Here is a 108872-nt window from a genome sequence, read left to right as displayed (position 1 = left end):
CGTCAGGCAACTTGCCCACAAACGTCACCCCCGGTACCGGCAGAAGTTCGCTGACCTGCTGAAAGCCGAGGTCGTATTTCCCTTTCGCCACCTCAGACGCCACCGGGATGCGTTCAACCCGGTGCGCTTTACCGTGAACCTGGCCGTCGATGCCCAGTTTCCCGAACAGCTCGCTCTCGACATACCGGCCGCTGGCGCTGTCGGAATACGCCATGGATTGGGCCTTCAGCAACGTTTGTCGAAGGGCAGCCACCGTACTGATATCCGGCACCGGCGCGCCCGCTTTAACGACCATCCCAACGGGCGAATCCGCCAGTTCCACGCGGGAGCCCGGCGCCGTCCAACGATCCTGTTCAAGCTTTTCCAGTGCATCGCCAACCATAATCACCACATCCGCTTTTTCGCCCCGGGCGAGCCGGGCGGGAATAGCCTGCGGCGTTTTGCCCATCGACGGGCCGGAGATTAAAACGAGCCTGTCGCCGCTTTTCGCCTCATACTGCGGCGCCAGCTTCTCCAGCGCCGCTCTGAAGCCACCAGAAATCATCACTGTAACGTCTTCGGCAAGCGCGCCCGCGCTGAGGGTGGCGAAGGTCAGGGCGGCAATCACCGTTCTGAATGTAAGCATCATCAATCACTCCTCAACGGCGGTGTGCAGGGCTACCGTACGGCGACGATAGAGATAGAGCGTTGCCAGCAGGGCGCAAACGGCGGCAAAGCTCATCCAGTAGCCCGGAGAGGCTTTGTCCCCGGTGTACTCAATCAAGGCGGTCGAGATCACCGGCGTGAAGCCGCCAAAGACGGCGGTCGCCAGGCTGTAAGCCAGTGAGAAGCCCGCCACGCGGACTTCTGTTGGCATGATCTCCGTCAGGGCCGGGATCATCGCGCCGTTATACAGGCCATAGAGGAAAGAGAGCCACAGCAGTACGGTCAGCATCATGGAGAAGCTCGGGGCGGCGGCCAGCATCGTCAGCGCCGGATAGCTGGTTGCCAGCGCCAGCAGCGTCATGGCGATCAGCACCGGCTTCCGCCCGAAGCGGTCCGAAAGCGCGCCGCCGATCGGCAGCCAGATAAAATTGGACACCGCCACCAGCAGCGTGACCAGCAGGCTGTCCGACGCGCTCAGCATCAGCACTTTTTTACCGAAGGTCGGCGCGTAAACGGTGATCAGGTAAAAGGCGGTGGTGGTCATTGCCACCATCAGCATGCCCGCGACGACAACCTGCCAGTTGGCGAGCAGCGTTGTGAAGACCTGACGCATCGCCAGATGGTGGCGACGGGCGCTGAACTCCTCGGTCTCCTCCAGCTTGCGGCGCAGGAAAAAGATGAACGGCACAATCAGACAGCCAAACAGGAACGGGATACGCCAGCCCCACTCGCGAATGGCGCTCTCTTCCAGCACCACGTTCAGCGCGAAGCCCATCGCCGCCGCGACCATAATGGCGACCTGCTGGCTGCCCGACTGCCAGCTGGTGTAAAAACCCTTGCGGCCCGGCGTGGCGATCTCCGCCAGATAAACCGAGACCCCGCCCAGCTCAGCACCTGCCGAAAAACCCTGCAACAGGCGGCCGGTCAGCACCAGCAGCGGCGCCCACAGGCCAATGCTCTGATAGGAAGGGATCAGCACAATCAGAAACGTTCCGGCGGCCATAATCGACAGGGTGACGATCAGCCCTTTACGGCGACCCACTTTATCAATGTAGGCTCCAAGGACGATGGCCCCGATCGGACGCATCAGAAAGCCCGCGCCGAAGACGGCGAAGGTCATCATCAGCGAGGCAAATTCACTGCTGGCCGGGAAGAACGTGTGGGCGATATAGGTGGCGTAAAACCCGAACAGAAAGAAGTCGAATTGCTCAAGAAAGTTGCCCGACGTGACGCGGAAAATCGCGCCGGCTTTCGCCCGGACGGTTGCAGGTGAGGTTGAGGAAACCATGGTTATCTCCAGTTTTTATAGCGACGTTATGCTCGTCTGTTTCTGAAAACTGGATCAGGATGTGAGAATTAATAAGCGCAAAAAGCACATGAATTGATGCGTGCCACGCATGAATGACAATGTGTTGACCAGGATTTACATAGGCAACAATAACTTAACATTTGGGTGATCTTTTATTTACCTGTTTTCGCTAAGTTGCTGAAATCGCTGTTTTGTGACGTCGCGCAGAGGTGAAGCCAGGCAAAGCCTGGCTTCGGTAATTTAGCGCAGCGCGTTGGCAATCGCGCTAAACATCAGCGACGCTTCCAGCGGCTGGGCGCTGAATGACGGCTCCGCCTGTGGCCAGGTGGACCACTGGACAATCACCAGGTTTTCCTTCTGATTCACCACAATCATCTGGCCGAAAATGCCCAGCGCCCAGAGGGAGTCCTTCAGCGAATCCTCGACCTTTGGCTCTACGTTTGTGGCGTTGGCCGGCACCTCATTGTTCCACCACTGATAGCCGTAAAGGCCTTTCGGATGCGCGGCGGAGACAGAACCTTTTGCCTGCGTCCACTCGGAGGACTGCTTCACCCAGCCGTCAGGGAGGATCTGCTTCCCGTCCGGCAGCGTACCGTTATGCAGGATAAATTCTCCGAAGCGTCCCCAGTCTTCCAGGGTTGCGTTAAATCCGTGCGCGCCCACGTCGTGCTGGCCTTTGCTGTAGGCATGCCATACGCCGTCGCTGGCCATGCCGTACGGCTGCCAGATGCTTTTCTCCAGATACGCGGCGAGCGTCATGCCGGTGGCGCGCTCAAGCACATCGCCTAACAGCCACGCGCCGCCCGAGGAATAGGACCAGTTTTCCCCCGCCGGATGTTCGCGGCGTAATCCTTTCACCAGCGTGCGCACGCAGTCGTAGGTGCCCGGCTTCGCTTCGCATTCGGTAAGCCGGGCGAAGTCTGACTGCGGGTTGGTGTAATCTTCATTCCACGCCACGCCGGAGGTGTGGGTGATGAGCTGCTTCAGTGTGACGCCGTCCCAGGCGGTGCCTTTTAAATCCGGTTCGTATTGGGTGACAAGGTCGTCCAGGGAGTGGATTTTACCCTCTTTGATCGCCACACCCACCAGCGCGGAAACCACGGATTTGCCCACGGAGCGCGAGGTCCAGAGCGTTGAGTCGGTATTGCCTTCTCCCAGATATTTATAGGCTACTTTGCCATTTTTCAGCACCAGCATGCCGCTGACGTTCTGACGCTTCAGGTAATCCTGAAGATCATAGGTTTTGCCATTCACCTGATAGCGGGCATCTGTGAGCGGTTTTTCTGCGGCGAGCAGCGGCGAGGCGTTGCCGTGGCGGAATACATCGCCCGCGTAGTTGCGGTAGTCATTGCGAAAGCCCACCACGCGGTCGGCCTGGCTCCAGGTGAGCATCGTATGGGCGTCCGGGAGTTTGGCATCAAAAGGCGCCGGACAGGTCGTGAGGTCGGTGCCGCCACAGGCAGCCATCGCGGCAGGCGAGACCAGGCTAACGACGACAAGCGCCGCGAGCAGCGTGCGATTGGTTTTGTTTTTCATATTTATCTCGTTTGGCTCAGGAAGGACTTCAGTTTAAGAACCCGCGCCCTATAATAAAAAGCGCGTTATGGGGGAAAATCCCCCGTAAAATTCGCGTGGAGAATAACGTGGCAAACCTGATCTACTCTTTTGCCCAGCTTGAGGCGTTCACCGCCGTCGCTGAGCACGGCAGCCTGATGAAGGCGGCCAGTAAACTCGGCAAAGATCGTACTACCCTTCGCGATCTGATCGATTTTCTTGAGGATGGGCTGGGCTACGCGCTGTTCCTGCGGGAGGGGCGCAGCCTGCGCCTGACGCCGGAAGGGGAGCAGCTTCAGCGGCAGGCGCACCTGCTGATGCGGCAGGTGAAAGCGTTTGAGGCGTTTGCCCGTACGGTGCCGGACAGCGCCACGCAGGACATTGCCCTCGTTTACGATCCGTTCACCCCCAGAGCCTTTTTGCAGGCGCTGATTGCTACGCTGGCGACGCAAAAAATTCGCCTGAGCCTGACCAGCGCATCGCGCGATGAGGCGGAAGCCATGCTGGCGAGCGGACAGGCCGATCTGGGCATCTGCCAGGCGCGCAACCGCAGCGTGGGCAATGAGATGGAGTGGCGGGCATTAGGGGCGATCGAAATGGATTTTTACGCCGCAACGGCGCTTTTTGCGGAGGTGGCATCGCCGGTGTCGCTGCTCGATCTCTCCCTGGTGCCGCAGGTGATTATGCATGCCGCATCCGACGAGCCGGTTGCGCGTCGCCTGCAAATTTCAGGGCACACGCTATTCACTAACGAACTGGAGATGCTGCGCGGCCTGCTGGAGCAGGGATGCGGCTGGGGCTTTTTGCCGACCCATCTTCACGCGGCGCAGTGGAAAAACGTAAAAAGGCTGCCCACCGAAGTAGGTAGCCAGGGGATAAGTCAGACGATGGTCACCATCTGGAAGCCGGGCAGCGACAAGCGCGGGCTTATCAACGATACGCTGTCGCTGCTGCCGGCATTATGGAAACGCTCAGCGCTGTGAGCACCCTTTGCACTGTTTGTTCTGGATCTGCTGGAAGAAGTCGTTGCCTTTGTCATCCACCAGGATAAACGCCGGGAAGTTTTCCACCTCAATTTTCCAGATCGCTTCCATTCCCAGTTCCGGATACGCCACGCACTCCAGGCTCTTGATGCTGTTTTGCGCCAGCACCGCCGCCGGGCCGCCGATGCTGCCGAGGTAGAAGCCGCCGTGCTTATGGCAGGCGTCGGTGACCTGCTGGCTGCGGTTACCTTTTGCCAGCATGATCATGCTCGCACCGTGGGATTGCAGCAGGTCCACATAGGAGTCCATGCGCCCCGCAGTGGTTGGGCCGAGTGAGCCAGACGCATACCCTTCCGGGGTTTTGGCCGGACCGGCATAGTAGATCGGGTGATCTTTCACGTACTGCGGCAGCGCTTCGCCGTTATCGAGCAGTTCCTTCAGCTTCGCATGGGCGATGTCGCGCGCCACGATGATGGTTCCGTTAAGGGACAGGCGGGTAGAGACCGGATGCGCGGAAAGCTGTGCCAGGATCTCTTTCATCGGTTTGTTGAGGTCAATGCTCACCACGTCGCCTTCACCCTGCTGGCGCAGGGATTCAGGAATATACTGGCCCGGGTTGTGCTCCAGCTTCTCAATCCAGATCCCATCGCGGTTAATCTTCGCTTTGATGTTGCGGTCAGCGGAGCAGGAGACGCCCATGCCGATTGGACAGGAGGCACCGTGGCGCGGCAGGCGGATAACGCGAATATCGTGGGCGAAGTATTTCCCGCCGAATTGTGCGCCGAGGCCGAGGTTTTGCGCTTCCTGAAGCAGTTCCTGTTCGAGCTGAACGTCGCGGAACGCCTGGCCGTGCGCGTTGCCTTCGGTTGGCAGTTCATCGTAGTAGCGCGCAGAGGCGAGCTTGACGGTTTTCAGCGTGGCTTCTGCGGAGGTGCCGCCGATAACAAAGGCAATATGGTACGGCGGGCAGGCTGCGGTGCCGAGGGTCCGCATCTTCTCAACCAGGTAGTTTTTCAGCTTCGCCGGGGTAATCAGCGCCTTGGTTTCCTGGTAGAGATAGGTTTTGTTGGCAGAGCCGCCGCCTTTCGCCATGCACAGGAATTTATACTCGTCACCGTCGACGCTGTAGAGGTCAATCTGTGCGGGCAGGTTGGTGCCGGTGTTCACCTCTTTATACATATCCAGCGCCGCATTCTGCGAGTAGCGCAGGTTGTCTTCAATATAGGTGTTATACACGCCCTGGCTCAGCGCCGCTTCGTCACCGCCGCCGGTCCAGACGCGTTGGCCTTTCTTACCCATAATGATTGCCGTGCCGGTATCCTGACAGGTTGGCAGCACGCCTTTCGCCGCAATGTCCGAGTTGCGCAGGAATTGCAGGGCCACGTATCGGTCGTTCTCGCTGGCCTCCGGGTCGCTCAGAATAGCCGCAACCTGCTTCTGGTGAGAGGTGCGCAGCATAAACGCGGCGTCGTGGAAGGCCTGCTGTGCCAGCAGGGTCAGCGCTTCGGGCTCCACCTTCAGCACTTCCTGACCGTCAAACTCGGCAACGGAGACGTGCTCTTTGGTCAGCAGATAGTATTCGGTGTCGTCATGCGCGAGCGGGAAGGGGTTCTGGTAGAAAAACGGTTTGTTTGACATAGCGTATTGCTCCACAAAAATAAAACCGCCGGAGGAGAAGTCCGGCGGTCAGGAATCAGAACATCATGGACATCCACGGGTAGCCAATCAGCAGCAGGGCCGCCAGGAAGATGGCGCCGAAGATGGTGCCGAGGCGCCAGTAGTCTTTGGTTGGCAGGTAACCGCTACCGTAGTAAATCGGGCTTGGACCAGTACCATACGGGGTGATGATCCCCATCACGCCCAGCGAGGTCACCATCAGCAGGACGAACACTTCCATATTCATGCCTGGAATGGTGGAGGCGATGGTCAGCATCGCCGGCAGCAGCGCCGTGGTGTGCGCGGTGGTGCTGGCAAACAGGTAGTGCAGCAGGTAGAACGCCAGCAGCAGGACAATGGTCGCCACGCCCGGAGAAATACCGCTCATCAGCAGGCCGCCTTCTTTACCCAGCCAGCTGATAAAGCCAGTGGAGGAGAGGCCGTCCGCCAGCGCCACCAGGGTGGCGAACCACACGAAGGTGTTCCAGGCGGCTTTGTTACCGGTGATGTCGTTCCACTCCAGTACGCCGGTCCACAGCATCAGGCCGACGATGAGCAGGGCAGCCATCGCGGGCTCAATCCATGCGGCGGCGAAGATCCACATCAGCAGCGCGCAGCACACGAACACCAGCAGCAGGATCTCATTGCGCGACAGTTTGCCCAGTTTTTCCAGCTCACGGGTCGCCCACAGCGGCACTTCGTTGTTCACCTTCACTTCCGGCGGGTAGAACCAGTAGGCCAGCAGCGGCATGGTCAGGATCAGCAGGATGCCCAGCGGCAGGAAGGCGAGGAACCAGGTGCCCCAGGAGATATCAATCCCAACGGTGCTTTTAACCAGCGCCAGCGCCAGCAGATTTGGCGCAAGGGCGGAAAGGAACATGGAGCTGGTGATACAGGCGGCGGTGATCGCCACCCACATCAGATACGAACCGATTTTACGCGCGCTTGGGTCGTTCGGTTTTGAACCGTACAGCGGCGGCAGGTTGGCGATAATCGGGTAGATGGTCCCACCGCTGCGCGCGGTATTGGACGGAGTAAACGGTGCCAGCAGCAGGTCCGCGAAGGTAATGGCGTAACCGAGCGTCAGGCTGCGACGGCCCAGATATTTCACCAGAATCAGCGCCAGGCGGCGGCCGAAGCGGGTTTTGTCGTAGCCCGCGGCAAACATAAAGGCACCGAAGATCAGCCACACGGTGGAGTTACCAAACCCGCTCACCGCCCATTTAAAGGAGGCGCCCGCCAGCTTGAATTTCGGGTCAGCCAGCTGTTCGGGGCTAAAGAGCACCCACTGGCTGCACAGCGCAATCGCCACCACGCCGGTGAGGCCGATTACGGCGCCCGGCAGAGGTTCGAAAATCAACCCGACGATGACGCCAACAAAAATGGCGAAGTAGTGCCACGCGTAAGGCGGCAGCCCTTCAGGAACGGGGACAAACAGCAGCAGGACGGCAACGATGATGGGCAGGGCCATCATCAGCAGGCGTTTTGCTGTTCCATTTGATGCCAGATTCGCCGCAGGAGGCGTTACAGCAGTTTTTGTTTTCATAGTTTCACGTCTTAAGTTGTCAAAAATTCGTCGTACAGCGAAAACACAAATTCGATTGCTTTATTTGTTTTGCTTTTTTTAGTTATTTAAGGTGCGTTTTTGTGTTTTCAGTAATAGCGATTTAACGCATTTTAGTTTGCGCTAAATAAAAAATGATGATGTTTTTATATTGCGCCTTTGGATGCCATTACTATTGATCGCGATCAAAAAAATAGAATTATGAGCGTATTTTTATACTTTTTATAATAACCACTCGGAGTAGTGTGGTTATTCGCTGATTTTACGCATCTTATGTATCAAATTTATAACATTTTAAAATTGGTATTTATGTTATTGTTTGATTTATATGGATTTCTATTGGTGTAGGTGTATTGGTTTGACCTTTGCTGATTAAACTTTTTTTAAATTAATGTGAATGGGTGAAACATTCCTGCTAACACCAATGTGTTATTAATGTTACCGCAGGGATTAAATAGTTTATTAACTAACGTAATAGCTTTGGAAACTAAAAAAAGAATTATATTACTTCCATGACATCGGCAAAAAATACGAAATAAAACGATCCCGATACCGAATTCTTAATTTTAAAGTTTGGAGTTTCTATTATGAGCACTAACGAACGAATTTTAAGCCCCTTCACATTACCGAATGGTACTGAACTCAAAAACCGTTTGTTAATGGCCCCAATGACAACCTGTACCGGTTATTACGATGGCACCGTGACCAGCGAGCTGGTGGAGTACTATCGCGCCCGCGCTGGCAGCATCGGCACCATTATCGTTGAGTGCTGTTTTGTTGACGATCTCGGCCTGGCGTTCCCGGGTGCAATTGGGATTGATAACGACGAGAAAATCGCCGGGCTGGCGAAAATCGCTGACGCTATCAAATCCAAAGGCTCTAAAGCCCTTCTGCAAATCTACCACGGCGGCCGTATGGTCGACCCAAAACTGATTGGGGGTCGCACGCCGGTTGGCCCAAGCGCGGTTGCCGCGCCGCGTGACGGTGCCGCGACGCCGGTTGCCCTGACCTCAGAAGAAGTGGAAGGCATGATCGGCAAGTTTGGCGACGCCGTACGCCGCGCGATTCAGGCTGGCTTTGACGGCGTCGAAATTCACGGGGCGAATACCTATCTGATCCAGCAGTTCTACTCCCCGAATTCCAACCAGCGCGACGACGAGTGGGGCGGCAGCCGCGATAACCGCGCGAAATTCCCGCTGGCGGTGCTGGACATCACCCACAAGATGGTGCGCCAGTACGCGGACGACGCGTTCATCATTGGCTACCGTTTCTCTCCGGAAGAGCTGGAAGTCCCGGGCATCCGCTTCGAAGACACCCTGTATCTGCTGGAAAAACTGGCCGCACGCGGGGTGGATTATCTTCACTTCTCCCTTGGCGCCGCCCTGCGTCCATCTATCGTCGACACGCAGGATCCGACGCCGCTTATCGAAAAATACTGCGCGATGCGTTCTGACACGCTGGCACAGATACCGGTAATGGGCGTCGGCGGCGTGGTGAATGCTGCCGATGTGAATAAAGCGCTGGATCATGGCTACGACCTGATTGCCGTAGGCCGCGCCACCATCGCCTACCCGGACTGGACCGATCGCATCGCGGCGGGCGAAAGCCTTGAGCTGTTTATGGACAGTACCCGACGCGAAGAGCTGAACATCCCGGAACCGCTGTGGCGCTTCTCGCTGGTAGAGGCGATGATCCGCGACATGAGCATGGGTGAATCGAAGTTCAAACCGGGCACCTTCGTTGAAAAAGTGCAGGACGATGCCAACGAGCTGGTTATCAACGTCAGTCTCGAAACCGATCGCATCGCTGATATCGAGCTGGCCTCAGGCCCGAGCGAAGACGTGGAGTTTGTCACCAGCTTCGAAGAGATCCGCACCCGCATTCTGGATGCCAATACCCCGCACGTGGACGCCATCACCGGCGCAACCAGCCAGAGCGAGGCGGTGAAAAAAGCGGTCTCGAAAGCGATGCTGAAATCCAGCAAAGCGCTGGCGGCAGAAGAGGGTGCAGACCCGAATGAAACCAGAAGCGTCGACGTGGTCGTGGTCGGCAGCGGCGGTGCAGGGCTGGCGGCGGCGATCCAGGCGCATGACGAAGGCGCGAGCGTGCTGATCGTTGAGAAAATGCCAACCATCGGCGGTAACACCATTAAAGCCTCGGCAGGGATGAACGCGGCAGAGACCCGCTTCCAGCGCGTGAAAGGTATTCAGGACAGCAAAGAGCTGTTCTACCAGGAAAGCCTGAAAGGCGGCGGCAACAAAAACAACCCTGAACTGCTGCGTCGCTTCGTGGAGAACGCGCCGGAGGCGATTGAGTGGCTGGCCACGCGCGGCATTATGCTGAACGACATCACCACCACCGGCGGGATGAGCATTGACCGTACGCACCGTCCGAAAGACGGTTCCGCAGTAGGCGGGTATCTGATCAGCGGCCTGGTGCGTAACGTCAACAAACGCAACATCGAAGTGATGCTGGATACCTCCGTCAGCGACATCATCTTTGAAAATGGCGAAGTCACCGGCGTGCGTCTGACCACCGAAGAGAACGAAACCCTCACCGTGGCAACCAAAAGCGTGATTGTCGCAACGGGCGGCTTCAGCGCCAACAGCCAGATGGTGGTGAAATACCGTCCGGACCTGGAAGGGTTCGTGACGACTAACCACAAAGGCGCAACCGGCGGCGGTATCGCGCTGCTGGAACGTATTGGCGCGGGCACCGTGGATATGGGCGAGATTCAGATCCACCCAACCGTGGAGCAGAAAACGTCGTACCTGATTTCCGAATCCATCCGCGGCGGCGGGGCGATTCTGGTCAACCAGCAGGGGAACCGCTTCTTCAACGAAATGGAGACCCGCGATAAAGTTTCGGCGCAAATCATCGCGCTGCCGGAGAAATACGCTTACATCGTCTTTGACGAGCATGTCCGGGCTAAAAACAAAGCGGCGGATGAGTACATCGCGAAAGGCTTCGTGACCAGCGCCAGTTCGCCAAAAGCCCTGGCGGAAGCGCTGGGGATGGATCACCACCAGTTCCTGGCAACGCTGGAACGCTACAATGGTTTTGTGGAAAAACAGCACGACGATGATTTCGGCCGCACCACCGCGCTGCGCGCGCCCATCAACGAAGGGCCGTTCTACGCCATTCAGATTGCACCGGGCGTACACCACACCATGGGCGGTGTGACCATCAATACCGATACCTGCGTGCTGGACAGCAACCACAACGTATTGCCAGGGGCGTTTGCTGCGGGTGAGGTTGTCGGGGGCATCCACGGCGGTAACCGCATCGGTGGTAACGCGGTGGCAGATATCATTATTTTTGGTACGCTAGCAGGACATCAGGCGGCTATGCGTTCGAAAACACGGTAAGGCTCCTGTTTCCCCGGCGGCGCGGTGCCTGCCGGGGCTACATATGAGGACTCATGCAATGCCTGATAGCCATCGCGTTTACAGCTACTCCGCCGTTCTGATGGGCTCGCCCATCCTCCTGAAACTCTTTTCCCACGACGAAGCGCTCGCCTCTCGCGTGTTTCGCCTGATCAAACAGTACGAAGATCTCCTTACCGTCAACCGCGCGCATTCGGAGGTGATGAACATCAACCATGCTGCCGGTCAGCATCCGGTTGCCGTCAGTCGCCCGGTGTTTGACCTGATCCGCTGCGCGAAAGCGGCCAGCCAGATGGAAGACAGTGCGTTTAATCTGGCGATCGGCCCGCTGGTCAAACGCTGGAAAATTGGCTTTAAGGGGGACGTCGTGCCGCCCGCAGACGAGATCGCTGCCTTGCTGAACATCACGCATCCTGCGGACGTGGTGCTGGATGAAGCCAGCAGTAGCGTGTTTCTCACTCGCCCAGGAATGGAGATTGACCTGGGCGCGATCGCCAAAGGCTATATCGCTGACAGGGTCCGGGACCTTCTGCGCAAAGAGGGGGTTGAGCTGGGGTTAATTAATCTCGGCGGCAACATCCAGACGTTAGGCTCGCCGGAGGGCGGCTGGCGCGTCGGCCTGAAAAAACCGTTTGCCGGAGACGCGTTGATTGGGTCGATGACGGTAGAGAACCGGTCGGTCGTGACGTCAGGCACCTATGAGCGCTACTTTGAGCAGAACGGCAAACGCTATCATCACATTCTTAACCCACGCACCGGCTACCCGCTGGATAACGAACTGGACAGCGTGACGATTGTGTCGAAAGACTCCATCGACGGCGATATCTGGACCACGCTAATCTACGGCATGGGCGTGGAGAAGGGGTGTGCCGCGCTGCGCTCTCGCCCCGATATTGAAGCCATCTTTGTCACCAAAACGAAAGAAGTGGTGATCTCCTCGATGCACCACTTCCGCTTTACCCTTCTGGACGACAGCTACCGCATTACTGGCAGTACTGTTTGAGCAGCCCGACCTGTTCCGGCTGTAAACGGTAGCGATACACCGGTCTGCCGGTCGCGCCGTAGTGAATGCTGGTAAACAGGATATTAATTTGTGCCAGCCAGATCAGGTATTTGCGGCAGGAAACGCGCGAAATGTTGACCGCATTCGCCAGATCGTCAGTGGAAAATTCCATTTCCGGATGGCTGTCGATCCACTGGCAAATTGTGCGCAGCGTCTGCGGGGTTAATCCTTTCGGTAATTTTTTGCTGTCGGCCAGCTCCGGCGCGCCGCCGTGGATCAGCCTGTCGACATCGGCCTGTTCATAATACTGATGCGACCCCATCAGGCTGCGCTTGGCTTTCCAGCCGTTCAGCGCCTCTTCGAAGCGCGGAAACTGGAACGGCTTAATCAGGTAATCCACCACGCCATAGTGCATCGACGTCTGGATCGTCGCGGCGTCGGACGCCGACGAGATCATGATGACGTCGATCGGGCGGCCCGATGCGCGGATGATGGGCAGCAGATCCAGCCCGTTATCCTGCTGCATATACACATCCAGCAGCACCAGATCGATCGGCTGGCCAGGGTTTGCGATCAGCGCCTCGGCCTGGTTGAGCGTGGACGCGACGCCGCAGCAGCTAAAACCCTCAACGCGGTTTACATACAGACGGTTGAGGTCGGCTACCATGGCGTCATCATCGACAATTAACACATTTATCACGCGATATTCCTCTCGCTATCCCAGGGGATCTGAACAAAAAATTGGGTAAATACGCCAGGCTCCGACTCGACGGTAATATCGCCGCCCAGGTTCTGGATCTGCTGACGTGCAAGGAACAGCCCAACGCCGCGGTTTTCACCTTTTGTTGAGTAGCCCTTTGTAAAAATAGCCTCCAGCCGCTCGGGATCAATCCCGGGGCCGTCATCGCTGACCTCTCCGCTCAGCCAGCCGTTCTGGTAATGGAGCAGCAGGCCGATCTCGCCTTCCGGCTGACCTTCCATCGCATCCAGGGCATTTTCGATTAAATTGCCCAGCACGGTGATCAGCACCGCAACCTGCTCTTCATTGGTGGTATCGGGAAGCTGGCTCTCCTCCGCCAGCGTCAGGGTCACTCCGGCCTCTTTGGCGCGGTTAATTTTACCCAGCAGGAAACCCGCAATGACCGGCGATTTAACCTTGCGCTGTATCGCTCCGATGTCCGTCTGATAATTCTGCGCGGTCTGGATGATGTACTCCTCCAGCTTATCGTAGCGCTTCATGTGCAGCAGGCCGAGGATCACGTGCAGTTTGTTCATAAACTCATGCGTATGCGAGCGCAGGGCATCAACGTAATTGACCATGCCATCAATACGCTGCATTAGCTGGCTGATTTCGGTTTTATCGCGGAACGTGCTGATCGCCCCGATCACCTGATTCTGGCTTTTCACAGGGACCATGTTGCACAGCAGCAGCCGTCCGTTACAGCCGATCTCCTGATCCTGGCGAGCAATGCCGGTTTTTGACACTTCACGCAGGCTGGCCAGCAGCGGTTCACTGCTGCTTTCGGAGTGCTGGCCCGAGGTCAGGAGTAAAATTTCTCTGGCGGTGTGGTTAATCATCGTCACGCGACCGTGCATATCCACGGCCATCACGCCCTCTCGCAGGGACTGTAACATGGCCTGACGCTGTTCAAAGAGGGCGGAGATCTCGTAAGGCTCCAGCCCGAAGAGGATGCGTTTCAGCACCCGGACCAGGCCCCATATCGCCAGTGAACTCATCAGAACGCTGAACAGGATGGTCCACACGGCGTTGAGCCGTCCGCGGGCAATCTGATCTTCCACCTTATTCAGCGAAATCCCTACCACCACTACGCCGATCTGGTCGTGCCGATCGTCATACACGGGCGTAAAGACGCGCAGCGCTTCCGCGAGCGCGCCGCGGTTAACGGAGACATTCTCTTTCCCTTCCAGGGCAGGCGTCAGATCGTCGCCGATAAAATGCAACCCTAACAGCGCTTCATTGGGGTGGGAATAACGAACACCGCGCAGATCGGTGACCACGGTAAACAGCAGGTCGTTGCGCTTCGTTACCGCCTGGGCAATCGGCTGGATGATGCCGGCCTGGGGTGAGGCCATCAGGCCACGCTTGATATCGGGGCTGTCGGCCAGCGTTCGGGCAATACCCAGCGCGGTATCCTTCACGTCATCGCGCGTGGCGCGGGTGATCTGCACGGAGTACAGCGCGAACACCACCAGCAGCACAGAGCCGATAATGGCGCACACCATCAGCGTAACCAGCGTATTCAGCTTCATAGGACGCTTGCGCATCGGGGGGAAGGGCCGCAAATCGCTCATTAAGACTCCGCGAAGAAAAAGAAAGGGCTAATTATCGCTGATGAAGGCCATTTCATAAAGCCATGTAAAGAGAGGCGTTTCGTGAGCCTCCTCTCAGGTGACCTATATAAAACACTTTATAGTGTGTGGGTACTCATAATAAGGAGGCAGTTTATGAGCATTATGCTTACCGGTACGGCCAGGGAAAGACGGCAGGCCAGCACGACGAACATCGACAGATTATCCACGCTGGATATGCTTAACGTTATTCATCAGGATGACGCGCAAATCGCTTCTGCACTTACCCCCCACATGACGATGCTGGCCCGCGTGGTAGATAACGCGGCGGCGACGCTGAGCCACGGCGGACGTCTGATTTTGACCGGCGCGGGCGCGTCCGGACGCGTGGCGGAGCAGGCGGCAGAAGCGTTCGCGCCGGGAAAACATCCCGTTATTGCGATCACAGCAGGCGATAACGCCGGAAGTTACGCGCGCGGCGTTGCCGATCTCCAGACCATTGATTTTGGCGAGCACGACATGATGCTGGCGCTGTCCATCAGCGGCAAAACGCCCTGGGTGTGGGGCGCGATGCGTCATGCGTGGTCTCTGGGCTCAACGGTCGCGCTCATTACGGAGGATGCTCAAAGTGAAGCGGCGCAGCTGGCGAGCATGGTCATTGCGCCCGAGCTGGGGGCTGACGTGGTTGCCGGGTATGCCAACACCAAAGCGGGCATTGCGCAAAGCATGATTATGCATATGGTTACCACCGGTCTGGCGGTACGGACCGGACGGGTGTACAGCAACCTGCGCGTCGATCTGGAAGCAAGCAGCACCAAATGGGCCGAGCGACAAATTGCCATTGTGATGGAAGCAGGGGGATGTTCCCGGGCGCAGGCGAAGGCCGCGCTGGAAAGCTGTAACCATCAGTGTAAAACGGCGGTACTGATGGTGCTGACGGGTCTGGATGCGTGGAAAGCCCATGAGCTGCTGGTGCAGAATAACGGGTTTATTCGCCTGGCCTTGCAGGAAGCGCCGTAAATAAAAAAGCCCGCATCGCGGGCTTTACTTTTTGTTGGGATTAGAACTGGTAGATCATGCCGACGCCAACGATGTCATCGGTTGCAATACCGTTGTCATTGTAGAAGGCGTCATCTTCGTCCAGCAGGTTGATTTTATAATCAACGTAGGTGGAGAAGTTCTTGTTGAAGCTGTAGGTCATGCCTACGTCGATGTAGTTAACCAGATCCTGGTCAACGTAGTCATACCCGTTGCCTGGGTGATAATCGTTACCGCCCAGGTCGATGCCTTTTGAATAGACCCACGCCAGGGATGGACGCAGACCGAATTCAAACTGGTATTGCGCTACGGCTTCAAAGTTCTGCGTTTTGTTGGCGATGCCGTCACTGCCGTACGGCGTCATGTTGCGGGTTTCCGCATACATCATGGCCAGGTAGACATCATTCGCATCGTATTTTGCGCCAACTGTCCACGCTTCCGCGCGTTCACCGCCCGCATATTTGCTGAAGCGGTTGTAGCGGCCACTACCAGCTGCGACCTGGTCGTTAGTACGGTCAGAGGAAGAATACGCCGCACCCAGCGTCAGGCCGAAATCGAAATCATAGGTGGAAGACATGCCGAAGCCGTCGCCGTTCTGGAAACGAACGTCATCATGGCCGTTTTTGGTGCCTTCCTGATCTTCGTTTGCATTGGCGCCTTCATTCGCGCCCTGGTATTGCAGCGCAAAATTAAGACCGTCGACCAGACCATAGAAATCATTATTACGGTAGGTCGCCACGCCGTTAGTACGACCAACCATATAGTTGTCGGTCCAGGTGTAGGAATCACCACCAAATACCGGCAGCATATCGGTCCAGGCTTCAACGTCATACACGACGCCGTAATTACGGCCGTAATCAAACGAGCCGAAATCGCCATATTTCAGGCCCGCGAATGCCAGACGGTTAAAAGAGGTATCGCCAGCGTCTTCGGTGTCGTTTGCGTAGGTTTTATATTCCCACTGGCCGAAGCCGACCAGATCGTCAGTAATCTGCGTTTCGCCTTTGAAACCAATCTGAACGTAGGTTTCATCGCCATCGTCGCCCGCGTTGTCTGAGAAGGTGTGGCGCGCATCAACCTTGCCGTACAGGTCGACCTTGTTGCCGTCTTTGTTGTACATCTCAGCCGCATTGGCTGCGCCAGCCATTAATAAAGCGGGTACAAGCATTGCCAGAACTTTTCTTTTCATTATATATTCCCTTTAAATATAAATTGTCTGAATATATGTAATTACTCTCCGTAATTACATGGCCGATACTATTCTATGGATTGTTATTTAGGTTCAAAAATAAATGTAATTAAAATAGTAAAGATATTACAAAATATTTCTTTTTATCTCTTTATTTTTCACGTGAATTAATGCCTTGAATATATAGCGGGTAATTATTATTAAGTATTTCGCATTTCTATTTTTTAAATCCTTTCATTTGGATATATTATAATTTCACGCTTTCGAACTACAGGACGTCATAATGGAACATGCGCAGTGGCAGCACCGCTTTGAACGCTGGCTCAATGAAAATCATTCTACCGAGGATGCGGCGCATGATATTGCGCATTTCCGCCGCGTCTGGATGACCGCGCAGACCATCATGGCCGGGGAGGGCGCCGATCCGCTGGTCGTGCTGGCCGCCTGCTACTTCCACGACATTGTCAGCCTGCCGAAAAACCATCCCGAGCGGAGTCAGTCCTCGCGGCTGGCGGCGCGCAAAACGCGCGAGATCCTGAGCGGCGCGTTTCCTGACTTTCCGGCAGAGCGCTATGCGGCAGTTGAGCACGCTATCGAGGCGCACAGCTTCAGTGCGGGCATTGCGCCGCAGAGTACAGAGGCGAAAGTCGTGCAGGACGCTGACCGGCTGGAGGCGCTGGGCGCCATTGGCCTGGCGCGCGTGTTTGCCGTGTCGGGGGCGCTGGGCGTCGCGCTGTTTGACGCCGACGACCCGTTTGCCGGGGCGCGAGCGCTGGATGATAAAACTTTCGCGCTCGACCACTTTCAGACCAAACTCCTGCGCCTGCCGGACACCATGCAAACCGCGCGAGGCCGGGAGCTTGCGCGTCACAATGCTGATTTCCTGATCCAGTTTATGGCGAAGCTGAGTGCCGAATTACAGGGGGATTACCTCGGAACAGATAGCCAGGTGCTGAACCATTTCCGTCGCAGTCTGCGATCCTGAACTGTGGTACTCTGTTTTCTGTCTTTATTGCCCGGTTAAGAGAATGCAGGAAAATCGATCAGTGACTGTGCCCGCGCCCGAGCGGGTTGAGAAATCAACGGCAGCCGTGCAGGCACTCCTGCGTCAGCTGCTGGAAATGTATGATGCTAAAACGCTGGCAAATCAGCTGGAGGCTCATGGCGAGAGCCACTGGAGCCCGGCGATACTCAAACGGCTGCTGATAAGCGACAGGGCAGGACACCGCCTCAGCGACGGCGAGTTCCGCTACCTGCAAAATTTGCTGCCGCGTCCTCCTGCCGCGCATCCGAATTATGCTTTTCGCTTTATCGATCTCTTTGCCGGCATCGGCGGCATTCGCCATGGCTTTGAAGCCATTGGCGGGCAGTGCGTGTTCACCAGCGAATGGAACAAACATGCCGTGCGCACCTATAAAGCGAACTGGTACTGCGACCCCGACGCGCACCAGTTCAATGCGGATATTCGTGACGTCACCCTGAGCCATAAAACCGGCATCAGCGACGAAGAGGCCGCCGAACATATCCGTAACACCATACCGGCGCACGATGTGCTGCTGGCCGGTTTCCCTTGCCAGCCGTTCTCGCTGGCTGGCGTATCGAAGAAGAACGCGCTGGGGCGCGCGCACGGCTTTGCCTGCGATACGCAGGGCACGCTGTTCTTTGATGTTGCCCGGATTATTGATGCCCGTCGCCCGGCGATTTTTGTGCTGGAGAACGTTAAGAATTTAAAGAGCCATGACGGGGGCAAAACCTTCCGCATTATCATGCAAACCCTGGATGAGCTAGGCTACGACGTGGCGGATGCAGAGGATATGGGGCCGGACGATCCGAAAATTATCGACGGCAAACACTTCCTGCCACAGCACCGCGAACGCATCGTGCTGGTGGGTTTCCGCCGCGATCTCAATCTGAAAGGCGATTTTACGCTGCGTGATTTGCCCTCGCTCTATCCGGCGCGTCGTCCGACGGTGGCCGAGCTGCTGGAGCCCGCCGTCGATGCAAAATTTATTCTGACGCCGGTGCTGTGGAAATACCTCTATCGTTATGCCAAAAAGCATCAGGCAAAAGGCAACGGCTTTGGGTTTGGCATGGTTAATCCGCTTAATCTCGACAGCGTGACGCGCACGCTGTCGGCGCGCTACTACAAAGATGGCGCGGAAATTCTTATCGATCGCGGCTGGGATAAGGCGCTGGGTGAAAAAAATTTCGACGATCCGCAGAACCAACAGCACCGGCCAAGGCGCTTAACCCCGCGCGAGTGCGCCCGCTTAATGGGGTTTGAGACGCCGCAGGGCTACCGTTTTCGCATCCCGGTGTCGGACACCCAGGCCTACCGCCAGTTTGGTAACTCGGTGGTGGTGCCGGCTTTTGCCGCTGTCGCAAAACTGCTGGCCTCTCGCATCAGAAAGGCCGTTCAGCTTCGTCAGAGTGAGGCCGTCAATGGCGGACGTTCACAATAAGGCCACGCGCAGCAAGAACATGCGCGCCATCGGCACGCGTGATACCGCGATTGAAAAACGGATCGCTGGCCTCCTGACCGCCGTCGGGTTTGAATTCAGGGTTCAGGATGCCACGCTTGGCGGGCGTCCCGATTTCGTGATCGACGCGTACCAGTGCATCATCTTTACCCACGGCTGTTTCTGGCATCATCACGACTGCTATCTGTTTAAAGTCCCGGCGACGCGCACCGAGTTCTGGCTGGAGAAGATTGGTAGGAACGTCGAGCGGGATAAACGCGACGTTTCGCAGCTTTACGCCCAGGGCTGGCGGGTGCTGATTGTCTGGGAGTGCGCGCTGCGCGGAAAAATGAAGCTGAATGATGTGGAACTGACGGAACGGCTGGAAGAGTGGATCTGCGGCGGCGGTCAGGCCGCGCAGATCGACACCCAGGGCATTCACCCGATCACGGTTTTTCCACCCCACACGGCGTGACAACCGGCTTCGCGGGCAGCAGATATTTACCCAGCGTGACCAGCACCACGGCAAAAACAATCACACCCAGCGCCAGCCATTCAATTGGCGACAACACTTCGCCAGCGAAACCGGTACCCAGCAGCACGGCAACCACCGGGTTAACGTAGGCGTAGCTGGTGGCAACCGCCGGGGAGACGTTGCGGATCAGGTACATATAGGCGTTGATGGCAATAATCGAGCCAAACAGCGCCAGATACCCGACGGCCAGGAAACCAGAGAGGCCTGGCATCGCCGTCAGTTTTTCACCCGCCAGGGTGGAGGCAATCAGCAGCACGATCCCTGCCGCGAGCATCTCAATGGCACCCGCCATCATCCCGGAAGGCAGTTCAATACGGGAGCCGTAGACCGAGCCGAAGGCCCAGCTCATGGAGCCGATCATGATCATCACCGCAGCCCACGGATTCCCGCTCAGGTTACCGCCGCTGTTAAGCATGATGATGCCCGCAAGCCCAATCGCGATGCCCAGCCATTCGAGCTTGCGGGTGCGGATCCCGAACAGACGACTAAAGCAGAGCGTAAACAGCGGCACGGTCGCGACAACTACCGCGGCGATCCCCGACGGCACGTTCTGGTGTTCGGCAACGGTTACCGCACCGTTGCCCACCGCCAGCAGCAGCAGGCCGATCAGGGCGGCGTTAAGCAGGGGGCGCAGCGGCGGAAGCCTATGGCCGCGCAGCAGCAGAAACGTCAGCAGCAGCACGCCGGCTGCAAGGAAGCGAACGCCTGCCATCATCAGCGGGGGCCAGCTCTCCACGCCAATGCGAATGACAAAATAGGTGGATCCCCAGATGATATACAGGGAGAAAAGCGCTCCAATGAGCGGTAATAAATGCCGGAAACGCATAGTCCCTCACGACGGAATAAAAAGGTCGCTCATAGTTAACGCCAAAACTATCTCGCTGGCGAGCGCTTTAATTGGGCTGGTTATGTGAAATTTTTGTTGACGCGAGGTGCCAGTTTCCGGGCGGTGAGTTTTGTTCCATACTATTCACTTAATTAGCAAAAAAAGAAGGATAGAGATTTTGGCAGGAAGTAGCTTATTAACATTACTGGACGATATCGCCACCTTGCTGGATGACATTTCGGTGATGGGAAAACTGGCGGCGAAAAAAACCGCCGGGGTACTGGGAGACGATCTGTCGCTGAACGCGCAGCAGGTGACCGGCGTGCGCGCGAACCGTGAGCTGCCGGTGGTGTGGGGCGTAGCGAAAGGGTCCTTTATTAACAAGGTGATCCTCGTTCCGCTGGCGCTGCTCATCAGCGCCTTTATTCCCTGGGCCATTACGCCTCTGCTGATGATTGGCGGGGCGTTCCTGTGCTTCGAGGGCGCCGAAAAGGTGCTGCATATGCTTGCGGCGCGCAAAGAAAAAGACACCCCCGAGATGCGCCAGCAGCGTCTGGAAGCGCTGGCCGCGCAGGATCCAAAAACGTTCGAGCGCGATAAAATCAAAGGCGCGGTTCGTACCGATTTCATCCTCTCGGCCGAAATTGTGGCGATTACGCTTGGGATCGTCTCCGAAGCACCGCTGATGAATCAGGTTCTGGTGCTTTCGTTGATTGCCATTCTTGTCACGGTTGGGGTGTATGGCCTGGTCGGGCTGATCGTCAAGCTGGATGATATCGGCTTCTGGCTGGAAAAAAAATCCAGCGCCATTGCACGCGGTATCGGCAAAAGCCTGCTGGTGCTGGCCCCGTGGCTGATGAAAAGTTTGTCGATAGTGGGAACCCTGGCGATGTTCCTGGTCGGCGGCGGTATTATCGTGCACGGCGTGGCCCCGCTGCATCATGCCATTGAGCATCTGGCGTCGGGTTATGGTTCGGCAATCGCCGCCATTCTGCCGACGCTGCTTAACCTCGTGCTGGGCTTTATCGTCGGTGTCATTGTGGTGGCAGTGGTTAAGCTGATTGGAAAAGTACGCGGCACAGCGCATTAATTATTGATGCGCTGCGGGTGCAAAAAGGCTATTCCTCGTCTAAATTGAAAACGTTTCACCCTGATACAGGAGGCAGGTATGGTCTTTTTGGTCAGTGATGAAGTTAAGCCTAAAAGTGGTGGTCCAGGCATGATTGTTACCGGTTATTCCAGCGGAATGGTGGAGTGTCGGTGGCATGACGGATACGGCATTAAGCGTGAGGCTTTTCGAGAAGACGAGCTTCAGCCTGCGAATAACAGGCAAGAGCGCGACAAGGCTTAATCACACAACGCCCGGCCATGCCGGGCGTTTTACTGGCAGAAGACGTATCCTGTCGGATGGCGGGCGACAATCAGGGAGTGGGTGTGCAACACGATACCTTTGTTGAAAAACAATCTTTGTTGCAGTGGCTGCATAAGCGTAGCAATCCCGGTTTGATTGTTAATCTCTGTTTTATCGTTGTCCTGATCTTTTCCACCCTCCTGACCTGGCGCGAAGTCGTGGTGCTGGAGGAGGCCTACATCTCCAGCCAGCGTAACCATCTGGAAACGGTGGCCAGCGCGCTGGACAGACAGCTCCAGTTTAGCGTCAATAAAATGCTCTATTTTCGCCACAGCATGCTTGATGCGCTGGAGACGCCGCTGGCGTTTGGGGTTCTGCAAGAAGCGGTAAAGCGTTTTGAACGCGTGAGGCGTTCCCCCGTCTGGCAAATCGCGGTCGATCCTAAACGCACGTTACCGATTAACGGCGTTTCGGATGCGTTTGTTGAACAAACAACGCTGCTTAACCGCGATGACGATTACCTGGATAAGGAGATCTCCGCCGCCCTCGAAGTGGGCTATTTGCTGCGCCTGGCATCCACGAACTCACGTCACGAGGAGCGGATATTATACGTTTCTCGCGCGGGTTTTTTTCTGGAAACGGATACGCCTCCCCATCACAGCGATATTGCACAGCGCTATTACCATCTGGTGACGCAGCCCTGGTTTACGCAGCAGACCGATCGTGAAAACCGGGCGCGGGCGGTTCGGTGGTTTATCTCTCCTCCCTCGGCCTTTGCCGGAAAAAAGCCGCTCATTACGGCCAGCGTGCCGGTTTACTACGATCATGTCTGGTATGGCGTGGTGGCGATGGATTTTACCTTTGCCACCATGCGTCAGCTGCTGGTGGAGGCAATGGACGACCATACGGAAGGGGAGTACCAGCTGTATGACAGCCGCCTCAACATGCTGGCGACCACCGAGAAGCCAGCGGACGAGGTGAATCATTTCAATGAGCTGGAATTAGCGCAAATCGCGCACGCCATAGAACAGGACACCGAGGGCGGTATTCGCCTGGGAAGCCGTTTTATCAGCTGGGCGCGCCTCGATCATTTCGACGGCCTCGTCCTGCGGGTCCATACCCTGGATGAGGGGGTGCGCGGAGATTTCGGCAGCATCAGCATTGTTTTGGCCCTGCTTTGGGCGCTGTTCACCGCGATGCTGCTGATTTCATGGCTGGTGATCCGGCGCATGGTCAGTAATATGTATTCGATGCAGAACTCGCTGCAATGGCAGGCCTGGCACGATCCGCTGACCCGGCTGAATAATCGTGGGGCGTTGTTTGAGCAGGCGAAAAGGCTGGCGAAACAGTGTGAACAGCAGTCGCTGCCGTTCTCGGTCATTCAGATCGATCTCGACTGCTTCAAGAGCATCAATGACCGGTATGGGCATCAGGCGGGTGATAAGGTGTTGACCCACGCCGCCGGGCTGATTGCCAGTACCCTGCGCGCGAATGATATTGCCGGACGCGTCGGTGGCGAAGAGTTCTGCGTCGTGCTGCCCGGCCTGACGATTGAAGAGGCGGCAGACGTCGCAGAACAGATCCGCGAGCGTATCAACAGCAAAGAGATCCTGATTAAGAAAAGTACGACCCTGCGCGTGAGCGCGTCGTTTGGCGTTTCCTGCGCCCAGGAGAAGGGCGATTACCACTTCGAAAATCTGCAATCCGCCGCCGATGCGCGGCTGTATGAGGCGAAACAGCGCGGGCGTAACCGGGTTGTCTGGCAGGCTCACGACAAAAAGTGATCGAGCCCTTCACGCCAGCCGGCCGGTCCGGTGTGCTGCGTATGGTATACCCGCGCGGGATCGTTATTTTTCAGGCTGACACCCTCCCGGTTGAAGCCTTTCACCACCACGGCGAAGCCTACGCTGTCCAGCAGCGGCGCATCGTTGGGGCCGTCGCCCAGGCCCAGCGTCGTCGGCTCTTTACCTTCGTGCAGGCGATACTGGTCCACAAGCCAGTGAACCGCCACGTCTTTGCCGCAGGCGTTGTCCAGAATGTGCCAGAAGCGTGCTCCCTGGACGATCTTCAGCCCCTGCCGGGCCAGTTCGGTTGCGAAGCGCGTCATTTGTTCATCACCGTCACGCCAGATAAGCGACACGGACGCCTCATGTTTGCGTGCAAGTGCCGAACGTGGGCGGCTCAGCCCGGTCCATTCGGCGACCACGCGCTCATCCACATCATCAAAGGTGGTAAATTTCAGGTGCAGTTCCTGACGAACCCGGTCAATAAACTGCCGGATTTCGTCATGCTTTTTTTCCGAGATGAACCGGGCGGCGTTTTCCCACCGTACGTCAGGCTGGATCACCGCGCCGTTTTCCGCAATGTAAGGTAGCCCAACGAGCCCAAGCTCCTGCTGGATGTCCTGCATCTCAGACGCGGTTTTGCTGCTGCACAGAATGACCGGTATCTGCTCATCCTGTAATCTCTCCAGCCAGGGGGCGGCAGGCTGCCAGTCAAACGTGTGAAAATCCAACAGCGTGCCGTCGAGGTCAGTAAAGACCAGCAGCGTCTCCTGAAGCGAAGGCATAAACTCTCCTGGAAGATGGCGCGTTTTATGAGAAAATTCTTAAAAAAGAGAGGCGTTGTCACCCCGTTGAACCGGTAACGATCCCGACAAACCCACACCCGACGCAGGTTTATACTCATAACAAAAATTCACATGTATAAAATATTATATTCGCTCAGAGAATATATGCTTGTAAGAAAATTCCGTTGGGGATAATGTCTTACCTGCATCAGATTTCCTGGTGTAACGAATTTACAAGTGCTTCTTGCATAAGCAAGTTTGATCCCGGTCATCCCCATGACCGGGATTTTTTTCGCCTTAGCGGTTCGTCTCCGAGACGCTAAAGTCATGGATATCCAGCTCGAACGCTTCGGCCAGCTCGCGGTAGGTATGGTAATCCCGACCGTTGACCACGACGCGGTCTGAATTATCCTCCGCACGATGAACTTCGGACTCACTGATTTCATTGATGGCGGCAAGCAGGGCATCGACGTCCACCTCAACCTCACGCTTAATGGTGTCGCTGTACTCTTTGTCGGTCTTCATTTCGGGCTCCTCATTTAACCGTCTCCACAGCTAAGTATAGACCGCACACAAAAACGCCATTCGCGCCGGGCGGCGATGCCAGAGGAGGTAATTTGTTCTACACTGGCTCAAAACCACAGGAGAAATGTATGAAGGTCAACGATCGGGTAACCGTCAAAACGGACGGTGGGCCGCGCCGCCCGGGTGTGGTGCTGGCGATAGAAGAGTTTAATGAAGGCACGATGTATCTGGTGTCGCTGGAAGATTACCCGCTCGGCATCTGGTTCTTTAACGAACTGGGCCACCCGGATGGGATCTTTGTGGAAACGGCGGAATAGGGCGGCGTCGGGGGCGTTGTCTCCCCGGCTCCGGCTGCTGAAAAGCAAAATCTCTGGCCAGGCCAGAGATCAAGGTAGGGTACAACATGGCCGTGCAACTTAGCGCATATTAACGAAAATCCCATTCGTCACATTATCTGTCAGGCGTACGACATGGTAAATCACTTGCTTATTATGCGTTTTAATTTTCCTTTTAATATTTCCTTTGTGTGACGATACTGTTTTTGCCTTGATATTCATCTGGTCTGAGATCTGAATTGTCCCTTGTCCTGCCATCCACATTCTTAACATACTTGATTCAGTTCTGCTTAATGATAGGGTGGGTAAGTTAATCGCACCTACATTCTTTACTTCTTTATTCAAATAATCGCCCAGAATGTCGTCAAGCGACTCTGGTTTAATCGATTTCGAACTGATTAATAAGTTTTTACGCACCAGCAAATACTCATCGAAATGAATATTGGCGATTGCCATAAAAACAATAAACAAGGTCTTAGGATGCTGATTAATGATCTGCTTAATGTGCTGACTGTTAGCGGGGTCGTGAATGAAACAGTCCTCATTAATAAACACCACGCCTGGCTTGTGGACGTCACAAGCGGCTGCGAGTTCTTCAACGGTGTGCGCATCGTTGATGTCTCTCTTTCTTACCCCTCTGCTTGCTAAGTACCCGGTTAACCCTAGCCGGGTGTAGCTGCATAAATCCATAATGATCGTTGACATGGCATACCCTCACTCAATGCGTAACGATAATTCACCATCTGCCTGAGAGCTCATAAACAGCCATACGGGATGGAAAAAAGCTAATAAAACCTGTGAGCATGACAAAGACTTTCAGGCGAACTCACTATCCCGTAAAGTTACGTATAATTTGCCAGGAATCATCTTAAAGTAAAGTAAATATTAAGTATTGTGAGGTGGTTAGAAACATTTAAACCGCGTCAGATATATCCTGGTAGATGTTTTTCGAGATTATTTTTAGGAATATCCTCAGAAAGACATTGCAAACGCTACGGGTTATTATTTGCGTGGTAGTTCGCTGACAATATCCGCTAACAGATTGAATATCTCGCTGAATAAATGTTCGCAGAAGGGGGCGATAAGGGGCATCAATAATGACATTAATAAAAGGCCAACCGTCAATGTCACCGGAAAACCGATGACGAACACCGACAGCTGCGGGGCCATTCGGTTGAGTAAACCCAGTGCGAGGTTAACCGTGAGCAGCAGGGTAATGATCGGCAGCGCCAGCATCAGCCCGTTGAGGAAAATCAGTCCGGCAGCCCGCACCAACGCCAGAAAGGCGTTGCTGTTTACCGGGTTGTCGCCAATCGGCAGCGTATGGAAGGTATCCACCAGCATGGAGATCAGCCACAGGTGGCCGTTGAACGAGAGAAACAATAGCATTGCCAGCAGGTCGATAATGCGCGCCAGCACGGGCATATTCAGATGGCTGCCGGGATCAACGAACGTTGCGAAGGAGAGGCCCATTTGCAAGCCGATCAGTTCCCCCGCCGTTCGTACCGCAGCAAAGGCGAGCTGCATCGTAAACCCGACCGCCACGCCAATCATCACCTGTTGCAGGGCAATCCAGATCGCATTCGGGGAAAAAATGGGAATATCCACCGCCGGCAGGGATGGGGCAACGATAACGGTGATAACGATGCCCAGCCCAATTTTGACGCGTTTAGGCACCGACTTTTCACTGAGAATGGGGGCGGTGGAGATCAGCGCCATAATGCGCAGCATCGGCCAGAAATAGATCCCGAGCCATTGAACAAACTGATCGCTGGTGAAATGCAGCATCGTCCGTCAGCCGATGATGTAAGGCAGGTTGGTGAACAGGTTGCGCATATAGTCCAGCAGCAAATTCAGCATCCATGGCCCGGCGACGATAATCGCCACGAAGACGGCAATGATCTTAGGGATGAACGACAGGGTCATTTCGTTAATCTGCGTGGCGGCCTGGAGAATACTGATAATCAGACCGGTTACCAGCGCCACCAGCAGCAGGGGCGCGGCCACGGCAATCGCGACTTTCATCGCCTCCGTGCCCATCATCATGACCGATTCAGGCGTCATTGCGCGCTCCTCAACTGTAGAAACTCTGCGCCAGCGAGCTGACCAGCAGCTGCCAGCCGTCGACCAGCACAAACAGCATGATTTTAAAGGGCAGGGCAATGGTCGCGGGCGGAACCATCATCATCCCGAGCGCCATCAGGACGCTGGCGATCACCAGGTCGATGATCAGGAACGGAATGAAAATGGTGAAGCCAATCTGGAACGCGGTTTTCAGCTCGCTCGTGACATACGCCGGCAGCAGGATGCGCATCGGCACCGCTTCCGGCCCCTGTAGCTCCCCCGTGTTCGCGAGACGGGCAAACAGGGCTAAATCCGCTTCGCGCGTCTGGCGAAGCATAAATTCACGTAATGGCTGAGCCCCCTTTTCCAGGGCGACCTGCATGGAAATTTTATCTTCGCTGAACGGCTGATACGCCTCGGTGTAAATCTTGTCGATCACCGGCGACATAATGAAAAAGGTCAGGAACAGGGCTAAGCCCAGCAGCACCTGATTGGGCGGCGCGGACGGCGTGCCGAGCGCGTTGCGCAGCAGGCCAAACACGATGATGATGCGGGTAAAGCTGGTCATCATCAGCAGGATCGCCGGGATAAAGGTCAGCAAGGTGATGAACACCAGCGTCTGCACGGACAGGGACCAGCTTTGACCCCCGTTCGCCAGCGGCGTGGAAACCAGCCCCGGCAGCTGCGCATACACGGAGGGCGCGAACAGGCCCAGGCCTGCCAGCGTAAGGAATAACAGACGACGCATCAGGATCTCCCGGAACGCTTGAGCAAACTCTTCATAACGGACTGGAAATCCGCAGGGGCCGGGGCGTTTGCCTCTACCGCGGCAGGCGCAGGGGGCAGCGTGTGCAGGACGTTGATGCTGGAGGCGGTCACGCCCAGCACCAGTCGCGCATCTTCCACTTCCACAATAACCACGCGTTCGCGTGGACCGAGCGTGGTGCTGGCGCTGACCTTCAGCCCGCGCGTGCCGGCCGTTTTCCCCGCCAGACCGAAACGCTTCGCCAGCCAGGCGGCGAGAAGGATAAAGGCAATAATACCGAACAGCGCGCCGCTCACCTGAAGCAGCGGTGAGCCGGGTACGGCGGAGGGCTCGGACATTGTTGCCTGGGTTTTCATGCTTAACGGCTCAGACGACGCATACGTTCGGAAGGAGTAATGATATCGGTGATACGTACGCCGTATTTATCGGCCACCACCACCACTTCGCCCTGGGCAATCAGGTAGCCGTTGATCAGAATATCCAGCGGCTCACCGGCTAAACCGTCCAGCGCCACCACGGAACCCTGCGTCAGGCGCAGCAGCTCTTTAATGGTCATCCGGGTGCGGCCCAGCTCAACGGTCAGCTTGACCGGAATGTCCATAATCAGGTCGATTTCCTGCAACGTGCCGCTGACGTCACCGCCGCCTAATTGCTGGAATACCGCGTCTGCCGCGCTTTTCGTCGGCGTCGTTTTTTGCTCGTTTAACGCGTCAGCCCACAGATCGTCCAGTGCTCCGCTGTTTTCATCGGACGGATTGTTCATGTCACTCATTTGGGCTGTTCCTCATTCAGCGAATTCAAAATCGGGTTGATCAAGTGCTCAACGCGTAACGCATACTGGCCGTTAATCGTGCCGTACTGGCTTGTCAGCACGGGTACGCCATCCACATGGGCAATAATGCGGTCGGGTTTGTCTATCGGCAAAACGTCGCCGGGTTGTAATTTCAGGATCTGCGATAACCGCATGGAGATATCGGCGAAGTTGGCCACCAGCTCCAGCTGCGAATGCTGTACCTGACGCACCAGGTTCTCACGCCAGTTCTGATCTTCATGGCGTGAGTTCTCCAGCGGCGGGTTCACCAGCAGTTCGCGCAGCGGTTCAATCATGCTGAACGGCAGGCAGATGTTGAACTCGCCCGTCAGGTTGCCGATCTCCACGTGGAACGGGGTGTTCACGACGATGTCGTTCGGGGAGGTGGTGATGTTGGTAAACTTCACCTGCATCTCGGAACGCACGTACTCCACTTCCAGCGGGTTAATCGCTTTCCACGCGTCGCTGTAGGATTCCAGCGCCAGCTTCAGCATGCGGTTAATCACGCGCTGTTCGGTATGGGTAAACTCGCGGCCTTCTACTTTGGTCGGGAAACGACCGTCGCCACCGAACAGGTTATCCACCGCGATGAACACCAGGCTTGGCGAGAACACGACCAGGCCGGTACCGCGCAGCGGCTTGAGATGGATCAGGTTAAGGTTGGTTGGCACCGGCAGGTTGCGGGCAAACTCATGGTACGGCTGAATGCGGATCGCCCCGACGGTGATATCCGGGCTACGACGCAGCAGGTTAAACAGCCCCATACGGAACTGACGTGCAAAACGTTCGTTGATGATCTCCAGCGCCTGTAATCGCTCGCGCACCACGCGACGCTGGGTATTAGGATCGTAGGGACGAACATTATCATCGCCGGTTAAACTCGGCTTCGGATCGTCACTCTTATCGCTGTCGCCGTTGAGCAGCGCATCGATTTCTGCCTGAGAAAGAATACTGTCGCCCATGTCGTTACCGCAGAATGAAGGCTGTATACAGAACGTCAGTGACTTCCTGCTTAGGTTGGCCGTTGACCAGCGGGGTCGCCAGCGTCTGTTTGATGGCATCGACCAGCTTTTGCTTGCCCACATCGGTGGCGAGCGCGGAGGCGTCCTGACGAGAAAACAGCAGCAGCAGACGGCTACGCACTTCTGGCAGGTAGTCGTTCAGACGTGCACGGGTCGCTTCATCTTTCAGGCGCAGCGTAATGCCCACGTACAGGACGCGATCCGCATCGCCCAGGTTAACGGTGAACGTATCCAGCGGAAAGAAGACCGGCGCCGGCGGAGGCGGCACGTCAGCTTTGGCGGCCGCGCCGGAGGGCTCCTGCTGCATACGCCAGTAACTGTAGCCTGCGGTGGCGCAGGCCGCGAGGGTAATCAACACCAGCAGCGGGATCCAGATGGAACGCTTGCTTTTTTTGGTGATAGCGGAGTCTGTCATCTGATACGAGCTTCCTGTTTCGGTACAGCTTAATACGGTGATTATCCCGTGTCCGGCTTAGGTCAAAGCGTGGAAAAGACGGAGATAATCACGTTACCTCTGGCGTTTAGGCAAAGATGTCTACGGCACGGCTGCCGCGCGCGGCGGATTGCAGGGCGGCTGGGGTTGGCAATAACTCGTCGCTCTCATCGTTAAACCCGCCAGGCTGACCGGAGCGCGAAGCGTGCTGTTGCTGCCCGGATGAAGACTGCTGCTGCCCGGCAAAGCCCTCGCTGCTGACGCTGCTTTGTGCAAGCTGAATGCCGTTTTCCGCAAGCTGCGTGCGCAGGATCGGCAGGGCCGCTTCCAGCGCCGCGCGAACGTGGCTGTGAGGCGAAACCATCTGCAACTGCGCCTGGTTGTCATCCAGCTTAAGCGAAATTTGCACCTGACCCAGATCCTCCGGGTGCAGACGCAGCTCCGCGGTCTGCTGTCCCTGCTTTGTGAACAGGGTGATGTGCTGGCTCAGATTCTGCTGCCATTCGTGCGTGCCCAGCGGCTGGCTTAACACCGGTGCTGTCGCAACGGTAGCGGCAGGCTGGGGGGCAGGCAGATGGCTGACGACCGGGGCCAGCGTCGCGGTTGGGCTGGAGGCTGGCGACGCCGTGCTCGCTACGTCCTGCTTTTCCGCGACGGCGGCGACAGCTGGCGTAACGGATGCCGTGGCGGGCAGCGACGTATCGCTATCCTGAACCGGCGTTTTATCCTGGCCCGGTAACGCGTGGCTAATCGGCTGTTGCTGGCCGTTATCCGTCTGGGCTAGCGCAGAGGCGAGGGCGGCGCGGGGCGCGATCCCCGTCGTACTTGCAGGCGTCGTCGCCACTGGGGTGGCGATCTGCTGGTGCGGTAACATCGCCATCAGCGCGCTTAACCCGGCCAGCTCTTCCTCTTCGGTTGCGGTGTCGCCGCTTGCCTTCGCGTCCGTCTGGGTCAGCACCTTCAGCGCGTCCGTATTCGCTGTGGGTTTCAGGCCGGAGACAAGGGTTTGCCGGGAGAGGGCAGTTTCCTCTCCGGTCAGTGTCTCCTGGCGGGAGAGCAGCTCGGCGATTTTGGCCTGGAGCGTGGTATCACCACTTTTTTCCCGTGCCGCTGTCGACAGCTTGCTGCCCGCTGCTTTCAGATCGGCCAGCGTCAGCGGGGCATCTTTACCTTTGCCGGTGGCCTCCGTCAGCGCGCCAGCCAGCAGAGAGAGAAAATCCTGCGCGCCCTCATCGCCTTTTCCGGCCAGCGTGCCGCCGGACGGGTCGCTGTCGGTCATCAGCAGTTGTTGCAGTGTGATCATTCTGGTTTCCTCATTGATGCGCGCTGGGCAAACTCATCCATTTTTTTCTGATCCAGACGGTTTTCCGCCAGGGTCGAGGCTGCAATTTGCCGGTCCTGTAAGGTTTGCCAGGCCTGCAACCGCTGTTTTTTCTCGCGCCAGAAGTTAAGCGCGGTATCGACTTTTTGCGTCCACTGGTTAAGCTGCTGGCGATGCTGCTCAATCGCCTTTTCCAGCGTCTGGATAAACTGCTGATAGTTGATCCAGCGCTGGCTACCAATGCCCTGCGTCATGTCGGTGTTAAGGTTGGTACGGTATTCATGCTGATAGTCGATTAACATCTTCAACTGTTCTTCAGCCTGCTGGCACCCGCGCCGCATTGCGCCAAGCTGCAATGCGGCATCATCAACTTCTTTTTCAGCCAGATCTTTCAGCGTTGATAACGCGCTGTTTTGCGCCATGACCTTCGCCCTCCACCTGTGTTACACCTGCGGGAAAATCAGCTCCAGTGCCTGGAGGGAATCTTCCCAGTCGGCGCGTTCAAAAATACCTTGTTGCAGAAACGCCTCCAGCTGCGGCCACAGGGCAATCGCTTTATCGAGCATCGGATCGCTGCCTTTGGCGTACGCCCCGACGCTCACCAGATCGCGGTTGCGCTGGAAGCTGGAGAGCAGTTGTTTGAAGTTACGCACGCGGGCGTAGTGCTTCTCGGTAATCAGCGCCGTCATTGCACGGCTGATCGAGGCTTCAATATCAATGGCCGGATAGTGCCCGGCTTCGGCCAGACGGCGCGACAGCACGATATGGCCGTCGAGGATCGCTCGCGCGGAGTCGGCAATCGGATCCTGCTGGTCATCGCCTTCGGTCAGTACCGTATAGAACGCGGTGATGGAGCCCCCGCCGCTGATGCCGTTCCCCGCGCGTTCCACCAGCGCGGGCAGTTTTGCAAATACCGACGGCGGGTAACCTTTGGTGGCCGGCGGTTCGCCGATGGCGAGCGCAATCTCACGCTGCGCCATCGCGTAACGGGTCAGGGAGTCCATGATCAGCAGCACGTGCTGGCCCCGGTCGCGGAAATCTTCCGCGATCCGCGTGGCGTAGGCGGCACCCTGCATACGCAGCAGCGGCGACACGTCGGCAGGCGCGGCGATCACCACCGAGCGGGCGCGTCCCTCCGCACCCAGAATGTTTTCGATAAAATCTTTAACTTCGCGTCCACGTTCACCGATCAGGCCGACAACGATCACGTCCGCCTGGGTATAACGCGCCATCATGCCGAGCAGGACGGATTTACCCACGCCGGAGCCGGCGAACAGCCCCATACGCTGGCCGCGTCCCACGGTGAGCAGGGCGTTAATCGGCCGCACGCCGGTATCCAGCACGTGCTCTATCGGGGTACGTTGCAGCGGGTTGAAGGGCTGAGTGATGAGCGCGCCGGTTTCGGTGGTATCGGGGGAGGGCAGGCCATCGAGCGGTTTGCCGCTACCGTCGAGCACGCGTCCCAGCAGCGCCGGACCGAGCGGCAGCTGTTTGCCGCTTTGCAGGCCGTCGCCGCTGATGTTTTTCGCGTAGACGCGGGCGCCGGGTAAAATCCCTTCCACCTCTTCAAGGGGCATCAGGAACAGGCGATGACCGTTAAACCCGACCACTTCGCTTTCCACTTCGCGCGTGTCGCCCCCGTCCTGACGCTCAATCACGCAGGTGGCGCCGAGCGGAAGTTGCAGCCCCGTGGCTTCCAGCACCAGTCCGGTGGCACGCGTCAGGCGTCCATAACGACGAACGGACGGCAGCTGCGCCATCTTCGTTTCAAAATTGTCGAGCGTATTAAGCCAGCGCGTCAGGCGAGCGGTCATCAGACGACTCCCGGTGCCGCCAGACGGCACAGTTCCTGCCAGCGGGTCGCGACGCTGGCATCCAGATCGCCCTCATCCGCCGAGACCTTACAGCCCCCGTGATGAAGTGACGGATCGCCGCGCAGCCGCCACCCGTGCAGGCTCAGCGTCGCGCCGAGGCTCTCCTCCACGCGCTGCAAGTCATCAGGATGAACGCGCAGCTGCGGTTTGCCGCTAAACAGCGGCTCCTGCTGGAGCAGGGCCTGGATCTGCTTAATCAGCGCGGCGTTATCCACCACCGGCGTCTGGCCGATCACCTGACGGGCCGCCTCCAGCGCCATCTGCATCAGGCGCGAGGCAATCACGCTGTCCAGCGCATCCAGGGTATGCTGAAATTCGCTCACCAGCTGCTGCATGCGGGCATGTAGCGGCGCCTGCTGCTGGCGCGCCTGCTCGATGCCCTGCTCTAAACCTTTCGCCAGCCCTTCCTGATAGCCCTGCGCGTGCCCGGTCTGACGGCCTTCGTTCATCCCGGCGTTGAAGCCCTGCTCGTGCGCCTGCATTTGCATCTGGGCCAGCAGCTGGGCGCGCTGTTCCTCTTCACTCAGTTCCGGCACGCCCGCATCGGTATCGCCCTCGTCGGACGACAGCATGGCAGGGGTGAACTCTGCGGCAGGAGGGGAGAGATCGTCAGGCGTCCAGCGCTTCCACGACAGTTCATCAGACATAGGTGTCGTCTCCGCTGCCAATCACCATCTCGCCGGTTTCCGCCAGACGACGAACGATAAGCAGGATGGCTTTCTGTTCGTTCTCCACCTGAGACAAACGCACCGGGCCGCGATTGGCAAGGTCGTCGCGCAGGATATCTGCCGCACGTTGGGACATATTGCGCAGGAATTTCTCGCGCAGCGGCTGCTCGGCGCCCTTGAGGGCGATAAGCAGAGATTCCGAATCCACTTCCTGGAGCAGGCGCTGAATGCTGCGATCGTCCACTTCGACCAGGTTTTCGAACAGGAACATCTCGTCGATAATTTTCTGCGCCAGTTCGCCGTCGAACTCGCGTACCGCCGTAATAACCGCCTCTTCCTGCTGGGTTTTCATCAGGTTGATGATTTCCGCTGCCGTTCTCACGCCGCCCATTTTGCTGCGCTTGAGGTTCTGGCCGTCGAGCAGGTTGTTCAGCACTTCGGTCAGCTCTGCCAGCGCGGCAGGCTGGACGCCGCCGAAGGTGGCAATACGCAGCATCACGTCGTGGCGCAGGCGCTCGTCGAACAGCGCCAGAATATCGGCCGCCTGGCCCCGTTTGAGGTGGACCAGAATGGTGGCGATAATCTGCGGGTGCTCGTCGCGAATAAGATCGGCGGCGCTTTGCGGCTCCATAAAGTTGAGCGTTTCGATCCCGCTGGCGGTGTCGCGAGTTTCGAGAATGTCTTCCAGCAGGCTGGCGGCGCGCTCTTCGCCCAGCGCCTTAACCAGCACGGAACGCAGGTATTCGTTGGCGTTGACGTTGAGCGCAGCAAACTGTTCTGCTTCCTGTTCAAACTCCGCCAGCACTTCGGTCAGCTGCTTGTTGGAGATCTGGCGCACGTTGGCCATCGCCGCACTGAGGATCTGCACTTCTCTCTGGGAGAGGTGTTTAAATACCTCCGCCGCGCGGTCTTCGCCAATGGTCATCAGCAGGATGACGCTCTTATCGGTGCCTGTAAGCGTATTACTCATGTTCGTTACCCATCCAACCGCGGATGACCAGCGCGACGACGCGCGGATCGTTATCTGACATTTCGCGAATGCGCTGGCTCATCACCTCTGCGCCCATGCGCTGGTTAGCACGGCGCTGCTGCATCTGTTCATCTTTGCTGAGACGAACCTCGACCGCTTCTTCCTCGTCCTGACGCGTGCTCTTCTGTTCCAGCGCGGCTTTCTCGGCTTCAGCACGACGCTGAAGCTGAGGACGGACGCCTTTACGCCACAGCAGCCACGCGACAATCAGCACCAGCAGCCAGCGGCCAGCGGACATCAGCTGATCGAAGAACGCCTGCTGTTGCCAGAACGGCAGTTCACCACCGGTTTCATCCACTGGGTTGAACGGTGAGTTCACAACGTTGAGGGTATCGCCACGTTTTTCAGAGAAGCCCATCGCTTCGCGGGTCAGGTTTTCGATCTGCTTCATCTGCTCCGCCGTGAGCGGCAGCGGTTTACCGTCCGGCAGCGTTTTGTAGTTCACTACAACGGCTACAGAAAGGCGCTCGATATCGCCCGTGTTCAGTTTGGTATGGCGGATGGTTCGGTCGACTTCGTAGTTAGTCGTTTCGTTACGGCTGCTGTTGCGCGGGCCGGCACTGTTCGCCGTCGAGGTCGTCTGCTGATTCGTTTGCTGACCGTTCTGCTGGTTTGCCGGCGGCGTGGAGATTGGCGCGGCGTTGGCAGGCGCAGGCTGGTTAGAGAGCGCACCCGGCACCCCGCCAGGATACTGGCCGCCGACCTGTTCCGTCTCATTGATCTGACGCGAGCGTAACACGGCGCGGGAGGCATCCCCGTTCGGAGCGTACTGCTCTTCGGTCTGTTCTTTATTCGAGAAATCAATCTGCGCGGTGACCTGCGCGTGCACGTTGCTGTTGCCAACCACCGGGCCCAGAATCGCTTCGATGCGACGCTGGAGACGGCCTTCCACATCAGCGGCATATTTCAGCTGGGCGTCGTTGAGATCGCGCCCGGCGGTGTTGGACTGCGTCAGCAGATGACCGCTCTGATCCACCAGCGTGACGTTACCCGGCGGCAGACCGGCTACCGCACTGGAGACTAGGTGCGTCACGGCGCTGATCTGCCCCTCATCCAGCGCGCGGCCAGGTTCGAGGTTAACGGTCACAGAGGCGGAAGGGGACTTTTGTTCACGGACAAACAGGGACGGCTTAGGCATCGCCAGGTGCACGCGGGCACTTTTCACCGGGCCTAAGGTTTCAATCGTACGGGCCAGCTCGCCTTCCAGCGCGCGCTGGTAGTTAACCTGCTCGCTGAACTGGCTGATGCCGAATTTTTCCTGATCCAGCAGCTCAAACCCAACCGCGCCGCCTTTCGGCAGCCCCTGCTGGGCGAGACGCAGGCGAAGCTCGTGCACTTTATCTGCCGGCACTTCAAGCGCACCGCCGTTATCGGCAAAGCGATACGGGATGTTCATCTGGGTCAGCTGGGTGACGATGGCACCGCCATCCTGGTCGGAAAGGTTGCTGTAGAGCGTGCGGTAATCCGGGCTTTTTGCCCATAAGATCATCGCGACAATAATCGCAATGGCGGCAGCGCCTGCCACAATCAACGGGATCTTAGGGTTAGCGCGAAGGCGGTTCATCCACTCAAGTGATTTATTCTGCGGCGCTGTCGATGCTGCTGTCGCACTCATTGCGCACCTCTTAAATCCTGGTGGTTTACGTTATTCGTGTAGAGAAACAAAACTGACTCCCGGGTCGGCAAACACGACAAAAGTTCCATACTGATGGCCCAGCCATTATTTGATGATTCGGGATTTTCTATGCGTCAAATAACCTGGTTTTTTAACGCTATTTACCGCCTTTATCTTATTGACAAGCTGTTAGTCTTGACCCCGTAAAAAACCATCCAGGGGAGAGTCATGGCTATACAGGGCATTGAAGGGGTACTCAGTCAGTTACAGGCAACGGCGATGACGGCCCGCAACCAGAGCGTGGCTGACCAGCCGCCGGGCATTAGCTTCGCCGGTCAGCTGCATGCGGCGCTGGACCGGATCAGCGACAAGCAAAACGCGGCCCGTACCCAGGCTGAGAAATTTACCCTCGGTGAACCCGGCGTGGCGCTCAACGATGTGATGGCCGATCTGCAAAAAGCGTCGGTGTCGTTGCAGATGGGGTTGCAGGTGCGGAACAAGCTGGTGTCGGCGTATCAGGAAGTCATGGGCATGCAAGTTTAGGTTATCTAACCTAATGATATTTATAATTAATAACCATCCGATCCCACAGCGTGGGGCATGGATGGGGCAAACTCACTCAATTTCTGGTTGATGATGAGTACCTGGTCCTGGTTATTTTCAGCCATCCAGGATCCGTACACCCGGTAAACCATTTGCGCGTCGGTGTGGCCCATTTGCTTCGCGATGAAGTTCGGGTTAGCACCGGCAGCTAACGACCAGCATGCATACGTATGTCGGGACTGGTATGCTCTGCGATAGCGAATCCCGGCGCGTCGCATTGCCGCTTCCCACGACTGGTTAATCGACCCCACTGCGTAATGATGCCCGGCACGGCCATTACGTGAAGCGATCTGCGGGTTGAACACGAACGTGCACGGATGCACATCAGTACGTCCATACTCGCGCAGTTTCACCTCAACCTGGTACTGCTTACCCAGGCGTGTTAGTTCTGCCTGGCTCTTCAGCACATCGATAGCCGGCTGAATGAGGTTGATGATGCGGTCCGTCCCGGCCTCCGTTTTCGGAAGGGTGAACTCCTTCGTTAACGTGTGGTTCCGGCGGATCATCATTGTACCCGCTTTCAGGTCGATATCTTCCCAGGCCAGCGACACAAGTTCTCCGTGGCGCACGCCGGTGTAGACGGCAAGCGACCACATGTTTTTCAGCTGCTGGTGGGCGCAGGCATTAATCATCCTGACGAACTCCTCTCGCGTCAGCGGGTCCGGCTCGCAACGGGAGCGCTTGAGAAGGGCGATCCCATTAAAAGGACTGACCTTCACATACCCGCTGTCGGCAGCGAACTTAAACATTCCGCTCATGGTCTTCATGTAGTTGTTGACCGTTCTGACTGAGCGGCCTTTAACCGGCGTTTTCTGTCCTGTCTTCAGGGTGTGATAACCGGTCAGCAATTCCTTCCTGATAAACAGCAGGTCTTCCTGTGTCACCGCAGAAACAAGCCTGTCCCCGCCAATCCTTGGCACCATGTTGCGCGCTATAGATGAATAGCGTGACATCGCGTTGGTGCTGATCTCCATGCGCTTCAGCTCCAGCCATTTATTTGCCAGTTCGAGAACGGTTATCTCCTTGCTCTCAACCCCAAACCTTTTCAGGTTCGGTGAATCAGGGAACTGGGCCGCATAATTGAAGTTGCCGGTCTTTATCGCGAAGCACACTGACGCGCGCAGCTCGCCAGCGACCTTTCTGTTTTTTGGTGTATCCGGCACGCCGAGACTTTCACGAACCCGGCTGCCTTTATAGATGAACCATATGCGGAGAGTTCCTCCGTGGTTCTCAACGCCTGTTGGGTATGCTGATTTAGCCATTATCCCCTCCTGACGCCCAAGAGCCTGATAAGCATAACCCGTTCATCATGAATGAGCACCCGGCTGTTTTGATGCTTGCTGTTCGATCCAGTGATTAATGGCTTCTGTGTTGTACATGCATTCACTGTTTGGCTTTGGGTTTCCATCGGGTGAAACATGCATATATTCGCGGCCGGCGAACCATGACTCGCGGCGGGCTCGTTCAATGGTTCCTGGCCTTAATCCGGTGACTGCGATCAGGTTCTGCTCAGTCACCCATTTATTCGGTACCAGGTTGATAATGTCGCTCATGGTTTTCTCCAGGCAAAAAGAAACCGCCTCAGTGGGCGGCTATAGGTGGTTAGTGCTTTCGTCGAGATGATTCAAAGGCGGTTAAAATTTCAAACACTTTGAGCTTTTTTTGCTTTTTACCAGTTATGCTTTTGGCGGTCATACAATCAAAACAGGCGACGATTCTTGTTCCGTCTGACATCGCTATGCGGCGGCACTCCAGCCTTGTTTTCTTGCACCGCTCGCATTGACTAAGCCCTTTGATTATTCTCCGACTGACAGCAACCGGTTTAGGCGGCTTATCATTTCTTTCTGCCATGGGATCCTCCGTTGCAGAAAGTATATCGCGGGTTAAATCTCAGGTTAGAACATAACTGGCTATCACTGCGCTTCCTGTCATGTATATTGAGTCGTGATGAAAAAGGAGAAGTGCATGGCTACCTATAAGCAGATCCAGGAATACGTCAAAGCTAACCATGGTGTCAGTGTTAAGACATGCCATATCGCTCATGTTAAGCACATGCATGGGTTCAAGATGAAGAAGGCGCCGAACCGTATCTCTCCTGACTCAAGAGTGTATGAATGCCCTGTTAATTACGTTACTTTCATCGAGCAAGCGATGAAGCATTTCGGAATGATTGCTTAACCTCCTCATGTCGCACGCATAGCGCGTAGAATTCTCCGCTTAATACCTCCGGGGTTCTGCTACATCTCCAAGTATTCGATAAGTATTAAGACGTTGCTTAAATGGCCTATTAAGCATTTTTCTGGGTTCTAACTAGATTTTTTCACATTTGTTGATACCATAGCTTCTCATATCAGGATTTAATGAAATCGAGGGGTGTGACAATGGAAATTGTTCCGAGGATAACTTCATTTAACATATTTAATACTAATGTTTATTTACTTCAGCAATACGAAGAAATTGCGATTAAGATTAAAAATGGTGCAATAGACAAGGATTATGATCAACTTGATCGCTATGGCAACCCAAAAGAAACAATAGTTTTAAAAGATGAGAACATATTCAGAAATCTCACGTTAATAAGTCTGAATGCTGCGATTGTTGAAGGTATTTTGAGGCAGGTTTTCACCGCTGCTGTATCGAAAGATCACCATGCAATGGGGGAACTTGCAGCAACGGAACCAAATAAAGAAAACGCAAGAACTATTTTTCGATCGTATAACAAGATTTTCAATTTGCATATAGAGTTAGAAGCAAATGGGAGCTGGGATAATCTTAAAAAGGCGATTAAAGATTATACTGGCTTGAAGGTTGAAGATATGATGTCCGATAAAAATGCGTTCACTGCTATGTTCCACCTTCGGAACGCTATAGCACATGGAACAGCACTGGTTCTGCCAAGCCAAGAAATATTAAACAATGAAGGTGATGACTATTTAGTTAAGTGGCAAAATAAATTACAAAGCGCCTCTATGTTTGCAAAAACAAATTTTTCCGCAACACTCTTTGAAGCGCTAAAACATCCTTCATTTGCAGAGAAGTTTATGGATGAGACAAAAACATTCATGGAAAAGCTGTCTCAATTGAATATATTTAATAACGAGCAGGCTTTTTTGTTTGATAATATTAAAAGATATACTTTTGGATTTAGACTTGGAGGCTCCTATAGACATAGAAATTAATAATATTTTTTTGGTTCAAAGCTCCTCTGGTATCTAATTATACATGGATTACCAGAGGTGTACTTTAATCCATATGCGGCCTCCCGGCGGGCGAGAAGTTTCGCCCCGAAAGCCATAAGCTCGTCCCTGTCCACAGTTGCGAAGTGGCAGTGTGTACGCGGGTAAGGTCGCCAGATGATGAGCATCGACCCTTTGTTATTTCCCGATACTGGCTTACCGGTGACCGGGTTGATAAATGCCAGCCGCCCGGCGGTGATGAAGCGTACCTCGCTGGCTGTCTGGATAGCCTCTTTGAACCAGCCAACCGAAGTGTCTGCCGGTACGAGCATGACCGTGCCGATCTGGTTGGCGCTCTCGGAGGCGGCCTTTTTAACAAACGGCATGATGTCGCTGTATGGCGGGTTCAGCCAGACGTAGCCAGGCACATTCAGGTAATCAGCCCATGGCGTTTCCAGAGTGTTCTGCTCGGCGGTGATGAACTTCCTGCACAGAGCGTTATGCGGCGCTGCGGCGGCATCCAGTTGGAAACAGAACTCAGCATTAAGTGAAGAGAATAGGGCTGGCGGCGTGCGCCATAGGTCCCGCTGATCCGCTGGCGTGTTGCTGCCGGTGAAATCGGTCATGAGGCGTTTTCCTTTCGTGATAGGTTGCGCCATGAAGTGTCCTCATGGGTAAGCCTCCTGCCATGGATAAATGCATGCACGCTATGGGCTGGTATCTCCATTTTTTCAGCTATGACTGCTTGTGACAGGCCCTCTTCGTGAAGCGCAACACATAGAGATACGTCGTGATCACTGTAAACTGCATGATGATGTCTTTCGCCAATACATAGCAGGCTTAAGCCCAACAGGCTGGCTTTCCCCTTAACAGAATCGAGAGTGCGCCCGAGCTTTCCAGCAATTTGAGTGGCACTCATGGTGCCGGCACACGATCTCAATATCTGAAGCTCTACTGAGGTCCACCTGGCGTAGCTTTCTCGAAGATTGAGGGACAGTCTCGTACTCATCGTACGTACCGCAGCGTGAGTGCGGTTAAGTTCTGACGCAATATCACGCAACGTCATTACGCCGGCCATTCTCCGGAGAAAAGCAATGTCGGAATCAGACCAGGGCTTACCATTTGGATAGTTATGCTGCGGCATTTTGTTCCTCCAGTGCACCGTTTCTTATTACGGACACCAACCTTTCAGCAGCTGATTTCTGCGCCGGAACGGAGGCAATGATCGTTGGCCGTTCTTTTTCGGCATTCACACAAACGCCACCCCATCGCAAAATCAGGAAGAAGTCTTCCATCTCAGAGGAGCCCGCACTGCTCGCCAGTTCCTCAATCATCTGGACGATATCTACGATTGAGTGGTCAGCCATCAGCCGCTGAACGGCATAGCCGAAGGCGTTGATCATCACCGCGTGGAACTGAATGTAGTCACGCTTGTAGTCTGCCTGGCTGGTGCCGTGGCGAATCGCTTCGATTTGCGTCAGGGCCAACCAGGCCTCCCAGATGGATTCAATGTCGCCCATTTCCAGCGGCTTACTGCCCGCGTAGGCAAACTTGACCGTCGCGTCGCTAAGCGCCTTGAAGCTCACCCACAACTTACTTTTCGCCGGAACGACGTTGTGCTCGAAGTCTGTCACCTCTGAGAAGGTGTCGTGCTGAGACAGGAACGACACCATCCCCTGGGCCACATCATTACGCCCGTCATAGGCCATGTTGATCGCAGCGGAAGGTTTCGAGACGTTGTTATTGATATCGGAGAAGAACTGCTGGCGTGCCTTCAGCGGGAGATTATGGGTCAGCATCAGCGGGATGCTGATTGGCTCTCCGTAAGTCCGGCAGAACTCAGCTAACCCGGCGGCGCGGTGCTGGCCGTCGAACAGCTTGATCACCGCATCCATAGGGAAGCGTGCCACGCCCACATTCGTATTGCCGAACTCTTCAAACTCAATATCCGCGTCGCAGTTGCCGACCAGCGGCGGGATGATGAAGGGCTCTTTATTTTGGTATGCATTGACGAGGTACTGGTAAAACTTCTTCACACGTGCCTGGTTAATTTCGCGCTGAGAACGCTCGAGCGTGCTGCCGTGGTTGTCGGACGCAAGAATGCGCGTCAACGCTCGAGCAGGGGCCGTTATCATGTAAGTTACCGTTCCGCCTTGCGTGCCTCGCGACGCCGGGAACTCAAAGAAATAATCGCCTACTTTGCTCATGCCGACTCCTGCCTTTCCCGATATTCCTCAGCGAGCCGCTGGGCCTTTAATGGATTACTGACCACTTCACCCCATGGCATTAGCCAGCCGTTACCAATGAAGGGAAGGCACAGTGTGCCAACCCTGATGTCGTCGTGAGCGTGAGTCATTAGTCACTCCTTGAAGCACCGCCAAGACCTTTGCGGTTGTCATTCAGATATGGATCACATGGCCTGTAAGTCGATGGTTTTGCCGGTGATGTATCGTTCTCACGCTCCTCACGGATGATCTGGTAAAGCTCTTTGCGATCGGCGCGTTCTTGCGGGCTAAGTTTCCGGTCAGGGATTGGCCGGAGAAGATATTTTCGATATTCGGGGGTAAATTTGTTCATTGGTTTCTCCTGACCGGGAGATGGTTCAAAAGGGTATATCGTCGTCGAAGTCCATTGGCGGTTCGTTAGATGGGGCGGGTTCCGACTGCTGCTGTGCGCGAGACCGTGCGCCGCCGCTGAATTGATTTCCGCCATGCGTTTGGCTGCCACCTGCTGGTGCCGCTCCACCGCCCTGACGGCCACCAAGCATCTGCATTGTTCCGCCGACGTTTACCACCACCTCCGTGGTGTACTTCTCGACGCCAGCCTGATCTGTCCATTTGCGGGTGCGCAGCTGGCCTTCGATATAAACCTGAGAGCCTTTACGCAGATATTCACCAGCTACCTCTGCCAGCTTTCCGAACAGAACGACGCGGTGCCATTCCGTTTGCTCTTTCTGTTCACCAGTGGCTTTATCTCGCCATGAGTCTGATGTCGCCAGCGTCAGACTGCACACTGAGCCGCCGGATGGCAGGTAACGTACCTCGGGGTCTTGCCCGAGGTTACCGACGAGGATCACTTTGTTTACGCCTTTGCTAGCCATTTACGCCACCTGTTTAAGTTCTTTGAGTCGAATGCCAGTAACGTCTTTGCATTTGTTCTGGTGCTCAGTAAATCCGTTAAGCAATTTCCATGTGTCTTCATAGCGATGCTTAAGCCGATCGCTATCGTTTTCAGAGCCAGCGTATGCAGAGAATTCGGAGAGAATTTTGTCCGCATCCACGGACTGATGTGCCTGGTCTGGCTGCTGGTGACCATCATGCGGTTTTTGGTCATGCTCCATTGGTGTTCCTGAAGGCAATGCCCATCCCGGTAGAGCAGGCGCCTTCCAGTAGAAAACACCAACCTCTTTTGATTTGGCGTACTGGAACCCGGGCGCGCGCGTTGCAGAAACCACTGCGAAGCCTTCTTCCAGGTTGTAGAGGTAACGACCGATCCCCCATTGCACAGCGGCGCGTTTCATGGCACCAGAGCGACCACCTTTCACAGCTTCAACCTGTGTGTTTTCTGCGGCGTCCCACTTGGTGATCCACTCGCCTTCAACTTTGATGGAAATACCGCACTCAACGCCGCCATTGTTCGGAATATCGCGGTATTCGTTACGCCAGCCAGCCTTACCGCATACTTCATCCAGCCGCTTCATGATTGCGCGGTTAGTTACGTAAGCCAGCACCTTGGCCCAGATTCCGTTATTGTTTTTCCCCGCCTGCTGAATGCGCCACTCAATATCCTTACTGGCAAATGGCGCATCTAATTCATCAAGGTTCATGTGTAATTCCCCGCAAATTCATCCCAGCTAATGACCGGGTTCTGCCGCTCGGCGGCCAGGTTAACTGGCTCGTCATCACCCTCCGGCTTTTCCGGCAGTACGTCGCGCATAAGGCGCAGGAATGACTCTTCATCCCACCGTTCTGCCGCCGTCATGCTGCGCGCTCCTGATGAGTGATGACGTAACCCTGCTCAGCCAGCCACTCGATGACTTCTGCGCCGTCGAGCTGGGGGAGGACGTCACGGGTTTTAACGGTACCGGCCAGCACAACGCCTTCCATCTCAACTTTGATGGTGTTGTGTGGGCCAACAGATGTGCGCATGTCTACGCACTCGCATGTGATATTCATGATTCACCTCAATAATGAATTTTTGCGCAGGGGATCAGGTCATCTTTGAGGGCGGTAAGCACTTCGATAGCCTGCTCGCGGGTTAAGCTGGTGTGGCTGGTGAGCGCGTTAACGATGTTGGTGCCGACCGTCTTGCGGTGCTTCACGTCAGCTTCACGTTTTGCCTGCTCATCGGCGATGCGCTTCTGCTCAGCCAGACGGGCTTCTTCTGCCTGTTTTGCCTTGAGGCGCTCAGCTTCAACCGCCGCGGCCTTTTCGCGTTCCGCCCGTGCTTCCGCTTCTTGCTTTTCACGCGCCGCCCGCTGTTCCGCTTCAATGCGCTGGCGTTCCGCCAGTTCAGCGCGGGATTTCTCTTCGGCTTCACGGCGCGCTGCGGCCTCAATCTCCGCTTTGTGCTCCGCTTCAGCATCGCGGCGGGCTTGTTCTGCTGCTTCGCGCTTAATGCGCTCTTCGTGCTCACGCTGTGCCTGTTCCACCTGTCGGCGCTGCTCTTCGCGGTCACGGTCAAACCTGTCATTCATCAGCAAAGCCATTTCGTGGTCTGCCTCGATCTGCGCGGCACGCTGGCGGTCAAACTCTTCGTTCATCACCAACGCCTCTTCGTGCATAGCGTTCCAGGCTTCTTCCACCCGGATTCGTTCCTGCTCGGCTTCCCATTCGGTTAGAGGACGGCGCACTTCATCCTTAAGCGCGTCCAGCCGCTCACGCACAATGCGGCGGCTTTCGTCGATCTGCTTAGGCAAGGCTTTAAGCTCAGCAACCAGATCCTTGCCCGCGTTGTCGATGTAGGTTTTGGAACGGGCAACCTTATGTGCCATGGATGCGATAGCGTCGCGGCCTTTACGGGTCGACACATCCGGCACCAGGCTGCGAGCTTCTTTCTCGATAGCCTCAATAATCGGGTCGAGCTGCTCTTTGGTGGTGAATACCGCCATTGCGTTCTGTTTCTCAATGACGACTAAGTCCGTTACTTCGCTCATGGTTTCTCCTGAAATTTGGATGTGCAGATCCCGCCCGCAGAAAGCCAGGCCGATCGGTTGAATAGGGTGGTTAGTGCTGGATAGGGTTGCCGTGACCGTCCAGAAGAACGTCAATCACGCAGTCACTGAGGCGGATGATTTCTGCATCGGTGTGCAGGTACACACATTTGCGCTCCTGAATGACCGCTGAGACTCGATAGGTGCGGCCTTCATGCATTGCCATCATGCCGGGCGTGACGCACTGACGAATGAGCGGTGTGGTGCCGTAGTGGTTGATCATACCTTCACCTCAACCTGCTCCAGGAGGCCAGCGATATGCATCTGCCAGCGGTTAAGCGTCAGCTTGTCGCGCGGTGCCGATACCGACGTCAGCTGCCACTCGTTATCGTTGAGCTTTTTGGCGGTGTATTGCTTGCCGTTGTGGGTGACTGTCATAAATCCTCTTGGCCTTATCGCGGCGAACGGAACGGTTAACACAAGACTTCAACGCATTTTTCTGTGTTTCAATGGGCGGTGGATGGCCGCCAGTTGTCATAACTAAGCCGCCTCGGTGAAGCGACTGAGGTATGAAAAAGGCCGCCTAAGCGACCTTGGATTCACAATTATTTGGTGAGGTCCTGAACCTCCAGAATGAAACTTTCGGCTGGCTCGTTGAATTGCTGCATCTGGTCGATGACAAACAGTTCCAAATATTCACCGAACTCACCATTAGTGGAGATAATGAGGTGGTCAGGGTACTGAGGGTTACCGTAGTTATCGATTTGCCAAAGGATGGCCGGGAAAGTGTCAACATTGGAAAGCTCGTTCTGCTCGAACACGCCGCCAAACATATTCATTGGACGACGATCAAAGTGGCCAGTTGCATTGATACCCACGCGGACGAAGGGACTAAACGCCTTGGCTTTTTCAACGTTGACTTCAACTGCCAACTGGTTAATTGCGATTTTCTTGGCAGACAGGAACACATTTTCAAACTGGCTCATAACTTCTCCTTGGTTTATTAAAGGACCATCTCTTGGTCCGTTGTGTTGATTTAACAGCAACCCCTAATCAGGAGTTGCTGGTAAATCGTGTTGCCATAATTGCCGCTCCTCCTGAGCCCGCCTATGGTCCGACGCATGGTTTACTGTCGCGCCGTTCGACTGACCGAATCTCCACTTCGCCGCTGGCTAACTTCGCTCAGCTGTCGATGTTTCGTTTCGATGGGGTAAATTTAGCGTGATGCTAAATTATGCGCAATAGCAAAATGCTAAATCATTGAGTGGTTTTATTTAGCGTATTGATTAATAAGAGATTAAAAATTTACATGGCAGGAATTAAGGACGTAAAAAAGCCCGCACGATGGCGGGCTTGAGGGGTTTGTGTGAGGTTATGGGATGTTTAGTATTTTGGCATCAACCACAACGCCGATAATTTTGCAGTTTCCATTAACCTCTAGCATTGGATATGCGGGGTTAAGTGGCTTAAGGAAGCGTCTGCCGGCATCGATTACAAGCTTCTTAAATGTCGCTTCGTTATCGCCTTCCAGCTTTGCGACAACCAGCTTCCCGTTGCGCGGTTCGACTTCAGGATCAACAAGTATCGCTGCTCCCTCTGGTATGCTCAGTCCGGCTGGGGAGGTCATAGAATCCCCTTTAACGTCCAGCCAGAATGAATCTTCTGAGCAGTCAACAGTCGTGTCATACCAGCGATCTATCGCTCTTCGGTGATAAGGTTCTACAGCTTCCATCCATTGCCCCGCGCTTACCCAGCTGATTACAGGATAACTTCCTTTTGTCTCGTTCAGCCCTCGAAATGCAACGTTCGAAGGTTCTTCACTGGCGTGCAAAACATCCATCCAGCCAAAAGGCAGATTAAGCGCAGTTTCAATTTTGCGAGCCATCTTATCGCCGATATTGCGATGAGGGTTTGGTCCCAGTAGCTGGCTAAGCGCAGCAGGACTTGTCTCAATGAGCTCGGCGAACTGCGCCTTGGTCATTCCAGACTCGTGCTGACGCTTGTCGTACAGCGCTTCCAGGTTGGCTTTTCTGATTTCTTTATTTTCCATACCTGCATTGTTACTGCTTTTAGCAAAATGATAAATGTGCAAATTGCTAAATGATGCTTGCGTAGTATTTAGCATAACGCTAAACTCCAAATCAAACGACTCACCCGGAGACACCAATGAGCACTGAACTACACCGCTGGCGCAAGGCCGCCACTACCGACGAATGGGCGCAGCTCGCAAAGTTGGCTAACACGACGCCAGGTTACCTGGACCAGATTGCCTACGGAAATCGCCGGGCATCTCCAGAAATGGCATCGGCTATCGAGAAAGGCACGAAGAATTTTCACCGCCAGGCTCCGGTCCTCAAAGAAAGCCTGGTATTCACATCGCCGCGTGATACTGCGGCCTAACCACGAAAGGGAAAGCAATGCATTCACTTGCGTATCAACACAATACCGGAATACACCCGGGAGCGATGATAAACCGCGCTCAACCTAAAGCGGCGCCAGGCCACGAAAAGATCCGCGATGCGGTCCGTGCATGGTCGTCGGCGCTGGACAATCAGGACGTCGTTTCGGCGCTGATCATCAACGAATACCGGGAGCAGGGCGGGACCGCCATCAGCTTCCCGGAAGACATCAGCAGGGCGCGCCAGAAACTTTTTCGCTTTCTGGATAACCGTTTCGACTCAGAGCAGTACCGCGAGAACGTGCGCCAGTTGACGCCGGCAATCATGGCCGTTCTGCCTCTGGAGTATCGCAACCGCCTGGCGCCGCAGAACGACACGATGTCGCTGATCGCCTCTGCGATGAAAGAGTGTGCCGAGGCTAAGCAGGCCGTGCTGCTGGACGCTCCAGAGCATCAGAAGCTGAAAGAGGTAAGCGAGGGTATAGCGTCGCTGTTCCGCCTCATGCCGGAGCAGGTAAGGCCGTTGATGACGATGGTGACGTCGATGCTGGGGGTTATGTGAGAGGCACCAGAAAAGAAAAAGCCCTTGAAGCGGTAACTTCAAAGGCCTTCCAAACACTGTGTTACGCCAAGTAACGGGAGTAAGTATGTCAAACACCGCTGAAATAATCAATTTCCCAAATAAAACCGAACAACCGGGAGGTCGTATGGCCGACCTGTCGAACGGGTATACCAAGGTCGCTAACGAGATCCAACAGCTTAAGCCTCGCCTGAGACTGTCAGGCCGGGAATGGCAATGTTTTGAGGCGGTGATCTGGCTTACCTACGGCTGGAACAAGAAACAGGACCGAGTGACAAATACGGTTATTGCCGAGCTTACGGGCCTGAGCGATACCCATGTATCGGACGCGCTTAAGTCTCTCGCAGAACGCAAAATCATCTTTTCACAGAAGCAGGGCATGATGAAAATCGTCGGTGTAAACACTGACCTTTCAGCCTGGATTTTAGACAAACGGGAAACGGGAAGAAAATTCCCGAAAACGGGAAAATCCTTCCCGAAATCAGGAATAACCTTCCCGAAAACGGTAGACACCCAATACAAGAACAAGAACAGTATTAAAAGATCTTCGTCCGAGAATTCTGACGAATCCTCCGACGCACGTCTGAAGAAATTTTTATCAGCTCATCCTGAAGCTTCGGTCTACACCCCATCCGGTGCGAAGTGGGGATCGGCTGAAGACCTCAAAACCGCCCAGTGGATATCTGCCAGAGTGAAGCAGATTAACCCAACCTGCAAAGCCCCGGACATGACCTCCTGGTCTAACACCGTTCGCCTGATGCGCCAGATAGACAACCGGTCGCACCAGGACATCTGCGCGCTGTATGACTGGGCCAGCAAACACCACTTCTGGCAGACCAACATCCTCAGCCCGGAAAGCCTGCGTAAGCAGTGGGACAAGCTGACAATGCAGCGCAATGCTGGTGGCGAGCAGCGCGCCGCTAAGCCGGATCTGGACTTCAACAACACTGACTGGGCCTATGAGGTGATGCGATGAAATCTCTTGCAGAGCAGATGCGTAACCACGACCGCGAGCAGATGAGCCGCATGGCTCATAACCTGCCAGAGCAGTATCAGGAACGCGCACCGGTCGAGCAGGTGGCTCAAGTGTTCAACGGACTGTTCAACCAGCTGCGTGCCGCGTTCCCGGCCAGCATGGCGAACTTCCGCACCCAGGACGACCTGAACGAATTCCGCCGTCAGTGGCTACTGGCGTTCCAAGAGAACGGGATCCACACCATGGCTCAGGTCGATGCCGGTATGCGCATTGCCCGCCGCCAGGAGCGACCATTCCTGCCGTCGCCGGGCCAGTTCGTCGCCTGGTGCAAACAGAGCGGCGGAGCGCTGGGCGTCAACGTTGACCAGGTGATCGCCGAATACTGGGACTGGCGTAACCGTTCGTTCGAATTCACATCCAGCGAACAATTCCCCTGGTCGCAGCCGGTCATGTACCACATCTGCGTTGAACTGCGTCATCGCAGCACAGAGCGCCAGTTGACTCATGGTGAACTGGCACGCGAGGCGGGCGATCTGCTGGATATGTGGGAGAAGCGCGTCACCGAGGGTAAGCCAGTACCGCCGGTACGCCGGGCAATTGCAGCGCCTGCAACAGAGCATGGGCCAACGCCGATCCAGCTGCTTCAGGCCAAGTACAACCGCAACAAGTCGAACGGGATGGTGTGAGATGAAAGGCAAACAGGCAATTCTGCGTTATCTCGAAACGCACCGGACCTTCACCGCGAAGGATGTGGCCACAGAATGCGGTATGACGATCAACTGCATCACGAAGAACGCTATCGACCTGGAGCGGGCCCGCAAGATTGTCCGGGTGAGCAAGGTCTGGCGAACGGTGACTTATCGCCTGGCGACGCCGGAAGAGCAGGACGGCACCGCGCGCAGCTGCACCAACGGAATATTTCAGGAGTGCCGCAACAGCGCGGCTATGAAGCGAGTATTGATGGTTTGGGGGAGGGTAGGGGTATGAAACTGAAAATGCACACGCCGGACGGATCGGTGATTGTCGAAAGTAACCTGGTAACGCAGTTCTACCCTGATTTCGAAAGCGGCGGCGAGCTGACCACCATCGAAACGGTATCGGCCATAGGAGAAACTTTCTCGGTGAAAGTAAAGCACTCGTTTATGCAGGTGACTTGCGCACTGGCTACAGCCTGGAGCGTTGACGAAAAGAAAGCAGAAGGAGCAGCCCAATGAGCAACATCGACAAACAGGATCTGCGCCTAACAGCAGAAAAGGCGAAAGATAACTTCATGCCGAACTTCATGGTACAAACTCGCGATTTACTGGCACTGCTGGATGAGCTGGAAGCCGCAGAGAAGCGGATTACTGAGCTGGAGGCGCGGGAGAAATCGCTTCGCACTGTGGGGGTAATGAGTCAGAAGGCCTTCCAGCGGCTTGAGGGCAGAGAATCGCGGTTCATAGCTCTGTGGCCTCGCCCTGAAATTTACCTTCCGCGTAAACGCCCTGATGACGGCGTGATTGTTTATGCCCGCGTAGCTGGCGCTGGGAAAGGAGAGGCATCATGATCATCCTTACCAAAGAATGGCTGCTCAAGACCATCACTGAGCTTGAAGAAGAGCGCGATGCGACGCCCGGCGCAGTAAACGAAGATGCAGCCCGGGCACTGGCTGCGATGAAGATCGCGCTGGCATCGCTCGAAGCGGAGGAATCAGTACCGGATGAGCTAGAGGAAACGCGCTGTGGCGGGATAAGAAAATGCATTGCTGCATTAAGGTATCACCATAAACGCGCTGAAACTTGCTCCAATGGCTACACCGGTTCGACGCTTGAGGAAGATACCTTGAAAAGTATTAACTTTCTCAAGAGAAACAACATCGCCGCGATGCTTCAGGGTGCCAATGACAACTCTCCGGTGATTCAGGATGGTTGGGTGGCTTGCAGTGAGCGGATGCCAGGCATCGGCACAGAGATATTCTATTTCTGCCAAGATGATGGCCTGAGGGATTGCGGGATTGTTAGTTCATCCAATTTCAGCGGCAAAGGCGACGCAGAACTCTACGTTCATGCTGAAGGCTATGACCTGTGTTTCGGCGTAGACATAACCCACTGGATGCCACTGCCAGCAGCGCCGAATAGTGGTGACTAATATACCATTTCTTTACACAAGCTTCTCGTTTAGGCTAATTCAAATGAATCAAATAAGCATTAATGAGGATGGGGTATGAGTTGTCCAAAATGCGGGAAATACAGCATTTCGAAAGAGAAGACAATCAGGGGTTGGTCTGGTGACTACATATGTAACTATTGTGGGTATAGTGACGATAAAGAAGCCTTTGATAAAGAAACCGTTACCGGCATTGATACTAAAAGCGCGAAAAGTGACGTAGGCAAAAACAAAAAGTAGCCATCAAAATGTATAATACCTCTCAATGCATAAGAGGTATTCATTATGCCTGATTTCAACATAGCAGCAAAGAGCCAGGAAGAGCGCGACAAGGTTAACGTTGATTTGGCGGCCTCCGGAGTGGCGTACAAAGAGCGCCTGAACATGCCTGTTATCGCTGAGGTGGTAATGCGCGAGCAGCCCGAGCATTTGCGCGATTACTTCCTTGAGCGTTTGCGCTATTACCGTGAGCAAAGCATCTCTTTGCCAAAAGCATTTGACCCTCAATATCTCAAACAGGAGGAAGGTAAGTGAAATTTTCTCGAATAGAACAAAGCCCAGCTATAGACAAGGGAAACTACGTGAAAATAGATCATGACTTTGGCTATTTTTTAGATTCAAGCAAAATGGAAAAGATAGCTGATTTTGAAGACGAGTCGGCAGCCTTGTTGAAGCTCATGCTTATTCATGAAGATTTCCTTAGGGTGGTGATTGAAAACCTGAGGCCAGAAGGCTCTGATAACTACAATTCGATCAAAAATTACAAATACTTCGCTTCAAAATTATCTGCTGCTGTTCTCCTTGGGCTACCAATCTCATTGGCGGATGCAATGAAAGAACTTAATAACATCCGCAACAAGTATGCTCATAAGATTGAGTATGAAATTACTGACGAAGAAGTGGATAAACTCGCAGAAACGATCAAGACCATCAAGTTAGAAGAGATAAATCATGGTGGCTATATTCACCAAATCATAGAACCAATCTTACAGGATGGTATCTACGCAGTCGCCCTAATAAAAAACCTTCCGACTAACCTAGAGGCCAATAGGCGTCGTATTTGCAAACTGGTTGCAAGTGCACACTGTATGAGTTTGCTCGGTGCTTTTTGGTTAATTAATACCCTCCACGTTAAGGATAAGCTCAAACTTTCCAAGTCTGAATAGCCCAAAACGATTGCTGCTGCAAAATTGATTTTCCACAATCAACCCGCCATAATGAAGTCGCAGTCGGCTTGAACACCCGGCGGTGACTTCTGCGCATTTAAGGGGACTTAAATGCGACCACAATCTGAACTCCTCACCTTGTCACAGATGCTTAGCGGCACCTGCGATTTTCTGCATTCTGCGGTTTCCGTTAAGGAGGCCGTATGAAGCAGCACTACTGCATCGTTAACGACACCGTTAAAGACAACCTCATCGCGTACATTCGCACCCTTCCAGTAAACCCTCGCACGCCGATGGTCGTTGAAGCCAGGGAAGAGACGCGCACTGACAAGCAAAACCGCTTGATGTGGCCGTTGTTGAAAGACCTGTCTGACCAAGTTGTCTGGCACGGCGAAAAGCTTACCCGCGAAGAATGGAAGGACCTCATCACCGTTCTGGTGAATCAGACTCAGGACCAGGAGCAGAAGTCCGCGCCGGGCATCAACGGCGGCCGTGTTTATTTCGGCGTCCGCACATCCAAATCCAGCAAGCGCTACATGGTCGATGTTATCGAGGCGATTTACTGGTTCGGTACCGACCGCGGCGTGAAGTTCTCCGAGGCATCCAGTAAGCGCATCTCCTGGGCGCAAGAGTGGAGGGCTTCCCGTGGGTAGTCCTCTCGCACGCGTCATCACCAATGAAATCTTCCGCGTTCCTGCGCGCCGCAAGCGTAAGGCCGCGGTAAAGCCGTCCGACATCCCGACCTTGAAAGGCTACACCGCCCGCCTGGTGGATCAGAAATGGCTGCGTCTCGCAGCACGGAGGAACCATGGCTAATTTATGCAAAGCGGCACGCGGCCGCGAATGTCAGGTGCGGATCCCCGGCGTATGCAACGGAAATCCTGAAACCTCAGTACTGGCTCACATTCGTCTTGCTGGCCTCTGCGGGACCGGAATCAAGCCGCCTGACCTGATCGCCACCATCGCATGCAGCAGTTGCCACGACGAGATTGATCGCCGCACTCTCCTGGTAGATGCCGAATATGCAAAGGAGTGCGCGCTGGAGGGCATGGCCCGCACACAGGTTATCTGGCTGAAAGAGGGGCTCGTAAAAGCATGAATGAATATCGCATCAGCCTCCCGTGGCCACCGAGCAACAACCGCTACTACCGACATAACCGCGGGCGTACGCACATCAGCGCAGAAGGGAATGCGTACCGCGACAGCGTTGCCAGAATTATCAAAGGCTCAATGCTGGATATCGGCCTGGCAAACCCCGTTAAAATCCGTATCGAGTGCCACATGCCGGATCGCCGCCGCCGAGACTTGGACAATCTGCCAAAGGCAGCGTTCGACGCCCTGACGAAATCCGGGTTCTGGCTCGATGACCAGCAGGTCGACTACTACAGCGTGAAGAGGATGCCAATCGTCAAAGGCGGCAGGCTTGAACTGACCATCACCGAACTGGAGGCCGAATGAACCACACAGACTTCCTGCGGTACCAGGCAGAAAGCGTTAAGCGCGCCAGCATGCCACCAGTAGCAAAGCACAGCCAGACCAAAACCAACCAGCCACATAAGGAAGCCGCATGAACAGCCAGCAACTGGAATACGTACGTCAGCAGCTCATTGTGGCGACCGCAGACCTCAGCGGGGCGACGAAAGGGCAGCTGGTAGCCTTCGCCGAAAACGCACAATTCACCGCGACGGCGCGCAGCCGGGGCCGGAAGAAAATCACCGATCCGGTCACGGGCCGAAAAGTTAACCCTGATGGCCCGGCGATAAGCGGCAGTCAGTCCCGCGCTAAGGGATCATCCATCGCTCTGGTGGGGCCGGTGGAGTTCGTGACAGCATCATGGCGCCGCGCTGTCCTGTCGCTGGATGACCACCAGAAAGCTTGGCTGCTGTGGAACTACAGCGAAAACGTTAGGTTTGAGCACCAGGTGGCGATCACTCAGTGGGCGTGGGCGAAGTTCCAGGAGCAGCTCGGCGCGAAGAAGGTGGCGGGCAAGACGATGGAGCGCTTGAAGAATCTGATATGGCTGGCGGCGCAGGACGTCAAAGCGGAGCTGGCTGGGCGTGAGACGTACGAATATCAGGCGCTGGCGTCGCTGGTTGGCGTAACACCAAAGAACTGGTCAGAGACGTTTACGGACCGCTGGGTTGAGATGCGGCGCATCTTCCTGCGCCTGGACAGCGGTGCTTTATTGCAGGTTACGCGATCACGTTCACAACAAAAGGCGACAAATTTCGATAGAACTCTTGCAAAACTGGATTGAAACGCTTATATTTCATGTAAATCTGATATTATGCCAATGTTATATAAACTGGTGTTATAAACAAATTCAAGCCACTGGTTAATGCCGGTGGCTTTTTCATTCTACTTTTTGCTGAACAAGCCTAAGAACGCGAAAATAGCAGCAATAACGCATAACCCGGCTGCCCAGTAATTCTCTGTGTTCGCAAGCTCTTGAGTTGGAGCCTTACTTGACAGGTGCCACATTAAAGCGGAACCCAATGCAAAGATTGCAGCCAGCACTCCCATTGTTTTTGCCATAAAATTCTCTTTTCCTATTTAGTTAATTTGATGATGCTGACTGAGGTCTCATATCCAAGAAGATATAAAGCCTGCTCCAGTGTCTCAACTTTTGATGCGTGGCTAACATCCAGCAGGCGGTCAATCTGTGGACCTTTCTGGTTCAGCTTCCTAGCCAGATCAGCCTTGCGCGTTCCTGTGCTGATCATCGCGTTATGCAACGCTGCTTTCAGGCAAATTAGCACAGGGAGATGAATAACAATATCTTCTTCTTGCGCAACTGAAGGTTCTGGCACAGGTATGCGGGAATCAATCAGATCTCCAATCATTGCAATAATGCCATCGCGGGCTTCCAGCTCGATGTCATCCTCTGTTAAAGCAACAGAGTGCAGATTGTTAAAGTCACGGTAAGCGATTTCGTATTGGCCCGTATCTTCATCGAAAGATACAGTAGCCGGATATTTAAACATATGCCTGGCCTCTTCGGTTATGGTCTCAATGACCGGATTCAGTGTCGAAAAGGGTGGGGCTTAAAGCCCCAGATCCTTGATTATCGATTTTCTTGTTCCCTCTGGTATCTCCTTAGAGCCATGGAAGGGGAATATGGACATCCTTCCGTTGATTGTTGCTTTTCGGTGGCTACCCCCGCCTCTGGCATTTTCAATCGTGACTCCTTGGGACTTTAACCAGCGAAGGAACTCGCTGTATTTCACTGAACCCTCCTGTTTGTTGACTATGTAATCATAATAACATAAAAGTTTAAAAAGACAACATAAATGTTGTCTTTTTTTGGCGCTCATATCCAGATTGGATGAATTGTAAACACTAAAACACAGCACCCCGTTAATTCGGAGGTGATATGGCTAAACGTATGCAAGATAAAGAAAGCATTGCCGGAGTGTCATGGCTTATTGTCCTTGCTCTGTCATGCTGGGGCGGCCTGGTCCGATACCTTATTGACGTTAAGCAGAACAAGGCCACCTGGAGCTGGATCAACGCACTGGCGCAGATCGCAGTGTCCGGATTTACCGGTCTCATTGGTGGCCTGATCAGCGTTGAAAGCGGGCTTAGCCTTTACATGATTCTGGTTACGTCTGGCATTAGCGGAGCGATGGGCTCCGTGGCGCTGACGTATTTCTGGGAACGCCTGACGGGGATGAAGAATGCAAACCAGTGATAAAGGCATTGCCCTGATCAAACAGTTCGAAGGCTGTAAACTAACCGCCTATCAGGACAGCGTCGGCATCTGGACGATCGGCTATGGCTGGACTCAGCCTGTCGACGGAAAACCAATCCGCGCCGGGATGACGATTAAGCAGGAAACAGCAGAACGTCTGCTGAAGACCGGGCTGGTCAGCTATGAAAACGACGTGTCCCGCCTGGTCAAAGTTGGCCTGACTCAGGGGCACTTCGACGCCCTGATGTCGTTCACGTACAACCTCGGCGCCAGGTCGCTGTCGACATCGACTCTTCTGCGAAAACTCAACGCCGGTGATTACGCTGGCGCTGCCGATGAGTTTCTGCGCTGGAATAAAGCTGGCGGTAAAGTCCTGAACGGTCTGACCCGTCGGCGTGAGGCGGAGCGCGCTCTGTTCCTGTCTTGATTGGCGCGCTGTTAAGGCGTTACTGGTTGCAGTTGCTGGTGATGGCGTTAATCGGTGTGCTGGCGTTCTTGGTGAACCACTACCGCGACACCGCCATCACCTACAAAGACCAGCGCGATAAAGCCACTGAACAGCTCAGCCTGGCGAACGCCACCATTAAAGACATGCAGACCCGCCAGCGCGATGTCGCTGCGCTGGATGCCAAATACACGAAGGAATTGTCCGATGCGAAAAAAACCATTGAGCGTCTGCATAGCGATGTCATTGCTGGCCGTAAGCGGCTGCTGCTCAATGCAAAATGTCCCGCGAACGGACCGACCAGCACCGGCGGCATGGGCGATGCTTCCGGCCCCAGACTTACTGACTCCGCTGAACGGGATTATTTCATCCTCAGAGAGCGAATCGTCGCAGTGACGAAGCAGGTCGGGTATCTGCAGGACTATCTCAAGACGCAATGTATTACATATCCATTAAATTGATATGAACGCCACAAAATATTCTCAAAGTTTGGTACATTATTATTTTTGGATAAGGAGATAATAATGCGAACAGATCTTGAATACTTAAAGGGAATGCTCTCTGTATTCCTCAACTCAGATAGCACATTCATTACCACAATTCAGCTTAGCGAAGCTGGATATGACATTGGATCTGAGAAGGGGATGTTTCACTACATGCAATTGATTGAGCAAGGTTTTATAAGTAATAGGAATATGGAAACTCGTGACCCCAGACGTTTGGGGTACATGTATCACTTAGGTGGTATGGCAACAATTGACGTGGACATCAGACTAACTACAGACGGTCAAGATTTTGCTACAGCGCTTGACAGTAAAGATGTTTTTGCACGATTGAAAGAGATAAGTAACGAACCGCTTGCTGTCATGAAGGATGTAGGTGTAGAGCTTTTAAAATCCTACGCAAAAAAGAAATTCGGTCTTTCAGATTAACCGCCTCAGGGCTGTTTTTTATTGCCATCGCAATGGGCAGCCCCACCGTAGTGTCATAATCATAAGTACAAATGAAGACTAGTGAACTAGAGGGGGCACAAAGTTAACTTACTCGCCTTCCAACCGTTACTGGCAGCGGTAAAACATATTCCCAAAGCGGATCATCCCTAAAGGTGGAACTACTCCAGTACAATCTAAGGATATCCGTATAAACAAGGTTGGTCGTGTTATTAGCTAAGATAGACATGTCGCCGCGGTGGATGTTATCGCTTGCGGTTGAAACTTCGTTAATCACACAATTAGGGAACTCAGGTAATAACTTCTCCCTGAAGGCTTGAGCATCTTCGAGATTGTCCCATGCAAAAACAGATTGATACCTTGACGGTTTGGAGGCGAAAAACGAACGTCTGAAGAGCTCAAGAGAAAGGTCTATAGCTACACTTTTATCAGCCGCTAATGCCGATGGGTTGGTGCAATACACCAAGCCATGTGGAGACAGCCCGCCTGGCGCCAGCATATTAAGAACCTGAATGAAATCACTGGGGATATCTTCAGGGGATGTTAAGGTAATGGTATCGCCTTCCGAATACGCATTTATTCGATCTACACGAAAATAAGTGGTCATCTTTCGTCCCAAGGAAAAGCAATGGCACTCACAGACAAACAAGAAATGTTCTGTCGCGAGTACCTCATCGATTTAAACGCCACGCAAGCGGCTATTCGGGCGGGGTACAGCGCAAAGACAGCTAACCGTACTGCATCCGAAAACATGTCAAAACCTGACGTCCAGTCCAGAATCGCCGAACTTAAAGCGAAGCGCAACGAGGATGTATCTATCAATGCCCAGTATGTCCTCAATCGCCTTGTGGAAATAGACCAGATGGACGTGCTGGACATCCTGACCTCGACCGGAGAGTTGAAGCCGGTTTCTCAGTGGCCGAAGGTCTGGAGGACGACGCTATCCGGGCTGGATGTCGTTGAGATGTCAGCCGAGGGGAACACAGCCGCGCTGCTCAAGAAGATAAAGTGGCCTGATAAGGTAAAGAACCTCGAGCTGATTGGTAAGCATATCGACGTCCAGGCATTCCGTGAGCAGGTGAAAACAGAGCACGTTGTTGATTCAATATCTGACCTGATGGATTCACTGTCTCAGGGGGCGTAATGAAACCTGAGCACCTCAAGCTGCTGGCTGACAAAGACTGGCGGTTGAACAACCTCTACTGGATTACCGACAAAGAGGGAAAGCCGACGCGGTTCAGGATGACGCCTGAGCAGCGGGAGTACTTCGAGGGGATCCACACCCGCAACATCATCCTGAAAGCTCGTCAGCTCGGCTTCACCACAGAGGTATGCATCATCCAGCTCGACGCAGCCCTGTTCGAGTCGGCCAAGTGCGCGCTGATTGCCCACACGCTGAATGACGCAAAGCGTTTGTTCCGAGAAAAGGTGAAGTACGCATACGACAAGCTGCCGGCAGAGATAAAGGCAGCCAACCCAGCCAGCAATGACTCTTCTGGAGAGCTCGTTTTTAAGAAGGGCGGATCACTCTACGTTAGCACGTCATTTCGTGGCGGCACGTTGCGTTACCTGCACGTTTCCGAGTTCGGGAAGATATGCGCCAAGTATCCTGACAAAGCCCGTGAGATCGTCACTGGTGCGTTTGAGGCGGTATCGACTGGATGCTTCGCTACCATCGAAAGCACAGCAGAGGGCCGGGCGGGTTACTTCTTCGATTACTGCCAGGCGGCAGAGAAAGCACTGTTGCAGAGTAAGCCCTTATCCGCACTGGACTGGAAGTTTTTCTTCTTCTCCTGGTGGAAGAACCCGCAGTACGCAATCGACCCAGTTGAATCGCTGCCGGCGCGCCTGCTTGAGTACTTCGCCGAGATGGAGGCTAAGCACGGCGTAGTCGTCAACGAACGCCAGAAAGCCTGGTACTACGCCAAAGAGAAAACGCTCGGCGATGACATGAAGCGAGAATACCCGACCATTCCGGCCGAGGCGTTCCAGCAGTCGGTCGAGGGCGCGTACTACGCCAAACAATTCCGCTGGCTCTATACCAACAAGCGGATCGGCCAAATCCCTGATAACTCGCACCTCCCGGTACACACGTTCTGGGATATCGGTGTGGGTGACTCAACGGCGATCTGGTTCGTTCGCGAGGTTGGCGAAGAGTTCCATATCATCGACTACTACGAAAACTCTGGTGAAGGCCTGCGGCACTACATGAAGGTGCTGAAAGACCGCGGCTACGAGTACGGCGAGCACTGGGGGCCGCACGACATTGAAAACCGCGAATTCGGTGCCGACGCAAAATCGCGCAAAGAGCTTGCGCAGGAAGGCTATGAAATCGACGGCCAGGTGTACTCGATGACCTTCAATGTTGTTCCGAAAACGGGTGTCGATACCGGCATTGAGTCGGTGCGTGAAATTCTCCCGTCCTGCGTCTTCGATGAGGAGAAATGTGCCGAGGGCATATCTCACCTCGAAGGCTACCGCAAGGAGTGGGACGACAAGCGCGGATGCTGGAAAGACAAACCGCTTCATGACTTCACATCACACGGTGCTGACGGCTTCCGTTACTTTGCAGTAGCGAAGAACAACCACAAGCAGGTCGGCGCAGTATTCTTCTAAGGAGCTCATCAGTGAGTGAAATAAGCACCGGGGAACAGTTCCTCGTTAATGCCCTTGCTGATGCTTTAGGGCGGCAGCGCATGCTGTACGCGGGCCAGCCGGGAAATACCAAACGCACAAAGTTGTGGGATGAGTTCGGTTATCCAAATAGTCTCGAGTTCGACCGCTACTACCGGGCCTATGAGCGCAACGCGGTGGCGTTTGCCGCCGTTCATAAGCTTCTTGATTCGTGCTGGGTTGATAATCCGACGATCATCGACGGCGACGACGGAAAGGAGTCAACCGAGACAACGGAATGGGAGAAGTCAGCTACTAAATTGCTGAAGAAACACTGGCCGAAAATTAAGGATGCGGATCGCCGTAACTTGGTTGGCCGGTACTCGGCATTGCTGATTCAGTTCCGGGACGGAAGAGAGTGGAGTGAGCCGGTAGACAGGTCGGTGGTGGCACGGTTGAAAGACAAGGCCATTGTTAAGCTGATCCCCGCGTGGGAATCCCAGATCAAGCCAGGCAACTTCGATACCGACACGCTTTCAGAAACTTATGGCCAGCCAGTTTCGTACAACTTCAACGAGCAGCCAGTTGGTGATGATGGTACGTACGGCCCGGTGCGAGGCGTTACCGTACACCCCGAGCGAATCATCATCCTTTGCGAAGGTTCAGAAGACGAGAACATGCTCTCTGGCGTGCCTTTCCTGCGCGCGGGCTACAACAAACTTCTCGACCTTGAAAAGGTATCGGGTGGTAGTGCCGAAGGGTTCCTGAAGAATGCCAGTCGCCAGCTCGGGATTGCGTTCGACAAAGAAACCAACATTGCGAACCTGTCAAAGCAAGCCACAGACGCTGGCTACAAAGACCTGGGCGAAGCGCTCAACGACAAAGTCGCCAAGATGAACCGTGGCACTGATTCTGCCCTGGTAATGCAGGCCGGCACGCCGTCGGTGCTTTCTGTTGCAGCTGCCGATCCATCCCCGACTTGGACAGTAGCAGCCAACGAGTTTGCATCTTCGATTCAGTGCCCGTTCACCATACTGTTTGGTCAGCAGACGGGGCGCCTTGCCTCAGATGAGGACAAAACAGACTGGGCGAAGCGCTGTAACGGTCGCCGCTGGGGATTCCAGTCGACGGTTATTGAGAGTGTGCTTGAGCGCTTCTGGACAGTAGGTGTCATTGACCCGCCTACGTCCGGAGAGGTTACGCTGGCATGGTCTGATCTGCTCGCGCCGAGTGAGAAAGAGAAGATTGCCAACATGCAGGCAATGGCTGTCGTGGCGAAAGATACCCAACAGGCATACGGCACTCCGGCAGTGGATGAAAACGAAATCCGCGCAGTTGGTGAGCTTGAGCCTCGCAAGGTCGTGCAGCCACCTAACCCTGATTTAAAGCAAACCGATAAGGATCCGCTGACAGATGATGATGACAGCGCAAACCAGAATCGGGACGCCAATCGTACCGCGTAATAAAGCTGACCCGACGCAATCATCGCGGCAGGTCAGTCGGATGTTCAACGATATCGAAGATCGGTATCTGAACATCAAGCGCAGGCTTAAGGCTCTGTTTGAGCTGCGGCTGACAGGGCAGCAACGTGAGGCGAACGCACAGCAGTCCTGGATGATGTGCAACAACGAGGGCGCAGAACCTTCGCTGTATCAAGTCAATGCCGGTAAGTTCGTCTATGACATGACAGCTGCTGAATTGGCCGATCTGCTCCAGGTGGTGCAGTCGATTCTTGATGATGAGCTTCTTGAAGGCGGCAGCCAGAACCTATGGGCGATGGACTACGTCATTGCGGAATATAACCGCGGCACGCTAAACGCCTTCACCAACCTGTCGGTGCAGTCGCAGGCGTACGCCAGTCAGACGACGCTCCAGCAGCTTTTAAGCAGCCTCGGCTACTTGAACCAGATAGCGGCGGCAAGACTGACAACGTTCAGTGACTGGAAGGTCATCAGCGATACAGCCCGCGGCGACCTGGCCAACATCATCACAGATGCGGTAGCGCGAGGGGTGAATCCTCGAGAGACGGCCAGCCTCATCAGTAAGCGCCTCGATGTGTCTATGTCGAAGGCGAAGAACATTGCTCAGACCGAGCAGGTCGGCGCGCTGCGTGAAGCTCAATGGAATGAGACGGACTGGGCTTCCGAGAGGCTCGGGCTGAATACTGGTCTTCTCCATCTTTCTGCGCTGAAGCCTACCACCAGGACAACGCACGCATTCTGGCATGGAAAGGTCAGAACCGTGCAAGAGGTGCGCGACTGGTATGCAGTAGATGGTAATAAATACCACTGCTATTGCGGCCAGATCCCGGTGCTGCTCAACGACGATGGAAGCATCTTCAATGAGGGGTTAGCGGATAAGTTGGCTAAAGAGCAAAAGCAATGGAAAACTGATATCGCCAGATATAATTAGTTGATACGGTGTTATTGACACTTAAATGGTGTTGTGTGATATTTAGTTTGAGCCAGTAAGTGGCTCATAACTTAATTTACAAAACATTAGGGTATATCATGTCAAATCATCGCTTATCCGCATCCCACACAGCAAAACTGATTGTTCTCAATGCCTATTTTTATGGGCAGGAAAAAGATAAACATATTTCGCGATACAAGATCTCGAAAAATACTCTTCGCGCTATGTCTGGCCGGAGCTCTATCCGTGCTTCTTTCCTTTCTGAGCTTGACTACGAGCTCGCAGAATTAGGTTGGATGCTGGTTGAAAACCATGATGACGATTTATGTTTCATGGTTATGGCTACAACAGGCAACTGGGCAAAGCTGAGTTCTCGGAGATTGAGCACCCTGATAGATGAAGGTGCGGATAGTATTGATAAAGCCTATGAAAATCATATAGAGCTTTAAAGCCATAAATTCTGACAAGGTCGCCACGGCGGCCTTTTTTATTACTCAAAATCCACCAATGAGGACCCAGCATGAAACGCAACCGCGTTAACGTGCTGACCGTCGTCAACTCCGCTTCAAACATCACCACTGAAACCATCGACGGCAAGCCACATATCGTGGTTCGCGGCATCACGCCTGTCGTGGACGATATCGTGATGAACCGGAAGTTGTACCCGGCAGCAGAAATCGAAAAGGCTTACAACACGCTCGAGCGTAACCCGATGCCGCTGGGCCACCCGAAAGTGGACGGCAAGCATGTGTCGGCGCGTGATGTCCGGGCGGTGAACGAGTACCACGTCGGGGCCTGGCTACAGAACGTCAGCCACAAAGACGGGAAGGTGATGGGCGACATGTGCGTTAACCGCCAGTACGCCGAGTCGAGCGACAAGGGCAAGCGCCTGATCAACCGCCTGGATGAGATGCTAGCCGGCACCAACTCTGACCCGATTCACATCTCCACAGGACTGCTCTATTCCGGTATCGCCGCCAACGGCGAATCGAAGGGCAAGAAGTACAACGAGATCGCCACAAACATGATGTTTGACCATGTGGCTGTGCTGCTTGATGAGCCAGGCGCCGGTACGCCGGAAGAGGGGGTTGGCATCTTCGTTAACGCTGAGGGTGATGAAGTCGAAATCGAGGTCGTCAATCTCGAAGATTCTACCACCCCAGACCAGCAAGACCCCGCGTTCAAAACATTTTTCAACCAGCTAAAGGCGTTTTTCGGCGCCAACAGCGATTCAACCCAGAAGGAAACAGACCCGATGAAAGAGCTCATCGTTAATGCGCTGAAGGCCAAAGGTAAATCGGTTGACGGTAAAACCGATGCCGAACTGATGGACGCATATAACCAGATGCTGGCAGAAAACGCCGACAGCAAAGAAGAAACGCCTGAAGAGAAGTCCGCACGTGAGAAGAAAGAAGCGAATGACAAGAAGGCTAAAGAGCAAGCTAACAACAGTGAAGAGATGCCAGCGTGGGCGAAAGTCCTTACTGAGCAGGTCACCGCACTTAACAGCCAGATCAATGCCAACTCTGACAAAGCGAAGGGCGAAAAGCGCGCGGCTGTGAAGCTGGCGATGAACATGAGCGATGAAGAAGTCGCAGATCTGGACGGTAAGGCACTCGACGCCATGTATGCCAAGTGCCAGACATCTTTTGGTCTGAACGGTGCATTCCGCCATCAGGCTACTAACACCCAATCAGTCAGCGAAATGCCGGAGTAAAAAATGGCTAAAGACGGAAAGCATATCATCCACGCCGGCGGCGTGTTCCCTAATCCGCTTCTTAACCGTGAAGGCGCAGCTGCGGCATCAACCCCTCCTGGAACCATTGGCTTCTTCAGCACAACGGACAAATTCACGGCCTCTGTTGATGGTAATGAAGCTGCAATTCTCTACGTGGCCAACAAAGACTATCTGCGCTGCCTGTCAGTGGATGACCCTATTCCTGCTGGCGAGTTGGTGGTAGGCATTCAACCTCTGCCCGGCATGTTCTTAAACGTTCGTGCAGCAGCCGGTACCTACACGAAGGGGCAAGCGCTCTCGATTGCAAACGGCCGAGTCAAAGTGGCTGCTGGCGACGAGTCGGTTCGCTGCTACGTCGAGGAAGATAAATCATACACAACGGCAGCAGGCGATCTGCTTCGTGTCGTAATTAAGTAAGGAGCAGATATGTTTGTATTCTCCAAGTCTATCGGTGAGAAGACCGGTAACCTAGCGGTAAATCAGGCGCAATGGCGCGCCCTCGAAGCTGAGCGAAATGCCAGCGCACAGGCAGCTGCTGATTTTCTGGCGCGCACTCAGTTTCGTGGCGATGCAGAAAATGCGCCTTATCTCGATGCTGTGAACGCTGTTGACGATATCCGCCGCCTCTATCGCGCTTTCGATACAACCGTGTTGCAGCAGTTCGAGCCGAATACAGAGTTCACCCTGCTGAACGATCTGATGCCGTTGTCCCGCTCAGTTCGCATCGAACAATCCCGTTACGATTACGCTCGTACCGGCGGTCGCGGCTGGGCTCACACTTCCATGTCCGGGCAGGTCGGTGCGGCACTCGATGCCCGCAGCTATTCCTTCGACGGCACCATGGTGCCTATCCACGACTCTGGCTTTAAGTTCGAATGGCGTGATCCGATCTTCAACAGCCCGCAGGCATTGCAGTCGCAGTCGGATGCTCAGCGTGGTTCTGTAGAAGATGTACAGCGTCGTTACGTTGACTACATTTTCAACGGCTTCCGCGATAAGGCTGGCAACTTTGCAGTATTCGACGGCCTGACCTGGAAAGGGCTGCGTGACGATGAGCGTGTAGCACAGATCGACCTTGGCGCTTCCGGCCTTAACATCGACTTCACCTCTGGCACAGCAACGTCTCAGGCTATCCGCGCCGGGGCAATCGCGCTTCGTGATCAGATGCGTCGCGTAAACAACCAGTATGCAGAGCAGACCTGGTATGTATCCGGCGAAATCATCTCCAACCTGGAACGCTACTTCTCCGACAACTTCCAGTCCGGAACGATCATGGATGAAATCCTGAAGCTGACCGGCGTTGCGGCGATTAAAGAAGACAGCCAACTGTCAGGTAACGAAATCGTCATCGTTCCGCTGTCTGCTGGCGTCATTGCTCCAATCGTCGGCCAGGCTATCGGTACCGTTGCATCTCCGCGTCCTGAGTACAACAGCGACTACATCTGGCGCACCTGGGGTGCAATGGGGTTGATGGTCAAGCAGGACATCAACAACAAATACTCCGTAATTCACGCATCAAGCTAAGGATAAATCATGGCACTGGTAGAAATCGTGGCAAGCAACCTGCACGCCGGTGCCAACCTCCGCAAACTGGAGGTTGGTTCGGTGGTGGATGTGGATGATGCAACAGCTGAGCGCTGGATCAGCACAGGCAAGGCGAAGGATACCGACAAGAAGAAAGGCGAGAAGCTTACCTTCGAAGTGGCTACTCCTTCAGCTCCTGCGACAAATCTGACGGCCCTTCAAAAGCAACTCGCCGACGCACTGGAGCAGAACCAAAAGCTAATCGCCGATGGTGAAGCAAAAGACAAGGATCATGCCGACGCACTGGCAGCAGAAGCAAAACGTGCTGACGAAGCCGAAGCAGCACTGGCGGAAGCAATCAAGAAGGCGAAATAACCATGGCTGACCCAATCACAGCGGCAGACGTGCAGGCGTTCCTCGGTGAATTGGGTTACTCCATCCCGGGCGCGCTGCTGGATCCGATCCTCTGCGTGGTGAACAAGATTATTCCGTGCCTCGATGGTGCTGGGTATGACGAGTGCACCGCGAAGCTGATCCTGATGTACGCCGCAGCGCTTATGGCTACGTCGTCCGGCGCGCGCCGAATCAAATCGCAGGGGGCGCCGTCTGGCGCGTCCCGCTCGTTTGAATATGGCGACGACAGTATTACCTGGCTGCGTGACTCGCTGGCCCGGCTTGATACCAGCGGTTGCACCGGTGAGTTGCCGATCAGCGCAGGTAATGGCGTCGGCCTGTTCATGGTGGTCGGGGGCTGTTGATGACGTACAAATCAATAACTGAAGGCAAGCCGAAGCCGCTCACCCGCGTATGGGTCGAAACCGATACCGGGCGGGAGACTACTGGCTACGTGAAATCGAATGGCGAGTGGCATATCAACTGCGCGCGCATCCGGGCGACTGGCGCGAAGGTGTTGAGGTGGAAAGATGGCTGAACGATACGATGTGCATGCCTTTAAGTGCGAAGACAACTGGTCGCTGTTCATCTGGATAAACGACTCCGGCATTAAGTTTATTGGCCGCCATGCTGAAACTTACGAGAAAGCCAAAGCTGACTTTCTGGAGCAGGCTGATGCTAAGCGCATTGCCAGTCAATCAGGCTCGATGCGGCCTCTTGATGATTTCAAAATCGTTGAGAAGGTGGAGGCATTCACTCTATGAGCAGTGTTGCCAACTGGTCTTACACCGCCACGGCGACCATCTGGCGAAAGCTGGAAGGCAATGACGAATACGGCGATCCTCTGGGCTATGCCGAACCTGAGCAAATCCTCTGCGATTACGAGGGCGGGCTCAGCAAGAGATTAGCCAACCTTGGCGCCGAAATAGTGGTGAAGAACACCGTCTGGACGGAGTTCGCGCTGGCATCCGCTGGTGATTATCTTCTGATTGGCGTGTCTGCCGAAGCTGATCCGGTTGTCGCCGGTGCCGACGAGGTGAGGCAGGTTATTCGCTACGCCGATACGTTCGAGCGCCTGGCGGATGATTACGCCATCCTGACCGGAGTGTAGCCATGGGCATAAAAGTGAAGGGCATCAGCCAGGCGAAGAAGCACCTGAACGATGTCATCAACGACGTTAAGGGCCGTAAGGTAATTCGCGCGTTGCAGTCGGCGATGATGCTTATCGGCACCCGGGCGGCATATTACACCCCTATCGACAGCTCCACGCTGATTAACAGCCAGTTTTGGGAAATCGACGCTGGTGGCGTGCTCATCACCGGACGCGTCGGGTACTCAGCCAACTATGCTGCTTACGTGCATGAGGCGTCAGGCAAACTGAAAGGTCAGCCGCGCGCGCACTTCGGTGTGACCAGTAACCGGTCTGAGTTCGGCCCGCAGAAACCGAAAGAATTCGGTGGCGGGACAGGAAAGGGCAACTACTGGGATCCGCATGGTGAGCCGCAATTCCTGACCAAAGGCGCAAATGACGAGCGCGATAACGTTGATGCGGTGATGCGCAAGGAGCTTTCGCTATGACACCCATGATGCACGAGCGGGTGCGCAACATGTTCGGAGACGCCGGGCTAACGACCGGCTTCACGGTGCAGCAGTTGATGTACGACGACCCGGGCGACTTGTCGAAGGCGATCATGGTATTCAGGCCAAACGGCGGGTCGAATATTAGGACTGGCCTCGGCTCTGAGTACCACGTCCTCGTCGACGTCGTCGGCGCGAAGGACAAGCGCAAAGACGCGCTCAATGCTGTGCAGCGTATCGTCGACTACGTCCAGTCCAACCCCATGGCTGACGAGTGCGTCGGCTACATCCAGAACATGGGCGCAATCCCCGCGCCTGTGCTCACAGAAGAAGGGCGAATAGTCTTCCGACTCCAGTTCGCCTGCACTTACGGCGAATAGCCATTCCCAACCAAATAACCCGCTCCGGCGGGTTTTCTTTTATACGTCAAAGAGGAGTTTCACATGGCTAATTGCCAGAACTCGAACGAGCGCCTGTTCGGCGGTGCGGTCGTGCTGGAAGTCGCAGATGGCTGCCCGGACGTCAAACCACTCGAAGGTGAGTGGATGGCGCTGGCCGCTGGTACGTCGAAGGGCTTCGACTTCAACCCGAACTCGGTTACCTCTGATGCGGATGACGGCGGCGGCTATGTCGAGACCATCATCACCAACAGTGACTTCACCCTGAGCTTTGAGGGCGAAGTGCGAAAGAAGGACAAACTGGATCAGTACGGTGTCGGCAAATTCATCAAGTATTTCGCTGACGAGCTGAAGGCCAAACGTCAACCCGGCATCTGGGTGCGCATGGACTACGGCCCGGTCGAATTCGTCGGCTACATGAACATCACGGCGCTGAGCTCTGACGGTGGCACCAACGACATCGTCACGTTCTCCACCGAGTTCAAAGTCGGCGATGCAACCACCATCGAAGTGAACGAACTGACTGCGGTTGCGGTGACTGGCGTGACGGTAACCCCGACAACCAGCACCGGCACGGCAGGCGGTACGAGCACCTTCACGGTGAACATCGCGCCAACCGGCGCTACCAACAAAGACTTCACTGTAGCGACTACCGATGCGACCAAAGCAACGGCAACCGCCTCAGGCAACACCGTTACCGTGACGCGTGTCGCCACCGGCAGCGCGCAGATCATCATCAACACCGAAGACGGCAACTTTGTGGCCGTGCATACGGTTACCGTTACCTAACGGACATTCCAAAGGGCGGCGTGCTGCCCTTGATAATGACCGTTTACTGGAAGGCCTATGACCGCTTTAACCGATATTGGCGAACTCTCTATCAGCGACAGCCGCGAAGGCGGGAAAGATTACCTTCTACGGCCTTCATTCGAGGCTATGACCAGGATCGGCACTCCGCAAGAGATTGTGCAGGCATACGCCACCATCCACGGCAATGATGTCGCTCAGCTCATTGAGGTTTGCGCTGGCACGCTGGGGCGCTTTCCTGAATGGCTGTCTCCTTCTTTCAACCGCGCCGCTGAGAAACTTTTATCAACGTGCATGCTGGTGCTGCAATCGTGCTGCGATGACGACCTGGCGCCAATGATAGGCGAGTGGAAGGGGTGGCGGCACTGCGTCGTATACCGGCCGGGCAGATTGCCAAAGAACGACATTATCGTGCTGGCGCAGCACCTCATGCAGCACGGCATCGTTGGGAAAGCCAAGTTTCGCCAGTTGCAGCGCCATGAAACAGGCGAGCGCACTACAGAGTTTAAAGCATTCGACTACATTAGCGCAGCTCGTAGCCACTTCGGCATGAATCGCGCCGAAGCCTCGCAGTTAACGATGACCGAATTTCAGATGCTGCTGGCGGCAAAATACCCGGACCAGAAAGGCTTCACTCGCGATGAATACGACAGCATCGCTGACGAATACCTGGCTAAACAGGCCGCGCGCAGGGCAAAAGCAAAGCAATAACCGGAGAATGACATGGCAGGTGAGAAGAACGCCGGTAGCATCGTTTATGAAATCAGCGCCGACGTTGAGCCGCTGTTACAAGGCGGCAAACAGGCCATTGATGCTCTGGATAAACTGGATGCTGCGGCTCAGCAGTCCGGAAAGGGCATGGATAACCTCGACGAGAGCACCTCACAAACCGGGGCCGCGTTTACAGAACTGGCTGGATATGCCAACTCCATGGACAACCAGCTGCGCAAGCTGAACACCAACGTGAGTGGCATTGCCCGCGCTATGGAAGAGGCCCGCAGCGGCACAGGCGGCGCGAGCAGTGAATTCAGCCGAGCCGAATCCATCATCGAGGCGCTTGGCAACCAGTTGGCGGTGCTTGACGAGGCGCAGGAGAATGGCGCGCGCAGTGCTGCCGTCCTTGCTGCACAGCTCCGCGCCGGGTCGAAAGCGACAGACGAAGAGAAGCAGAAGATCGGTGAGTTGACCGGGCGACTCTTCGACATGAAAAGTGCTGCTGATTCTTCCATGGGCAGCAACAAAGGCTGGAAGTCCAGCATGCAGCAGGCCGGTTACCAGGTGCAGGACTTTATCGTACAAGTCCAGGGCGGGCAGTCTGCATTGGTAGCATTCGCCCAGCAGGGCTCGCAACTCGCTGGCGCGTTTGGTCCAGGCGGCGCGGTAGTTGGCGCAGTGATCGCGCTGAGCTCTGTCATCGCTGGCGTGCTGATTACATCGCTTAACGGTGGAAAGAACGCCATGGACGCGCTGAAAGATGCAGCCGAAGCGATGGATAAGGTGATCACCATTTCCCAAAATGGCGTGGCCGCTCTGTCTGATAAGTACGCGAACCTGGCAAGAACAAACGCCGAGGCGGCAACCATCCTGAGAAATCAGGCAATGATTGAGTACAACGCTGCCATAGCGAAGATCCCTAAATCCATCAATGATGCTTCCAGTTCTATCGTTGGATTCACCGACAAGTTGAAGACTTCTTTCGTTGGTGGTATTGCCTCCATCGATGAATTCAACAAAAACCTTTCTACAGTCGGGGCAACAGCTGACAACTACTCGGCAGCCATGGAGCAAGCAAGGGACGCCGGGGCAAAGTTCACCGTTAACGCCAACGCGATCCAGAACACAGTAACCACGCTTGCGGATAAATTTGGCGTGTCTGAGCAGCGCGCATTCGAGCTAAGCAAGCAACTCTCTGATGTGGCGAACAATCCAACGCCTGAAGCACTACAAAGGCTCGTCCTTGAACTTCAGAGCACAGAGAGTTCGACAAAGTCAGGTGCTGATGCAATAAGGACGTTCCTTGGCCCGCTGACGGAACTCGTTCGAGTAGCTGGCGAGGCCCAGATCAATCTCTCCGGAATGAAAAAAGAGGTCGACAATCTTACCTCAGGGCAGAAGAACCTTATAAAGCAGTCAGAACGCAATCTGGCACTGTCTAAGCTCCAGGGTGAGGCCCGCGCGCGGTTGCAGGCGCAATACGCAGCCGAAGATGCAGGATTTGCTAAGGATGATCCACACACCAAGCAGATGCAGGACGATGCTGCTGCCACGTTCAAAAACACGCAGGCGCAGAAAACATTTCAGTCAGAGCAAAAGAAAGGCGCCTCCCAAGCTGATTCTATTGCTCAAAAACTTGCTAACCTCAAACAGCAGTCAGAGCTCGCTGCCGACTCAACCAATAATCTGAGTCGCGAGCAGGCGATCCTGAATGCGCAGCAGTCTCTTGGAAAAGGAGCCACTAAAGGACAGATCGCGCTGGCTGGGCAGTACGCGGCGGCAAAATGGGATACGGTCAACGCACTCAAAGCACAAGCCGCAGCCGAGAAACTCCTGCCAGAAGCGCGCGAAAATGCAAGCTATAAGCAGGATGTTCAGGATCTGAATACTGCTCTGGCTGCTAAGAAAATTAGTCAGGAGAAGTTCAATCAGACATCTGAAAGACTCGAGGCCACACACCAGGCAAACCTCGCAAAAATCCGCGCGCAGCAGGCGGTGACGCCACAGCAAGAGGCAGTTGCACAGGTTGATCCAGTGCAGCAATTAGCTAATCAGCATGCACAGCAACTGGCCCTTATCCAACAGTTCGAGCAGCAGGGGTTATTAGCTCACCAGAATGCATTAGCCCTTAAAAATGCTGCCGATACGCAGTATGAGCAGCAAAGAACCGCTGCACAATGGGAGCTTCTTAGCCAGCAGAGTCTGGGGTACAGCATGCTGACAAGTGCAGTAGATGCGTTTTCAGGCAATGCATCCAATGCGTTAACCGGGCTGATCACCGGAACGATGTCAGCGCAGGATGCTATGCGTTCACTCGGGAATACGATGCTGAACAGCGTGGTAAATGCGCTAGTCCAGGTTGGGGTTGAGGCTCTCAAAAACTTCATTATCGGTCAGACATTGGGCGCAGCTTCTACCGCTGCTTCTGTCGGTATGGCTACCACGACGGCGGCCGCATGGGCTCCAGCCGCAGCGCTGGCCAGCCTGGCATCCTTTGGCGCAAACTCAGCGCCTGCGATGGCTGGTATTGCATCTACCGTTGGGCTTGCTCAAGGTCTGGCTTTGGCTGGGGCCAGATACAATGGCGGACCTGTGTCAGCGGGAAGCATGTATCAGGTCGGTGAGCGAGGGAAGCCTGAGATTTACCAGGCCAGCACCGGTAAGCAGTACATGATACCGGGCGACAACGGCAGGGTGATCAGCAACAAGGAGATGAATGCCGGCGGAGGTGGAGGGGTGGTAATCAACATCCAGAACTACACGTCATCCTCGGTCGATGCGCAGGCAGGTACGGATGCTAATGGTGGAGTGACTGTGGATGTAATTGTCGCTGACCTGAACAACGGCGGGCCAATTAGTAACGCCATTACCAGCAACATGAACGTTAAACGCACGCCAAGAGGGCAGGGCTGATGCCAATTATCGACTATCCCGACTGGCTGCCGCTGGCGCAGAAGGCCAGCAAAAACATGACGCTCGATACCGGGTTCCAGACCGATCAGCCAGCGGTCGGCCCGGCTATCTTCGAGAATCAAACCGACGACCTGAAAGTGACCTGGTCACTGACGTGGATCTTCACTCTGGCGCAGGAACGCGCTTTCCAGCAGTGGCTACGCAGCCCGAACTATCTCAACCGGGGCCTGAACTGGTTCCGGATGAATATCAATCTGGGCGGTAGTGGCCTGCAATTGCAGGAGCTTCACTTCACGCAGATGCCAGTCCAAACCAGTATCGACGGCGGGGTAGTGACCTGGACGGGGACCGTTATTGCGAACCACCTCTATAACGCTGACGACGAGTTCGACGATATCATTGTTGAACTTCCGCCGCCGTGGGATTCGTGGCTGGATATCGTTGTTACAGGTTATCCTGACGGGCGCGACCCGGAATCTTTACCGAGAGTGCCGTGATGCCTACCTTCAGAGCTTATAAGCAGCAGCGCCCGACGCGCGGACTGTACGACACCATCACGTTCTACCATCCATCCTTCGGCTATGTCCGCCTGGTCGATAAGCAGTTCTTCCCCAAGACGCTTGGCGGACAGGCGTACACGCCGGCGCGATTTGAAATCGAAGAGAGCCAGCAGAGCGGTACGCCGGTGATCGACGCGACGGTGAAGTTAGGGCGGCTGTCGTCTGACATCAAAGCGCTGATGAAGCAGTGGAAGGGGGCGGCCCGGCTAACAGCTATCACGGCCACCCGGCAGATCTTCGACAGCGGCGACGTGTCTGTACCGATTAAGTCCTGGCAGTTATACGTCAAGACCGTCGATATCGATGCCGACGCCGCGTCTGTCACCCTGTCTGTGACCAACCCGCTCAATAATAATATTGGAAAATTATACGATCCCCGCGAATACACTGGACTCCAGTACCTATAAGGAATCCGCATGACTAAAGATGAATTTATCCGGCGGGTTATCGGAGTACCGTGGGCTAACCGGGCCTGCTCGTTCGAGAAAGTCGACTGCTGGGGCTTGTGCGTGTTGTATTACCGCAATGTCCTCGGCATTGAGTTGCATCAGACGCCGGATTACGAAGCCGGGGCCGACTTCTTCACCTGCTATGAGGGTGACGTCGTTTTCTGGCGCCAGGTCGATAAACCTGTCGATGGCGGGATATTTGTCGGGTACCGCGGCGTGCAACCGGCGCACGTTGGGCTGGTGGTTAACAGGCAGGCGCTGCATTCACGCGGCGAGAACGGAAGCGTACGCATGGACTCGTTGCTGGTCATTCAGCGGGCATTTACCAAAGTGGAGTTTTTCGAATATGGCGCTGGTTGAAATATCGAACTTTCCAGGAACGCCTAAGCTGCGTTGCAGGGTGCCAAACGGCACTCTTTTTTATGACTGGCTGGCGGCCAATGACGCTACTTTCCACCGCGACCTGCTGATCGCCCGCAATGGTGTGAAGCTGGGCGACGATGACGAACTGGCGTTTGAGCTGAGTGAGCTGGACCATATCCAGATTTTCGACCAGCCAAAGGGTATTGTCGGCGACATCCTGAGCCCGATCTTTAAAGTGGTGGGCCAGGTGTTTTCGTTCCTGGCGCCGAAGCCGGCAATCGCGAACAACGGCGGTAATACCGTCGACTCACCGAACAATAGCCTGACCGGTCAGACAAACACGGCGCGCGTATATAAAGCCAAGCCGGATATCTACGGCCAAATCCGTTCTTTCCCGGATCTGATTCAGGAATCGGTATTTGAATACGTTCACCAGACGTCTACTGACGGCGGACTGAAGTACGTTACCGAGTGGATGTGCATCGGGATTGGCAAGTACGACTACGAGTCCGTGCGCTACTCAGAATCCAGTCTGGGCTCTCTGGCCGGCGCCGAGTTCCAGTTCTTCCAGCCAGGCGAAGTAATCCCTCAGATTGTCGAAGGTTACGGGTTTGATGACGTCGACGGGCAGGAGGTCCCCGGGCAGAACGAAGCCAGCGACTTCCCGATCGAAACAGCAACGGCAAACACGGTTGTCAGCGGAACGTATTCCGGCGGCCAGATAGCGATGAAAATCGTTAAGCAGGCTGAGTTCGACTATTTCATGGGGCTGGTTCTGCCGCACGCGGTGACCTTCACCATCAACGTGACGTACAGCACGGCCTCCGGCACCGTGACTACCGATGCTACATTCTCCGGCACGCTGATCTCCGCCGTTGAAACAAACGACGGCGCGGTTGTTAATCCGGTGCGCTGGTACACGTTTACGATGAACCAGCTGGAGGGTCCGCAGGACATTCCGGCGAACGCGACGATCAACACCACGAAGTTCATCCTGAACGACAATGAAGCGCTGGTAGTGGGTCCGTTCTTTTCCCCGGTCGAGTCAACTCAGCTGTGGCTGCATACTCAGTCCAGCCTCGGCGGGAAGAAAGAGACCAACTGGAAGGTGGTTATCTGGAAGATCGACGACGAGTACAACCAAGTCCCTGGTACGCAGCAGACGTTTACATACAGGCAGACGACGCCGCACCAATCAACCAGCGAAGTCTTCTACCGCACCGACAAAATCACACCGACCGGCGGTTTCGGGAAATACGCGGTCAGCTTCCAGCGCACGGATAACTCAGGCGACGCTTCGCTGCTGAAGGTCGAAGAGATCCACAGCATCAACATCAGGACAAACGTCGTTCACCCGACCGACACGCTGGTACGTGTAAAAGTCCGGGCGACCGAGAATGCCTTGGGCAGCCGTGAGCGCAAATATAACGCCCTGGTTACACGTCATACCATCACGTACGACCTGGACACGCAGGCGGTGGATTACACGCTGCGGCCGTCGCGCTCGTTCGCTGATGCGGTGGCGCATACCTGGTTGATTATGGGTGAACAGCCGGTAAGCAGCATCGACCTGTACGGGCTGTACTCAATCGCCGAAAGCCTGCCTGATGAACGGCTGGGTTACTTTGACTACACGTTTGACGACGAGAACGACTCACTGGGCGACCGCGTGCAGGCGATCTGCAATGCGGCGTCGGTTGTGGCGTACTGGGATGACGGAGTACTGACGTTTACCCGCGATCAGAAGGTTGACTACCCGGCGGCCGTATTCAACCGGGCCAACATGAAGACGGATGAGTACAAAATGACGTACGAGGCCACTCTCCCAGGCGGTTATGACGGCGTGCAGGTGTCCTATGTTCACCCCACAACGAACAACAAGACATACATCAACTACCGCGTGCTGAACGGCACTATCTTAGAACAGGAAGCAGAGAACCCGAACAAGCTCGAGATAGTCGGTTTCCGAAACGAGTACCAGGCGCGCGAGCGCGCGTTGCGCGAAACCAAACGCCTGATCTACTCCCGGGTGAAGATGAACGCCAAAGTGTTTGAGGACGGCATTATCCAGGTCGGAAGCGTCATTCAGATGCCTGACATCTACGACAGCAACCAGCAACAAGGTTACATTACAGGCCGCGCCGGTAATGACTTTGATACCAGCGAGCCGATCACCTTCACCGGTTCGATGTATGTGCTGGTGACAGACAGTCTGGGCAACCCGACCCTGCGCTATCCGGCCACCGCCCGTAGCGACACGAAGTACGGATTCACTGCGGCTATCCCTAACATTCAGCTCAACATATGGAACGGTGACACTGTGCAACTACCGTCGCGCTATCTCATAGCGACGGTGGAGGAACTGGACAGTCAGCTATGGACGGTGAACAGCATCAAACCAAACACAGACAACACTGTTTCACTCACAGTCGCGGAATATAGCGACGCTATTTACGAATAAGCCCATCCCGACCAACCTAACCCGGCCTCGCGCTGGGTTTTTTTATGGAATAAATATGACTACTACACCTACCAATAATCCAGTTCCTAGCGAATCACCAGCTGACTTGAAGTACAACGCCGGGAAAATCGACGAGTTCGCTACCTCTATGGGATGGACTTATACCGATCGCTTCGGCAATAAGCATTATACGATTGAGGGCCTGCGCTGGCTGGCACAGCAGGCTATCTCCCAGTTCGGGTATATCACACTGGACAGCTTCGAGGACGGAAATATCCTCACACTGCCAAATCAAGTTCTACGACTTGAAGCTACCGGCGAATATTATCGTTGGGACGGTTCCTTCCCGAAGGAGGTGCCTGCTGACTCCACTCCAGAATCTACAGGCGGCATCGGTCCAGGGGCATGGTTAAGTGTTGGCGATGCATCTCTTAGAACACAATTGGGAAATAATGATGGGTTCAGATTGCTTGGTGAGTGCCCAGATGTAGCCACCCTCCGTCAAACTGAACCCAAGAGCATTGGCCAGTTGATCCGGGTAAAAAATTACTACTCAGACAAATTTGGTGGTGGAGGAGTCTTCCGCAGCGTTAATCCCGGATCGCTGGTAGATGATGGTGGGCTGTATTTCAAGACATCCGGCGGAGCTGTGTGGCGTAGATGCGTGAAAAACAAACAGGTCAGCACCGAGGAGTATGGATGCTGGGATGGGAATACAGGATCTGACAATTCTGCTCGACTGATGAAAGCATGCGCCTCTGGTCTTGACGTGAAAATGATGGGGGAGAATTACAATGTAGTTAGCATCCCTTCAGATCGCTTCAGCCTTACTGGGAGAATGAAAGCCTCTACTGCTGATTTTTCTACGGCATATGGCCGTACGCTTCTGACACTGACAGGCGCTAATGTCACCTATGACATTGATATCGACATGCAGAACTTTGGGGCTGGTGGATTTCTAAATCTGGGAACCGATACTGTTGGTCTAATCAAAGTATCAAATATTTACGGCGCGAATCGCACGACATATGGCCTACAAAATGCTGTATCAGATGGTGGTATACGCAATAATATGTCAGTTATTGTGCGTAACATTAAAAAAGGAGATAGCGGAGTTGATCCGCAACCTGCGGCATTTACGACTTATGGTTCTAAGGGTTTTTATCCATATGTAGATATTTACGACAGCCAGGGCGGAATCATTGGTAACTCTACAGATGAATCGGTTTTTGGGGAAGTAATTGCCCGTTACGTACACGATAACGGATTTTATGCCCTTGAAAATAGCCGTCAAACAATCGGGACGATGGTTTGTGATAACGTGCTTGGCGAGCCATTTGTTAACGCCGGTGGTATTTGTACTGTAGGAACTATGAAACTTAAAGAATGCCAGGGATTTGGCATAACCTATTCTTACAGTGGGCGCCTGCGTATAGACCACCTAGTGCTGGAACAAACGCTTGTCAGCTCTGCAATGCCTCTGCTTCGCTCTCGTCCAGATAACGTTAATAGCGTTGTCAGCATTGGTAAGATTGAGGGGAGTTTTGTTCTTGGTGGGGTTACGGCCTCTATCTCTAACTCAATGTTTGCCATCACTCAGGGCATTACGGACCTTAACATTGGTGACATGAACGTCACTCTGAACTACGTGACAGGATCCTATTTAGGACTTGGAGATTTCTCTGCGTGTTCTCGTATTGTATTGGGCTCCTGGAACATAACTTTCGTCGACCAGACAGGTACCTTAACGGCATCAAACATTGCCTATTTTTCCCTTCCAACTAATGCGCAGTCGACAGGAAGCAAAATAGGATTACAACGTTATAGCTCATCCTCCGCCACTGTAAGGATGACAAACCTAAGCAACTCCACCATTGAGGTGGCATCTGGTCAGGCAGTTCAGGTTAATGTGTCGGGCGCACCGCTCATAACTTCCGCAATTAGTACGCCATCAAGGGTCTTCCGGGTAACTGCGCTACCAACTGCTGGTAAATGGACAAGCGGTGACATACTAATCCTCATAAGTCCAGGAACAACCATCAAGTATGGTTGGTCATGCTCTCAGTCAGGGGACTTTGCCGGAACGCCGCCAACATTCCAGGTTATAGCGTGAAAAATGAAAAGGCGGCCTATGCCGCCTATCTTTTGATGCGAATTAGGCATGCTTTGACCAGATTTGGCTTTACTTGCAATCGGCATGGGATACAATGCGGTGATTTGCTGTCTGGTGCTTGCAAATGTCAGATTACACATCGATATTTACGTACATATTTCCGATCATATACTTCACTATACTTTTCTTACTTGCTGCTCATTCTTTCATCAGGAACGGGATCAGATTCAAATCTGTAGGTATGATGTTCCTTGTGATAACTCATTTCGTTGGCTATGCGTCTTTACCTTTCCGTGTTGATGCGCTTGTTCCCGCTGAAGTATATATGCCAGTAGAGTATATAAATGATGTTTCACTAAAATCATTCATCGGAATCATAATATTTTATCTGGCATCTCATTTACTATCGCCTAAGCCAAGAGGAATGGCGAGAGGGAAGATATTTTTCGGATCTGCAAACCTATTTGTAGCAATATCATTGTCGGTATCTATCCTTGCAATGATCATCTTCTACATAACCAAAGGTTCATCATTCGACTCAGATAACTACGCATCTAAATTAGGGGAAAATGCGGGAAGCGGCCTTTTGCTTATGCCTATGTCAGCTTTTGTTCCAGCCGTTATTGTCTATAGCTTCACATCTAAATCAAAATATGCATTTGCTAAGTCATGTGGCATTTCTATCCTGTTTGGTGTTGCGTTTTATATACTGATAGGTGGTTCAAGAAACGTAATGTTCTCAGCGTTATTAATGGCAACCTTGATATGCTTCGTAACAGGAAAGATAAATAAATTTAAGTTTCTGATTATTGGATGCATAGGGCTTTTCCTTGTGGCGGCACTCGGGATGCTTCGCTACTCAAACTCCATGTCCAGTTCCGGTGCCGCGCTAAGTCTAGCTATACAGTACCTCACTGACAGCCTCTCTCCAATAAACTACCAGTACGAGGCGGTAAAATACTACGACAATACAACTAATCCTGACGCTGTTGGCGGCATATATTACATGTTTAGTCAGTTTTCGGGGTTCGTGCCGCGCTTCCTTTGGGAGGAGAAGCCAATCGTTACAATGAATAGCTCATACTATTTTACGACGAACATACTGGGTATGAGTAGCGGATTGAACATGGCCTCGACATTGCTAGGGTCATCACTTGTTCTGTTCGGCGGATATTTTTATTGGCTGGCTTATGCGTTATCAGGTCTGGTTGTAAGGACGTTGGATATAATAATAAACAGCAATAAACTTACAGTTATGTCAATAGCAGGTTTCGTAACGGTGCCTTTCACTTTCTTTATGGCACGAGAAAGCCTTGAGCTATTTATGTTCATCTACTTTAAAAACCTAATTGTCGTAAGCTTTGTCTACCTTTTATTCAAAGTGGCCTCATCTATTATCCCAAAGAAAGCCGCTTGACCTATTAATTCACCCCTCAAATATCGAGGGGTGCATCTAACCCCTCATCTTATTAGTTACTTCAAGCGCCAGCCAGGCCGCTATAAGCAGCAAGAATATGGCAACAACCCACTTGTTATCTACAGAGCCGGTGACAAGCAAGCAAACCATTGAGACGCCCAACACTCTGGGTAGGTTTATCCCGTCCTTCATATATCAGTACCTGGCAGCGCAAAGACGAACAGCACAACAGCCATGATGAGTAGCAACTCCATTTTTTTCTCCTTTAAAGAAATCAGTTTACCACATGGTTGAGAATGATCACTTGATCAGTTTAGTCGAGCGATAATACTGTGCTTGCATACAGTTCTATCGGAGGTGAGTTATGGGATTCACAAGTTAAGCAGCTAATTACGTTGAGAACCGCCTTTCGCTTGAACATGTAAGCGTCAGAGAATATCTATCGAGGCGGCATAATGAAAAATGCACTGCTTGTCATCGACTCATCACTAAAGCCTTGTGATGGCTCCTTGCTTGTGTATGAGATGGGGGGAGTTCAAGGTTAAGATTTACCGGACATATCCTCAGCTTCATCTTGAAAACGCGCTAACTGGCAGGAAGTAAAAGCTACCTGGTAACTTCGAAGGGGTAGAGAGTCCGGTGTCTGGAGTAATCACGTACATCATCAACGATGCGAGGACAGGTGAGTCTGATGATTGCCCAGTGATGTGATGAGGCATTGGTGGGCCAAACACAGCACTCGATCTAAGGTGAACTTAGACGACTTATGTTTTCGACGACTTCGACCATCTGATATTTAGTGCGCTCTTGGACCATCCTTGACGATTATGAAAATGTATGTTCGTATCATTGAATACTCTAACCGCAAATCTAATTCTGATATAGTAAAGCCTTTTCAGTAGCACTTGGTTAAATGTTGCACAGAATGAGCGTGAGGATTAAATTGAAAAATAGTGATAGGGTGATGTGGCTTGATGGTGTTCGTGCATGTGCATGCATCATGGTTATAGTATTGCATGTTTCTGCTCAAATGGTTGTGAAGTACAAAACAATGGAGCCAATAAATTGGCATATTGTTAATATGCTTGACTCTCTTGTGCGCTCGTGCGTACCTTTGTTTTTTATGGTTTCAGGATATATATTTTTAAATAATAAAGAAATCAAAATTAAAAACATACTAAGAATAATATATTGTCTTGCTTTTTACAGTTTACTGGCTATTGTTTATATGCTAGCAACCAATAAGTATAACCCCGTAGATAGATTAATGGGTATTTTTGAAAAGCCAGTATTCTATCACTTGTGGTTTTTTTATAGTATGCTATGTTGTTATGTATTATTTAGTTTTGTAAAATGTAGACTTTCTAATAACTATATTGCTTTATTTCTTTTGCTTGCTGTGTTTTTGGTGGTCAATCCGGTTACATATCAAGCGATAGGTTTGTTGGGTGTGCATGTAAAAAGCAGGTTTTTCATTGATGGTTCATTTGTATATTTATTCTTATATGCAATAGCGGGTTGTTTGATTGGTAATGCCAATACAAGAAACCTTGGTGTTATAGCTCCGTTTGGTGTATTCTTAATATCGTCAATAATTACAGCATTTCTTGTTTATTATACAACAAGCGAGACTGGGAGGTTTAATGGCGCATTCTATAACAATAACTCTCCATTTGTTTTTATGGCAGCTGTGGCGATGTATGTTTCAATTAAGAATTATTATGCCGAGAAAGAAGTTGGTAATGTAGTGATATTAATCTCCTCTCTTTCATTGCCAATATATGGTTTGCATGCATTGATTTTAGATTTTTTAATATCCATAGGTCTTATAAATGAAACACGACCTGTAATCACAACAGTGAGCGTTGCTTTTATCGTTCTACTGGCGTCATCATTTGTAGCATACTTTATTAAAAAATATGATAAAAAAGGGTTGGTTAGCTGACGGGTAAAAAGTTTCCTTAATGCGTTCAATTGGTGAATGCTCGATAGCATGAATGCAGAATGGCTGCCAACTGCCACGGCACTGCAACGATGCATGGACTGGTTTTTGAATACGGCACGGTGATTTGGGAAGGAAATTACACAGCTTTACCATTTGGCATGGCTGCCTTCGCAAGATCTTATAGCATCCTCACAATGCATCGCGAACTAATGAACCCGCTTAACTGCGGGTTTTTTTGTTTTACCAGAAGCTGGTAGGATAAATCCGATAATAATCATGGGGATTCATAATGAAGAAACTGGGGGTAGTATTATGCCTTGCTTTTGGCGTGTCATTTTTAACGGGTTGTGCACCTAAACCACCGTCGCCGGTTGAGATAAGCACGGCTAATTATGGCACTTTGCCAGGGAATTATCAGGATTTGATTAAGGCCCATTTCAGCACCGTGCTGAAAGATCCTGAGTCAGCGCGATACACCTTCATGCCTACATACAAAGGTTACTCTCAGGATGGTTCTTTAGCCGAATCCGCTGGTGGAGTTAAGTATGGATATGTTGTCCCTGTGCTGGTAAATGCTAAAAACAGCTATGGCGGGTACACAGGTAACCAGCAATATGCCTTTATCTTCTCAGGTGGAGTGCTTTACGACACTACAGGGAATTATCTATTCGGTAGAGTTCCTCACGTACAATAGAAAATACCCGCTTCTGCGGGTTTTTCACAACTAAATTTCCATCCTCGCCCACCACTTATAAATCAGTTCACCCGCTTCGCTTGATCTGTGCATGTAAATAGTAATACTGTATATGTATACAGTTATTTTGTGAGGTGATTATGCCACGCACAGCAGACATACATGCCGCGTTTGTTGCGGCCATAGAGTTAAACCCCAAGGGGTATCGTTACCTGAGCACAGACGCATTCGTAGAGAAATTGCGGGAGTTCAACTGGCACTATACGCGCGAAGAAGCGAATGCCTGGATAGAGCGATACCAAAAAGACTTTGCTGACAAGACGACAGACGGTAGCGATAACAGGTACTGGATCCTGCGTAACATGGGGAGGGTTCAGTAATGGGATTTGCATCACCTGCAAGCGATTATGTCGAGCGCCAACTTTCACCCGAGGTGATTTGCAACATCGGCGCAGAAAGTAGGGTGCTTGAAACTGATTCAGGATTTGCAGTCATTGAGCCAGCAGCCAAATGCGCGCCCGGGGATGTGCTGCTTATACTTTGCGATGGTCATACGCAGTTTGCCAGGTTGATGGGAAAGTCGCTCATTACAGATGATGGAGAGGCAATAGAGGGAAGCGCACTGGAAGAAGTAGAGGTGCTTGGGCGCGTCACGTTCTTCATCAATCGTGCAAGCGATGACGACGACTGCCCGGTGATGTAATGGGGCATGGGTGGGGCATAAAACAGCACTCGATCTAAGGTGAACTTAGACGACTGATGTTTTCGACAACTACAACCATCTGTTATTTGGAGCGCTCTTGGACGTTCTTTGTCGATTATGAAAAATGTATGCTCATGTGATGGGGATGCAGGTTTAAACATTACCTATCTTACGCTGGCAGCCTGATGGCTTTAATGCCACAATATTTTTTTCTTCGCATGCAGGAAAGATGATGAAAAAAGTAGCAATTGTGGCTGCGATGCTGACGTTAGCGGGATGCGTTCAGGTCGAAAACTATCAGGAAGTGGTTAAGCATCCGGCACCTTCGCAACTGGCAGGTTACTGGCAGTCGAAAGGGCCGCAGAGCGCGATGGTGAGCCCGGAGGCGATTGCCACGCTGGTGGTGACGCAAGAGGGTGATACCCTGGACTGTCGTCAGTGGCAGCGCGTTATCGCGGTGCCGGGTAAGATCATGCTGCGTTCAGATGATTATTATAACGTGACCGAAAAACGAGACGTCTATCCGCTGGATCGCGATGGAACCACGCTTGAGTATGACGGCATGGAGCTGCAAAAGGTTGACCGTCCAACGGTGGAGTGCGCAGATTATCTGAGCAAGAATCCGCTGGAGAGTAAGCTTCCGTAACCGTGTTTAGCCGGGTGGCGGCTTCGCCTTACCCGGCCTACAAAAACTAACGGTAAAAGCAAAACGGCAATCGTATTGCCGTTTTGAGGGTTTGCTCCCTTTCCCGTACTAGAGCGCGTCCTCAATCACCCAGACGCTGACGCTTCCCCCGTTACAGAAGAACGTCCCTTCGCCATCCGCCGCCGTGGTTACGGTTTCCTCGCGATTGCCTAAAAAATCCCGCCAGGTTTTATTGCCGTAATTCTCGCCGAGGCAGATTGTCTTCTCGCCGTCATCACCATTCGACAGCACCACCACGCAGCCCGGGTGATCCTCAGTCCCGCTGCGGCTAAACGCAATGCAGTTTGGATGATCGAAAAAGAGCGTCTGCACGCCGTGGGCAAAACGCTGACGGGCTAAAATCAGCTCGTGGAGCTGTTCAATCACCGGCATATCAATGTGATACGTCTCGCCGTCACCCCCGGTGTCGTCATAGCTGGCGCCAAAAAGATCCGGGTAGAACACGCTCGGCACGCCGTTTTCACGCAGCAGGATGAGCGCGTAGGCCAGCAGTTTAAACCAGGCTTCAACCGGGGCTTCCAGCGCCTGCAAGGGTTGGGTGTCATGGTTGGCCACCAGCGTCACGGCATGGAACGGATCGGCTTCCACCAGCGTACCGGTGAAAATCTGGCTCATGTCGTAGTCGCGGCCCTGGCGTGACGCCTCGTGAAATTTCATTTGCAGCGGCGCATCAAACAGCATGGTTTTGCCGTCTACCTGATCGATGTATTGCTGCAATTTGTCCACTTCGTGAGACCAGTATTCCGCCACGATAAACAGCGGCTGCGGGGCCACCTCCTGGACGTGCTCAATCCACTCTTTATAGAACCAGGCCGGGATGTGTTTTACCGCGTCCAGGCGGAAGCCGTCGCAGTGGGTTTGCTCCATTACCCAGCGCGCCCAGTATTTGATCTCTTCCGTCACCGCATGGTTGCGAAAATCAATATTTTCGCCCATCAGGTAATCGAAATTGCCCATCTCGTCGTCGACCTGATCGTTCCACCCTTCGCCGGTGTAGTCGTTCACTATTTTGAAGATACCGTCCTCATTGGGGTTTTCAATGTGGTCGATACCGCTGAAGCATTTGTAATCCCAGACAAACTGCGAATACTGACCGTCACGAACGGGGAAGGTGTAGCGCGTCCAGGCTTCACATTCGATGATCTCATCGCTGATTTGGGTGCGATCCTGCGCATCCACGCGCTGTACGCGGACGGGTTCCTTTTCATCGGCACCCATTTTATGGTTAACCACCACGTCCAGAAGCACCGCAATCTGGTTGCTTTTTAAGGCGTTGATGGCCTCCAGCAGCTGGGCTTTATCGCCGTATTTGGTGGCAACGCTGCCTTTCTGGTCAAACTCACCGAGGTCGAAAAGATCGTAGGAGTCATACCCGACGGAATAGCCTCCGGACGCGCCTTTGTACGCCGGCGGTAACCAGACCATATTGATGCCAATTTCGTTCAGGTTGGGGGCCAATGCCGTGACTTCTTGCCACAATTCACCGCCGGTGGGGTAGTACCAGTGAAAACATTGTAAAAGTGTTGGGTTGCGCATGCACCATCTCCATGAGGTCGCGAAACTCAAGTATGGAGCAGGTTTGGCAGAAATGCCTGGCGAACGAAACGGTTAACGCTTGCCCGCCAGTTAAATGGCTAATTAATATCGCTATTACTTTGCGGAACCAGGACATGACCGCCCTGATTACCGTAGGTGGAGAGCACGGTTTTCTGGATGGAGGATTGCCCAACCAGTTTCGCCAGCTCATCCATTCTGGCTTGCAGCAATGTTTTTACCTGGCCTTCGTTGTCCAGGATCACCCGCAGCGTCGGGCGAAGCTGTTCCTGAATCTGCATCGAAGGTTCACTTTCCTGAGTGAGACGAGCCAGTGAGTGCACCGCATTAACATAGTCGGTTTCACAGATGATCAGATCATCCCATAGTCCCTGCCGGGCCAGTCGCAACATCAACTGGCTCTGCTCAAGGAGTTGCTGATAAAGGGCATAAAGTTGCGGTGCGTTACTCATTAGACGGCGTCCTGCATCAGTTGTGGCGTACCGGCAACCTCCTTCCACCCGTCAGCGATATTGCGCAGCAGGTTTTCCACCTCTTCGATGGCGCTGGCGTCGTTATTCACGTTGGCGTGCAGGAGGCGACGTACCATATAGGCATAAAGGGCAATCAGGTTTTGCGTAAGCTCATCACCGTTATCTTCTACCAGGCCAACCTTCAGCCCGTTTTCGATAATGTTGATGGCTTTGGAGAGCGCCAGCCCTTTTGCCGGGATATTACCGTCTGCCAGGAACAGACGCGCGCGTACCAGCGCGCTGAGGGCTCCATCAAATAGCATGATAACCAGCTGCTGCTGGCTGGCGCTCATCACCGCGCTTTCAACTTCTATCTTTGCGTAGGCTTGCGTGCCTTTTGCGCCGTACATGTTATCCCCCTCGGGTCTGATTAGCGTTTACTACTTGTTGCTGGACGTGTTCTCGAACTGCTGCGTCAGGTAGCTGCTGGTGTTGTTCAGCGAGGTCATCAGTACGTCCAGCTGGGTAAACTGGGCTTTGTACTGCGCCACTCTCGCGTCGATACGTTCGCTCACGGCGTTGTATTGATCCGTTAACTTGTTCAGCGTTTTACTGACGCCATCTTTGGCCGCCTGGATAATGCCTTTACTGGAAAGCCAGTCAGTCAGATGGGTGGCCATGGTGGTGGTGATCCCGGTGGTTTTGCCGTCACCCACAACCAAATCTTTCACCGCAGACGGGTTCTCCGTCAGCGTTTTTTTCAGCTTGTCGCTGTCAAGCTCCAGCTTGCCCGTGCTTGGATCGGAGGTAATGCCCACCTGTGACAGCGTTTTATAGGCGGTTCCGCCGACGGTGTTGCTCAGCATGGTTTTCAGCTGCGTCTGGATAGTACGCAGCGTGCTGTCCCCGAGCAGGGCGCCGTTGCTGGAATCCTGCGCATCTGTGCCCGCATCAACCGCCGTATATTTGGTTAACGATGCAAAGCTGTCCTGAAGGGTGTTGTAGGCATCCACCCAGGCCTTCATCGCCGTTTCCGCTTTTGACGTATCTTTCGTTATCGTCAGCGTCTGGTTACCGGTGGTGACGTCGTTCAGGTTCAGGGTGATATCTTCCAGCGCATCGCTGATGGTGTTGCTGCTGTTTTCGATATCGACGTTATTCACCTTCAGCTTCGCGTTCTGCGCGGTGACGCTTTCCGTCATGCCGTTGCTGGCGTCGGTGCTGGTGCCGTTGTAACCCATAAAGGATTGCAGGGCGCTGTCGCCGCTTACGCTGATGCTGACTGCGTTGTCCGCCCCGGTTTCGGTGGAGGTGATGGACAGACGATACTGACCGTTACCGACGTTAATAATGCTGGCGGTCACGCCGGCGTCTGCTTTGTTAATGGCATCGCGAATGCCGTTCAGCGAGGAGTTTGCCGCGCTGATATCGACGGTCACCGGATCTTTACCGTTACCGGCGGTAAACGTGATCTTGCTGTCAGCTGTGGCAATGGCCGTTTTTGCATCTGCCTGCGTATTTTTGGTCGTCAGGGTTTGCGCCTGCGCCAGCTGCGACACGCTGATGGTGTATTTCCCGGCAATTGCGCTGCCGGTAGTGGTGGCGCTGAATGCCGTGGTGCTGCTCGCTGTGCTGGTCGCCGTAAACAGATCGGCTTTATTCAGTGCGGTGTTGGCGGTCTGAAACGCTTCCAGTGAACTCTTCAACGTGCCGTAAGCGCTCAGCTTGGCGGTATAAGATGATTGTTGTTTGGAAATCGGCGTCAGCTGTTCTTTTTCGGCCTTGGTCAGACTATCCAGAATGTCTGCTAACTTAAGACCCGATCCAATCCCCAATGATGAAATACTTGCCATATTTATTCCTTAATCTATCGACACGTAGAACGAATAGTGGGGTTATCGGCCTTAATGGGGGAAAGTTTACGGTTAATTTCTTTTTTTTAATGGCGGGAATAACGGTAATAGAGAAGAGCTTTTCCGTGGCTAAAAAAATTAACGCGATCCTGAAAAAATATCTAAAGGTTGGTTTGGACCAGACGATAACACCTTTGACGGCGATGAAGCCGAAGGGTGGAAACCCAAATCTAACCAAACAGATTTGATGAACAACAGGAATCGAAATCATGGCACAAGTCATTAATACCAACAGCCTCTCGCTGATCACTCAGAACAACATCAACAAGAACCAGTCCGCTCTGTCTTCTTCTATCGAGCGTCTGTCTTCTGGTCTGCGTATCAACAGCGCGAAAGATGACGCTGCGGGCCAGGCTATCGCTAACCGCTTCACCTCTAACATCAAAGGTCTGACTCAGGCTGCACGTAACGCTAACGACGGTATCTCTCTGGCGCAGACCACTGAAGGTGCACTGTCTGAAATCAACAACAACCTTCAGCGTGTTCGTGAACTGACCGTTCAGGCAACGACCGGTACTAACTCTGATTCTGACCTGTCTTCAATCCAGGACGAAATCAAATCCCGTCTGGACGAAATCGACCGCGTATCTGGTCAGACTCAGTTCAACGGCGTGAACGTGCTGGCTAAAAACGGCACCATGGCGATTCAGGTTGGCGCAAACGACGGTCAGACCATCAACATCGACCTGCAAAAAATCGATTCTTCAACTCTGGGTCTGAATGGTTTCTCTGTAACTAGTAATGCATTGAAAGTAAGTGATGCTGTTACTCAAATTGGTGATGGTTCTGCTGCTCCAAATGATGTTAATTTAAGTGCGGCAGCGACTGCATTGACAACTGCTACCGGAACCACTGTAGATGCCAAATCATTGTCACTGCATAACGTATTGGATAAAGATGGTAACGCTACAGGAAATTATGTTGTTCAAAGTGGCGATGATTTCTATGCTGCATCAGTAACTACAGCGGGCGTAGTATCGTTAAATACTACCGATGTCACTTATGATGATGGTGCTAATGGAGTTACCGATGCTGAGCAGACAGGTAAACTGGTTAAAGTTGGCACTGATGATGGTGGTAACGCTGTAGGTTATGTAACTGTGCAGGGAAAAAATTATCTTGCTGCGGCTGGTAACCTTGCAAATGGTGGGGCATCTGCTGCAACAGACATTGGTGATATTGCTAACGCTAACAATACTTCCGTATACAACGGTACTGCTTCAGCAGACCCACTGGCTCTGCTGGACAAAGCTATCGCATCTGTAGACAAATTCCGTTCTTCACTGGGTGCGGTACAGAACCGTCTGAGCTCAGCCGTTACCAACCTGAACAACACCACTACCAACCTGTCTGAAGCGCAGTCCCGTATCCAGGACGCCGACTATGCGACCGAAGTGTCAAATATGTCCAAAGCGCAGATTATCCAGCAGGCTGGTAACTCCGTGCTGTCCAAAGCTAACCAGGTTCCTCAGCAGGTTCTGTCTCTGCTGCAAGGCTAATCGCCTGATTACGCTTAAACCCCGCTTCGGCGGGGTTTTTTCTATCCACGCACACGCGTAACCCCCCAAATAACCCCTCATTTCACCCACTATTCACCCGATTAAAACCCCTCCAGAATCGGATAATCATGCCGATAACTCAACTAACGCAGGGCTGTTTATCGTGAATTCACTCTATACCGCTGAAGGTGTAATGGATAAACACTCGCTGTGGCAGCGTTATGTTCCGCTGGTGCGTCACGAAGCATTGCGCCTCCAGGTGCGTTTGCCGGCGAGCGTGGAACTGGACGATCTGCTACAGGCGGGCGGTATCGGGTTATTGAATGCAGTTGACCGGTACGACGCTCTGCAAGGAACGGCATTTACGACTTACGCAGTGCAGCGTATTCGTGGTGCGATGCTGGACGAGCTGCGCAGCCGCGACTGGGTGCCGCGCAGCGTTCGCCGCAACGCGCGCGAAGTGGCGCATGCGATGGGGCAGCTGGAACAGGAGCTGGGGCGCAACGCGACGGAAACCGAAGTGGCGGAGCGTCTGGGTATTCCTGTTGAAGAGTATCGTCAGATGTTGCTCGATACCAATAACAGCCAACTCTTCTCTTATGATGAGTGGCGCGAAGAGCATGGCGATAGCATCGAGCTGGTGACGGATGAGCATCAGCAAGAAAACCCGTTACACCACTTACTGGAAGGGAATTTACGCCAGCGCGTGATGGAAGCGATTGAAGCTTTACCGGAACGTGAGCAACTGGTGTTAACCCTCTATTACCAGGAAGAGCTCAATCTCAAAGAGATTGGCGCCGTACTGGAGGTGGGGGAGTCACGGGTAAGCCAGCTGCACAGCCAGGCCATTAAACGCCTGCGCACCAAACTGGGTAAGTTATAGGTGAGTGATTCGCCTTGGTAATGCCGCACAACGTATTGACAACCAGGAGTTATCATGACGGTGCAGCAATCTAAAAGACGGCCTTTAAGCCGCTACCTCAAAGACTTTAAACACAGTCAGACGCATTGCGCCCACTGTAAAAAATTACTCGATCGAATCACGCTGGTTCGTCGCGGTGAAATCGTGAATAAGATTGCGATTTCCCGCCTCGACACGCTGATGGATGAAGCCGCCTGGCTTGAAGAGCAAAAAGAGTGGGTAGCGCTTTGCCGTTTCTGTGGCGATCTCCACTGCAAAGAGCAAAGCGACTTCTTCGATATCATCGGCTTCAAGCAGTTCCTGTTTGAACAAACTGAGATGAGCCATGGCACCGTGCGTGAATACGTGGTTCGCCTGCGCCGCCTGGGTCAGCATCTGACCGTGCAAAATATCTCCCGCGATCTGCTGACGACCGGCTATCTGGATGAAAATCTGGAGCCCTGGCTGCCCGCCACCAGTACCAACAATTACCGCATCGCGCTGCGTAAGTACGCGCAATACAAAGTCCAGATGCCGGGCGCCCTAAAGCAGAAAGTCCACGCCGGAACAACTTCTGATATATATTAAAAAAGAATAAGATGTAGCGCAGCCGCCTTTGACGTTGCAGGCGATTTCTCTACACTACTCAAAAATTCCACTGTATCGGAGTACTTATGAAATTAGCACTTCTGGGTCGTCAGGCGCTGATGGGGATGATGGCCGTTGCGCTGGTCGCGGGGATGAGCGTAAAAACGTTCGCGGCAGATAATCTGCTCAATAAAGTCAAAGAGCGCGGCACGCTGCTGGTTGGGCTGGAAGGTACCTATCCTCCGTTCAGCTTCCAGGGTGACGACGGTAAGCTGACCGGTTTTGAAGTGGAGTTTGCGCAAGAGCTGGCAAAACACCTCGGCGTAAAAGCCTCTCTGAAGCCGACCAAATGGGACGGTATGCTGGCGTCACTGGACTCCAAACGTATTGACGTGGTGATTAACCAGGTGACCATTTCTGATGAGCGTAAGAAGAAGTACGACTTTTCCACGCCGTACACCGTGTCCGGTATCCAGGCGCTGGTGAAAAAAGGTAACGAAGGCAGCATCAAATCCGCCGCGGATCTGAAAGGTAAGAAAGTCGGCGTCGGTCTGGGCACCAACTACGAAGAGTGGCTGCGCCAGAACGTGCAGGGCGTGGACATCCGCACCTACGATGATGACCCGACGAAATACCAGGATCTGCGCGTAGGCCGTATCGACGCCATTCTGGTTGACCGCCTGGCAGCGCTGGATCTGGTGAAGAAAACCAACAATACCCTGGCTGTTGCAGGCGATGCGTTCTCCCGTCAGGAATCTGGCGTGGCGGTGCGTAAAGGTAACGAAGATCTGCTGAAAGCCATTGATGGCGCCATTGCTGAAATGCAGAAAGACGGCAGCCTGAAGGCGCTTTCTGAGAATTGGTTCGGCGCAGACGTGACGAAATAAGTCTCTGACCGACAAAAAAAGGCGCTTTCAAAAGCGCCTTTTTTATTTCTCGCGCGTCTGCGTGCATAATGAAATAACAATTGTTTGCGTGACCGGAGGAACCATGTCACTACAGAATTTAACGCGCTTTCCCCGTCTGGAGTTTATCGGCGCACCCACGCCGCTGGAGTACCTGCCGCGATTTTCTGACTATCTGGGGCGCGATATATTCATTAAGCGTGACGATGTGACGCCCATGGCGATGGGCGGAAATAAGCTGCGCAAGCTCGAATTTCTCGCCGCCGATGCCCTGCGCGAGGGCGCGGATACGCTGGTCACCGCCGGGGCCATTCAGTCTAACCACGTTCGCCAGACGGCGGCCGTGGCGGCAAAGCTGGGCCTTCATTGCGTAGCCCTGCTGGAAAACCCGATTGGCACGCAGGCTGAGAATTACCTGACTAACGGTAACCGCCTGCTGTTGGATCTGTTCAACGTGCAGGTTGAAATGGTTGACGCGTTGACCGACCCGGCTGCCCAGCTTGATGAACTGGCGACGCGCCTGGAAGCGCAGGGCTTTCGTCCGTACGTCATTCCGGTTGGCGGCTCGAATGCGCTGGGTGCCCTCGGCTATGTTGAGAGCGCGCTGGAAATCGCGCAGCAGTGCGAAGGCGCGGTAAGTCTGTCCTCGGTGGTGGTGGCGTCCGGCAGCGCGGGTACTCATGCCGGTTTAGCGGTCGGGCTTGAGCAGCTGATGCCGGACGTTGAGCTGATTGGCGTAACGGTTTCCAGAAGCGTTGCGGACCAAAAGACGAAAGTCGTCACGCTGCAACAGGCGGTGGCTGAACAGCTTGAGCTTGAGGCGAAGGCGGAAATTATGCTGTGGGATGACTACTTCGCACCTGGCTATGGCACCCCCAATGATGAAGGGATGGAGGCCGTTAAGCTGCTGGCGCGTCTCGAAGGCATTCTGCTTGACCCGGTCTATACCGGCAAGGCAATGGCGGGCCTTATCGACGGCATTGCCCGGAAGCGCTTTAAGGATGAAGGACCTATTTTGTTTGTTCATACTGGCGGGGCGCCTGCGCTGTTTGCCTATCATCCTCATGTCTAAAAATCAGGTCGAAAAATAATAATGCAAGAAAGTATTCAACTGGTTATTGATTCGCTGCCGTTCTTACTTAAGGGCGCGGTGTTTACGTTACAGCTCAGTATCGGCGGGATGTTCTTCGGGCTGGTGCTCGGGTTTGTGCTGGCTCTGATGCGCATGTCAAACATCTTGCCGGTGCGGTGGCTGGCGCGGTTTTATATCTCCGTGTTCCGCGGAACGCCGCTTATCGCCCAGCTGTTCATGATCTACTACGGGCTGCCCCAGTTCGGTATTGAGCTGGATCCGATCCCGGCGGCGATGATTGGTCTGTCGCTGAATACGGCGGCGTACACCTCGGAAACGCTGCGTGCTGCGATCTCGTCCATCGATAAAGGGCAGTGGGAAGCGGCGGCCAGTATCGGGATGACCCCGTGGCAGACGCTGCGTCGGGCGATCCTGCCGCAGGCGGCGCGCGTGGCGCTGCCTCCGCTGAGCAACAGCTTTATCAGCCTCGTAAAAGACACCTCGCTTGCGGCGACCATTCAGGTGCCGGAGCTGTTCCGTCAGGCGCAGCTGATCACTTCGCGCACGCTGGAAGTGTTTACCATGTATCTGGCGGCCTCGCTGATTTACTGGGTGATGGCGACGGTGCTGTCGGCCCTGCAAAACTATTTTGAAAACCAGCTTAACCGCCAGGAGCGAGATCCAAAATGAGTGCAATTGACGTCAAAAACCTGGTGAAAAAATTCCATGGGCAAACGGTGCTGCACGGCATCGACCTTGAGGTTGAGCAGGGCGAAGTGGTGGCCATTATCGGCCCGAGTGGGTCAGGGAAAACCACGCTGTTGCGCAGCATCAATTTGCTGGAGCAGCCCGAAGGCGGGACGATCCGCGTGGGCGACATCACCATTGATACCGGGAAATCCATCAGCCAGCAAAAAGGGTTGATTCGCCGCCTGCGCCAGCATGTCGGCTTCGTATTCCAGAGCTTTAACCTTTTTCCGCACCGTACGGTGCTGGAAAACATTATTGAAGGCCCGGTCATCGTCAAGGGTGAATCAAAGGAAGACGCGACGGCCCGCGCCCGCGAGCTGCTGGCGAAGGTTGGCCTGGCAGGGAAGGAGACAAGCTATCCGCGTCGCTTATCGGGCGGGCAGCAGCAGCGTGTCGCCATTGCGCGCGCGCTGGCGATGCGCCCGGACGTGATCCTGTTCGACGAACCCACCTCCGCGCTCGATCCGGAGCTGGTCGGGGAAGTGCTGAACACCATTCGCCAGCTGGCGCAGGAAAAACGCACGATGGTGATCGTGACGCATGAAATGAGCTTCGCCCGCGATGTGGCCGATCGGGCCATTTTCATGGACCAGGGGCGAATAGTAGAGCAGGGGCCGGCTAAAGCGCTGTTTGCCAATCCGCAGCAGCCCCGCACCCGTCAGTTCCTTGAAAAATTCTTAATGCAGTAGCATTTTCGCACTCAATTTGCTCCGGATGCCGCTTCTGGGGCAAATTATCCTCCCTTAAATTCGGTTCTGTTGCTTTTTTATTCCGGCTAATGTGGTTAAGCCTTCCTCAAATTAAAGATAATCTGCCCGTGGCCGATATTTTATATAAATAATCATGCTTTATGTGTTAGGTTATATTCACCATAATAATGATTATCTATTTCAGAGGCTTCATTCACTACGTATGAGGGATATAGACTTTTTCACCTGGCGACGGGAATGCTTCCTTCGGTTCCAGGAAATGACCTGTGCTGACGAGGTATATCAGGAGCTTCAGCGACAAACGCAGGCGCTTGAATTCGATTATTATGCGCTTTGTGTTCGACACCCTGTGCCATTTACCCGCCCGCGAACCTCCGTCCATTCCAGTTATCCGCAACAATGGATGGCACAATATCAGTCCGAGAATTATTTCACCATCGATCCGGTACTGAAGCCGGAGAATTTCATACAGGGACATTTGCCCTGGACGGATGAATTATTCGCGGATGCCCAGCAATTATGGGACGGCGCCCGCGACCACGGTTTACGCAAGGGAATAACGCAGTGTCTGATGCTGCCAAATCATGCGCTCGGCTTCCTCTCCGTGTCACGGACCAGCGTAGAAGCAAACGCCATCACCAATGAAGAAGTTGAGCTGCGTTTGCAAATGCTGGTCCAGATGGCGCTCACAACGCTGTTGCGTTTTGAACATGAGACGGTGATGCCGCCGGAAATGAAATTCAGCAAGCGTGAACGGGAAATACTGAAGTGGACCGCAGAAGGGAAGACGTCGGCAGAAATTGCCATCATTCTCTCCATCTCGGAAAATACCGTGAACTTCCATCAGAAGAATATGCAGAAGAAATTCAACGCGCCGAATAAGATCCAGATAGCGTGTTATGCCGCCGCGACGGGACTTATCTGACTGCTCTCACGTTCTGCGTGTCAGACGAGGAAAAGGCTGAATGCACTGCATCCAGCCTTTTTTGTTACTGGCGGTAGGCTTGTTTAATTTGCTTAACCGTATTGGCAAAAACAGCGGATTCCGCCTGGTCTTCCATCTGCGCGATCTGTTTTTCCATTTTAATGATCACACGTCCAGCATCAGCCTGGCCCATCGCTTGTAGCATAAGCGTCAGCAGCGACTTCAGGCAGTTTACTTCCTGTGCCAGTTCCTGGTTATTCTCGGCAGTGGCAAATTCAGGTGTGCTCATTTATTTTCCTCATTATAAAACAGCGCATGAGCGCGACGATGAAAGTTAAGGCGGCGTAGTATACCACAAGCTGCGGCAAAAAATGCAGTGGTTGTTTTTTATACTTTTCCGCGGATTGATTATTGGCTGGTGCGGATTATGAAGGTAATCTGTCCAATATGTTAGCGACAATTAAATGTTTATCGCCGGTACGTCATCCGTTAATTGTTGTTACAAAAAAATGAGAGCATTTTTTAGTTTACGTTAACAAATGTTTTGGTAGCTTTTTGAATGCTGGTGCCAAAAAATAGCGGTAAAGCCCAGCGTACATGGGTTTTCTTTCCACTTACTGTACAGCCTAATTTCCAAAAACGAGACCCGAATCGTATAGCCGATTTTTTAGCGTTTTAATCTTGCATGGAAAACCGTTAATATAAACACAATTAGCAGTCAGTAGCGTTATCCCTATTCTGGAGACATTTCCTTTGATCAACGTCCTTCTTGTTGATGACCACGAACTGGTGCGCGCAGGGATACGACGCATTCTTGAAGATATAAAGGGTATTAAAGTTGCCGGCGAGGCGTGCTGTGGTGAAGATGCCGTCAAATGGTGTCGTACTCACTCAGCAGACGTGGTGCTGATGGATATGAACATGCCCGGCATCGGCGGGCTTGAAGCCACGCGTAAAATCGCCCGCATGTTTGTTGATACCAAAGTCATCATGCTGACCGTACACACTGAAAATCCGCTGCCCGCCAGAGTTATGCAGGCAGGTGCCGCAGGATACCTGAGTAAAGGCGCCGCGCCGCAGGAAGTCGTCAATGCGATCCGTTCCGTACACGCAGGGCAGCGCTACATTGCTTCTGATATTGCTCAACAGATGGCGTTGAGTCAGATTGAACCGGAAAAAACGGAATCGCCGTTTGCCAGTTTGTCTGAGCGCGAATTGCAGATTATGCTGATGATTACTAAAGGTCAGAAGGTGAATGAGATTTCAGAGCAGCTGAATCTCAGCCCGAAAACGGTCAACAGCTATCGCTATCGGATGTTCAGTAAACTGAACATTCACGGTGATGTCGAACTGACTCACCTGGCCATTCGCCATGGTTTGTGCAATGCGGAGTCGTTATTAAGTCAGTGAGTGAAGCGTTCGATTCAAAAGCATTTCTGAAAACCGTCACCAGCCAGCCGGGCGTCTACCGTATGTACGACGCTGGCGGTACGGTTATCTATGTCGGTAAGGCGAAAGATCTCAAAAAACGCCTTTCCAGCTACTTCCGCAGCAACCTTGCTTCCCGTAAAACCGAAGCGCTGGTTGCCCTCATACATAACATTGATGTCACCGTGACGCACACGGAAACGGAAGCGCTGCTCCTTGAGCACAACTACATTAAGTTGTATCAGCCGCGCTATAACGTTCTGCTGCGCGATGATAAGTCCTACCCGTTTATCTTCCTGAGCGGTGATACGCACCCGCGGCTGGCGATGCATCGTGGCGCTAAGCATGCGAAAGGGGAATATTTCGGCCCTTTCCCGAACGGTTATGCCGTGCGGGAAACGCTGGCGCTTTTGCAAAAAATCTTCCCTGTTCGCCAGTGCGAAAACAGCGTCTACCGCAACCGCTCCCGGCCGTGCCTGCAATATCAGATTGGCCGCTGTCTGGGGCCGTGCGTTGAAGGGCTGGTGAGCGAAGAAGAGTACGCGCAGCAGGTGGAGTATGTACGCCTGTTTTTAGCCGGGAAAGACGATCAGGTGCTCACACAGCTGATTGCCCGCATGGAAAAAGCCAGCGCGGGGCTGGAGTTTGAGGAAGCCGCCCGCATCCGCGATCAGATCCAGGCGGTGCGCAGGGTGACCGAGAAGCAGTTTGTTTCCAATACCGGCGACGACCTCGATGTTATCGGCGTAGCTTTTGACGCCGGTCTCGCCTGCGTTCACGTGCTGTTTATTCGTCAGGGTAAAGTGCTCGGCAGCCGCAGCTACTTCCCGAAGGTGCCGGGCGGCACCGAGCTGGGTGAAGTGGTGGAGACTTTCGTCGGCCAGTTTTATTTGCAGGGCAGCCAGATGCGTACGCTGCCTTCGGAGATCCTGCTCGACTTTACGCTTGACGATAAAACCCTGCTGGCGGATTCGCTTTCAGAGCTGGCAGGCCGCCGGGTGAATGTCCAGACGAAACCGCGCGGCGATCGCGCGCGCTATCTGAAGCTGGCGCGAACCAATGCCGCCACGGCGCTGACCACCAAACTTTCCCAGCAGTCGACCGTCAGCCAGCGTTTAACCGCGCTTGCGACGCTGCTCAAGCTGCCGGAAGTGAAACGCATGGAATGTTTCGACATCAGTCATACGATGGGTGAGCAAACCGTGGCGTCGTGCGTGGTCTTTGATGCCAACGGTCCGCTGCGGGCAGAGTATCGACGCTATAACATCACTGGCATTACGCCCGGTGATGATTACGCCGCCATGAACCAGGTGCTGCGTCGTCGCTATGGTAAAGCGATAGAAGAGAGCAAAATTCCTGACGTTATCCTTATCGACGGCGGGAAAGGGCAGCTGGGCCAGGCGAAGGCGGTGTTTGAATCGCTCGACGTGGAGTGGGACAAAAACCATCCGCTGCTGTTAGGGGTGGCGAAAGGGGCGGATCGTAAAGCGGGCCTGGAAACGCTGTTCTTCGAGCCGGAGGGCGAGGGCTTTAGCCTGCCGCCAGATTCCCCGGCGCTGCACGTGATCCAGCACATCCGCGATGAGTCGCACGATCACGCCATCAGCGGGCACCGCAAAAAACGGGCGAAGGTGAAAAATACCAGTACCCTCGAGACTATCGAAGGCGTTGGGCCAAAACGTCGCCAGATGCTGTTGAAGTATATGGGCGGATTGCAAGGATTACTCAATGCCAGCATGGAGGAAATTGCAAAAGTGCCGGGTATTTCGCAAGGGCTGGCAGAAAAGATCTACTACTCGTTGAAACATTGAGGGCTCTGTAGCAACATAGAGCTAAATTTTACTGACAACAGACAGTTACCGTCATCATGCGATTTAATATCCCTACGTTGCTCACCCTTTTTCGCGTTGTGCTCATTCCGTTCTTTGTACTGGCATTTTACCTGCCGGTCGTCTGGGCGCCTTTTGCCTGTGCGCTGATTTTCCTGATTGCCGCCGTGACGGACTGGTTTGACGGGTATCTGGCGCGCCGCTGGAATCAGAGCACCCGCTTTGGCGCGTTCCTCGATCCGGTCGCGGATAAGGTGATGGTGGCGATCGCGATGGTGCTGGTGGCGGAGCATTATCATACCTGGTGGGTCACGCTGCCCGCCGCGACCATGATTGGCCGTGAAATTATTATCTCTGCCCTGCGCGAATGGATGGCGGAGCTGGGGAAACGCAGCAGCGTGGCGGTATCCTGGATCGGTAAAGTCAAAACCACCGCACAAATGGCGGCGCTGGTGTGGATGCTGTGGCGTCCGAATGTCTGGGTCGAGTGGGCCGGCATTGGCCTGCTGTGGGTTGCGGCAGTGCTGACGCTGTGGTCAATGCTGCAATATTTGAACGCTGCGCGCGGGGATTTGCTTGAACAGTGATCGTTTCGGCTTAATTTTCAGCAAACGATCCTGAGATGCAAAAAATAACGTTGACTCAAAACGTCATATCAGTAGAATGCAACGCATCGAACGGCGGCACAGTTAGCCGGACGATAATGAAATCAAGTGGTTAGCAGTTAACTTGATAACATGCGGGAATAGCTCAGTTGGTAGAGCACGACCTTGCCAAGGTCGGGGTCGCGAGTTCGAGTCTCGTTTCCCGCTCCAGATTAAAGCATCGGCAGTTTGCGGGTGCGTGTCGAAAGACAAAAGATTTAAGGCGCGTTAGCAAAGCGGTTATGTAGCGGATTGCAAATCCGTCTAGTCCGGTTCGACTCCGGAACGCGCCTCCACTTTCTTCCCTGGCCGGATGGTGGAATCGGTAGACACAAGGGATTTAAAATCCCTCGGCGTTCGCGCTGTGTGGGTTCAAGTCCCACTCCGGCTACCATGGGAAACAAAGAATAATCAAAGCAATAAGCAGTGTCGTGAAACCACCGAAAGGTGGTTTTTTTGTGCCTGGCCTTCCGCTAATCATTCTCTTTCATCCCTGATCTTCACTTAATACACAGCGTTCCTTTCGCAACGGAATTAAACAGATGCGCATTATGCTATCGTGTAGCGGGCGCGATATGCGGTTTGAACATGTGCATGTTTGCGACCCCGATTCCCCATCTCATCACGTTATGTAAGGGACGCTATGTCTTTACCGCCATTGTATGCACTGCGTGCGTTTGAGGTTGCTGCGCGGCTGAACTCCTTTAGTAAAGCCGCTGAAACGCTGAATATTACGCCGGGCGCGGTCAGCAGACATGTCCGTACCCTTGAACAATGGTTCGACTGCGAGCTTTTCAAAAGGCAAGGTCCTCGCGTGGAGGTCACTGAAGCCGGGCGGGTGCTTGCCGGACAGCTGAACGAAAGCTTCACGAGCATTGAATGGGCCTGCCGGGCATTTCGCAGTGAAAACCATCTGCTGCGGTTAAAAGCACCCAGCACCCTGACCATGAGATGGCTTCTCGACGTGCTGCGATCTTTTCGCAACAACCATGCAAAACCCCAGGTGGAAATTGCCAGCGTCTGGATGGACATTGACACCGTTGATTTCAATCTTGAGCCATACGACTGCGCCATTCTTCTCGGCAATGGCCGTTTTGGTGAGACAACGGAAAGCCAGCTGCTTTTTCATGAATGGCTTATTCCGGTTTGCACCCCATCGCTTCTCGAACCGGCCCGGCAGCAGCTTTCGCAATGCGATCTGATCCATCCTTCACCGGACAGACGGGACTGGAGGCGCTGGCTGCGAAGGACGGGCTTGTTCCCGGGGCTCGATATGAGCAGCGGCATGGTGTTTGATACCCTTGAACAGGGAAGTATCGCTGCGATGAACGGGCACGGCATCGCCATCGCCGACCTGCATCTCACGCTTGATGCCCTGAAAAGCGGCCTGCTGGGCCTGCCGTTCAGGGAAGCTATCGCGACGGGAGATGGCTACTACCTCGTCTGGCCAAAAAATTCGCTCAAAAGAGAGAGCATCCAGCACCTTCTGGCCTGGCTGCAAAGCCATACCCCGGTCGTTCCGGCTCTGGATATTCTTTATCTGGAATACGATGAAAGCCGGGTTTATTAATACCCTTATGAGTAAGAGATGTTTGCCATCTTTTTATAGCGTTCTGGCAAAGCGCTGTTCAGGCTGAGCACCTTATCCAGAATATAAAAAGCAGGGGTATTTTTTTGCTGCTCGGCCTCGATGATTGCGTCGCGTAATATCGTGGCCGCAGACGTAATCTTGTGAAAATATGCCTCGGACTCGGGCGTCTGAAATTCACCCGACGTGGCGTAACGCACGTGCGGCCAGCCGGAGAAGTCGAGCAGAGGAAGGGGCTTTCCTGCTTCAGGATGACAGGCTGAAATCAGCGCAGCCGCTTGCTTAGGGTCGCGATGGGCAACGGACAGCATGTACACGCGCTGCGAAAACGGTGACAGAGCCTCTGAGTGATGTTTCGTCGCCATAAGCATGGCCATAAAATCCTGTAAATCATTGGCTGAATCGGTGTCAGGTGGTAATACAGTTTTCATTAACTGATATAACGCATCAAGTGTCATGTTTGCCCCGGATCCTCTTATCATTATTATTCAGTTTGCCGCTGAACGTTTATCGGCCCACGCAAAGGCGGGTCGTGAGGATGATATTTGAATACGGTCGCATCAGAAAAACGATTAATAATGGAAATCATTGTGAGTTTTTCTCACTATAGCCTCCAGGCTTCACACGCCACCCAGATACGCCTTTCTCACCTCCGGATCCCTCAGCAGCACCTCGCCGCTGCCGCTTAACCGAATCTGCCCGTTAACCATCACATAGCCGCGATCGGACAACTTCAGGGCATGGTGCGCGTTCTGCTCTACCAGAAAAATCGTCATTCCGTTACGGGCAAGCTCGCGCAGCGTCTGGAAGATCTGTTTAACCACGATGGGCGCAAGGCCGAGGCTGGGTTCATCCAGCAGCAGAAGTTTTGGGCGGCTCATCAACGCCCGGGCGATAGCCAGCATCTGCTGTTCGCCGCCGGAGAGCGTCATCGCCCGCTGGTTGCGTCGCTCCCTGAGGCGGGGAAACAGGTCAAACATGCTTTGCAGATCTGTCGCCGCATGGTGATTGCCGATGGGGATTGTCCCCATCAGCAGGTTCTCCTCTACAGACATATCCGGGAAAATGCGCCGCCCCTCAGGGGCCTGCGCGATGCCGCCGGTTGCCACGTAGTGGGTGGATTTTTGGCTGATATCCTCGCCGCAGAAGAGGATCTGCCCATTGCGGATCCGGGGCTGGCCAAAAACAGACATCAGTAATGTGGATTTCCCCGCGCCGTTAGCGCCAATCAGGGCCACGGTTTCCCCTTTATTCACCTCCAGCGAAACCTGCTTCAACGCCTGGATCGCCCCGTAGAACACGTCCACATCATGAAACTGAAGCATCGGTTCGCTCACAGATTTACCTCGCTTTCGTCGGTGCCCAGGTACGCGGCAATCACCTTTTCGTTGTGCTGGATCTCGGCGGGTTTACCTCTGGCAATAACGTCGCCGTGATCGAGCACAATAATGTCGTCCGAAATGTCCATCACCATCCCCATATCATGCTCAATCAGCAATACCGTGATGTCGTGGTGGTCGCGCAGGAACCGAATGATATCGCTCAGCTTGTGCGTCTCCACCGGGTTCAGGCCGGCAGCGGGTTCATCAAGACAAATCATCTCCGGGCCGGTACACATGGCGCGGGCGATTTCGAGGCGTCGCTGCTGGCCATAGGACATTTCACCGGCCAGACGGTTGGCGCAATCCACCAGATCCACCACCTCCAGCCAGTAAAACGCCCGGTCCAGCGCATCGTTCTCTGCCCGACGATACGCAGGGGTGTTGAGTACCCCCGCCAGCAGGTTACGGTTGACGCGCATATGCTGTGCCACCAGCAGGTTTTCCACCACCGACATCTCGCGGAACAGGCGGATGTTCTGAAACGTACGCGCAAGACCCGCGCGGTTCACCAGATGCGTGCCGCCAAACATCTTATAGAACAGGCGTTGACCAAGCTGCGCCGGGTTGAGCCAGTCGCCGGGCTGGAATTTCTGCCCGAGCACCTGAATGACGTTGGTGGTTTTATGCCGCGCATTGAACAGGATGTTGCCGCCGGAGGCCCGGTAGAAGCCGGTCAGGCAGTTAAAGACGGTCGTTTTCCCCGCGCCGTTAGGGCCAATCAGGGCGGTAATTGACCCGCGCTGCACCTCAAGATTGACGTCATTCAGGGCCTTGATCCCGCCGAAATGCATCATCAGATGTTCTACGCGCAAAATCGTTGCGTTCATGGCGCCACTCCTTTCCGTACGGCAAATCCGCTGCGGTTGATGCGGATCAGACCGCGAGGACGCCAGATCATCATCACCACCATCAGCATGCCAAAGAGCAACACGCGGTATTCCGCAAAGCTGCGCAGCAGCTCAGGCGTGACGGTCAGCACAAAGGCGGCCAGCACAACGCCCACGGTAGAACCCATCCCGCCCAGAACCACGATCGCGAGGATCAGGGCCGATTCAAAAAAGGTGAAAGAGGTGGGGTTAACAAATCCCTGATAGGTGGCAAAAAACACCCCGGCAATACCTGCCGTTGATGCGCCCAGGGTGAAGGTAGAAAGTTTGACCAGAACGTGGTTAAGCCCCATGGAACGGCAGGCAATCTCGTCTTCACGGAGCGCTTCCCACGCCCGGCCAATGGGCATTCGGGTCAGCCGGTGTTTAATGTACAGCACCAGCATGACCACCAGAAAAAGCACCGCATAGATGAAGATAAACTTCATGTTGGGGTTATAGGTCAGGCCGAAAAACTCGTGGAAGGGTACGCCGCCTTCTTTGGCGCGTCGGCCAAACTCCAGGCCAAAAAAGGTCGGAGCAGGGGCCGAAACGCCGTTTGGCCCGCCGGTGAAGGTGAGCCAGTTGTTCAGCACCAGGCGGATGATCTCGCCAAACCCGAGCGTGACGATGGCGAGATAATCCCCGTGCATGCGCAGCACCGGAAAGCCGAGCAGGGCACCCGCGCCTGCGGCCATCAGCGCCGCCAGCGGCAGCATGCTCCAGAACCCGAGGCCCAGATACTGATACCCGAGCGCCAGGCCGTAGGCGCCAATGGCGTAAAAGGCGACGTAACCCAGATCCAGCAAACCCGCGAGCCCGACGACGATGTTCAGCCCAAGGCCGAGCAGAACGTAGATCAGCCCGAGAATAGCGACCGTCAGCACGTATTTGGTGGCAACAAACGGGAAGCAGATCGCCAGCGCGATAATCAGCGGAAGGATCCAGCGCAGGCGGCTTTTATATTCCGGTGGCCGGACATACACCCCCGCATTGTCAGATTCAAACCGCGCCTGTAAACGCTTTCCGGCCGCCGTGCCCGTGAAGGCGCTCAGCAAAAAGCGTCCCAGCATCACGGTGCCAACAATCCACGCCAGACGCTGGCCGTCAAAGTTAAAGCTGTAACCATCCAGTATGACGCCCGCAATCGGGCCGAAAATAATCAGGGCGATCATTCCGGAAAAAATTGCGTCCAGAATGCAGCGCTTCAGGGAAAAGCCGTCAGAGGTCATCGCGTTGTTCCTTACACTTTAGCCACGACAGGGCGGCCTAACAGCCCCTGAGGACGAAAGATCAGAATTAAGACCAGCAAACCAAACGAGAACACGTCTTTATAATCTGAGTTCACCATCCCGGAGAATTGTGCTTCTGCGACGCCCAGAATCAGCCCGCCGAGCATCGCCCCGGGCAGAGAGCCGATGCCGCCCAGCACCGCCGCCGTAAAGGCCTTAATGCCGATAACGAACCCGACGTAGAAATCAAAGGTGCCGTAATTCATGGTGATCAGCACGCCCGCTAGCCCGGCCATGGCTGCGCCGATAACAAACACCAGCGAAATAATTCTGTCGGTATTGATGCCCAGAATAGAGGCCATTTTGCGATCCTGCTGCACCGCACGACACATCCGCCCCAGGCGGGTACGGTTGATGATCCAGGTCAGCACCAGCATGCCCGCGAACGAGGCGATGAGAATAAAGACTTTGGTATAGGTTATCTGGACAAACCCTTCGCCCAGGTGGAAACGCAGCACGCCATCCAGCAGGGTGGGCACGCCCTGCTGACGCGGACCCTGACTGAGCTGGGCGTAGTTTTGCAGTATCAGCGACATCCCGATAGCCGAAATGAGCGGCGCCAGACGCGTCGAATTGCGTAGCGGCTTATAGGCGATGCGCTCGATCGTCCAGCCGTAAACCCCGGTGACCACGATGGTGAAAACCAGCGTCCCAAGGATCAGCAGCGGAAAGGACTGAAGTCCAAAAAACGCCAGCAGGGCCAGGCCAATGGCCGAGAGATAGGCGGAAATCATATACACTTCGCCGTGGGCGAAGTTAATCATACCGATGATGCCGTACACCATGGTATAGCCGATGGCGATAAGGCCATAGACCGAACCCAGCGTTAAGCCATTGATTAACTGCTGTAGGAAGAATGTACTCATTGTCGCGCACCTGAATAAAGGGTTACGCCGACAGGCAGACCTGCCGGCGCAGAGCAGATTCCGTCCCGTTATGGCACTTCTTTATATTTGCCTTTGTCGTCCCACTGGTAGACCACGTAGTCAGACACCTTAAGGTCACCTTTGCTGTCCCAGGCTTTTTGACCCATGACCGTGTCGACTGGGTTGGCCTTCAGCCACTCGCTGGCTTTCGCTGAATCCGTGCCTTTTGTGGCCTTGAAAGCCGCCGCGATAGCCTGCACGGAAGCGTAGGCGTAGAGGGTATAGCCTTCTGGTTCAAATTTACCGGCGCGGAATTTATCAATCACGGCTTTTCCGTCGGGGATCATGCGCGGATCTTTACCGAACGTCATGTAAATACCGTTGGTGTATTGCGCTCCGCCGGCAGCGGTGACCATCTCTTCATTGACGATACAGTCCCCCGAGAAGAACTTCGCCTGCACGCCCTGCTCACGCATCTGGCGAACCAGCGGGCCCGCTTCCGGATGGCAGCCCCCGAAGAACACCACGTCCGGTTTTTGTGCGCCAATTTTGGTCACCAGGGCGTTAAAATCTTTTTCCCCGCGCGATAATCCTTCGTACATCACATCCTTAACGCCGCGTTTTGCCAGCGCCGCCTTAGTGGCATCCGCCAGCCCCTGACCGTAAGTGTCCTTATCGTGGATGATGACCACCCGTTTGGCCTTCAGCTTATCAAGAATAAAATCGCTGGCGACCTGGCCCTGCTGGTCGTCACGACCGCACATGCGGAACACATCGCTCATGCCGCGCTCGGTAATCAGCGGGTTCGTTGAGCCGGGAGTGATGGAGAGGATCCCGGCATCGCTATACACCTCGGAGGCGGGCATGGTCGACGAGGAGCAGAAATGGCCGACGACTGCTTTCACCTTATCCTGATCGACTAAGCGGTTGGCGACGGCAACGGCCTGTTTGGGTTCGCAGGCGTCATCGCCCTGAACCAGTTTGATTTTCTCACCGTTGATCCCGCCTGCGGCGTTAATGTCTTCCGCCGCCTGCGTAGCGCCATGCCAGTATTGATCGCCGTAGGTTGCGTTCGGGCCGGTGAACGGCCCGGCCACGCCGATGACGATATCGGCCTGCGCGGAAAAGGCCGTTACCAGACAGCCGGCCAGCACCAGGGAGAGGGGAGTTTTGGTAAATTTCAGCGACATTATTATGTTCCTTAGCAAAGAGGTTTTTGCACCAGGTATAAACCCGAACGCCTGATGGCATTGTTAATCCAAAAACAAGAGCGAGAACAAAATGCACTTTAGAAGCAATCTTCTGCTTAATACGGCGAGGATCCCACGCACCGTGAAGCGCGCAGAACATTAAGCAAAAAGGTTGCCAGAATGGTTAATCCCTTGACCGGGGCACAACATGTTGAGTATAGAGTGCCGTTTTACGCCCCTTTGCGGGATAAGATGAATTTTCAGCGGAGATCACATCTCCTTAACAACAAAGCCCATAAGTTGTGCAACGGTCACGATTTGCACGTTTTTGCAGCAACAAAGACCTCAACTTCAGATAGGCACGGGCGGCGATATATGTCAGGATCGTTTTTTTTATCAGGAGTATCAGCAATGGCTGAAGGCCCATTAAATGAAAGCGAGATGGCGTGGCTGGAAGAGACGTTAATGTCTTACGGTCACGACGATGCATCCGTGATTGACGTGTCCGAACTGGACGGCATGCTTACCGCAGTACTTTCCGGTCCCGTTGTGGTGGAGCCCGACACCTGGCTGGTGGCGGTCTGGGGTGGTGAGAAGTATATTCCGCGCTGGAAAAACGATCGTGAGATGAACCGGTTTATCGATCTTTGCTTTAAGCACATGAACGATATTGCCGAGCGTCTGAGCGAATACCCGGATCAGTTTGAACCGCTGTTTGGCTATAACGATGTTGACGGCCAGAGCTACACCGTGGTGGAAGAGTGGTGCTATGGCTACATGCGCGGCGTGGCGCTGACGGACAGGTCATCCCTGCCGGAAGCGCTGGAAGCGGATCTGGCGGTGATTGCCCTGCACGGCACGGAAGAGAACAGCGAGAAGCTGGATGCACTGACCGAAGAGGAATATATGGCCAGCATCGAGAGCATTCAGCCTGCGGCGCTGCGTTTGTATAACTATTGGGTTGCTAACCCGCAGCAGCCGGAAGCGAAAAAGCCGATAATCAACGGGGCGAAAGTGGGGCGTAACGACCCGTGCCCGTGCGGCAGCGGGAAGAAGTTCAAAAGCTGCTGCCTGCACTGAAAAAAGGGGCTATTCATAGCCCTTTTTTTTATCCCACTTCCGGCAGCATTCCCGCTGCAATCAGCACCTGCACCAGAATAATCACCACCCCACAACCAAACACCGCGCACAGCATTGGCGTACCGCCCGCCACGCGATACCCCTGCTGCGGATGCTGCTGGCGGCTTTTCCACGCCAGCAGGGAAGGCAACAGCAGGGCCAGAACCGATAACGCCACGCCGGCATACCCCAGCGCCATCACAAACCCGCGCGGATAAAAGAGTGCGAAAGCCAGCGGCGGCAGGAAGGTCATCGCCCCCGTCTGTAAGCGTCCGGCAACGGTATTGCGGCGCTGGAGCAGATCCGCCATATAGTCAAACAGGCCAAGCGCCACGCCGAGGAAGGAGGTTGCCAGCGCCAGGTCTGCAAACAGATGTACCGCCAGCTCTACGTGTGAAGAAGCCACCACGTTACGCAGGGCAACCAGGAAACCATTCAGACCAGAATGCTCGGCCATCAGGCCAATAAAAGTGGTGGAATCGATGCTGCCCAGCGTCACCAGCTGCCAGAACAGATAGGCAATCAGCGGAATGGCGCTGCCGATGACAAAGACGCGGCGCAGCTTGCGTGTGTCGCCGTTCATATAGCTGACGATGCTCGGCACGCTGCCGTGAAAACCGAACGAGGTAAAAATCACCGGGATGGCCGAAAGCGCCAGACCTTTTTCCAGCGGCATCGTCAGCAGGTTGATCTTATGAACGTGCGGGGCCAGCAGCACCAGCATCACAACAAGGAAGAGAATTTTGGCGCTGAATAAAAAGCGGTTAAACAGATC

General features: G+C 54.0%; 132 protein-coding genes, 3 tRNA genes and 3 pseudogenes (2 of these 138 running past the window's edge). 80 read left to right on the top strand and 58 right to left on the bottom strand.

From position 1 onward, the window contains the following. The 3 genes from N5C09_RS03580 to N5C09_RS03570 form a co-directional block, all read right to left on the bottom strand. Positions 1–628 carry the 5' portion of a substrate-binding domain-containing protein gene (locus tag N5C09_RS03580; RefSeq protein WP_279748455.1) on the bottom strand. Its footprint begins 164 nt before the window's first position, so 628 of the gene's 792 nt are visible here — the first part of the coding sequence; it begins with the start codon at positions 626–628; its stop codon lies beyond the left edge, outside the window. Positions 629–631: 3 nt separating this feature from the next. Continuing rightward, positions 632–1933 carry an MFS transporter gene (locus tag N5C09_RS03575; RefSeq protein WP_193033683.1) on the bottom strand — a complete coding sequence of 434 codons (1302 nt, stop codon included), beginning with the start codon at positions 1931–1933 and terminating at the stop codon, positions 632–634. A gap of 261 nt (positions 1934–2194) precedes the next feature. Further along, positions 2195–3490: a serine hydrolase gene (locus N5C09_RS03570; protein WP_279748454.1), complete on the bottom strand. Its 1296-nt coding sequence runs from the start codon at positions 3488–3490 to the stop codon at positions 2195–2197. A 95-nt stretch (positions 3491–3585) separates the two neighbouring features. Here N5C09_RS03570 and N5C09_RS03565 point away from each other — a divergent pair, with 95 nt between their 5' ends. Further along, complete coding sequence (locus N5C09_RS03565) at positions 3586–4491, top strand: LysR family transcriptional regulator (RefSeq protein ID WP_279748453.1); 906 nt, start codon at positions 3586–3588, stop codon at positions 4489–4491. Here the strand turns inward: N5C09_RS03565 and fumA are convergent. Both fumA and N5C09_RS03555 read right to left on the bottom strand, forming a co-directional pair. Then, positions 4480–6129 carry a class I fumarate hydratase FumA gene (gene fumA / locus N5C09_RS03560; protein ID WP_063450195.1) on the bottom strand — a complete coding sequence of 550 codons (1650 nt, stop codon included), beginning with the start codon at positions 6127–6129 and terminating at the stop codon, positions 4480–4482. The genes N5C09_RS03565 and fumA overlap by 12 nt on opposite strands. A 55-nt stretch (positions 6130–6184) precedes the next feature. Then, positions 6185–7693, bottom strand: a complete 1509-nt coding sequence (locus N5C09_RS03555) for an anion permease (protein WP_074160984.1) — start codon at positions 7691–7693, stop codon at positions 6185–6187. A 605-nt stretch (positions 7694–8298) separates the two neighbouring features. On the opposite strand from N5C09_RS03555, the gene N5C09_RS03550 reads away from it, so the two are divergent. After that, positions 8299–11079, top strand: coding sequence for a flavocytochrome c (locus tag N5C09_RS03550; RefSeq protein WP_107533314.1), 2781 nt, complete (start codon positions 8299–8301; stop codon positions 11077–11079). A gap of 58 nt (positions 11080–11137) precedes the next feature. Then, positions 11138–12100, top strand: coding sequence for an FAD:protein FMN transferase (locus N5C09_RS03545; RefSeq protein ID WP_279748452.1), 963 nt, complete (start codon positions 11138–11140; stop codon positions 12098–12100). On the opposite strand, the gene dcuR is transcribed toward N5C09_RS03545, so the two are convergent. Together dcuR and N5C09_RS03535 are read right to left on the bottom strand one after the other, a co-directional pair. Next, complete coding sequence (gene dcuR / locus N5C09_RS03540; RefSeq protein ID WP_006811173.1) at positions 12081–12800, bottom strand: two-component system response regulator DcuR; 720 nt, start codon at positions 12798–12800, stop codon at positions 12081–12083. The genes N5C09_RS03545 and dcuR overlap by 20 nt on opposite strands. Then, the gene (locus N5C09_RS03535) at positions 12797–14413 is read right to left on the bottom strand and encodes a sensor histidine kinase (RefSeq protein ID WP_064910381.1); all 1617 of its coding nucleotides are present in this window, start codon (positions 14411–14413) and stop codon (positions 12797–12799) included. Before N5C09_RS03535 ends, dcuR begins: the two co-directional genes overlap by 4 nt. Before the next feature lie 153 nt (positions 14414–14566). Here N5C09_RS03535 and N5C09_RS03530 point away from each other — a divergent pair, with 153 nt between their 5' ends. Further along, on the top strand, positions 14567–15430 hold the full coding sequence (locus N5C09_RS03530; protein WP_203464891.1) for an N-acetylmuramic acid 6-phosphate etherase: 864 nt from the start codon (positions 14567–14569) through the stop codon (positions 15428–15430). Between the two features lie 40 nt (positions 15431–15470). On the opposite strand, the gene ompC is transcribed toward N5C09_RS03530, so the two are convergent. After that, positions 15471–16637 (bottom strand): porin OmpC, encoded by a 1167-nt coding sequence (ompC, locus tag N5C09_RS03525; RefSeq protein ID WP_279748451.1) that lies wholly within the window; start codon positions 16635–16637, stop codon positions 15471–15473. A 283-nt stretch (positions 16638–16920) separates the two neighbouring features. Here ompC and N5C09_RS03520 point away from each other — a divergent pair, with 283 nt between their 5' ends. From N5C09_RS03520 to N5C09_RS03510, 3 genes are read left to right on the top strand one after another with little or no spacing between them, the layout of a single operon-like run. Further along, the gene (locus N5C09_RS03520) at positions 16921–17622 is read left to right on the top strand and encodes a phosphohydrolase (RefSeq protein ID WP_063450189.1); all 702 of its coding nucleotides are present in this window, start codon (positions 16921–16923) and stop codon (positions 17620–17622) included. 43 nt (positions 17623–17665) lie between these two features. Then, positions 17666–19099 (top strand): DNA cytosine methyltransferase, encoded by a 1434-nt coding sequence (locus tag N5C09_RS03515; protein ID WP_279748450.1) that lies wholly within the window; start codon positions 17666–17668, stop codon positions 19097–19099. After that, entirely contained in the window at positions 19080–19571 is a 492-nt protein-coding gene (locus N5C09_RS03510; RefSeq protein WP_279748449.1) for a very short patch repair endonuclease, read from the top strand. The genes N5C09_RS03515 and N5C09_RS03510 overlap by 20 nt, the downstream gene beginning before the upstream one ends. Here the strand turns inward: N5C09_RS03510 and yedA are convergent. Then, positions 19543–20457 carry a drug/metabolite exporter YedA gene (gene yedA, locus N5C09_RS03505; protein ID WP_203463482.1) on the bottom strand — a complete coding sequence of 305 codons (915 nt, stop codon included), beginning with the start codon at positions 20455–20457 and terminating at the stop codon, positions 19543–19545. The genes N5C09_RS03510 and yedA overlap by 29 nt on opposite strands. Before the next feature lie 178 nt (positions 20458–20635). On the opposite strand from yedA, the gene N5C09_RS03500 reads away from it, so the two are divergent. From N5C09_RS03500 to dgcQ, 3 genes are all read left to right on the top strand, one after another. Continuing rightward, positions 20636–21547, top strand: coding sequence for a DUF808 domain-containing protein (locus N5C09_RS03500; RefSeq protein ID WP_064910395.1), 912 nt, complete (start codon positions 20636–20638; stop codon positions 21545–21547). A gap of 78 nt (positions 21548–21625) precedes the next feature. Continuing rightward, positions 21626–21808 carry a DUF2158 domain-containing protein gene (locus N5C09_RS03495; protein WP_063450184.1) on the top strand — a complete coding sequence of 61 codons (183 nt, stop codon included), beginning with the start codon at positions 21626–21628 and terminating at the stop codon, positions 21806–21808. Between the two features lie 83 nt (positions 21809–21891). Next, the gene (gene dgcQ, locus N5C09_RS03490; RefSeq protein ID WP_112793153.1) at positions 21892–23592 is read left to right on the top strand and encodes a cellulose biosynthesis regulator diguanylate cyclase DgcQ; all 1701 of its coding nucleotides are present in this window, start codon (positions 21892–21894) and stop codon (positions 23590–23592) included. Here dgcQ and N5C09_RS03485 read toward each other — a convergent pair. Together N5C09_RS03485 and yodD are read right to left on the bottom strand one after the other, a co-directional pair. Beyond that, positions 23577–24377 (bottom strand): mannosyl-3-phosphoglycerate phosphatase-related protein, encoded by an 801-nt coding sequence (locus tag N5C09_RS03485; RefSeq protein ID WP_279748448.1) that lies wholly within the window; start codon positions 24375–24377, stop codon positions 23577–23579. The two genes, dgcQ and N5C09_RS03485, sit on opposite strands and share 16 nt — an antisense overlap. A gap of 297 nt (positions 24378–24674) precedes the next feature. Next, a complete protein-coding gene (gene yodD / locus N5C09_RS03480) occupies positions 24675–24902 on the bottom strand; it encodes a YodD family peroxide/acid resistance protein (RefSeq protein WP_017383339.1) in 228 nt (75 codons plus the stop codon). 128 nt (positions 24903–25030) lie between these two features. Between yodD and dsrB the strand changes: the two genes are divergently transcribed. Then, positions 25031–25219, top strand: a complete 189-nt coding sequence (dsrB, locus tag N5C09_RS03475; RefSeq protein WP_003859583.1) for a protein DsrB — start codon at positions 25031–25033, stop codon at positions 25217–25219. A gap of 99 nt (positions 25220–25318) precedes the next feature. Here dsrB and rcsA read toward each other — a convergent pair whose 3' ends face one another. From rcsA to fliF, 14 genes are all read right to left on the bottom strand, one after another. Further along, complete coding sequence (gene rcsA, locus N5C09_RS03470; RefSeq protein ID WP_006811161.1) at positions 25319–25942, bottom strand: transcriptional regulator RcsA; 624 nt, start codon at positions 25940–25942, stop codon at positions 25319–25321. 297 nt (positions 25943–26239) lie between these two features. Continuing rightward, positions 26240–27025 carry a flagellar biosynthetic protein FliR gene (gene fliR / locus N5C09_RS03465; RefSeq protein ID WP_063450181.1) on the bottom strand — a complete coding sequence of 262 codons (786 nt, stop codon included), beginning with the start codon at positions 27023–27025 and terminating at the stop codon, positions 26240–26242. A 6-nt stretch (positions 27026–27031) separates the two neighbouring features. Then, positions 27032–27301: a flagellar biosynthesis protein FliQ gene (gene fliQ / locus N5C09_RS03460; RefSeq protein WP_003859587.1), complete on the bottom strand. Its 270-nt coding sequence runs from the start codon at positions 27299–27301 to the stop codon at positions 27032–27034. Positions 27302–27311: 10 nt separating this feature from the next. Beyond that, the gene (gene fliP, locus N5C09_RS03455; protein WP_232951959.1) at positions 27312–28049 is read right to left on the bottom strand and encodes a flagellar type III secretion system pore protein FliP; all 738 of its coding nucleotides are present in this window, start codon (positions 28047–28049) and stop codon (positions 27312–27314) included. Beyond that, positions 28049–28423, bottom strand: a complete 375-nt coding sequence (fliO, locus tag N5C09_RS03450; RefSeq protein WP_279748447.1) for a flagellar biosynthetic protein FliO — start codon at positions 28421–28423, stop codon at positions 28049–28051. The genes fliP and fliO overlap by 1 nt, the downstream gene beginning before the upstream one ends. Positions 28424–28425: 2 nt before the next feature. Next, positions 28426–28839 carry a flagellar motor switch protein FliN gene (gene fliN / locus N5C09_RS03445; protein ID WP_279748446.1) on the bottom strand — a complete coding sequence of 138 codons (414 nt, stop codon included), beginning with the start codon at positions 28837–28839 and terminating at the stop codon, positions 28426–28428. Further along, a complete protein-coding gene (gene fliM / locus N5C09_RS03440; RefSeq protein WP_063450179.1) occupies positions 28836–29840 on the bottom strand; it encodes a flagellar motor switch protein FliM in 1005 nt (334 codons plus the stop codon). The genes fliN and fliM overlap by 4 nt, the downstream gene beginning before the upstream one ends. A 4-nt stretch (positions 29841–29844) precedes the next feature. Beyond that, the gene (gene fliL / locus N5C09_RS03435) at positions 29845–30315 is read right to left on the bottom strand and encodes a flagellar basal body-associated protein FliL (protein WP_032103821.1); all 471 of its coding nucleotides are present in this window, start codon (positions 30313–30315) and stop codon (positions 29845–29847) included. A gap of 106 nt (positions 30316–30421) precedes the next feature. Continuing rightward, entirely contained in the window at positions 30422–31636 is a 1215-nt protein-coding gene (fliK, locus tag N5C09_RS03430) for a flagellar hook length control protein FliK (RefSeq protein ID WP_279748445.1), read from the bottom strand. Then, a complete protein-coding gene (gene fliJ / locus N5C09_RS03425; RefSeq protein WP_006811155.1) occupies positions 31633–32076 on the bottom strand; it encodes a flagellar export protein FliJ in 444 nt (147 codons plus the stop codon). The genes fliK and fliJ overlap by 4 nt, the downstream gene beginning before the upstream one ends. Positions 32077–32097: 21 nt before the next feature. After that, positions 32098–33468 (bottom strand): flagellar protein export ATPase FliI, encoded by a 1371-nt coding sequence (gene fliI / locus N5C09_RS03420; protein ID WP_063450177.1) that lies wholly within the window; start codon positions 33466–33468, stop codon positions 32098–32100. Beyond that, positions 33468–34175, bottom strand: a complete 708-nt coding sequence (gene fliH, locus N5C09_RS03415; RefSeq protein ID WP_279748444.1) for a flagellar assembly protein FliH — start codon at positions 34173–34175, stop codon at positions 33468–33470. Before fliH ends, fliI begins: the two co-directional genes overlap by 1 nt. Further along, positions 34168–35166 (bottom strand): flagellar motor switch protein FliG, encoded by a 999-nt coding sequence (gene fliG / locus N5C09_RS03410; RefSeq protein WP_003859608.1) that lies wholly within the window; start codon positions 35164–35166, stop codon positions 34168–34170. Before fliG ends, fliH begins: the two co-directional genes overlap by 8 nt. Further along, positions 35159–36841 (bottom strand): flagellar basal-body MS-ring/collar protein FliF, encoded by a 1683-nt coding sequence (fliF, locus tag N5C09_RS03405; protein WP_063868414.1) that lies wholly within the window; start codon positions 36839–36841, stop codon positions 35159–35161. The genes fliG and fliF overlap by 8 nt, the downstream gene beginning before the upstream one ends. Before the next feature lie 228 nt (positions 36842–37069). Here fliF and fliE point away from each other — a divergent pair, with 228 nt between their 5' ends. Next, positions 37070–37384: a flagellar hook-basal body complex protein FliE gene (gene fliE, locus N5C09_RS03400; RefSeq protein WP_063450174.1), complete on the top strand. Its 315-nt coding sequence runs from the start codon at positions 37070–37072 to the stop codon at positions 37382–37384. A gap of 26 nt (positions 37385–37410) precedes the next feature. Here fliE and N5C09_RS03395 read toward each other — a convergent pair whose 3' ends face one another. Genes N5C09_RS03395 through N5C09_RS03385 form a run of 3 tightly spaced genes read right to left on the bottom strand, consistent with a single transcriptional unit; the run spans position 37411 to position 39295 of the window. Then, a complete protein-coding gene (locus N5C09_RS03395) occupies positions 37411–38706 on the bottom strand; it encodes a site-specific integrase (RefSeq protein WP_279748443.1) in 1296 nt (431 codons plus the stop codon). A gap of 45 nt (positions 38707–38751) precedes the next feature. Continuing rightward, the gene (locus N5C09_RS03390; RefSeq protein ID WP_032612247.1) at positions 38752–38997 is read right to left on the bottom strand and encodes an excisionase family protein; all 246 of its coding nucleotides are present in this window, start codon (positions 38995–38997) and stop codon (positions 38752–38754) included. Positions 38998–39046: 49 nt separating this feature from the next. Next, positions 39047–39295 (bottom strand): hypothetical protein, encoded by a 249-nt coding sequence (locus tag N5C09_RS03385; protein WP_065227114.1) that lies wholly within the window; start codon positions 39293–39295, stop codon positions 39047–39049. A gap of 114 nt (positions 39296–39409) precedes the next feature. Between N5C09_RS03385 and N5C09_RS03380 the strand changes: the two genes are divergently transcribed. Then, positions 39410–39622 carry a hypothetical protein gene (locus N5C09_RS03380; RefSeq protein WP_200029942.1) on the top strand — a complete coding sequence of 71 codons (213 nt, stop codon included), beginning with the start codon at positions 39410–39412 and terminating at the stop codon, positions 39620–39622. A 203-nt stretch (positions 39623–39825) separates the two neighbouring features. After that, complete coding sequence (locus tag N5C09_RS03375; protein ID WP_065227112.1) at positions 39826–40623, top strand: hypothetical protein; 798 nt, start codon at positions 39826–39828, stop codon at positions 40621–40623. Positions 40624–40697: 74 nt separating this feature from the next. Here the strand turns inward: N5C09_RS03375 and N5C09_RS03370 are convergent. From N5C09_RS03370 to N5C09_RS03310, 13 genes and pseudogenes are all read right to left on the bottom strand, one after another. Beyond that, a pseudogene (locus N5C09_RS03370) lies at positions 40698–41246 on the bottom strand (phage N-6-adenine-methyltransferase); the annotation flags it as partial. 504 nt (positions 41247–41750) lie between these two features. Continuing rightward, complete coding sequence (locus N5C09_RS03365; protein WP_279748442.1) at positions 41751–42827, bottom strand: DGQHR domain-containing protein; 1077 nt, start codon at positions 42825–42827, stop codon at positions 41751–41753. After that, positions 42824–42976, bottom strand: coding sequence for a DUF1317 family protein (locus tag N5C09_RS03360; protein ID WP_279748441.1), 153 nt, complete (start codon positions 42974–42976; stop codon positions 42824–42826). Before N5C09_RS03360 ends, N5C09_RS03365 begins: the two co-directional genes overlap by 4 nt. Next, the gene (locus N5C09_RS03355; RefSeq protein WP_058672079.1) at positions 42976–43197 is read right to left on the bottom strand and encodes a hypothetical protein; all 222 of its coding nucleotides are present in this window, start codon (positions 43195–43197) and stop codon (positions 42976–42978) included. Before N5C09_RS03355 ends, N5C09_RS03360 begins: the two co-directional genes overlap by 1 nt. 25 nt (positions 43198–43222) lie before the next feature. Continuing rightward, positions 43223–43720, bottom strand: a complete 498-nt coding sequence (locus tag N5C09_RS03350) for a single-stranded DNA-binding protein (RefSeq protein WP_279748440.1) — start codon at positions 43718–43720, stop codon at positions 43223–43225. Beyond that, the gene (locus tag N5C09_RS03345; protein WP_279748439.1) at positions 43721–44446 is read right to left on the bottom strand and encodes a Rad52/Rad22 family DNA repair protein; all 726 of its coding nucleotides are present in this window, start codon (positions 44444–44446) and stop codon (positions 43721–43723) included. Continuing rightward, a complete protein-coding gene (locus N5C09_RS03340; RefSeq protein WP_157959561.1) occupies positions 44443–44601 on the bottom strand; it encodes a hypothetical protein in 159 nt (52 codons plus the stop codon). The genes N5C09_RS03345 and N5C09_RS03340 overlap by 4 nt, the downstream gene beginning before the upstream one ends. After that, positions 44598–44795 (bottom strand): hypothetical protein, encoded by a 198-nt coding sequence (locus N5C09_RS03335; protein ID WP_001303341.1) that lies wholly within the window; start codon positions 44793–44795, stop codon positions 44598–44600. The genes N5C09_RS03340 and N5C09_RS03335 overlap by 4 nt, the downstream gene beginning before the upstream one ends. 8 nt (positions 44796–44803) lie before the next feature. After that, on the bottom strand, positions 44804–45775 hold the full coding sequence (locus N5C09_RS03330) for a hypothetical protein (protein ID WP_279748438.1): 972 nt from the start codon (positions 45773–45775) through the stop codon (positions 44804–44806). A 70-nt stretch (positions 45776–45845) separates the two neighbouring features. Then, entirely contained in the window at positions 45846–46055 is a 210-nt protein-coding gene (locus tag N5C09_RS03325; protein WP_279748437.1) for a cell division protein FtsZ, read from the bottom strand. Next, a complete protein-coding gene (locus N5C09_RS03320; RefSeq protein ID WP_023294196.1) occupies positions 46052–46210 on the bottom strand; it encodes a hypothetical protein in 159 nt (52 codons plus the stop codon). The genes N5C09_RS03325 and N5C09_RS03320 overlap by 4 nt, the downstream gene beginning before the upstream one ends. Positions 46211–46377: 167 nt before the next feature. Further along, on the bottom strand, positions 46378–46758 hold the full coding sequence (locus tag N5C09_RS03315; protein WP_058648079.1) for a hypothetical protein: 381 nt from the start codon (positions 46756–46758) through the stop codon (positions 46378–46380). 386 nt (positions 46759–47144) lie between these two features. Next, a complete protein-coding gene (locus N5C09_RS03310) occupies positions 47145–47897 on the bottom strand; it encodes a LexA family transcriptional regulator (protein WP_062938841.1) in 753 nt (250 codons plus the stop codon). A 41-nt stretch (positions 47898–47938) separates the two neighbouring features. On the opposite strand from N5C09_RS03310, the gene N5C09_RS03305 reads away from it, so the two are divergent. The 16 genes from N5C09_RS03305 to N5C09_RS03230 all read left to right on the top strand — a co-directional run bounded on the left by N5C09_RS03305 (position 47939) and on the right by N5C09_RS03230 (position 55294). After that, positions 47939–48172 (top strand): hypothetical protein, encoded by a 234-nt coding sequence (locus N5C09_RS03305; protein ID WP_063436901.1) that lies wholly within the window; start codon positions 47939–47941, stop codon positions 48170–48172. Between the two features lie 17 nt (positions 48173–48189). After that, on the top strand, positions 48190–48732 hold the full coding sequence (locus N5C09_RS03300; protein ID WP_279748436.1) for a toxin YdaT domain-containing protein: 543 nt from the start codon (positions 48190–48192) through the stop codon (positions 48730–48732). A gap of 85 nt (positions 48733–48817) precedes the next feature. Further along, a complete protein-coding gene (locus tag N5C09_RS03295; RefSeq protein ID WP_279748435.1) occupies positions 48818–49726 on the top strand; it encodes a replication protein in 909 nt (302 codons plus the stop codon). Continuing rightward, positions 49723–50412, top strand: a complete 690-nt coding sequence (locus N5C09_RS03290) for a replication protein P (protein ID WP_279748434.1) — start codon at positions 49723–49725, stop codon at positions 50410–50412. Before N5C09_RS03295 ends, N5C09_RS03290 begins: the two co-directional genes overlap by 4 nt. Position 50413: 1 nt before the next feature. Continuing rightward, positions 50414–50713 carry a hypothetical protein gene (locus N5C09_RS03285; RefSeq protein WP_023300409.1) on the top strand — a complete coding sequence of 100 codons (300 nt, stop codon included), beginning with the start codon at positions 50414–50416 and terminating at the stop codon, positions 50711–50713. Continuing rightward, the gene (locus N5C09_RS03280) at positions 50710–50940 is read left to right on the top strand and encodes a hypothetical protein (protein ID WP_088567135.1); all 231 of its coding nucleotides are present in this window, start codon (positions 50710–50712) and stop codon (positions 50938–50940) included. The genes N5C09_RS03285 and N5C09_RS03280 overlap by 4 nt, the downstream gene beginning before the upstream one ends. Further along, positions 50937–51272 (top strand): ead/Ea22-like family protein, encoded by a 336-nt coding sequence (locus N5C09_RS03275; protein ID WP_279748433.1) that lies wholly within the window; start codon positions 50937–50939, stop codon positions 51270–51272. The genes N5C09_RS03280 and N5C09_RS03275 overlap by 4 nt, the downstream gene beginning before the upstream one ends. Continuing rightward, positions 51269–51853 (top strand): DUF551 domain-containing protein, encoded by a 585-nt coding sequence (locus tag N5C09_RS03270; RefSeq protein WP_279748432.1) that lies wholly within the window; start codon positions 51269–51271, stop codon positions 51851–51853. The genes N5C09_RS03275 and N5C09_RS03270 overlap by 4 nt, the downstream gene beginning before the upstream one ends. Positions 51854–52156: 303 nt before the next feature. Further along, positions 52157–52405: a DNA polymerase III subunit theta gene (locus tag N5C09_RS03265; RefSeq protein WP_279748431.1), complete on the top strand. Its 249-nt coding sequence runs from the start codon at positions 52157–52159 to the stop codon at positions 52403–52405. Then, positions 52402–53037 carry a hypothetical protein gene (locus N5C09_RS03260; protein WP_279748430.1) on the top strand — a complete coding sequence of 212 codons (636 nt, stop codon included), beginning with the start codon at positions 52402–52404 and terminating at the stop codon, positions 53035–53037. Before N5C09_RS03265 ends, N5C09_RS03260 begins: the two co-directional genes overlap by 4 nt. A gap of 203 nt (positions 53038–53240) precedes the next feature. After that, complete coding sequence (locus tag N5C09_RS03255; RefSeq protein WP_279748429.1) at positions 53241–53690, top strand: recombination protein NinB; 450 nt, start codon at positions 53241–53243, stop codon at positions 53688–53690. Next, positions 53683–53853 carry a NinE family protein gene (locus N5C09_RS03250; protein WP_279748428.1) on the top strand — a complete coding sequence of 57 codons (171 nt, stop codon included), beginning with the start codon at positions 53683–53685 and terminating at the stop codon, positions 53851–53853. Before N5C09_RS03255 ends, N5C09_RS03250 begins: the two co-directional genes overlap by 8 nt. Then, entirely contained in the window at positions 53846–54136 is a 291-nt protein-coding gene (locus N5C09_RS03245; RefSeq protein WP_183516217.1) for a DUF1364 domain-containing protein, read from the top strand. Before N5C09_RS03250 ends, N5C09_RS03245 begins: the two co-directional genes overlap by 8 nt. Then, a complete protein-coding gene (gene rusA, locus N5C09_RS03240; RefSeq protein ID WP_279748427.1) occupies positions 54133–54495 on the top strand; it encodes a crossover junction endodeoxyribonuclease RusA in 363 nt (120 codons plus the stop codon). Before N5C09_RS03245 ends, rusA begins: the two co-directional genes overlap by 4 nt. After that, positions 54492–54608 carry a hypothetical protein gene (locus tag N5C09_RS03235; protein WP_096216938.1) on the top strand — a complete coding sequence of 39 codons (117 nt, stop codon included), beginning with the start codon at positions 54492–54494 and terminating at the stop codon, positions 54606–54608. Before rusA ends, N5C09_RS03235 begins: the two co-directional genes overlap by 4 nt. Beyond that, complete coding sequence (locus tag N5C09_RS03230; RefSeq protein WP_279748426.1) at positions 54605–55294, top strand: bacteriophage antitermination protein Q; 690 nt, start codon at positions 54605–54607, stop codon at positions 55292–55294. The genes N5C09_RS03235 and N5C09_RS03230 overlap by 4 nt, the downstream gene beginning before the upstream one ends. Before the next feature lie 101 nt (positions 55295–55395). Here N5C09_RS03230 and N5C09_RS03225 read toward each other — a convergent pair whose 3' ends face one another. From N5C09_RS03225 to N5C09_RS03215, 3 genes are read right to left on the bottom strand one after another with little or no spacing between them, the layout of a single operon-like run. After that, the gene (locus N5C09_RS03225; protein ID WP_154606603.1) at positions 55396–55572 is read right to left on the bottom strand and encodes a hypothetical protein; all 177 of its coding nucleotides are present in this window, start codon (positions 55570–55572) and stop codon (positions 55396–55398) included. 14 nt (positions 55573–55586) lie between these two features. Next, positions 55587–56021 (bottom strand): antitoxin HicB, encoded by a 435-nt coding sequence (locus N5C09_RS03220; protein ID WP_058688617.1) that lies wholly within the window; start codon positions 56019–56021, stop codon positions 55587–55589. A 60-nt stretch (positions 56022–56081) separates the two neighbouring features. Further along, entirely contained in the window at positions 56082–56264 is a 183-nt protein-coding gene (locus N5C09_RS03215) for a type II toxin-antitoxin system HicA family toxin (protein WP_058688618.1), read from the bottom strand. Positions 56265–56422: 158 nt separating this feature from the next. On the opposite strand from N5C09_RS03215, the gene N5C09_RS03210 reads away from it, so the two are divergent. The 4 genes from N5C09_RS03210 (at position 56423) to N5C09_RS03195 (ending at position 58105) form a co-directional block, all read left to right on the top strand. After that, on the top strand, positions 56423–56728 hold the full coding sequence (locus tag N5C09_RS03210) for a phage holin family protein (RefSeq protein ID WP_122008274.1): 306 nt from the start codon (positions 56423–56425) through the stop codon (positions 56726–56728). Continuing rightward, a complete protein-coding gene (locus tag N5C09_RS03205; RefSeq protein ID WP_279748425.1) occupies positions 56715–57155 on the top strand; it encodes a lysozyme in 441 nt (146 codons plus the stop codon). Before N5C09_RS03210 ends, N5C09_RS03205 begins: the two co-directional genes overlap by 14 nt. Next, the gene (locus tag N5C09_RS03200) at positions 57152–57634 is read left to right on the top strand and encodes a lysis protein (RefSeq protein WP_279748424.1); all 483 of its coding nucleotides are present in this window, start codon (positions 57152–57154) and stop codon (positions 57632–57634) included. Before N5C09_RS03205 ends, N5C09_RS03200 begins: the two co-directional genes overlap by 4 nt. 63 nt (positions 57635–57697) lie before the next feature. Next, positions 57698–58105, top strand: a complete 408-nt coding sequence (locus N5C09_RS03195) for a hypothetical protein (RefSeq protein ID WP_032648644.1) — start codon at positions 57698–57700, stop codon at positions 58103–58105. A 103-nt stretch (positions 58106–58208) separates the two neighbouring features. On the opposite strand, the gene N5C09_RS03190 is transcribed toward N5C09_RS03195, so the two are convergent. Next, complete coding sequence (locus N5C09_RS03190; RefSeq protein WP_123912597.1) at positions 58209–58730, bottom strand: hypothetical protein; 522 nt, start codon at positions 58728–58730, stop codon at positions 58209–58211. A gap of 21 nt (positions 58731–58751) precedes the next feature. Between N5C09_RS03190 and N5C09_RS03185 the strand changes: the two genes are divergently transcribed. The 30 genes and pseudogenes from N5C09_RS03185 to yedD all read left to right on the top strand — a co-directional run bounded on the left by N5C09_RS03185 (position 58752) and on the right by yedD (position 84564). Further along, a complete protein-coding gene (locus N5C09_RS03185) occupies positions 58752–59267 on the top strand; it encodes a terminase small subunit (RefSeq protein WP_279748423.1) in 516 nt (171 codons plus the stop codon). Next, complete coding sequence (locus N5C09_RS03180; protein WP_279748422.1) at positions 59267–60739, top strand: terminase; 1473 nt, start codon at positions 59267–59269, stop codon at positions 60737–60739. Before N5C09_RS03185 ends, N5C09_RS03180 begins: the two co-directional genes overlap by 1 nt. 80 nt (positions 60740–60819) lie before the next feature. Further along, positions 60820–62199 carry a phage portal protein gene (locus N5C09_RS03175; protein ID WP_279748471.1) on the top strand — a complete coding sequence of 460 codons (1380 nt, stop codon included), beginning with the start codon at positions 60820–60822 and terminating at the stop codon, positions 62197–62199. Beyond that, complete coding sequence (locus N5C09_RS03170; protein ID WP_279748470.1) at positions 62156–63148, top strand: phage minor head protein; 993 nt, start codon at positions 62156–62158, stop codon at positions 63146–63148. Before N5C09_RS03175 ends, N5C09_RS03170 begins: the two co-directional genes overlap by 44 nt. Before the next feature lie 98 nt (positions 63149–63246). Beyond that, entirely contained in the window at positions 63247–63597 is a 351-nt protein-coding gene (locus N5C09_RS03165; RefSeq protein WP_156171093.1) for a hypothetical protein, read from the top strand. Positions 63598–63668: 71 nt separating this feature from the next. After that, the gene (locus N5C09_RS03160; protein ID WP_279748421.1) at positions 63669–64865 is read left to right on the top strand and encodes a DUF2213 domain-containing protein; all 1197 of its coding nucleotides are present in this window, start codon (positions 63669–63671) and stop codon (positions 64863–64865) included. A 3-nt stretch (positions 64866–64868) separates the two neighbouring features. After that, on the top strand, positions 64869–65303 hold the full coding sequence (locus tag N5C09_RS03155; RefSeq protein WP_279748420.1) for a hypothetical protein: 435 nt from the start codon (positions 64869–64871) through the stop codon (positions 65301–65303). 9 nt (positions 65304–65312) lie between these two features. Further along, on the top strand, positions 65313–66410 hold the full coding sequence (locus N5C09_RS03150; RefSeq protein WP_279748419.1) for a major capsid protein: 1098 nt from the start codon (positions 65313–65315) through the stop codon (positions 66408–66410). Between the two features lie 9 nt (positions 66411–66419). After that, a complete protein-coding gene (locus tag N5C09_RS03145; RefSeq protein WP_279748418.1) occupies positions 66420–66785 on the top strand; it encodes a hypothetical protein in 366 nt (121 codons plus the stop codon). 2 nt (positions 66786–66787) lie between these two features. Continuing rightward, positions 66788–67168, top strand: a complete 381-nt coding sequence (locus N5C09_RS03140; protein ID WP_279748417.1) for a hypothetical protein — start codon at positions 66788–66790, stop codon at positions 67166–67168. After that, on the top strand, positions 67168–67341 hold the full coding sequence (locus tag N5C09_RS03135; protein WP_232927093.1) for a hypothetical protein: 174 nt from the start codon (positions 67168–67170) through the stop codon (positions 67339–67341). The genes N5C09_RS03140 and N5C09_RS03135 overlap by 1 nt, the downstream gene beginning before the upstream one ends. Continuing rightward, positions 67334–67567 (top strand): hypothetical protein, encoded by a 234-nt coding sequence (locus tag N5C09_RS03130; protein WP_279748416.1) that lies wholly within the window; start codon positions 67334–67336, stop codon positions 67565–67567. The genes N5C09_RS03135 and N5C09_RS03130 overlap by 8 nt, the downstream gene beginning before the upstream one ends. After that, positions 67564–67914, top strand: coding sequence for a hypothetical protein (locus N5C09_RS03125; protein ID WP_232927085.1), 351 nt, complete (start codon positions 67564–67566; stop codon positions 67912–67914). Before N5C09_RS03130 ends, N5C09_RS03125 begins: the two co-directional genes overlap by 4 nt. A gap of 2 nt (positions 67915–67916) precedes the next feature. Next, positions 67917–68381, top strand: a complete 465-nt coding sequence (locus N5C09_RS03120) for an HK97 gp10 family phage protein (RefSeq protein WP_279748415.1) — start codon at positions 67917–67919, stop codon at positions 68379–68381. Beyond that, positions 68378–68761: a hypothetical protein gene (locus N5C09_RS03115; protein WP_279748414.1), complete on the top strand. Its 384-nt coding sequence runs from the start codon at positions 68378–68380 to the stop codon at positions 68759–68761. The genes N5C09_RS03120 and N5C09_RS03115 overlap by 4 nt, the downstream gene beginning before the upstream one ends. A gap of 63 nt (positions 68762–68824) precedes the next feature. Next, positions 68825–69568 (top strand): Ig-like domain-containing protein, encoded by a 744-nt coding sequence (locus N5C09_RS03110; protein ID WP_151608477.1) that lies wholly within the window; start codon positions 68825–68827, stop codon positions 69566–69568. A gap of 57 nt (positions 69569–69625) precedes the next feature. Continuing rightward, positions 69626–70297, top strand: a complete 672-nt coding sequence (locus N5C09_RS03105) for a DUF6246 family protein (RefSeq protein ID WP_045896313.1) — start codon at positions 69626–69628, stop codon at positions 70295–70297. A 12-nt stretch (positions 70298–70309) separates the two neighbouring features. Next, on the top strand, positions 70310–73213 hold the full coding sequence (locus N5C09_RS03100) for a tail protein (tape measure) (protein WP_279748413.1): 2904 nt from the start codon (positions 70310–70312) through the stop codon (positions 73211–73213). Beyond that, entirely contained in the window at positions 73213–73710 is a 498-nt protein-coding gene (locus N5C09_RS03095) for a hypothetical protein (RefSeq protein ID WP_016245414.1), read from the top strand. Before N5C09_RS03100 ends, N5C09_RS03095 begins: the two co-directional genes overlap by 1 nt. Beyond that, the gene (locus tag N5C09_RS03090; protein WP_279748412.1) at positions 73710–74180 is read left to right on the top strand and encodes a hypothetical protein; all 471 of its coding nucleotides are present in this window, start codon (positions 73710–73712) and stop codon (positions 74178–74180) included. The genes N5C09_RS03095 and N5C09_RS03090 overlap by 1 nt, the downstream gene beginning before the upstream one ends. Positions 74181–74189: 9 nt before the next feature. Further along, complete coding sequence (locus N5C09_RS03085) at positions 74190–74582, top strand: NlpC/P60 family protein (RefSeq protein WP_279748411.1); 393 nt, start codon at positions 74190–74192, stop codon at positions 74580–74582. Continuing rightward, positions 74569–77046 carry a host specificity factor TipJ family phage tail protein gene (locus N5C09_RS03080; RefSeq protein WP_279748410.1) on the top strand — a complete coding sequence of 826 codons (2478 nt, stop codon included), beginning with the start codon at positions 74569–74571 and terminating at the stop codon, positions 77044–77046. The genes N5C09_RS03085 and N5C09_RS03080 overlap by 14 nt, the downstream gene beginning before the upstream one ends. 55 nt (positions 77047–77101) lie before the next feature. Continuing rightward, positions 77102–79159 carry a hypothetical protein gene (locus tag N5C09_RS03075; RefSeq protein WP_279748409.1) on the top strand — a complete coding sequence of 686 codons (2058 nt, stop codon included), beginning with the start codon at positions 77102–77104 and terminating at the stop codon, positions 79157–79159. A gap of 124 nt (positions 79160–79283) precedes the next feature. Further along, the gene (locus N5C09_RS03070; RefSeq protein WP_063451568.1) at positions 79284–80576 is read left to right on the top strand and encodes a WzyE family oligosaccharide polymerase; all 1293 of its coding nucleotides are present in this window, start codon (positions 79284–79286) and stop codon (positions 80574–80576) included. Positions 80577–80940: 364 nt separating this feature from the next. Beyond that, a pseudogene (locus tag N5C09_RS03065) lies at positions 80941–81287 on the top strand (LexA family transcriptional regulator). A gap of 232 nt (positions 81288–81519) precedes the next feature. Beyond that, positions 81520–82521 (top strand): acyltransferase family protein, encoded by a 1002-nt coding sequence (locus N5C09_RS03060; RefSeq protein WP_279748408.1) that lies wholly within the window; start codon positions 81520–81522, stop codon positions 82519–82521. A gap of 289 nt (positions 82522–82810) precedes the next feature. Further along, positions 82811–83215, top strand: a complete 405-nt coding sequence (locus tag N5C09_RS03055; protein WP_252065507.1) for a hypothetical protein — start codon at positions 82811–82813, stop codon at positions 83213–83215. Positions 83216–83355: 140 nt separating this feature from the next. Further along, positions 83356–83595: a hypothetical protein gene (locus N5C09_RS03050; RefSeq protein ID WP_045142339.1), complete on the top strand. Its 240-nt coding sequence runs from the start codon at positions 83356–83358 to the stop codon at positions 83593–83595. Continuing rightward, on the top strand, positions 83595–83918 hold the full coding sequence (locus tag N5C09_RS03045; protein WP_017693216.1) for a hypothetical protein: 324 nt from the start codon (positions 83595–83597) through the stop codon (positions 83916–83918). The genes N5C09_RS03050 and N5C09_RS03045 overlap by 1 nt, the downstream gene beginning before the upstream one ends. A 232-nt stretch (positions 83919–84150) precedes the next feature. Further along, positions 84151–84564 carry a lipoprotein YedD gene (gene yedD / locus N5C09_RS03040; RefSeq protein WP_107533302.1) on the top strand — a complete coding sequence of 138 codons (414 nt, stop codon included), beginning with the start codon at positions 84151–84153 and terminating at the stop codon, positions 84562–84564. Between the two features lie 108 nt (positions 84565–84672). Here yedD and amyA read toward each other — a convergent pair whose 3' ends face one another. From amyA to fliD, 4 genes are all read right to left on the bottom strand, one after another. Next, entirely contained in the window at positions 84673–86160 is a 1488-nt protein-coding gene (amyA, locus tag N5C09_RS03035) for an alpha-amylase (RefSeq protein WP_279748407.1), read from the bottom strand. Between the two features lie 98 nt (positions 86161–86258). Continuing rightward, positions 86259–86630: a flagella biosynthesis regulatory protein FliT gene (gene fliT / locus N5C09_RS03030; RefSeq protein ID WP_006811148.1), complete on the bottom strand. Its 372-nt coding sequence runs from the start codon at positions 86628–86630 to the stop codon at positions 86259–86261. Then, a complete protein-coding gene (gene fliS / locus N5C09_RS03025) occupies positions 86630–87040 on the bottom strand; it encodes a flagellar export chaperone FliS (RefSeq protein ID WP_063868419.1) in 411 nt (136 codons plus the stop codon). The genes fliT and fliS overlap by 1 nt, the downstream gene beginning before the upstream one ends. A gap of 30 nt (positions 87041–87070) precedes the next feature. Then, on the bottom strand, positions 87071–88483 hold the full coding sequence (fliD, locus tag N5C09_RS03020) for a flagellar filament capping protein FliD (protein ID WP_112793143.1): 1413 nt from the start codon (positions 88481–88483) through the stop codon (positions 87071–87073). Positions 88484–88752: 269 nt separating this feature from the next. Here fliD and N5C09_RS03015 point away from each other — a divergent pair, with 269 nt between their 5' ends. The 8 genes from N5C09_RS03015 to sdiA all read left to right on the top strand — a co-directional run bounded on the left by N5C09_RS03015 (position 88753) and on the right by sdiA (position 95893). Further along, positions 88753–90042: a FliC/FljB family flagellin gene (locus tag N5C09_RS03015; RefSeq protein ID WP_279748406.1), complete on the top strand. Its 1290-nt coding sequence runs from the start codon at positions 88753–88755 to the stop codon at positions 90040–90042. Positions 90043–90205: 163 nt separating this feature from the next. Then, entirely contained in the window at positions 90206–90925 is a 720-nt protein-coding gene (locus tag N5C09_RS03010; RefSeq protein ID WP_003859623.1) for an RNA polymerase sigma factor FliA, read from the top strand. Between the two features lie 54 nt (positions 90926–90979). Beyond that, positions 90980–91531, top strand: coding sequence for a flagella biosynthesis regulatory protein FliZ (gene fliZ / locus N5C09_RS03005; RefSeq protein WP_063450168.1), 552 nt, complete (start codon positions 90980–90982; stop codon positions 91529–91531). Between the two features lie 86 nt (positions 91532–91617). After that, a complete protein-coding gene (gene tcyJ, locus N5C09_RS03000) occupies positions 91618–92418 on the top strand; it encodes a cystine ABC transporter substrate-binding protein (RefSeq protein ID WP_279748405.1) in 801 nt (266 codons plus the stop codon). A gap of 103 nt (positions 92419–92521) precedes the next feature. Continuing rightward, entirely contained in the window at positions 92522–93508 is a 987-nt protein-coding gene (dcyD, locus tag N5C09_RS02995) for a D-cysteine desulfhydrase (RefSeq protein WP_279748404.1), read from the top strand. Between the two features lie 21 nt (positions 93509–93529). Further along, positions 93530–94198: a cystine ABC transporter permease gene (gene tcyL / locus N5C09_RS02990; RefSeq protein WP_107533297.1), complete on the top strand. Its 669-nt coding sequence runs from the start codon at positions 93530–93532 to the stop codon at positions 94196–94198. Then, positions 94195–94947, top strand: a complete 753-nt coding sequence (gene tcyN, locus N5C09_RS02985) for an L-cystine ABC transporter ATP-binding protein TcyN (RefSeq protein ID WP_112793139.1) — start codon at positions 94195–94197, stop codon at positions 94945–94947. The genes tcyL and tcyN overlap by 4 nt, the downstream gene beginning before the upstream one ends. A gap of 223 nt (positions 94948–95170) precedes the next feature. Next, a complete protein-coding gene (gene sdiA / locus N5C09_RS02980) occupies positions 95171–95893 on the top strand; it encodes a transcriptional regulator SdiA (protein ID WP_131636866.1) in 723 nt (240 codons plus the stop codon). Positions 95894–95957: 64 nt separating this feature from the next. On the opposite strand, the gene N5C09_RS02975 is transcribed toward sdiA, so the two are convergent. Further along, positions 95958–96182: a DUF2594 family protein gene (locus tag N5C09_RS02975; protein ID WP_003859644.1), complete on the bottom strand. Its 225-nt coding sequence runs from the start codon at positions 96180–96182 to the stop codon at positions 95958–95960. After that, positions 96179–96280 (bottom strand): annotated as a pseudogene (locus tag N5C09_RS21335) (hypothetical protein); the annotation flags it as partial. The pseudogene N5C09_RS21335 and the gene N5C09_RS02975, both read right to left, overlap by 4 nt. Positions 96281–96646: 366 nt before the next feature. Between N5C09_RS21335 and uvrY the strand changes: the two are divergent. From uvrY to N5C09_RS02940, 7 genes are all read left to right on the top strand, one after another. Continuing rightward, positions 96647–97303 carry a UvrY/SirA/GacA family response regulator transcription factor gene (gene uvrY / locus N5C09_RS02970; protein ID WP_102751015.1) on the top strand — a complete coding sequence of 219 codons (657 nt, stop codon included), beginning with the start codon at positions 96647–96649 and terminating at the stop codon, positions 97301–97303. After that, positions 97300–99132 carry an excinuclease ABC subunit UvrC gene (gene uvrC / locus N5C09_RS02965; protein WP_107533295.1) on the top strand — a complete coding sequence of 611 codons (1833 nt, stop codon included), beginning with the start codon at positions 97300–97302 and terminating at the stop codon, positions 99130–99132. The genes uvrY and uvrC overlap by 4 nt, the downstream gene beginning before the upstream one ends. Positions 99133–99188: 56 nt before the next feature. Beyond that, positions 99189–99737, top strand: a complete 549-nt coding sequence (pgsA, locus tag N5C09_RS02960) for a CDP-diacylglycerol--glycerol-3-phosphate 3-phosphatidyltransferase (protein ID WP_063849624.1) — start codon at positions 99189–99191, stop codon at positions 99735–99737. 152 nt (positions 99738–99889) lie between these two features. Then, positions 99890–99965 (top strand) — tRNA-Gly (locus N5C09_RS02955). Positions 99966–100016: 51 nt separating this feature from the next. Next, positions 100017–100090, top strand: a tRNA-Cys gene (locus N5C09_RS02950). A gap of 11 nt (positions 100091–100101) precedes the next feature. Then, positions 100102–100188: transfer RNA gene (locus tag N5C09_RS02945), tRNA-Leu, on the top strand. A gap of 249 nt (positions 100189–100437) precedes the next feature. Continuing rightward, entirely contained in the window at positions 100438–101364 is a 927-nt protein-coding gene (locus N5C09_RS02940) for a LysR substrate-binding domain-containing protein (protein WP_203464879.1), read from the top strand. 5 nt (positions 101365–101369) lie between these two features. Here N5C09_RS02940 and N5C09_RS02935 read toward each other — a convergent pair whose 3' ends face one another. From N5C09_RS02935 to N5C09_RS02910, 6 genes are all read right to left on the bottom strand, one after another. Further along, on the bottom strand, positions 101370–101840 hold the full coding sequence (locus tag N5C09_RS02935) for a hypothetical protein (RefSeq protein WP_112793134.1): 471 nt from the start codon (positions 101838–101840) through the stop codon (positions 101370–101372). A gap of 162 nt (positions 101841–102002) precedes the next feature. Next, positions 102003–102719 (bottom strand): ABC transporter ATP-binding protein, encoded by a 717-nt coding sequence (locus N5C09_RS02930; RefSeq protein ID WP_064910415.1) that lies wholly within the window; start codon positions 102717–102719, stop codon positions 102003–102005. Then, positions 102716–103591 (bottom strand): ATP-binding cassette domain-containing protein, encoded by an 876-nt coding sequence (locus tag N5C09_RS02925; protein ID WP_063868429.1) that lies wholly within the window; start codon positions 103589–103591, stop codon positions 102716–102718. The genes N5C09_RS02930 and N5C09_RS02925 overlap by 4 nt, the downstream gene beginning before the upstream one ends. Further along, entirely contained in the window at positions 103588–104862 is a 1275-nt protein-coding gene (gene livM, locus N5C09_RS02920; RefSeq protein ID WP_279748403.1) for a high-affinity branched-chain amino acid ABC transporter permease LivM, read from the bottom strand. The genes N5C09_RS02925 and livM overlap by 4 nt, the downstream gene beginning before the upstream one ends. An 11-nt stretch (positions 104863–104873) precedes the next feature. Then, a complete protein-coding gene (locus N5C09_RS02915; RefSeq protein WP_063450156.1) occupies positions 104874–105788 on the bottom strand; it encodes a branched-chain amino acid ABC transporter permease LivH in 915 nt (304 codons plus the stop codon). A 68-nt stretch (positions 105789–105856) separates the two neighbouring features. Beyond that, a complete protein-coding gene (locus N5C09_RS02910) occupies positions 105857–106978 on the bottom strand; it encodes a branched-chain amino acid ABC transporter substrate-binding protein (RefSeq protein ID WP_063868432.1) in 1122 nt (373 codons plus the stop codon). Between the two features lie 411 nt (positions 106979–107389). Between N5C09_RS02910 and N5C09_RS02905 the strand changes: the two genes are divergently transcribed. Continuing rightward, a complete protein-coding gene (locus tag N5C09_RS02905; RefSeq protein ID WP_279748402.1) occupies positions 107390–108058 on the top strand; it encodes a YecA family protein in 669 nt (222 codons plus the stop codon). A 28-nt stretch (positions 108059–108086) separates the two neighbouring features. Here the strand turns inward: N5C09_RS02905 and tyrP are convergent, their stop codons facing one another. Next, positions 108087–108872 carry the 3' portion of a tyrosine transporter TyrP gene (gene tyrP, locus N5C09_RS02900; protein WP_279748401.1) on the bottom strand. 426 nt of this gene lie beyond the right edge of the window, so only the last 786 of its 1212 coding nucleotides appear in the window; the start codon falls outside the window, past its right edge; its stop codon occupies positions 108087–108089.

The organism is Enterobacter sp. GD03975, assembly GCF_029838645.1.
Lineage (GTDB): Bacteria > Pseudomonadota > Gammaproteobacteria > Enterobacterales > Enterobacteriaceae > Enterobacter > Enterobacter quasihormaechei.
Note: the sequence above shows the minus strand (reverse complement) of the source record. Positions and strands in the feature narration are given on the sequence as shown.

Coding starts and splice junctions, on each gene's coding strand:
- N5C09_RS03575 (WP_193033683.1), bottom strand. CDS start 1,933: ATGGTTTCCTCAACCTCACCTGCAACCGTCCGGGCGAAAGCCGGCGCG.
- N5C09_RS03570 (WP_279748454.1), bottom strand. CDS start 3,490: ATGAAAAACAAAACCAATCGCACGCTGCTCGCGGCGCTTGTCGTCGTT.
- fumA (WP_063450195.1), bottom strand. CDS start 6,129: ATGTCAAACAAACCGTTTTTCTACCAGAACCCCTTCCCGCTCGCGCAT.
- N5C09_RS03555 (WP_074160984.1), bottom strand. CDS start 7,693: ATGAAAACAAAAACTGCTGTAACGCCTCCTGCGGCGAATCTGGCATCA.
- N5C09_RS03550 (WP_107533314.1), top strand. CDS start 8,299: ATGAGCACTAACGAACGAATTTTAAGCCCCTTCACATTACCGAATGGT.
- N5C09_RS03545 (WP_279748452.1), top strand. CDS start 11,138: ATGCCTGATAGCCATCGCGTTTACAGCTACTCCGCCGTTCTGATGGGC.
- N5C09_RS03535 (WP_064910381.1), bottom strand. CDS start 14,413: ATGAGCGATTTGCGGCCCTTCCCCCCGATGCGCAAGCGTCCTATGAAG.
- N5C09_RS03530 (WP_203464891.1), top strand. CDS start 14,567: ATGAGCATTATGCTTACCGGTACGGCCAGGGAAAGACGGCAGGCCAGC.
- ompC (WP_279748451.1), bottom strand. CDS start 16,637: ATGAAAAGAAAAGTTCTGGCAATGCTTGTACCCGCTTTATTAATGGCT.
- N5C09_RS03520 (WP_063450189.1), top strand. CDS start 16,921: ATGGAACATGCGCAGTGGCAGCACCGCTTTGAACGCTGGCTCAATGAA.
- N5C09_RS03515 (WP_279748450.1), top strand. CDS start 17,666: ATGCAGGAAAATCGATCAGTGACTGTGCCCGCGCCCGAGCGGGTTGAG.
- N5C09_RS03510 (WP_279748449.1), top strand. CDS start 19,080: ATGGCGGACGTTCACAATAAGGCCACGCGCAGCAAGAACATGCGCGCC.
- yedA (WP_203463482.1), bottom strand. CDS start 20,457: ATGCGTTTCCGGCATTTATTACCGCTCATTGGAGCGCTTTTCTCCCTG.
- N5C09_RS03495 (WP_063450184.1), top strand. CDS start 21,626: ATGGTCTTTTTGGTCAGTGATGAAGTTAAGCCTAAAAGTGGTGGTCCA.
- N5C09_RS03485 (WP_279748448.1), bottom strand. CDS start 24,377: ATGCCTTCGCTTCAGGAGACGCTGCTGGTCTTTACTGACCTCGACGGC.
- yodD (WP_017383339.1), bottom strand. CDS start 24,902: ATGAAGACCGACAAAGAGTACAGCGACACCATTAAGCGTGAGGTTGAG.
- dsrB (WP_003859583.1), top strand. CDS start 25,031: ATGAAGGTCAACGATCGGGTAACCGTCAAAACGGACGGTGGGCCGCGC.
- rcsA (WP_006811161.1), bottom strand. CDS start 25,942: ATGTCAACGATCATTATGGATTTATGCAGCTACACCCGGCTAGGGTTA.
- fliR (WP_063450181.1), bottom strand. CDS start 27,025: ATGCTGCATTTCACCAGCGATCAGTTTGTTCAATGGCTCGGGATCTAT.
- fliQ (WP_003859587.1), bottom strand. CDS start 27,301: ATGACGCCTGAATCGGTCATGATGATGGGCACGGAGGCGATGAAAGTC.
- fliP (WP_232951959.1), bottom strand. CDS start 28,049: ATGCGTCGTCTGTTATTCCTTACGCTGGCAGGCCTGGGCCTGTTCGCG.
- fliO (WP_279748447.1), bottom strand. CDS start 28,423: ATGAAAACCCAGGCAACAATGTCCGAGCCCTCCGCCGTACCCGGCTCA.
- fliN (WP_279748446.1), bottom strand. CDS start 28,839: ATGAGTGACATGAACAATCCGTCCGATGAAAACAGCGGAGCACTGGAC.
- fliM (WP_063450179.1), bottom strand. CDS start 29,840: ATGGGCGACAGTATTCTTTCTCAGGCAGAAATCGATGCGCTGCTCAAC.
- fliL (WP_032103821.1), bottom strand. CDS start 30,315: ATGACAGACTCCGCTATCACCAAAAAAAGCAAGCGTTCCATCTGGATC.
- fliK (WP_279748445.1), bottom strand. CDS start 31,636: ATGATCACACTGCAACAACTGCTGATGACCGACAGCGACCCGTCCGGC.
- fliJ (WP_006811155.1), bottom strand. CDS start 32,076: ATGGCGCAAAACAGCGCGTTATCAACGCTGAAAGATCTGGCTGAAAAA.
- fliI (WP_063450177.1), bottom strand. CDS start 33,468: ATGACCGCTCGCCTGACGCGCTGGCTTAATACGCTCGACAATTTTGAA.
- fliH (WP_279748444.1), bottom strand. CDS start 34,175: ATGTCTGATGAACTGTCGTGGAAGCGCTGGACGCCTGACGATCTCTCC.
- fliG (WP_003859608.1), bottom strand. CDS start 35,166: ATGAGTAATACGCTTACAGGCACCGATAAGAGCGTCATCCTGCTGATG.
- fliF (WP_063868414.1), bottom strand. CDS start 36,841: ATGAGTGCGACAGCAGCATCGACAGCGCCGCAGAATAAATCACTTGAG.
- fliE (WP_063450174.1), top strand. CDS start 37,070: ATGGCTATACAGGGCATTGAAGGGGTACTCAGTCAGTTACAGGCAACG.
- N5C09_RS03395 (WP_279748443.1), bottom strand. CDS start 38,706: ATGGCTAAATCAGCATACCCAACAGGCGTTGAGAACCACGGAGGAACT.
- N5C09_RS03390 (WP_032612247.1), bottom strand. CDS start 38,997: ATGAGCGACATTATCAACCTGGTACCGAATAAATGGGTGACTGAGCAG.
- N5C09_RS03385 (WP_065227114.1), bottom strand. CDS start 39,295: ATGGCAGAAAGAAATGATAAGCCGCCTAAACCGGTTGCTGTCAGTCGG.
- N5C09_RS03380 (WP_200029942.1), top strand. CDS start 39,410: ATGGCTACCTATAAGCAGATCCAGGAATACGTCAAAGCTAACCATGGT.
- N5C09_RS03375 (WP_065227112.1), top strand. CDS start 39,826: ATGGAAATTGTTCCGAGGATAACTTCATTTAACATATTTAATACTAAT.
- N5C09_RS03365 (WP_279748442.1), bottom strand. CDS start 42,827: ATGAGCAAAGTAGGCGATTATTTCTTTGAGTTCCCGGCGTCGCGAGGC.
- N5C09_RS03360 (WP_279748441.1), bottom strand. CDS start 42,976: ATGACTCACGCTCACGACGACATCAGGGTTGGCACACTGTGCCTTCCC.
- N5C09_RS03355 (WP_058672079.1), bottom strand. CDS start 43,197: ATGAACAAATTTACCCCCGAATATCGAAAATATCTTCTCCGGCCAATC.
- N5C09_RS03350 (WP_279748440.1), bottom strand. CDS start 43,720: ATGGCTAGCAAAGGCGTAAACAAAGTGATCCTCGTCGGTAACCTCGGG.
- N5C09_RS03345 (WP_279748439.1), bottom strand. CDS start 44,446: ATGAACCTTGATGAATTAGATGCGCCATTTGCCAGTAAGGATATTGAG.
- N5C09_RS03340 (WP_157959561.1), bottom strand. CDS start 44,601: ATGACGGCGGCAGAACGGTGGGATGAAGAGTCATTCCTGCGCCTTATG.
- N5C09_RS03335 (WP_001303341.1), bottom strand. CDS start 44,795: ATGAATATCACATGCGAGTGCGTAGACATGCGCACATCTGTTGGCCCA.
- N5C09_RS03330 (WP_279748438.1), bottom strand. CDS start 45,775: ATGAGCGAAGTAACGGACTTAGTCGTCATTGAGAAACAGAACGCAATG.
- N5C09_RS03325 (WP_279748437.1), bottom strand. CDS start 46,055: ATGATCAACCACTACGGCACCACACCGCTCATTCGTCAGTGCGTCACG.
- N5C09_RS03320 (WP_023294196.1), bottom strand. CDS start 46,210: ATGACAGTCACCCACAACGGCAAGCAATACACCGCCAAAAAGCTCAAC.
- N5C09_RS03315 (WP_058648079.1), bottom strand. CDS start 46,758: ATGAGCCAGTTTGAAAATGTGTTCCTGTCTGCCAAGAAAATCGCAATT.
- N5C09_RS03310 (WP_062938841.1), bottom strand. CDS start 47,897: ATGCTAAATACTACGCAAGCATCATTTAGCAATTTGCACATTTATCAT.
- N5C09_RS03305 (WP_063436901.1), top strand. CDS start 47,939: ATGAGCACTGAACTACACCGCTGGCGCAAGGCCGCCACTACCGACGAA.
- N5C09_RS03300 (WP_279748436.1), top strand. CDS start 48,190: ATGCATTCACTTGCGTATCAACACAATACCGGAATACACCCGGGAGCG.
- N5C09_RS03295 (WP_279748435.1), top strand. CDS start 48,818: ATGTCAAACACCGCTGAAATAATCAATTTCCCAAATAAAACCGAACAA.
- N5C09_RS03290 (WP_279748434.1), top strand. CDS start 49,723: ATGAAATCTCTTGCAGAGCAGATGCGTAACCACGACCGCGAGCAGATG.
- N5C09_RS03285 (WP_023300409.1), top strand. CDS start 50,414: ATGAAAGGCAAACAGGCAATTCTGCGTTATCTCGAAACGCACCGGACC.
- N5C09_RS03280 (WP_088567135.1), top strand. CDS start 50,710: ATGAAACTGAAAATGCACACGCCGGACGGATCGGTGATTGTCGAAAGT.
- N5C09_RS03275 (WP_279748433.1), top strand. CDS start 50,937: ATGAGCAACATCGACAAACAGGATCTGCGCCTAACAGCAGAAAAGGCG.
- N5C09_RS03270 (WP_279748432.1), top strand. CDS start 51,269: ATGATCATCCTTACCAAAGAATGGCTGCTCAAGACCATCACTGAGCTT.
- N5C09_RS03265 (WP_279748431.1), top strand. CDS start 52,157: ATGCCTGATTTCAACATAGCAGCAAAGAGCCAGGAAGAGCGCGACAAG.
- N5C09_RS03255 (WP_279748429.1), top strand. CDS start 53,241: ATGAAGCAGCACTACTGCATCGTTAACGACACCGTTAAAGACAACCTC.
- N5C09_RS03245 (WP_183516217.1), top strand. CDS start 53,846: ATGGCTAATTTATGCAAAGCGGCACGCGGCCGCGAATGTCAGGTGCGG.
- rusA (WP_279748427.1), top strand. CDS start 54,133: ATGAATGAATATCGCATCAGCCTCCCGTGGCCACCGAGCAACAACCGC.
- N5C09_RS03235 (WP_096216938.1), top strand. CDS start 54,492: ATGAACCACACAGACTTCCTGCGGTACCAGGCAGAAAGCGTTAAGCGC.
- N5C09_RS03230 (WP_279748426.1), top strand. CDS start 54,605: ATGAACAGCCAGCAACTGGAATACGTACGTCAGCAGCTCATTGTGGCG.
- N5C09_RS03225 (WP_154606603.1), bottom strand. CDS start 55,572: ATGGCAAAAACAATGGGAGTGCTGGCTGCAATCTTTGCATTGGGTTCC.
- N5C09_RS03220 (WP_058688617.1), bottom strand. CDS start 56,021: ATGTTTAAATATCCGGCTACTGTATCTTTCGATGAAGATACGGGCCAA.
- N5C09_RS03210 (WP_122008274.1), top strand. CDS start 56,423: ATGCAAGATAAAGAAAGCATTGCCGGAGTGTCATGGCTTATTGTCCTT.
- N5C09_RS03205 (WP_279748425.1), top strand. CDS start 56,715: ATGCAAACCAGTGATAAAGGCATTGCCCTGATCAAACAGTTCGAAGGC.
- N5C09_RS03195 (WP_032648644.1), top strand. CDS start 57,698: ATGCGAACAGATCTTGAATACTTAAAGGGAATGCTCTCTGTATTCCTC.
- N5C09_RS03190 (WP_123912597.1), bottom strand. CDS start 58,730: ATGACCACTTATTTTCGTGTAGATCGAATAAATGCGTATTCGGAAGGC.
- N5C09_RS03185 (WP_279748423.1), top strand. CDS start 58,752: ATGGCACTCACAGACAAACAAGAAATGTTCTGTCGCGAGTACCTCATC.
- N5C09_RS03180 (WP_279748422.1), top strand. CDS start 59,267: ATGAAACCTGAGCACCTCAAGCTGCTGGCTGACAAAGACTGGCGGTTG.
- N5C09_RS03175 (WP_279748471.1), top strand. CDS start 60,820: ATGCTGTACGCGGGCCAGCCGGGAAATACCAAACGCACAAAGTTGTGG.
- N5C09_RS03170 (WP_279748470.1), top strand. CDS start 62,156: ATGACAGCGCAAACCAGAATCGGGACGCCAATCGTACCGCGTAATAAA.
- N5C09_RS03165 (WP_156171093.1), top strand. CDS start 63,247: ATGTCAAATCATCGCTTATCCGCATCCCACACAGCAAAACTGATTGTT.
- N5C09_RS03160 (WP_279748421.1), top strand. CDS start 63,669: ATGAAACGCAACCGCGTTAACGTGCTGACCGTCGTCAACTCCGCTTCA.
- N5C09_RS03155 (WP_279748420.1), top strand. CDS start 64,869: ATGGCTAAAGACGGAAAGCATATCATCCACGCCGGCGGCGTGTTCCCT.
- N5C09_RS03150 (WP_279748419.1), top strand. CDS start 65,313: ATGTTTGTATTCTCCAAGTCTATCGGTGAGAAGACCGGTAACCTAGCG.
- N5C09_RS03145 (WP_279748418.1), top strand. CDS start 66,420: ATGGCACTGGTAGAAATCGTGGCAAGCAACCTGCACGCCGGTGCCAAC.
- N5C09_RS03140 (WP_279748417.1), top strand. CDS start 66,788: ATGGCTGACCCAATCACAGCGGCAGACGTGCAGGCGTTCCTCGGTGAA.
- N5C09_RS03135 (WP_232927093.1), top strand. CDS start 67,168: ATGACGTACAAATCAATAACTGAAGGCAAGCCGAAGCCGCTCACCCGC.
- N5C09_RS03130 (WP_279748416.1), top strand. CDS start 67,334: ATGGCTGAACGATACGATGTGCATGCCTTTAAGTGCGAAGACAACTGG.
- N5C09_RS03125 (WP_232927085.1), top strand. CDS start 67,564: ATGAGCAGTGTTGCCAACTGGTCTTACACCGCCACGGCGACCATCTGG.
- N5C09_RS03120 (WP_279748415.1), top strand. CDS start 67,917: ATGGGCATAAAAGTGAAGGGCATCAGCCAGGCGAAGAAGCACCTGAAC.
- N5C09_RS03115 (WP_279748414.1), top strand. CDS start 68,378: ATGACACCCATGATGCACGAGCGGGTGCGCAACATGTTCGGAGACGCC.
- N5C09_RS03110 (WP_151608477.1), top strand. CDS start 68,825: ATGGCTAATTGCCAGAACTCGAACGAGCGCCTGTTCGGCGGTGCGGTC.
- N5C09_RS03105 (WP_045896313.1), top strand. CDS start 69,626: ATGACCGCTTTAACCGATATTGGCGAACTCTCTATCAGCGACAGCCGC.
- N5C09_RS03100 (WP_279748413.1), top strand. CDS start 70,310: ATGGCAGGTGAGAAGAACGCCGGTAGCATCGTTTATGAAATCAGCGCC.
- N5C09_RS03095 (WP_016245414.1), top strand. CDS start 73,213: ATGCCAATTATCGACTATCCCGACTGGCTGCCGCTGGCGCAGAAGGCC.
- N5C09_RS03090 (WP_279748412.1), top strand. CDS start 73,710: ATGCCTACCTTCAGAGCTTATAAGCAGCAGCGCCCGACGCGCGGACTG.
- N5C09_RS03085 (WP_279748411.1), top strand. CDS start 74,190: ATGACTAAAGATGAATTTATCCGGCGGGTTATCGGAGTACCGTGGGCT.
- N5C09_RS03080 (WP_279748410.1), top strand. CDS start 74,569: ATGGCGCTGGTTGAAATATCGAACTTTCCAGGAACGCCTAAGCTGCGT.
- N5C09_RS03075 (WP_279748409.1), top strand. CDS start 77,102: ATGACTACTACACCTACCAATAATCCAGTTCCTAGCGAATCACCAGCT.
- N5C09_RS03070 (WP_063451568.1), top strand. CDS start 79,284: ATGTCAGATTACACATCGATATTTACGTACATATTTCCGATCATATAC.
- N5C09_RS03055 (WP_252065507.1), top strand. CDS start 82,811: ATGAAGAAACTGGGGGTAGTATTATGCCTTGCTTTTGGCGTGTCATTT.
- N5C09_RS03050 (WP_045142339.1), top strand. CDS start 83,356: ATGCCACGCACAGCAGACATACATGCCGCGTTTGTTGCGGCCATAGAG.
- N5C09_RS03045 (WP_017693216.1), top strand. CDS start 83,595: ATGGGATTTGCATCACCTGCAAGCGATTATGTCGAGCGCCAACTTTCA.
- yedD (WP_107533302.1), top strand. CDS start 84,151: ATGAAAAAAGTAGCAATTGTGGCTGCGATGCTGACGTTAGCGGGATGC.
- amyA (WP_279748407.1), bottom strand. CDS start 86,160: ATGCGCAACCCAACACTTTTACAATGTTTTCACTGGTACTACCCCACC.
- fliT (WP_006811148.1), bottom strand. CDS start 86,630: ATGAGTAACGCACCGCAACTTTATGCCCTTTATCAGCAACTCCTTGAG.
- fliS (WP_063868419.1), bottom strand. CDS start 87,040: ATGTACGGCGCAAAAGGCACGCAAGCCTACGCAAAGATAGAAGTTGAA.
- fliD (WP_112793143.1), bottom strand. CDS start 88,483: ATGGCAAGTATTTCATCATTGGGGATTGGATCGGGTCTTAAGTTAGCA.
- N5C09_RS03015 (WP_279748406.1), top strand. CDS start 88,753: ATGGCACAAGTCATTAATACCAACAGCCTCTCGCTGATCACTCAGAAC.
- fliZ (WP_063450168.1), top strand. CDS start 90,980: ATGACGGTGCAGCAATCTAAAAGACGGCCTTTAAGCCGCTACCTCAAA.
- tcyJ (WP_279748405.1), top strand. CDS start 91,618: ATGAAATTAGCACTTCTGGGTCGTCAGGCGCTGATGGGGATGATGGCC.
- dcyD (WP_279748404.1), top strand. CDS start 92,522: ATGTCACTACAGAATTTAACGCGCTTTCCCCGTCTGGAGTTTATCGGC.
- tcyL (WP_107533297.1), top strand. CDS start 93,530: ATGCAAGAAAGTATTCAACTGGTTATTGATTCGCTGCCGTTCTTACTT.
- tcyN (WP_112793139.1), top strand. CDS start 94,195: ATGAGTGCAATTGACGTCAAAAACCTGGTGAAAAAATTCCATGGGCAA.
- sdiA (WP_131636866.1), top strand. CDS start 95,171: ATGAGGGATATAGACTTTTTCACCTGGCGACGGGAATGCTTCCTTCGG.
- N5C09_RS02975 (WP_003859644.1), bottom strand. CDS start 96,182: ATGAGCACACCTGAATTTGCCACTGCCGAGAATAACCAGGAACTGGCA.
- pgsA (WP_063849624.1), top strand. CDS start 99,189: ATGCGATTTAATATCCCTACGTTGCTCACCCTTTTTCGCGTTGTGCTC.
- N5C09_RS02940 (WP_203464879.1), top strand. CDS start 100,438: ATGTCTTTACCGCCATTGTATGCACTGCGTGCGTTTGAGGTTGCTGCG.
- N5C09_RS02935 (WP_112793134.1), bottom strand. CDS start 101,840: ATGACACTTGATGCGTTATATCAGTTAATGAAAACTGTATTACCACCT.
- N5C09_RS02925 (WP_063868429.1), bottom strand. CDS start 103,591: ATGAACGCAACGATTTTGCGCGTAGAACATCTGATGATGCATTTCGGC.
- livM (WP_279748403.1), bottom strand. CDS start 104,862: ATGACCTCTGACGGCTTTTCCCTGAAGCGCTGCATTCTGGACGCAATT.
- N5C09_RS02915 (WP_063450156.1), bottom strand. CDS start 105,788: ATGAGTACATTCTTCCTACAGCAGTTAATCAATGGCTTAACGCTGGGT.
- N5C09_RS02910 (WP_063868432.1), bottom strand. CDS start 106,978: ATGTCGCTGAAATTTACCAAAACTCCCCTCTCCCTGGTGCTGGCCGGC.
- N5C09_RS02905 (WP_279748402.1), top strand. CDS start 107,390: ATGGCTGAAGGCCCATTAAATGAAAGCGAGATGGCGTGGCTGGAAGAG.